This is a genomic window from Thermostichus sp. OS-CIW-20 (assembly GCF_054061455.1).
On sequence record NZ_JBSSEF010000004.1, the window covers coordinates 54,487 to 147,443 of the forward strand.

Annotated in this window: 84 protein-coding genes and 1 pseudogene (1 of these 85 running past the window's edge); 36 read left to right on the plus strand and 49 right to left on the minus strand. The window is 60.7% G+C overall.

Annotated features, from left to right (window positions below; translation table 11 throughout):
• A protein-coding gene (carB, locus tag ACVWXC_RS02840) for a carbamoyl-phosphate synthase large subunit (protein WP_457390982.1) crosses the window boundary here: on the plus strand, window positions 1-2,984 show its 3' portion. It extends 241 nt beyond the left edge of the window; 2,984 of the gene's 3,225 nt are visible here — the last part of the coding sequence; its start codon lies beyond the left edge, outside the window; its stop codon occupies window positions 2,982-2,984.
• Between the two features lie 334 nt (window positions 2,985-3,318).
• Complete coding sequence (locus ACVWXC_RS02845; protein ID WP_414388432.1) at window positions 3,319-4,377, plus strand: photosynthetic reaction center family protein; 1,059 nt, start codon at window positions 3,319-3,321, stop codon at window positions 4,375-4,377.
• On the opposite strand, the gene ACVWXC_RS02850 is transcribed toward ACVWXC_RS02845, so the two are convergent.
• The 4 genes from ACVWXC_RS02850 to ACVWXC_RS02865 form a co-directional block, all read right to left on the minus strand.
• Entirely contained in the window at window positions 4,374-6,197 is a 1,824-nt protein-coding gene (locus tag ACVWXC_RS02850) for an aspartate kinase (RefSeq protein ID WP_457390979.1), read from the minus strand. The two genes, ACVWXC_RS02845 and ACVWXC_RS02850, sit on opposite strands and share 4 nt — an antisense overlap.
• A gap of 44 nt (window positions 6,198-6,241) precedes the next feature.
• Window positions 6,242-7,777, minus strand: coding sequence for a site-2 protease family protein (locus ACVWXC_RS02855; RefSeq protein ID WP_457390977.1), 1,536 nt, complete (start codon window positions 7,775-7,777; stop codon window positions 6,242-6,244).
• A gap of 83 nt (window positions 7,778-7,860) precedes the next feature.
• Window positions 7,861-8,031 carry a PCP reductase family protein gene (locus tag ACVWXC_RS02860; RefSeq protein ID WP_011430576.1) on the minus strand — a complete coding sequence of 57 codons (171 nt, stop codon included), beginning with the start codon at window positions 8,029-8,031 and terminating at the stop codon, window positions 7,861-7,863.
• 11 nt (window positions 8,032-8,042) lie between these two features.
• A complete protein-coding gene (locus ACVWXC_RS02865; protein WP_041439081.1) occupies window positions 8,043-8,297 on the minus strand; it encodes a DUF751 family protein in 255 nt (84 codons plus the stop codon).
• Between the two features lie 179 nt (window positions 8,298-8,476).
• On the opposite strand from ACVWXC_RS02865, the gene ACVWXC_RS02870 reads away from it, so the two are divergent.
• Together ACVWXC_RS02870 and ACVWXC_RS02875 are read left to right on the plus strand one after the other, a co-directional pair.
• A complete protein-coding gene (locus tag ACVWXC_RS02870; protein ID WP_228375231.1) occupies window positions 8,477-9,016 on the plus strand; it encodes an ATP synthase F0 subunit B in 540 nt (179 codons plus the stop codon).
• Window positions 9,017-9,387: 371 nt separating this feature from the next.
• Window positions 9,388-9,771 carry a hypothetical protein gene (locus ACVWXC_RS02875; protein ID WP_011430573.1) on the plus strand — a complete coding sequence of 128 codons (384 nt, stop codon included), beginning with the start codon at window positions 9,388-9,390 and terminating at the stop codon, window positions 9,769-9,771.
• Window positions 9,772-10,013: 242 nt separating this feature from the next.
• Here ACVWXC_RS02875 and ACVWXC_RS02880 read toward each other — a convergent pair whose 3' ends face one another.
• Window positions 10,014-11,906: an ABC1 kinase family protein gene (locus tag ACVWXC_RS02880; protein ID WP_457390974.1), complete on the minus strand. Its 1,893-nt coding sequence runs from the start codon at window positions 11,904-11,906 to the stop codon at window positions 10,014-10,016.
• A 362-nt stretch (window positions 11,907-12,268) separates the two neighbouring features.
• On the opposite strand from ACVWXC_RS02880, the gene ACVWXC_RS02885 reads away from it, so the two are divergent.
• The 4 genes from ACVWXC_RS02885 to ACVWXC_RS02900 all read left to right on the plus strand — a co-directional run bounded on the left by ACVWXC_RS02885 (window position 12,269) and on the right by ACVWXC_RS02900 (window position 15,906).
• A complete protein-coding gene (locus ACVWXC_RS02885; RefSeq protein WP_011430571.1) occupies window positions 12,269-12,811 on the plus strand; it encodes an NYN domain-containing protein in 543 nt (180 codons plus the stop codon).
• Window positions 12,812-13,005: 194 nt separating this feature from the next.
• Window positions 13,006-14,142: a citrate synthase gene (locus ACVWXC_RS02890; protein ID WP_457390972.1), complete on the plus strand. Its 1,137-nt coding sequence runs from the start codon at window positions 13,006-13,008 to the stop codon at window positions 14,140-14,142.
• A 78-nt stretch (window positions 14,143-14,220) separates the two neighbouring features.
• Window positions 14,221-15,270 carry a permease gene (locus tag ACVWXC_RS02895; protein WP_099813382.1) on the plus strand — a complete coding sequence of 350 codons (1,050 nt, stop codon included), beginning with the start codon at window positions 14,221-14,223 and terminating at the stop codon, window positions 15,268-15,270.
• 168 nt (window positions 15,271-15,438) lie between these two features.
• Window positions 15,439-15,906, plus strand: a complete 468-nt coding sequence (locus ACVWXC_RS02900) for a DUF29 domain-containing protein (RefSeq protein WP_099813135.1) — start codon at window positions 15,439-15,441, stop codon at window positions 15,904-15,906.
• Between the two features lie 22 nt (window positions 15,907-15,928).
• Here the strand turns inward: ACVWXC_RS02900 and ACVWXC_RS02905 are convergent, their stop codons facing one another.
• From ACVWXC_RS02905 to purB, 7 genes are all read right to left on the minus strand, one after another.
• Entirely contained in the window at window positions 15,929-17,296 is a 1,368-nt protein-coding gene (locus ACVWXC_RS02905) for an FAD-binding oxidoreductase (protein ID WP_414348468.1), read from the minus strand.
• A 98-nt stretch (window positions 17,297-17,394) separates the two neighbouring features.
• Window positions 17,395-18,192, minus strand: coding sequence for a phosphate ABC transporter ATP-binding protein PstB (pstB, locus tag ACVWXC_RS02910; protein ID WP_457390969.1), 798 nt, complete (start codon window positions 18,190-18,192; stop codon window positions 17,395-17,397).
• A 70-nt stretch (window positions 18,193-18,262) separates the two neighbouring features.
• Window positions 18,263-19,156 (minus strand): phosphate ABC transporter permease PstA, encoded by an 894-nt coding sequence (gene pstA / locus ACVWXC_RS02915; RefSeq protein WP_457390967.1) that lies wholly within the window; start codon window positions 19,154-19,156, stop codon window positions 18,263-18,265.
• A 38-nt stretch (window positions 19,157-19,194) separates the two neighbouring features.
• Window positions 19,195-20,178, minus strand: a complete 984-nt coding sequence (pstC, locus tag ACVWXC_RS02920; protein WP_457390965.1) for a phosphate ABC transporter permease subunit PstC — start codon at window positions 20,176-20,178, stop codon at window positions 19,195-19,197.
• Between the two features lie 147 nt (window positions 20,179-20,325).
• Complete coding sequence (gene pstS, locus ACVWXC_RS02925) at window positions 20,326-21,387, minus strand: phosphate ABC transporter substrate-binding protein PstS (RefSeq protein WP_457390963.1); 1,062 nt, start codon at window positions 21,385-21,387, stop codon at window positions 20,326-20,328.
• A 529-nt stretch (window positions 21,388-21,916) separates the two neighbouring features.
• Window positions 21,917-22,897 carry an aspartate carbamoyltransferase catalytic subunit gene (locus tag ACVWXC_RS02930; RefSeq protein WP_414418722.1) on the minus strand — a complete coding sequence of 327 codons (981 nt, stop codon included), beginning with the start codon at window positions 22,895-22,897 and terminating at the stop codon, window positions 21,917-21,919.
• Window positions 22,898-22,906: 9 nt separating this feature from the next.
• Complete coding sequence (gene purB / locus ACVWXC_RS02935) at window positions 22,907-24,202, minus strand: adenylosuccinate lyase (protein WP_457390961.1); 1,296 nt, start codon at window positions 24,200-24,202, stop codon at window positions 22,907-22,909.
• A 133-nt stretch (window positions 24,203-24,335) separates the two neighbouring features.
• Here purB and ACVWXC_RS02940 point away from each other — a divergent pair, with 133 nt between their 5' ends.
• On the plus strand, window positions 24,336-24,917 hold the full coding sequence (locus ACVWXC_RS02940; protein ID WP_011430559.1) for a Uma2 family endonuclease: 582 nt from the start codon (window positions 24,336-24,338) through the stop codon (window positions 24,915-24,917).
• A gap of 96 nt (window positions 24,918-25,013) precedes the next feature.
• The gene (locus ACVWXC_RS02945) at window positions 25,014-25,346 is read left to right on the plus strand and encodes a tetratricopeptide repeat protein (RefSeq protein WP_457390959.1); all 333 of its coding nucleotides are present in this window, start codon (window positions 25,014-25,016) and stop codon (window positions 25,344-25,346) included.
• On the opposite strand, the gene lipB is transcribed toward ACVWXC_RS02945, so the two are convergent.
• Window positions 25,343-26,125, minus strand: coding sequence for a lipoyl(octanoyl) transferase LipB (gene lipB / locus ACVWXC_RS02950; RefSeq protein WP_457390957.1), 783 nt, complete (start codon window positions 26,123-26,125; stop codon window positions 25,343-25,345). The genes ACVWXC_RS02945 and lipB overlap by 4 nt on opposite strands.
• 13 nt (window positions 26,126-26,138) lie before the next feature.
• Window positions 26,139-26,471, minus strand: coding sequence for a thioredoxin (gene trxA, locus ACVWXC_RS02955; protein ID WP_011430556.1), 333 nt, complete (start codon window positions 26,469-26,471; stop codon window positions 26,139-26,141).
• A 209-nt stretch (window positions 26,472-26,680) separates the two neighbouring features.
• Here trxA and ACVWXC_RS02960 point away from each other — a divergent pair, with 209 nt between their 5' ends.
• The gene (locus tag ACVWXC_RS02960; RefSeq protein ID WP_240527862.1) at window positions 26,681-27,937 is read left to right on the plus strand and encodes a coenzyme F420-0:L-glutamate ligase; all 1,257 of its coding nucleotides are present in this window, start codon (window positions 26,681-26,683) and stop codon (window positions 27,935-27,937) included.
• On the opposite strand, the gene ACVWXC_RS02965 is transcribed toward ACVWXC_RS02960, so the two are convergent.
• The 4 genes from ACVWXC_RS02965 to ACVWXC_RS02980 all read right to left on the minus strand — a co-directional run bounded on the left by ACVWXC_RS02965 (window position 27,912) and on the right by ACVWXC_RS02980 (window position 31,557).
• The gene (locus ACVWXC_RS02965; protein ID WP_457390954.1) at window positions 27,912-29,708 is read right to left on the minus strand and encodes a SulP family inorganic anion transporter; all 1,797 of its coding nucleotides are present in this window, start codon (window positions 29,706-29,708) and stop codon (window positions 27,912-27,914) included. The genes ACVWXC_RS02960 and ACVWXC_RS02965 overlap by 26 nt on opposite strands.
• Window positions 29,705-30,286, minus strand: coding sequence for a rhodanese-like domain-containing protein (locus ACVWXC_RS02970; protein ID WP_414402763.1), 582 nt, complete (start codon window positions 30,284-30,286; stop codon window positions 29,705-29,707). Before ACVWXC_RS02970 ends, ACVWXC_RS02965 begins: the two co-directional genes overlap by 4 nt.
• A 19-nt stretch (window positions 30,287-30,305) precedes the next feature.
• Entirely contained in the window at window positions 30,306-30,773 is a 468-nt protein-coding gene (locus ACVWXC_RS02975; protein ID WP_414402762.1) for a DUF29 domain-containing protein, read from the minus strand.
• Window positions 30,774-30,837: 64 nt separating this feature from the next.
• Window positions 30,838-31,557: an MBL fold metallo-hydrolase gene (locus ACVWXC_RS02980; protein ID WP_099813148.1), complete on the minus strand. Its 720-nt coding sequence runs from the start codon at window positions 31,555-31,557 to the stop codon at window positions 30,838-30,840.
• Between the two features lie 112 nt (window positions 31,558-31,669).
• Here ACVWXC_RS02980 and ACVWXC_RS02985 point away from each other — a divergent pair, with 112 nt between their 5' ends.
• Window positions 31,670-32,077 carry an ArsR/SmtB family transcription factor gene (locus ACVWXC_RS02985; protein WP_457390952.1) on the plus strand — a complete coding sequence of 136 codons (408 nt, stop codon included), beginning with the start codon at window positions 31,670-31,672 and terminating at the stop codon, window positions 32,075-32,077.
• On the opposite strand, the gene ACVWXC_RS02990 is transcribed toward ACVWXC_RS02985, so the two are convergent.
• A complete protein-coding gene (locus ACVWXC_RS02990; protein WP_011430549.1) occupies window positions 32,044-32,460 on the minus strand; it encodes a YidH family protein in 417 nt (138 codons plus the stop codon). The two genes, ACVWXC_RS02985 and ACVWXC_RS02990, sit on opposite strands and share 34 nt — an antisense overlap.
• A 16-nt stretch (window positions 32,461-32,476) precedes the next feature.
• Window positions 32,477-33,625: an ACR3 family arsenite efflux transporter gene (gene arsB, locus ACVWXC_RS02995; protein WP_099813388.1), complete on the minus strand. Its 1,149-nt coding sequence runs from the start codon at window positions 33,623-33,625 to the stop codon at window positions 32,477-32,479.
• A 150-nt stretch (window positions 33,626-33,775) separates the two neighbouring features.
• On the opposite strand from arsB, the gene ACVWXC_RS03000 reads away from it, so the two are divergent.
• The 9 genes from ACVWXC_RS03000 to ACVWXC_RS03040 all read left to right on the plus strand — a co-directional run bounded on the left by ACVWXC_RS03000 (window position 33,776) and on the right by ACVWXC_RS03040 (window position 39,580).
• The gene (locus tag ACVWXC_RS03000; protein ID WP_011430547.1) at window positions 33,776-34,189 is read left to right on the plus strand and encodes a DUF3119 family protein; all 414 of its coding nucleotides are present in this window, start codon (window positions 33,776-33,778) and stop codon (window positions 34,187-34,189) included.
• Window positions 34,186-34,998: a peptidoglycan editing factor PgeF gene (gene pgeF, locus ACVWXC_RS03005; protein WP_457390949.1), complete on the plus strand. Its 813-nt coding sequence runs from the start codon at window positions 34,186-34,188 to the stop codon at window positions 34,996-34,998. The genes ACVWXC_RS03000 and pgeF overlap by 4 nt, the downstream gene beginning before the upstream one ends.
• Before the next feature lie 64 nt (window positions 34,999-35,062).
• Window positions 35,063-35,404, plus strand: coding sequence for a hypothetical protein (locus ACVWXC_RS03010; RefSeq protein ID WP_011430545.1), 342 nt, complete (start codon window positions 35,063-35,065; stop codon window positions 35,402-35,404).
• Between the two features lie 55 nt (window positions 35,405-35,459).
• Window positions 35,460-35,891 (plus strand): DUF6464 family protein, encoded by a 432-nt coding sequence (locus ACVWXC_RS03015; RefSeq protein WP_240527863.1) that lies wholly within the window; start codon window positions 35,460-35,462, stop codon window positions 35,889-35,891.
• 20 nt (window positions 35,892-35,911) lie between these two features.
• A complete protein-coding gene (gene pyrF, locus ACVWXC_RS03020; RefSeq protein WP_011430543.1) occupies window positions 35,912-36,610 on the plus strand; it encodes an orotidine-5'-phosphate decarboxylase in 699 nt (232 codons plus the stop codon).
• 101 nt (window positions 36,611-36,711) lie between these two features.
• On the plus strand, window positions 36,712-37,254 hold the full coding sequence (locus ACVWXC_RS03025; RefSeq protein ID WP_187147154.1) for a hypothetical protein: 543 nt from the start codon (window positions 36,712-36,714) through the stop codon (window positions 37,252-37,254).
• The gene (locus ACVWXC_RS03030) at window positions 37,251-38,348 is read left to right on the plus strand and encodes a hypothetical protein (protein ID WP_240527864.1); all 1,098 of its coding nucleotides are present in this window, start codon (window positions 37,251-37,253) and stop codon (window positions 38,346-38,348) included. Before ACVWXC_RS03025 ends, ACVWXC_RS03030 begins: the two co-directional genes overlap by 4 nt.
• A 26-nt stretch (window positions 38,349-38,374) precedes the next feature.
• Window positions 38,375-39,406 (plus strand): aminotransferase-like domain-containing protein, encoded by a 1,032-nt coding sequence (locus ACVWXC_RS03035; protein WP_206336846.1) that lies wholly within the window; start codon window positions 38,375-38,377, stop codon window positions 39,404-39,406.
• Window positions 39,407-39,433: 27 nt separating this feature from the next.
• Entirely contained in the window at window positions 39,434-39,580 is a 147-nt protein-coding gene (locus ACVWXC_RS03040; RefSeq protein WP_206336951.1) for a hypothetical protein, read from the plus strand.
• A 248-nt stretch (window positions 39,581-39,828) separates the two neighbouring features.
• On the opposite strand, the gene ACVWXC_RS03045 is transcribed toward ACVWXC_RS03040, so the two are convergent.
• The 4 genes and pseudogenes from ACVWXC_RS03045 to ACVWXC_RS03060 all read right to left on the minus strand — a co-directional run.
• Window positions 39,829-40,956, minus strand: a complete 1,128-nt coding sequence (locus ACVWXC_RS03045; protein WP_457390944.1) for a TMEM43 family protein — start codon at window positions 40,954-40,956, stop codon at window positions 39,829-39,831.
• Window positions 40,957-41,146: 190 nt separating this feature from the next.
• On the minus strand, window positions 41,147-41,572 hold the full coding sequence (locus ACVWXC_RS03050) for a tellurite resistance TerB family protein (protein ID WP_011430539.1): 426 nt from the start codon (window positions 41,570-41,572) through the stop codon (window positions 41,147-41,149).
• A gap of 88 nt (window positions 41,573-41,660) precedes the next feature.
• A complete protein-coding gene (locus ACVWXC_RS03055; protein WP_240527865.1) occupies window positions 41,661-43,508 on the minus strand; it encodes an aminopeptidase P family protein in 1,848 nt (615 codons plus the stop codon).
• A gap of 212 nt (window positions 43,509-43,720) precedes the next feature.
• A pseudogene (locus ACVWXC_RS03060) lies at window positions 43,721-44,083 on the minus strand (rhodanese-like domain-containing protein); the annotation flags it as partial.
• Window positions 44,084-44,285: 202 nt separating this feature from the next.
• Here ACVWXC_RS03060 and ACVWXC_RS03065 point away from each other — a divergent pair.
• Window positions 44,286-45,059: a Cif family virulence factor gene (locus tag ACVWXC_RS03065; protein WP_240527866.1), complete on the plus strand. Its 774-nt coding sequence runs from the start codon at window positions 44,286-44,288 to the stop codon at window positions 45,057-45,059.
• 564 nt (window positions 45,060-45,623) lie between these two features.
• On the plus strand, window positions 45,624-48,389 hold the full coding sequence (gene ileS / locus ACVWXC_RS03070; protein ID WP_414388576.1) for an isoleucine--tRNA ligase: 2,766 nt from the start codon (window positions 45,624-45,626) through the stop codon (window positions 48,387-48,389).
• A gap of 29 nt (window positions 48,390-48,418) precedes the next feature.
• Here ileS and cysK read toward each other — a convergent pair whose 3' ends face one another.
• On the minus strand, window positions 48,419-49,399 hold the full coding sequence (gene cysK / locus ACVWXC_RS03075; RefSeq protein ID WP_011430534.1) for a cysteine synthase A: 981 nt from the start codon (window positions 49,397-49,399) through the stop codon (window positions 48,419-48,421).
• 507 nt (window positions 49,400-49,906) lie between these two features.
• On the opposite strand from cysK, the gene dxs reads away from it, so the two are divergent.
• The gene (gene dxs, locus ACVWXC_RS03080) at window positions 49,907-51,856 is read left to right on the plus strand and encodes a 1-deoxy-D-xylulose-5-phosphate synthase (protein WP_011430533.1); all 1,950 of its coding nucleotides are present in this window, start codon (window positions 49,907-49,909) and stop codon (window positions 51,854-51,856) included.
• A gap of 2 nt (window positions 51,857-51,858) precedes the next feature.
• Here dxs and ACVWXC_RS03085 read toward each other — a convergent pair whose 3' ends face one another.
• The 3 genes from ACVWXC_RS03085 to fbp all read right to left on the minus strand — a co-directional run bounded on the left by ACVWXC_RS03085 (window position 51,859) and on the right by fbp (window position 55,540).
• Window positions 51,859-52,773 carry a tetratricopeptide repeat protein gene (locus ACVWXC_RS03085; RefSeq protein WP_240527867.1) on the minus strand — a complete coding sequence of 305 codons (915 nt, stop codon included), beginning with the start codon at window positions 52,771-52,773 and terminating at the stop codon, window positions 51,859-51,861.
• A gap of 176 nt (window positions 52,774-52,949) precedes the next feature.
• Window positions 52,950-54,500, minus strand: a complete 1,551-nt coding sequence (zwf, locus tag ACVWXC_RS03090; protein WP_457390941.1) for a glucose-6-phosphate dehydrogenase — start codon at window positions 54,498-54,500, stop codon at window positions 52,950-52,952.
• A 41-nt stretch (window positions 54,501-54,541) separates the two neighbouring features.
• A complete protein-coding gene (fbp, locus tag ACVWXC_RS03095) occupies window positions 54,542-55,540 on the minus strand; it encodes a class 1 fructose-bisphosphatase (protein WP_011430530.1) in 999 nt (332 codons plus the stop codon).
• 256 nt (window positions 55,541-55,796) lie between these two features.
• Between fbp and ilvD the strand changes: the two genes are divergently transcribed.
• Window positions 55,797-57,494: a dihydroxy-acid dehydratase gene (gene ilvD, locus ACVWXC_RS03100; protein WP_457391035.1), complete on the plus strand. Its 1,698-nt coding sequence runs from the start codon at window positions 55,797-55,799 to the stop codon at window positions 57,492-57,494.
• Window positions 57,495-57,669: 175 nt separating this feature from the next.
• Here the strand turns inward: ilvD and ACVWXC_RS03105 are convergent, their stop codons facing one another.
• Both ACVWXC_RS03105 and ACVWXC_RS03110 read right to left on the minus strand, forming a co-directional pair.
• Entirely contained in the window at window positions 57,670-59,715 is a 2,046-nt protein-coding gene (locus ACVWXC_RS03105) for a PhoX family protein (protein WP_457390939.1), read from the minus strand.
• 244 nt (window positions 59,716-59,959) lie between these two features.
• Window positions 59,960-61,330 carry a DUF2079 domain-containing protein gene (locus ACVWXC_RS03110; RefSeq protein ID WP_240530389.1) on the minus strand — a complete coding sequence of 457 codons (1,371 nt, stop codon included), beginning with the start codon at window positions 61,328-61,330 and terminating at the stop codon, window positions 59,960-59,962.
• A 369-nt stretch (window positions 61,331-61,699) separates the two neighbouring features.
• Between ACVWXC_RS03110 and ACVWXC_RS03115 the strand changes: the two genes are divergently transcribed.
• From ACVWXC_RS03115 to fmt, 4 genes are all read left to right on the plus strand, one after another.
• Entirely contained in the window at window positions 61,700-63,424 is a 1,725-nt protein-coding gene (locus ACVWXC_RS03115) for an electron transfer flavoprotein (RefSeq protein ID WP_457390937.1), read from the plus strand.
• A gap of 288 nt (window positions 63,425-63,712) precedes the next feature.
• Entirely contained in the window at window positions 63,713-65,113 is a 1,401-nt protein-coding gene (mgtE, locus tag ACVWXC_RS03120) for a magnesium transporter (RefSeq protein WP_099813160.1), read from the plus strand.
• Window positions 65,114-65,189: 76 nt separating this feature from the next.
• A complete protein-coding gene (locus ACVWXC_RS03125) occupies window positions 65,190-65,897 on the plus strand; it encodes a hypothetical protein (RefSeq protein ID WP_071813519.1) in 708 nt (235 codons plus the stop codon).
• A gap of 24 nt (window positions 65,898-65,921) precedes the next feature.
• Window positions 65,922-66,890: a methionyl-tRNA formyltransferase gene (gene fmt, locus ACVWXC_RS03130; RefSeq protein WP_099813161.1), complete on the plus strand. Its 969-nt coding sequence runs from the start codon at window positions 65,922-65,924 to the stop codon at window positions 66,888-66,890.
• Between the two features lie 84 nt (window positions 66,891-66,974).
• Here fmt and radC read toward each other — a convergent pair whose 3' ends face one another.
• Genes radC through ACVWXC_RS03145 form a run of 3 tightly spaced genes read right to left on the minus strand, consistent with a single transcriptional unit; the run spans window position 66,975 to window position 70,459 of the window.
• Window positions 66,975-67,706, minus strand: a complete 732-nt coding sequence (gene radC / locus ACVWXC_RS03135) for a RadC family protein (RefSeq protein WP_011430522.1) — start codon at window positions 67,704-67,706, stop codon at window positions 66,975-66,977.
• A gap of 7 nt (window positions 67,707-67,713) precedes the next feature.
• Entirely contained in the window at window positions 67,714-69,405 is a 1,692-nt protein-coding gene (locus ACVWXC_RS03140) for an ArnT family glycosyltransferase (protein WP_457390934.1), read from the minus strand.
• Window positions 69,398-70,459 (minus strand): CIA30 family protein, encoded by a 1,062-nt coding sequence (locus tag ACVWXC_RS03145; protein ID WP_011430520.1) that lies wholly within the window; start codon window positions 70,457-70,459, stop codon window positions 69,398-69,400. The genes ACVWXC_RS03140 and ACVWXC_RS03145 overlap by 8 nt, the downstream gene beginning before the upstream one ends.
• A 391-nt stretch (window positions 70,460-70,850) precedes the next feature.
• Between ACVWXC_RS03145 and psbV the strand changes: the two genes are divergently transcribed.
• From psbV to ACVWXC_RS03165, 4 genes are all read left to right on the plus strand, one after another.
• Window positions 70,851-71,387: a photosystem II cytochrome c-550 gene (psbV, locus tag ACVWXC_RS03150; protein ID WP_011430519.1), complete on the plus strand. Its 537-nt coding sequence runs from the start codon at window positions 70,851-70,853 to the stop codon at window positions 71,385-71,387.
• Window positions 71,387-71,911 carry a photosystem II cytochrome PsbV2 gene (psbV2, locus tag ACVWXC_RS03155; protein ID WP_011430518.1) on the plus strand — a complete coding sequence of 175 codons (525 nt, stop codon included), beginning with the start codon at window positions 71,387-71,389 and terminating at the stop codon, window positions 71,909-71,911. Before psbV ends, psbV2 begins: the two co-directional genes overlap by 1 nt.
• 70 nt (window positions 71,912-71,981) lie before the next feature.
• Window positions 71,982-72,482, plus strand: a complete 501-nt coding sequence (locus ACVWXC_RS03160; protein ID WP_011430517.1) for a hypothetical protein — start codon at window positions 71,982-71,984, stop codon at window positions 72,480-72,482.
• Window positions 72,470-73,366: a sulfatase-like hydrolase/transferase gene (locus ACVWXC_RS03165; RefSeq protein ID WP_083759164.1), complete on the plus strand. Its 897-nt coding sequence runs from the start codon at window positions 72,470-72,472 to the stop codon at window positions 73,364-73,366. The genes ACVWXC_RS03160 and ACVWXC_RS03165 overlap by 13 nt, the downstream gene beginning before the upstream one ends.
• An 80-nt stretch (window positions 73,367-73,446) precedes the next feature.
• Here the strand turns inward: ACVWXC_RS03165 and ACVWXC_RS03170 are convergent, their stop codons facing one another.
• The 4 genes from ACVWXC_RS03170 to ACVWXC_RS03185 form a co-directional block, all read right to left on the minus strand.
• Entirely contained in the window at window positions 73,447-74,583 is a 1,137-nt protein-coding gene (locus ACVWXC_RS03170) for an AI-2E family transporter (protein ID WP_457390931.1), read from the minus strand.
• Window positions 74,584-74,604: 21 nt separating this feature from the next.
• A complete protein-coding gene (gene fabI / locus ACVWXC_RS03175) occupies window positions 74,605-75,381 on the minus strand; it encodes an enoyl-ACP reductase FabI (RefSeq protein WP_011430514.1) in 777 nt (258 codons plus the stop codon).
• 59 nt (window positions 75,382-75,440) lie between these two features.
• Window positions 75,441-77,246 (minus strand): aspartate--tRNA ligase, encoded by a 1,806-nt coding sequence (gene aspS, locus ACVWXC_RS03180; protein ID WP_457390928.1) that lies wholly within the window; start codon window positions 77,244-77,246, stop codon window positions 75,441-75,443.
• A gap of 72 nt (window positions 77,247-77,318) precedes the next feature.
• The gene (locus ACVWXC_RS03185; RefSeq protein WP_457391032.1) at window positions 77,319-78,254 is read right to left on the minus strand and encodes a metal ABC transporter solute-binding protein, Zn/Mn family; all 936 of its coding nucleotides are present in this window, start codon (window positions 78,252-78,254) and stop codon (window positions 77,319-77,321) included.
• Window positions 78,255-78,316: 62 nt separating this feature from the next.
• Here ACVWXC_RS03185 and ACVWXC_RS03190 point away from each other — a divergent pair, with 62 nt between their 5' ends.
• Both ACVWXC_RS03190 and ACVWXC_RS03195 read left to right on the plus strand, forming a co-directional pair.
• Entirely contained in the window at window positions 78,317-79,072 is a 756-nt protein-coding gene (locus ACVWXC_RS03190; RefSeq protein ID WP_457390926.1) for a metal ABC transporter ATP-binding protein, read from the plus strand.
• 294 nt (window positions 79,073-79,366) lie between these two features.
• Window positions 79,367-80,200 carry a metal ABC transporter permease gene (locus ACVWXC_RS03195; protein ID WP_457390924.1) on the plus strand — a complete coding sequence of 278 codons (834 nt, stop codon included), beginning with the start codon at window positions 79,367-79,369 and terminating at the stop codon, window positions 80,198-80,200.
• Between the two features lie 39 nt (window positions 80,201-80,239).
• On the opposite strand, the gene ACVWXC_RS03200 is transcribed toward ACVWXC_RS03195, so the two are convergent.
• The 3 genes from ACVWXC_RS03200 to ACVWXC_RS03210 all read right to left on the minus strand — a co-directional run bounded on the left by ACVWXC_RS03200 (window position 80,240) and on the right by ACVWXC_RS03210 (window position 82,508).
• A complete protein-coding gene (locus tag ACVWXC_RS03200) occupies window positions 80,240-80,530 on the minus strand; it encodes an RNA recognition motif domain-containing protein (protein WP_011430509.1) in 291 nt (96 codons plus the stop codon).
• Between the two features lie 194 nt (window positions 80,531-80,724).
• Window positions 80,725-81,507 carry a 16S rRNA (guanine(527)-N(7))-methyltransferase RsmG gene (gene rsmG, locus ACVWXC_RS03205; RefSeq protein ID WP_011430507.1) on the minus strand — a complete coding sequence of 261 codons (783 nt, stop codon included), beginning with the start codon at window positions 81,505-81,507 and terminating at the stop codon, window positions 80,725-80,727.
• Window positions 81,504-82,508, minus strand: a complete 1,005-nt coding sequence (locus tag ACVWXC_RS03210; RefSeq protein ID WP_011430506.1) for a hypothetical protein — start codon at window positions 82,506-82,508, stop codon at window positions 81,504-81,506. The genes rsmG and ACVWXC_RS03210 overlap by 4 nt, the downstream gene beginning before the upstream one ends.
• A 374-nt stretch (window positions 82,509-82,882) precedes the next feature.
• Here ACVWXC_RS03210 and guaA point away from each other — a divergent pair, with 374 nt between their 5' ends.
• Window positions 82,883-84,433, plus strand: coding sequence for a glutamine-hydrolyzing GMP synthase (gene guaA / locus ACVWXC_RS03215; RefSeq protein WP_099813400.1), 1,551 nt, complete (start codon window positions 82,883-82,885; stop codon window positions 84,431-84,433).
• 52 nt (window positions 84,434-84,485) lie between these two features.
• Here guaA and ACVWXC_RS03220 read toward each other — a convergent pair whose 3' ends face one another.
• The 9 genes from ACVWXC_RS03220 to ACVWXC_RS03260 all read right to left on the minus strand — a co-directional run bounded on the left by ACVWXC_RS03220 (window position 84,486) and on the right by ACVWXC_RS03260 (window position 92,504).
• Entirely contained in the window at window positions 84,486-84,707 is a 222-nt protein-coding gene (locus tag ACVWXC_RS03220) for a hypothetical protein (protein WP_011430503.1), read from the minus strand.
• Between the two features lie 2 nt (window positions 84,708-84,709).
• Window positions 84,710-85,036: a hypothetical protein gene (locus ACVWXC_RS03225; protein ID WP_228375221.1), complete on the minus strand. Its 327-nt coding sequence runs from the start codon at window positions 85,034-85,036 to the stop codon at window positions 84,710-84,712.
• Between the two features lie 80 nt (window positions 85,037-85,116).
• Window positions 85,117-86,163, minus strand: a complete 1,047-nt coding sequence (locus tag ACVWXC_RS03230) for a CobW family GTP-binding protein (protein WP_457390921.1) — start codon at window positions 86,161-86,163, stop codon at window positions 85,117-85,119.
• Between the two features lie 102 nt (window positions 86,164-86,265).
• Window positions 86,266-87,045 carry a hypothetical protein gene (locus ACVWXC_RS03235; protein ID WP_071813555.1) on the minus strand — a complete coding sequence of 260 codons (780 nt, stop codon included), beginning with the start codon at window positions 87,043-87,045 and terminating at the stop codon, window positions 86,266-86,268.
• A gap of 71 nt (window positions 87,046-87,116) precedes the next feature.
• Complete coding sequence (gene purE, locus ACVWXC_RS03240) at window positions 87,117-87,647, minus strand: 5-(carboxyamino)imidazole ribonucleotide mutase (RefSeq protein WP_011430499.1); 531 nt, start codon at window positions 87,645-87,647, stop codon at window positions 87,117-87,119.
• Window positions 87,617-88,717, minus strand: a complete 1,101-nt coding sequence (locus ACVWXC_RS03245) for an L-threonylcarbamoyladenylate synthase (RefSeq protein WP_457390918.1) — start codon at window positions 88,715-88,717, stop codon at window positions 87,617-87,619. The genes purE and ACVWXC_RS03245 overlap by 31 nt, the downstream gene beginning before the upstream one ends.
• A complete protein-coding gene (locus ACVWXC_RS03250; protein ID WP_457390916.1) occupies window positions 88,686-89,705 on the minus strand; it encodes a YihY/virulence factor BrkB family protein in 1,020 nt (339 codons plus the stop codon). The genes ACVWXC_RS03245 and ACVWXC_RS03250 overlap by 32 nt, the downstream gene beginning before the upstream one ends.
• Window positions 89,706-89,793: 88 nt before the next feature.
• The gene (locus ACVWXC_RS03255) at window positions 89,794-91,128 is read right to left on the minus strand and encodes a dihydroorotase (protein WP_414346845.1); all 1,335 of its coding nucleotides are present in this window, start codon (window positions 91,126-91,128) and stop codon (window positions 89,794-89,796) included.
• An 11-nt stretch (window positions 91,129-91,139) separates the two neighbouring features.
• Complete coding sequence (locus tag ACVWXC_RS03260) at window positions 91,140-92,504, minus strand: histidine phosphatase family protein (protein WP_011430495.1); 1,365 nt, start codon at window positions 92,502-92,504, stop codon at window positions 91,140-91,142.
• Between the last annotated feature and the right edge of the window lie 453 nt (window positions 92,505-92,957).

Genomic DNA, 92,957 nt, shown 5'->3' on the forward strand with positions numbered 1-92,957 from the left:
AGCGCCCCGATGCCCTGCTGCCCACCATGGGGGGACAGACGGCCCTCAATGTAGCGGTGGAGCTGGCCCGGCGCGGGATCTTGGACCAGTACGGGGTGGAGCTGATCGGGGCCAAGCGGGAGGCCATCGAAAAAGCCGAGGATCGGGAGCTGTTTAAGCAGGCGATGCAGCGGCTTGGCCTGGCGGTGCCGCGCTCGGGGCTGGCCCGCAGCCTGGCCGAAGCCAAGCAGATCGCTCACGAGATCGGCTATCCCCTCATCATCCGCCCCGCCTATACGCTGGGGGGCACAGGGGGAGGGGTGGCCTACAACCAAGAAGAATTTGAAGAGATCTGCGCCGCCGGCCTGGAGGCCAGCCCGGTCTCTCAGATCCTGGTGGAGGAGTCGGTGATCGGCTGGAAGGAGTTTGAGTTGGAGGTGATGCGGGATCTGGCGGACAACGTGGTGATCATCTGCTCGATTGAAAACATCGACCCCATGGGGGTTCACACTGGCGACTCCATCACCGTGGCCCCGGCCCAGACCCTCACCGACAAGGAGTACCAGCGGCTGCGCGACTACGCCATCGCCATCATGCGCGAGATTGGGGTGGAAACCGGGGGATCCAACGTGCAGTTTGCCGTCAACCCCACCAACGGCGAGGTGCGGGTGATCGAGATGAACCCGCGGGTTTCCCGCTCTTCTGCTTTGGCCAGCAAGGCCACTGGGTTTCCCATTGCCAAGATCGCCGCCAAGCTGGCCGTAGGCTACACGCTGCCGGAGCTTCCCAACGACATCACCCGCAAAACCCCGGCCAGCTTCGAGCCCACCATCGACTATGTCGTCACCAAAATCCCCCGCTTTGCCTTTGAGAAGTTTCCCGGCTCGGAGCCGGTTTTGACCACGCAGATGAAGTCGGTGGGGGAGGCGATGGCCATTGGCCGCACCTTCCAGGAGTCCATCCAGAAGGCCTTGCGATCCCTGGAGATCGACCGCCCCGGCTTTGGCAGCGACCGGCCTGAAGTCTTCCCCACCCCAGAGGAGGTGCGGGCCAACCTGCGCACCCCCAACCCCTTCCGCCTCTTGACCATCCGCACGGCTCTGCTCATGGGCTTTTCCGTTCAGGAAATTGCTCAGCTTACCCACATCGATCCCTGGTTTATCGACAAGCTGCAGGAGCTGGTGGAGGTGGAGCAGGTCCTCAAGGGGCGGGAATTGGGATCCCTAACGGCCGAAGACCTGCGCCATCTCAAGCAGATGGGCTTTAGCGACCGACAAATTGCCCACCTGACCGGCTGCACGGAAGCCCAGGTGTGGGATCGCCGCAAGGCCCTGGGGGTGATCCCCACCTACAAAACCGTGGACACCTGCGCTGCCGAGTTCGAGGCGGCCACCCCTTACCAGTACTCCACCTACGAGAGCGAATCCGAGACCTTCCCCACCGCCAAGCCAAAGGTGATGATCCTGGGGGGCGGTCCCAACCGCATCGGCCAGGGGATTGAGTTCGACTACTGCTGCTGTCATGCCGTCTTTGCCCTCAGACGCCTTGGCTATGAGACCATTATGGTCAACTCCAACCCCGAGACCGTTTCCACCGACTACGACACCGCTGATCGCCTCTACTTTGAGCCCCTGACCTACGAAGAGGTGATGAACCTCGTCGAGGCCGAGCAGCCGCTAGGTCTAATCCCGCAGTTTGGCGGCCAGACCCCCCTGAAGCTGGCCCAGGGGCTAGCCGCAGCCCAAGCGCCTATCTGGGGTACTGCTCCTGACTCCATCGACATAGCCGAAGATCGCGGCCGGTTTGGGCGCCTGCTCGAGGAATTGGGGATCCGCCAGCCGGCCCACGGCATTGCCCGCAGCGTGGAAGAAAGCCTGGAGATTGCCCGCCGCATCGGCTACCCGGTGGTGGTGCGGCCCAGCTATGTGCTGGGGGGACGGGCCATGGAGATTGTCTACTCGGATCAAGACCTGCGGCGCTACATGCAGCTAGCCGTGGCGGTGGATCCCGACCGTCCCGTGCTGGTGGACCAGTTTCTGGAAGACGCGGTGGAGGTGGATGTGGATGCCATTGCCGACCACACCGGGGCTGTAACCATTGGCGGGATCCTGGAGCACATCGAGCAGGCCGGGATCCACTCCGGGGATTCTGCCTGTGTCTTGCCCAGCCGCACTCTCAGCCCTGCTGTGCTGCAGGTGATCCGCGACTGGACGGTGAAGTTGGCCCAAGCTCTCAAGGTGGTGGGGCTCATTAACGTCCAATACGCCGTCCAGAAGGAGCAGGTTTACGTTCTGGAAGCCAACCCGCGCGCTTCCCGCACCGTGCCGTTTGTCAGCAAAGCCATTGGCCACCCCCTGGCCGCCTACGCTGCCCAGGTGATGAGCGGCAAAACCCTGGCAGAGCTGGGCTTTACCCAGGAGGTGATCCCGCCCTACGTGGCTGTTAAGGAAGTGGTGCTGCCGTTTCACAAGTTCCCCGGCACCGACACGCTGCTGGGGCCGGAGATGCGCTCTACTGGTGAGGTGATGGGGATTGATACGGACTTTGGCCGCGCCTTTGCCAAAGCGCAACTGGCTGCCGGCCAGGACCTGCCCCTAGAGGGCACGGTGTTCATCAGCGTCAACGACCGCGACAAGCAGGCGGTGATCCCAGTGGCCCAGGAGTTGGTCAGGCTAGGCTTTCGCCTGCTGGCCACTGCCGGAACCCAGAAAGTTTTGGCCGAGCACGGGATCCCCGTCGAGAAGGTGCTCAAGCTGCACGAGGGCCGGCCCCACGTCATCGACGCCATCAAAAACCGCCAGATTCAGCTCATCGTCAACACCCCTTCCGGTGTCGAGGCGCAGCAAGATGGCCAAAAGATCCGCCGCACTGCCCTGGCCTACAAGATCCCCTTGGTCACCACCCTGGCCGGGGCCAGAGCCACCGCTGCCGCCATCCGCGCTCTGCAGTCGGGATCCCTGGGGGTGAAGTCGCTGCAGGAGTTTCACGCCGAAATGGGACGATAGATCTCAGCCTTCTTGGGTTGCCTTTCTGAAGAAATTCTTAAGACCTTAACCTTAAGAAACTCTGAAGTTCTCGGTTGGCGAAAGTGGCTTTGGCTGCCCAGGAAAAGCTGAGACCAATGCATCAAAATCGCAACACTGATTTGCCTATTTGTATCGATAAATCAATTTGTTTCACATTCTGGCTGCGCAAGTTAGGGATCCCTGCCGGCATCCCGAAAACTGTCTAGTTTGGAAGAAAGCTCCCTCAGGCCAGGCCTTGTCGGGCGCTCTCCTGACGTCGGCTTGGCAAGCCCAAGAGAGAGGGGCTTTGGTGAAATTTTCTAGGAGTTGGCCTATGAGTACGGTCATTCGTCGCTCCGCGGCCGCGCGGCGGCTCTGGAGTTGGGAAAGTTTTTGTCAATGGATCACCAGCACCGAAAATCGGCTGTATATCGGCTGGTTTGGCGTATTGATGATCCCGACGTTGTTGGCGGCGGTCTTCTGTTTTGTTATCGCTTTTATTGCCGCTCCGCCGGTGGATGTGGACGGGATCCGCGAGCCGGTGATCGGCTCTTTGTTGGGGGGCAATAACCTCATTTCTGCGGCGGTGGTGCCCACCTCAGCCGCCATTGCCCTGCACTTTTACCCCATCTGGGAAGCTGCCTCTTTGGAGGAGTGGCTCTACAACGGCGGCCCCTACCAGCTCATCGTGCTCCACTTTTTAATCGGCATCTGGTGCTATTTGGGCCGGCAGTGGGAGCTGAGCTACCGGCTGGGCATGCGCCCCTGGATTGCGGTGGCTTTCTCCGCCCCAGCGGCGGCTGCGACGGCGGTGCTCTTGGTCTATCCCATCGGCCAGGGCAGCTTTTCGGAGGGGCTGCCGCTGGGCATTGCCGGCACCTTCCACTTCATGCTGGCCTTCCAGGCGGAACACAACATCTTGATGCACCCCACCAGTTGGCTGGGGGTGGCGGGGGTGTTTGGCGGCGCCCTGCTGGCGTCTCTGCACGGCTCGCTGGTGATCTCCAGCCTGATCCGGGAGACCTCGGAGGAGGAGTCGGCCAATGCTGGCTACCGCTTTGGCCAAGAAGAAGTTACCTACAACTTCCTGGCCGGCCACTACGCCTTCTTGGGGCGGCTGGGGATCCCCGGCCTTGGCTGGCGCAACAGCCGTTCCGTCCACTTCTGGATGGCGGCTCTGCCCACCGTAGGGATTTGGGCGGCAGCCATCGGCATTGGGATGATGGCCTTTAACCTCAACGGCTTTAACTTTAACCAGTCCCTCCTGGACAGCCAGGGCCGGTTCATCCCCACCTACGCCGATTTGATCAACCGCGCCAATCTGGGGATCCAGGCCATGCACGCCCCCAACGCCCACCACTTTCCTCTCTTGCTAGCGGCCAAGGTGGACTAGGGTCGATCCAGCCCGAAGGCACGGTGGGCGGCCTGGAGGGCACGCACCCCCTGCTCCCGCCGCACCACGCAGCTCACCTTAATCTCTGAGGTGCCGATCATCTCAATGTTGATCCCGGCGTCGGCCAGAGCCTTGAACAAACGGGCAGCCACGCCGGGATATGTTTCCATCCCGGCACCGACGATGCTGACTTTGGCAATGTCGTGGTCGGTCTCGACCCCCGCCGCCTGCAGCTCCTCGGCCACCTGCCGGCACACGGCCTCAGCCGCCCTGGCCTGATCCTGAGGCACCGTAAAGGCGATGTCGGTGCTGGGGATCCCGTTGTGGTAGCCCCGCTGGCTTTGGATGATGGTGTCGACGATGATACCGGCAGCGGCCAGGCGTCCAAACAGATGGGCAGCCGTCCCCGGGCGATCCGGCACCTTGCGCAGGCCCAGCCGCGACTGCTTCAAATCCAGGGCAACGCCGCGCACCGGGTGGTCGCTTGGGCGGGGATCCCCGCAAGGGGCTGCCTTGACCCGATGCAAATGGGGGATCACCTGGAACGCTTCCCCCAGCGCCAGGGCGGCCTCCCCAGCCCGCTCGTCAGCCACCACACAGCTCACCTTGATCTCCGACATGGAGATCATTTGGAGATTGATCCCAGCTTCTGCCAGCACCTGGAACATCTGGGCGGCAATGCCCGGGCGGCCCATCATCCCCACCCCGGCAATGCTGACTTTGGCCACCGCCTCATCGACGATGACTTCCCTACACCCCAGCTCCTGGCCCACCTGCCGCGCCACGGCTGCCGCCTGGGCCGCCTGCGCCCGGCTGACGGTAAAAGCAATGTCGTTGATAGGGGATCCCTCGGCTGCACTGAGGTGGAGCGACTGCAGGATTAAATCGACATTGATCCCGGCTGCCGCAATTTCCTGGAACAGTTGCGCGGCAATGCCCGGGCGATCCGGCACTCCCACCAGCACCAACTTGGCCTGATCCCGATCCAGCTCCAGCGTATCCACTGCCTGGCCCAGCTCAATGCTGCTGTCGGCGGGGCGAGGACGGGGAGGGGGAGCAAGAATGAGGGTGCCCTCGGATCCCGCCTGCAACGGTTCCAGGCTGGAGCGCACCCGCAGCTTGACGCCGTAGTTGCGGGCAATCTCCACCGAGCGGGGGTGGAGCACCTGCGCCCCCAGGCTGGCCAGCTCCAGCATCTCGTCGGCGGTAATCTCCGGCAACAGCCTGGCCTCGGGTACCTTGCGCGGGTCGGTGGTAAAGATCCCCGGCACATCGGTGTAGATCTCACACAGCTCTGCCCCCAAAGCCACCGCCAAGGCCACCGCTGTGGTGTCCGATCCCCCCCGCCCCAGGGTGGTGATCTCCAGCTCCGCCGGGCTGGTGATGCCCTGAAACCCGGCCACCACCACCACCTCTCCCCGCTCTAGGTGTTGCCAGAGGCGGTCGGTGTGGATGTGCAAAATGCGGGCCCGCCCGTGATCCCGGGTGGTGACGATGCCCACCTGGGCCGCCGTCAAGGAGAGGGCAGGGTAGCCCAAGCGCTGCAGCGCCAACGCCAGCAGGGCAATGCTGACCTGCTCACCCGTAGACAGGAGCATGTCCCACTCCCGCCACTGGGCCGGCGTGGTCGGGGATCCCTGCAAGATCTGTTCCCCCAGTTCCACCAGGCGATCCGTTTCTTCTCCCATTGCCGAGACCACCACCACCACCCGCTTCCCCTGCTCCACCGTGTGGGCCACCCGCTGGGCCACGGCTTGGATGCGCTCGATGGAGCCGACGGAGGTGCCGCCGTACTTCTGGACAATTAAACCCGCTTGCATAGCCAGGGCTGAGCTGGTTGACGTGGTTTGGATCCTATCCCGAACTAGGCCAGGCCAAGCCAGCTTTGCAAAAAGGGTGGCACCGGCAGCAGGATCAGCACAAGCAGCGTCAGCATCCCCAGCCCCAGCAGATCCCGCCCCTCGTCCAGCTCCGTGACGTCGTTGAGGGCCGGCTCGTCGGCGCTGGAGATGACAAACAGCAGCAGCGCCCACAAGAGTAGCCAGGGCTGCACCGTCAAAGCCAGCAGCAGCACCAGCCAGCGAGTCACTCGCCCCACATTGGCCCCCATCTGCTGGCCATAGATGGCGTGGACAATGTGGCCCCCATCCAGTTGGCCCACCGGCACCAGGTTAAAGGCAACCACCACTAGACCCAGCCAGCCGGCAAAGGCCAGGGGGTGCAGATCGATCACCTGGCCCGGCTGCAACTGATCCCCCAGCACCATACGCGCCAAGATCGCCAGCAGCACCGAGAGGCGTGGGTCGATGCGATGGAAGCTAATTGGGGTGGGCTGCCCCTCCGGCACCGCCGGCGGATCCCCAGGCGCCGAAAAGGACAGCCCCAGCAGCAACATCGCCAAAGCAACCAGGCTGCCCGCCAGCGGCCCGGCAATGGCAATATCAAACAACACCTTGCGGTTGGGCACCGGCTCTTTCAGCTCGATGAAAGCCCCGAAAGTTCCCAACACAAAGGGCACCGGGATGAAATAGGGCAGCGAGGTTTTGATGCCGTGGCAGCGGGCCACCCAGTAGCGGATCCCCTCATGGAATCCCAGAATGGCCAGGATCCCAACTGCGTAGGGCAACCCCTTCAGCAGAGACGGGAGATGCAGCAGCCGGTCAGGGCCGACCCCAGCCGCCTGGGCCCCGGCAGTGAGAGTCGTCCAAAAGGTAAACAGCAGCAGCCCCAGCGCCAGCAGAGGCCACTCCTGCTGACGGGTTAGGGAGCGCCGTGCCGCCGGGTTGGGCACCAAGGCAAAAAAAGGCTTGCCGGCAAACCCCTCCTGCAGCACCACCAAGAAGCGTTTGCCAAAAGTGTTTTCTACATTGCGCTGCACCCGCTCATAGGCTTCCGTGGGATCCGCCCGCAAATTGCCGCGGCAGATGATGGCCTGGGGACGGTACTCCACGCTTTGCAAATAAAAAACATTCCAGGGGAAGCAGTGGTTGAGCTTTTCTCGCGGCACCTCCGAGATGGGGGTGTGGACAAGAGCCGCCGAGGCCAGATCTGCAGCACTGTCCTCCTTTTCTTCCTCTGCTTCAAGCAAAGACTCGCGATCCGATCCCGCAACCGGCGAGGTGTTTTCCGCCCCCGGTTGAGAGCCTGCCGTTGGAGGTCGGAGGCGCCCCCGGCGTACCAAAGTCATGCTGGTAAAATAGGAAGCCAGAAACAGCCCCAACATGAGCAGGGGGGGCATTTCGTACTGAAACACCTGACGCCCCAGCACCCAGATCAAAGGGGGCATCATCATCACCAGCCACAGGATCCGCCAGGGCACCTTGGAGAGGCGGGCCACACTTTTTTGCAGCAGCAGGTAGGTTGCAGAACCCACCAGTGCCAACAGGATCCAATCTGCCATGAGTTGCAAAAAACAGAGGAGAACACCTCTACCAAGCTAGCGGCAAACCCAATCTCCCTGCTATGGCCAGCAGGGGGGATCCCTCAAGAGCCAAACTTTTGCTTGGCCTGCTCGTAAACTGCCACTGTGATCTTCTGGATCCCGGCTTCGCGGGCAAACTGTTCAATCTTCTTACGGGCAGCCGGACGCACAAAGAAGGGGATTTCTTTAAGGCGCGCCTCTGCTTCTGGCGTCCACTCTATCGCTTCGTCCATCCCCCCTGCCCTCAACGCAACATCCACGCCGGCAGGAGAGTGTGCCCTGTCATGCCTCGCAGGGTGAAATAGACAAACAGCAGCAACAGCAGGGATCCCAGCACAACCAGGGCTGCCGAGGTCGGACTTTTGCGGTACAGGTTAACAAAAGGCTGTAAGCCAGCCCAGATCCCCCCCAGCAAGACGGTAATGAAGTAGGTAGGGTAGCGGGAGACATTCTCCACAAATTGATCTTCCAGTCGACGAGGAGGCTGCGGCTGTGGCATGGGCAGATCGCAATCCAACAACTTCCCCTCAGTTTGCCACAGAGACCGGTTTCTGTCCCCCCGGCTGAAGAGGGATAGGAACCAGGGGGAAGCCGCCCAGGCTCAGAACCGCGAGAACCTGATATGGTAGGCGTTATCCTGCCTGCTTAGCTCAGCCCAGCCACCCACTCTCTGGCCTGATGCGAGAATTGCCCCCCGATGCCCTCAATCGCGCCGGTGACCTGCTTGGGGAACAGACCCTGGCGCTGATGCGCGTCCAGGAGGCTTTGGATCAACTGGAGGCAGCCATTCTCAGCAGTCCTCGTCTGTTCTGGTCTCGCACCCTTATCGACGAAGAGAAGATCCTGGAGCAGTTGGACTTCATCCGCCTCAACCTGCCCACAGCCTTGGAGGAAGCCGAGGAGGTGCTGCGCCAGCGGGATCAGATTTTGGCCGAGGCCCATCGTTACGCCCAGGAGATCGTGGCCGTGGCCCAGCGCCGCGCCGAGCAGCTCGTCAGCGAATCGACCATCCTACGCCAGGCTCAAGCGCAGGCAGAACAGTTGCTGCGACAAACCTACCAACAGAGCGAGGAGGTGCGGCGACAGACGCTGCAGGAGTCGGAGCGCCTACAACGGGAGGCCCATCATTACGTGGATCAGGTTTTGCAAGACCTAGAGCTGCGGCTGTTGGAGTCTCTGCGGGTGATCCGCAACGGGCGACAAAACCTTCAGACCTAAATTTGTGCTCGACCAGAGAGTGTTCATCGGTTCAGTTTTAGGCCAATATAAAAGGTAGCATCCGGGCTTCTTTACCCTGCGGATCTGTGGTAACCAAACTAACCTCCGCCAGGAAAGACGAAGGCAAGTCTCGGATGGGCGGCCAGGAACTCGACGCGCTGTAGATTGCTGCTGCAGGCAAGGAACCTCGAGCTTTTGTGGCAAGCTGGCGCAGTTCTCCCTTCGCTTAACTGAGAGCGTGTGTTCCTCTTCTCAGCGATTGCCCCAACATTGGACTCATCGAGCTACCTTCCGCGGCGGGCTCTGTCCTCAGCCTGCGAGTTCCGGCTTTTACCCCTTTTGGGGAACCACTCAGTCGTCTAGGAGATTCTATGACCATTGAACCGAAAGCCCGTAAGAACCGCGAAAATGCCAACTCCCGTTCCCGCAGCCGTCGCCGTGAATCGGCCAAAGGGATCAAAGGGGCCAATCCAGCCGCCAGCCTCTCCCTGCCGAAGTTGATCCAAGAGAATGCTGTGCTCCAATCTCGCAGCCAGTTGTTGCTGATGTACAGCGACTTCCAAACCGAAATGCCCAACGACGGCAAAACCGGCGTTGGCACCTGGCTGCAGAACCGCCTCAAGGAGTACGGCATGCCCAGCCTGCTGCGTTTTGGCCCGCGCTCCTGCCCCCAGGTTTTCCGCCGCGATGAATTTTCTGAGTGGATGACGCTAGCCCTCAATGCCGTCAGCCCCAAAGACGAGAGCGCCAGCTAGGAGAGGTAGACTCTCGTCGGGGCAGACCTGAACTACGCTGAAGAGACTGCGCCATTGGGTTCAGCCGGGAAAGTTCCTTCTGCCTGCTTCTCTCAACATAAAGATGTCGTTGGGATTTTCCCGGCTTGCTCTTCTTAGTTAGTGGCCGACACTCGCGGGGCAACCCAAAGCTTTTTCCCGGAGGCTGGTCTTGTTGCCCCGCAGAGCAGAAAGGTTCTGGTCTGTTCAGCGCAAGGGGAAGGTCAGGCAGCAGCAGGTTTTGCAGCTTTCATCGGCCCAGGGCTCCCGTTGTGCCCGTTTACGGGCTTTTTCTCATCCTCCGACAACAATAGGTCGCGGATAAGCCGGGCTGCCGAGCGTTGCAACCAGCGGGAGGCCAATTGCCGGCCCAGTTGCTGGGCTTCCGGCTTGGTGGCTATCTTGGCGACGATGGGCAGAAGCTGCAGCGGCTGAAAGGTCGGGTTGCGGCTGAGGAGTTCCCACAGACGTTGCAAATGAGCCAAGCCGTCTGAGGTGCCGTTCCCCGAGCTGGAGAACAGCACATCCACCAGCCGCTCCCGCAAGAAAGCCCCCCGCTCGGAAAAGATAAAATCGACGGCCTTTTCCAGGGATCCCTGCAGGTCAAAGTCTTCGCTGTTGGCGGCGTTGCGCAGCAGGTTCTCCAGGCGGTTCCAGCGGAATTGCCCCTGGTTAAACAGCAGCTCCCGCAGGGCGGCGCGTAGCTCTGGAGCCGGGTCGGTGAGCAGCCGCTGGGCCACATAGGGATAGGCCACGCTCAACACCTTGAAATTGGGATCCAAACTGATGGCGATCCCCTCCAGGGTGAGCAAAGAGCGGATGATCAGGGCGTAGTAGGCAGGCACGCGGAAGGGAAAATCGTACATCACCCCCGAGAGCTTATCCGTGATGCTTTTGAAGTTCAGCTCGGCCACGGAGCTGCCCAGGGCCTCGGCAAAGACAGCTTCCAAAGCGGGAATGATGGGGGTGAGATCCGTATCGGGATCCAGGAACTCCAGATCCACGTAGTCCTGCGCCAAGGCAACAAAATCCCGGTTCACCAAGTGGACGATGGCCTTGATCAGGCCGTAGCGCTGGTGGGGCTGGATGGTGCTCATCATGCCAAAGTCGATGTAGGCCAGCCGCCCGTCGTGCATGGCCAAGAGGTTGCCCGGATGGGGGTCAGCATGGAAAAAGCCATGCTCCAAAAGCTGCTTAAGGGAGCAGTTAACCCCAATCTCGATCAGGTGCCGTCCATCTAGCCCTGCAGCGGCAATTTTGTCGAGTTGGGTCAGCTTGATGCCGTCGATCCACTCCATCGTCAGCACCTTGGTGCGGGTGTACTGCCAATAGATTTTCGGGGCGTAGATGGAGGGGTGGCGGTACAGCTCCAGGAAGCGCTCAGCGTTGTGGCCCTCTTGGGTGTAGTCCATCTCCTCGTAAAGCCGCCCGGCAAACTCATCCACAATGCCCACCAAGTCGCTGCGGATGCGGCGGAAGGTGCGCTTGGCCCAGGCGGCCAGGCTGCGGATGATGTACATGTCCAGGGAGATGCGCCCGATCAAATCGGGCCGCTGCACCTTGACGGCGACTTTCTCCCCTGTGTGCAGATAGGCCTGGTAAACCTGCCCCAGGCTGGCAGCGGCAACCGGTTCCGGGCCGATCTCGCGAAAGATCTGCTCTACCGATTGGCCGATCTCCGACTGGATAAGGGCAAAGGCGGTGGCATTGTCGAAGGGGGGCAGCTCATCCTGAAGCTTGGCCAGTTCTTCTAAAAAAAGAGGCGAGACCAGGTCAGGACGGGTGGAGAGAGCCTGGCCAATTTTGATAGCTGTCGGCCCCAATTCCGTGAGGATCTCCCGCAGCCGCGCCGCGTGCTTGGGCCGATTTTTCAGCTCCACCCCTCGCCAGCGATCCCAAAACACCCAGGCCAACAGACCCAAAAAGGGGGTGATCAACTGGAATAGACGCCCCAGCACCAGATCCCAGCGCCCCCGGTATTGCTCGGCCAATTGCTCCGGATCGTAGCGCAGGGCTGGCTGCGACAGGGTAACCTCAGCCCCCGCCGCTGCCGAAGCCGGTCGAGGCTGGGTTGCCACTGGTTTGGTTACTGCTGCTGTTGACGGTATTGCGCCCATAGAAGTCCCGACGGATCTCGTAACACATCTTAACTTGCTAGCTCGGGTGCGGTAAAAATGGTCTTCTCGACAAACCTGCGGGCGAACTCAGGCGAAAAGTAACACCCAACCGCTCAAGGGAAGTCGCGTAGAAAAAAGCTTTGGGCCTGAGGCAGACCCCTTACGACTGCTTTCCTTGAGGACTTGCAACCCCTGGGGGGCGTCTTTGAGGCAGTCTTCCTCTCCTGGTTCACTTGCAAGCCCAAGACTGTGAGTGGGCCAGCCTCAAAAGGGTCTTTACGGCGCTCTTTGATAAGGATTAGGATAAGGGTGCAAACTGATACAAATTGGTGCGATCCTGGGCAAGGGATCCACCACTATGCATGACAGCTTCCTCCCCCACAGTTTTATTGGTTGACGGCTACAACATCATCGGAGCTTGGCCCACCCTAAAGAAGTTGGCACGTCGCTCCCTGCTGGACTTGGCGCGTCTGCGCTTGGTGGAATCTTTGGCCAGCTACGTGGCTTTCCGCGGCTACCGGGCGACTGTGGTGTACGACGCCTATACCCAGCCCACTCCTGCCCGACAGGAGCGTTCTCCCTCCGGCATCGAGATTTTCTACACTGCTTACGGGGAAACTGCCGACGCCTGCATCGAACGGCTCTGTGCTCAGTTGCAGGCAAAGGCTTATCGGGTACGGGTGGCCACCTCAGATCGCGTCCAGCAGTGGGTGATCGGCGGCTACAACGCAGAATGGCTCTCGGCAGAACAACTGTGGGCAGAAGTGCAGCAGGCTCAAGAGCAGATCCGGCGCATCCAGCCCAAGCGGCTGCCGAGCAGGCGGGGCATTGATTTCTATTTGAACCCGGAGACCTTCTCTCGCCTCAACCGCTGGCGACTCTCCGGTCGGGATCCCGTACATTAACTGGCGAGGTGCTCCGAGGCAAACCTGATACCGGAGCAGGGTCTTTCTCACCCTGGCTGATATGGGTTGCCAAAGCCCTTCTCAGGGTAGGCAAAGGCGGGATCTGGCTTCAGAGATCCAGATCTGCTTTAATGTAGCGAATGTAGTGACGCCCCTGTTCTCTCCTTGGGGGGGCTCATTTCAGGGATCCGACTATGGCGGATGGCGAATACAGGCCGGGGCTAGAAGGCGTTCCGGCCACGCGCTCTAACATTAGTTTTGTCGATGGCCAGGCAGGGATCCTGGAGTATCGGGGCATTCCCATCGAGGAACTGACGGCCCAGAGCACCTTTCTGGAGACGGCCTATCTGCTGATCTTCGGCAAGCTGCCGACGCAAGCCGAGCTGGACAACTTCGATCAGGCCGTCCGCAGCCATCGGCGGGTGAAATACCGCATCCGCGACATGATCAAGTCGTTTCCCGAGTCGGGCCACCCCATGGATGCCCTGCAAACCTGTGTTGCCAGTCTGGGGATGTTCTATCCGGTGCGAGAGGCGGATCCCGACTACGTGTTCGGCACGGTTACCCGTCTGCTCGCCAAGCTGCCGACGATGGTGGCGATGTTTCACCAGATGCGCCAGGGCAACGATCCCATCCCCCCCGACGACAGCCTGGATCATGCCGCCAATTTCCTCTACATGCTCTCCGGCAAGAAGCCGGATCCCTGGTTGGCCCGCATTTTTGACATCTGCCTGATCTTGCACGCCGAACACACAGTCAATGCCTCTACTTTTGCCCTGCTGGTGAGCGCCTCTACCCTGGCCAGCCCCTATAGCAGCCTGGCCACGGCGGTGGGTACCCTTTCGGGGCTGTTGCACGGGGGGGCCAACCAACAGGTGATGAGGCTGTTGCGACAAATCGGCTCGGTGGAAAATGTGCGCTCGTTTATCGAAGAGAAGCTGGCCAAAAAAGAGCGCATCATGGGCATGGGCCATCGCGTTTACAAGGTGAAGGATCCGCGGGCCACCATCCTGCAGCGGCTGGCAGAGGAGCTGTTCGAGCGCTACGGCCACGACAAGTACTACGACATTGCCCTGGAGGTGGAGCGGGTGTGTGAGGAGTTGCTGGGGCCGAAGGGGATCTACCCGAATGTGGACTTCTACTCAGGGTTGGTCTACGCCAAGCTGGGGATCCCAGAAGATTTGTTTACACCGGTGTTTGCCATTGCCCGAGCGGCGGGTTGGCTGGCCCATTGGCGGGAGCAGTTGTCCGATAATCGGCTTTTCCGACCCACCCAGGTGTACACAGGTGAACGCCAGCAACGCTACATCCCTATAGAAGAGCGGGGTTGAGAGCCGTTTGACAGGGCGCTGGGCCGGGATCCCAACTCAATAGAGCCCAAATTGGTGTGAGGTGGTGCGTTGAGCCTTTTGGATTCTCCTCTCTGGCGCGATGGGTTCACCCTCTTTTTGAGCATCGTGGTGCAGGCCATGCCCTTTTTGCTCTTGGGGGTGTTCCTTTCGGGGCTGATGGCGGTGTTTGTAGAGGGATCCCAGTTGGCCCGCTTCCTGCCCAAAGGCAAAATCGGCAGCGCGGTGGCTGGCGGTGCTTTGGGGTTCTTTTTTCCGGTGTGCGAGTGCGGCAACCTGCCGGTGGCCCGGCAACTGGTGATCAAGGGGATCCCACCCCATGTGGCGGTGGCTTTTTTGTTGGCAGCGCCGGTGTTTAACCCGGTGGTGATCTTTTCCACGTGGATTGCCTTTCGCAACATGCCGGAGCTGGTGGCCTACCGGGTTCTTTTTTCTTTTGGCATTGCGGTGGCCATCGGCTTGCTCTTCAGCGTGCAAAAAGATCTGGAGCCTTTGTTGCAACCGGCGGTTTGGCGAGAGCTGCAGCGCAACCGCTGCCAAGAGGCAGCTCTGAAAAGCACCTCCCGCTCGCCGTTGTTGCAGGGGGGCACCTTCTGGATTGGCTCGCGAGGCCCTGCTCCCTCTGGCGGATCCCTGGCCACTCTGCAGAGGGCTGAAGAGGTGTATCGGGCGGCGCTGGCCGCTGCCCCTGCTCTCTCTTGGCGGCAAAAGGGATTGCTGCTGCTGCAAACCTGGGCTAGAGAGATTCGCGAGCTGGGATCCGTGCTCATCCTGGGCTCGGCAGTAGCGGCCTTCGTGCAGACGGTGATCCCGCGTTCGTTTGTGCTGGATTATGGCCAAGATGCGCTGGTCTCGATCCTGATCATGATGGCGCTGGCCGGGATCATCTCCATTTGCTCGACGGTGGATGCCTTTTTTGCCCTCTCCTTTGCCGCCACCTTCACGCCGGGATCCCTGTTGGCCTTTATGGTGTTTGGGCCGATGGTGGACCTGAAGGCCATTGGCTTGATGCTGACTTTGTTCAGGCCCCGCGCCATTTTCTACTTGGTGCTCCTGACTTTTCAGTTCACTTTAGTAGGGGCTTTGGCCATCAATTACTACTGTAGTTAAAATCTTGGATAGATAGTCCCCGCAGCGAACGATAGCTTAACTGCAGGGTCAGCGGCGATTAGGCTGAGATATTCAGAGTGCCAGGATCTCTGAGATTGAGAAGTTGGGCAGGAGGGCATTGTCCCGGCTGGAGCTGAAACGACTACATACAGGCGGCAGGATAGAACCGTGAGCAACCTATACTTTGCAGATTTTAACTTGTGGATTGCCCAAACAACCCAGCTCTTGCGGGAGGGACGTTGGCAAGAAATTGATCTAATCCATTTAATTGAAGAGGTTGAGGATTTGGGTAAGAGCGAACGGCGAGGGATGACCAGCCAATTAACTCGCCTTCTCCTGCATTTGCTCAAGTGGCAATATCAACCTCAGCGCCGCTCAGATAGCTGGTTGGATTCCATCACAGATGCGCGAACCCAAATTGAATTGGCCCTCGAAGATAGCCCCAGCTTAAGAGGATATCTGGCCGAGCAACTGGAAAAGAGCTATCAACGGGCACGCCGCCATGCAGCTCAGCAAACCGGTATGGATATCTCGGCCTTTCCGGAGACTTGTCCCTATGCTTTGGAGCTGGCCTTGGCAGAAGATTGGCTGCCAAGCCCCTCTCCTTTTGGAAGAGGAAACTCAGAGATCGCCTAAGGATAGAGACCTCTCGGCACTGTCAAGCAGAAGCCCGCCCTTGCCAACTGCGCATCTTGCCGGGGTTAAGCAACCCGTAGGGATCCACTTCTTCCTTGAATCGGATCTGGCGCGGATCCATCACCTTGCGACCCCCCTCTTCGATGATGTAGGTGTGAGGGTTGGCGATGAAGACTCCCTGCGCCTCGTGATAGCGCATGATCTCGTTGAGGCGTTCTTCAGTGGTAAAGCGCACAATTTGCAGGCCGACCGGGGCAACCTGGCCGCGTATGCGAATCCATTCCAGGTGCATCAGCACTTCGTCGCCAAAGTGCTCGTACAGGTGCTGCACCAACTTCAGCTCCCGGTCGGGCGGGAAAATCGATTGTAGATAGGTCAAATTGGGATCCACGCTGCGGCAGTGCAGGGTGGTGTGGTTCCAGGAAAATTCCCCCAGCGAGATCCCCTTGGCCGCCTCCTGCGCCGTTTTGTTGTAGACCACCTGGCCGCCATGTTCCCGAATTAGCTCCAGCAACGGCTCCAGGCTGGGCTCGGCCACCATCACCAGGGCCACGGCGGATCCCTGGGGCAAGTAGTCCTGCAGGGGGACGAAGTAACGAGGGATCGGCCAAGCGTGCAGGCTGATGAGTTTCTTGAGGATCCCATCTGCCTCGGCCAGGGCCTGCCCAAAGTGGGCGCAGGGCATAAACCCCACCTCAGGGGGAAAGGCCACCACCAGCTCTGCCCATGGGTAGGCCGGCGCCAGCGGGATCTCTACTTCTGTGATGATCCCGTTGAGGCCCCAGGCATGGCTGACTTTAAACACGTCGTCTCCCCGCAGCTCCAGGGCCCGCGGCTCCTCTTCGACTGTGATCACCCGCAGCCCCAAGATGTTGCCCCGATCCAGCAATTGGCCGTAGGTCACAGAGCCAATGCCGCCGCTGCCCCCGGCAATGAACCCCCCAATAGTGGCCGTACGGTAGGTGGAAGGGGCCATACGGATCTCCCAGCCCAGCTCGCGGGTCTGTTTGTCGATGGCCATCAGCTTGGCCCCCGCCTGCACCCGCGCCAGACCCGGCTTGGCCCAGATCACCTGGTTGAGCTTGCTCATGTCCAGGATCACGCCCCCGGCCAGCGGGATACATTGGCCGTAATTACCGGTACCGGCACCGCGCACCGTCAGGGGAACTCTCCACTTGGCACAGGCTGCTGCCACCCGCACAACCTCTTGTTCGTCCGCCGGGCGCACCACCAAGTCCCCTCGCTTGTCGCTCAACTGCCGGCTGAGCACAGGGCTGTAGTGGTAAAAGTCCAGCGATAACTTGGCAACTTGCGCCGGATCGGTAACAGTTTCCAGGTCGGCCAGCTGAGAAAGCAAGGCCTGCAGCTTTTCAGAGGCGGCAACGGTCATCGGGATCCCCATCGAATGCCAGCTTATTCAAGAAATGGCCGGCGAAAAGGCTTGTCGAGAACAGTATCCAACAAAATTCCTCCCCAGGGATCCCTGCTTTAGCCGAAGCGGCCTTCCACGTAGTCTCGGGTCGCCTCTTTGGCGGGGCTGTTGAAGATCACTTCCGTCCGGTCGAACTCCACCAGTTCGCCCACGCGGTTGGATCCCACCAGCTCCACGCTAAAAAAAGCCGTCATATCCGAGACACGGCTGGCCTGCTGCATGTTGTGGGTGACGATGATGATGGTGTAGTCCTGCTCCAACTCCTTCATCAGCTCCTCGATGCGACGGGTGGAGATGGGATCCAACGCCGAGCAGGGCTCGTCCATTAAAATCACATCCGGCTGCACCGCCAGGGCGCGGGCAATACACAAGCGCTGCTGCTGCCCCCCGGACAAAGACTGGCCGTTTTCTTTCAACTTGTCTTTCACCTCGTCCCAGAGGGCGGCCCGCTTCAGCGAAGTTTCCACCACCTCGTCCAAGTCCACCTTCATCCCCAGCACCCGCGGGCCGTAGGCCACGTTGTCGTAAATGCTTTTGGGGAAGGGATTGGGCTTTTGGAAGACCATGCCGATACGCCGCCGCACCGCCACCGGATCGACCTCTTTGGCGTAGAGATCCTTGCCGTGGTAGGTGAGCTTGCCCTCTACACGAGCACCGGGGATCAAATCGTTGGTGCGGTTAAAACAGCGCAGAATCGTGCTTTTGCCACAGCCGGAAGGGCCGATAAACGCAGTAATCTGTCGGGCTGGGATGTCCAGAGTAACATTTCTTACCGCCAGATTGGAGCCATAGTAGACATTCAGGTTCTCGGTCCTGAAAACGTAAGAGGTCTGGTTAAGAGATTGAGTTTGCATGGCAGCACTCACAAAAAGAGCTAGAGTTCGACGAAGAGTTCGATTCAAGACTTTGTTGAGAATCCTCAGGCTATTTCCTGGTCTTGTACACCAAAAAGCGAGCGATCAAGCTGGCCGCCAAAACAATGGCTAACAAAACCAAAGCGCCCGCCCAAGCCAGCTCCTGCTGCACCCTGTAGGGAATGATGGAGAAAAAGTAGACCATCACCGGCAAGGTAGCCACCGGGCCAAATAGATTAGTAGACCAGAAATTGTTGTTGAAGGCGGTAAAGAGCAGAGGTGCAGCCTCGCCTGCCGCTCGGGCCAAAGCCAGGATTAGCCCGGTTACGATGGCCGGTGCCGCTGCCGGCAAAACAACGCGCATTGTGGTCTGAAAGCGATTTGAGCCCAGGCCAAGGGAAGCCAAGCGCATGTCGGGCGAAACCAGCAGCAACGCCTCCTCGGTGGAGCGGAGGACAATCGGCAGCATCAGCACGCCAAAAGCCACCCCTCCCGAGAAAGCCGAAAAGCCGGATCCCCTCACCACCACAGCATAGGCAAACAGGCCGCAGAGAATGGCCGGTACCCCCGTGAGCACATTGCAGGAAAACTTAACCAGATAAGCCAAGCGGGTGCCGCGACCGAATTCAGACAAGTACACTGCCGCCAAGATGCCGAAGGGAAAGCTCAAAGCCGCCCCCGTAGCCAGCACCATTAAATTGCCGACAATTGCGTGACCAAAGCCCCCTTCCGCCAGGCCAGGGGCAGGGTAGCGGGTCTGGGTGAGGACATCCCAATTTATCCGCTGGATGCCTTCCTTGCCCACATCCCACAGCACCCAAGATAGGGAAGCTATGATCACCGCCACAGAGAGGCCACTCAGCAGGGTTAGGACAATGCCTGTGTAATTGCGGACAGGGGCAATGGCGGCACGAGTAATGTCGATGTCAACCTTCTCAGGGGCAAGCTGTGCTGAGTCGGACATGATAACAGTGCTCCTTTATCTTCTTTCTGCTTCCCAAGTTACTGCTCCAAGTTTTGAAACTTGCGGATGATGATCTCGGCAACAATGTTGACCAATAACGTCAGCACCATCAGCACCACGCCGGCATACATGAGAGCCGAAACCTGCAAGCGTCCTGCCTCGCCAAACTGAGAGGCAATCAAGCCAGTAATGGTGGATCCCGGCTGCATTAGGGAGATATTGATGCGGTTGGCGTTGCCGGAAAGCATGGCCGCTACCATGGTCTCTCCCAGGGCCCGTCCCAGCGCCAGCATGATCGAGCTGACAATGCCCGACAGGCCGGCAGGGATCATCACCGTTAAGAGGGTCTCCCAGCGGGTTGCCCCCAGAGCCAAAGCGCCCTCTTTTAGGCTGCGTGGTAGAGATTCAAAGGTACTGCGGGTAATGGAGATGATGATGGGAGAGATCATGATCCCCAGCACCACAGCCACTATCAACAAGCTGGGCCCCCGCGGAGCCGGGCCACCCAAGAAAGGGATCCAACTCAGCGTCTGGTTAATGGCTCGAAAGATGGGCCGCACTGCTGGAATCAGCACAAAGATCCCCCACAGCCCCAGCACCACACTGGGAATGGCCACGATCAGCTCAACGGCAAAGCCAATCGGCGCCGTTACCCACTTGGGGGCAAAACCTTCCGCCAGGAAGATGGCAGTGCCAATGCCCAGAGGGATGGCAAAAATCAAAGCCACCAGAGAGGTTACCAAACTGCCATAAATCTGTGGTAGCACCCCGTAGATGTTTTCCACCGGGTTCCAGCGGGTAGTAACCAGGAAGCCCAAGCCAAACTGCTGAATCGCCGGCAGAGCCGCTTCGGTGGTTTGAAGAATCACCCAGATGAGGATAATGCCGGCAAACCCTGCCAAGGCCAGCGTCAGGCGGACAAAGCCCACATCAACAGCCCGAGACAGGCTCGCCTTTTTCTCAATGTCAACATCGATATCCGGGTTTGGTGGTGAACCATAACCCGTAGCCGCTGAAGTCATAGCCTCTCTCCCATGATCATCTTCGGTTCAAAACTTTCCTAAAAATCCCACCGTGCAAGGTAAGCCCAGCAGCCGACCGAGAAAGCCTCATCTGCCTCCTCAGCCGGCCACCAGCTCCACTCTAGTGGAGTTCAGGCTGCAACCCAGTCATCGCACCGCATTGGGGTTAACGGTGATGGAATCCAGCTCTGCAAAGATCCGCTGGATAGCCGCCTCAGGCATAGGGATGTAGTCCAGCTCCTTGGTGATGGCTTGACCCTCTGGCCCCTGGGTCCACTTCAGAGCCTCCACCAGCTTGGTCAGCTTCTGCTGATCGGGATACTCGCGGTACAGCATCACCCAGAACAAGCCCACGATTGGGTAGTCATTTGGCCCTTCAGGGTCGGGCACCAACAGCGCAAAGTCATCAGGAATGGGAGCATCAAGCGCCGAGGTAGCTGCCGCAGTCGAGAACTCAACAATGTTGCCCGCTTTGTTTTCCAAGCGAGCAGTGGCCATCTTTTCCAGCTTGGCATAGGACTGGTTCACGTAGCCAATTGCCCCTGGCTCCTGCTTGATGGTGGCGGCTACGCCCTCATTCCCTTGGGCTCCAATGCCAACAGGCCACTCGACAGAAGTACCAGCACCGGCTGTCCAATTAGGGCAGACAGTTCTGATGTGGTTGGTGAACACAAAGGTAGTCCCAGAACCATCAGAGCGGTGTACCCAGGTGATGTCCAGGGGTGGCAGCTTGTTTGCTATACCTGGGTTCTCGGCCTTGATGCGAATGTCGTCCCAGCGGGTGATCTCGCCGGTCACGATGCCGCAGTAGGTTTTCCGCTTCAGGATGAGCTCTCCGTCTTCAATGCCGGGCAGGTTATAGGCAAACTCGATGGCCCCTCCCGCCAGAGGCAACTGTAGGGGATCATAGCCGTATTTAGCTCGGAAGCTTTCCAGACGAGCACCGGAGAAAGGCGCCTCGGAAGCGCCGAAGTCCACAGTGCCATTGATCACCTGCTCTAGGCCAGCACCACTACCGACAGACTGATAGCTGACTTGCACAGTGGGGTCTACGGTGCGGTTGTAGGCGTCAAACCAACGTTGCAGCAAAGGAGCCGCAAAGGTCGCGCCCGCCCCGGAGATTTGCACGGTTTGGGCTTGAGCCGAGGTCGCTGTTAGAAATCCTACTGTTAGAGCGGTGAGGGAGAAAGCAGAAAGCAGGGTTCGCATAGGTAATATCTGTGGCAAATCAACATCTTCAACTCTATAACCTCAAAGTTAACGGAAGGATATCTAAAGGTTAACTTTGGGTTAAGTCAAGAGAAAAATCGATATTTTTGAGTGTGCTGGCTCGTTTCCAAACCTCGATTTTCCATCTGGTGGTTTTGGCCAGTTTGGATTTCAGCAAAATCAGGATCCTGGAGCCCAGGATCCGCAAAAAGGCTTATGCTGCTGAACTTCTATCTCGTTTGACTGAACTTCTATCTCATTTGACAACCAATCAAACGGACACAACTTGAATAAGAGCTAAGCTTAGACGGCTGCAAAAAAACTGGATCCAGATCCAAGATGTGTAAAATTTGATACAAAGATGTTGCTCCCCTCTCGGCAAGCTTGGACATGATTTCAGCAGGGCGGGAAAAGCTCTGGCCAGAGCTTCTTCCGACTTTTGACAGAGAGAATTAGCTAGGAGATGGACTTCAACACTCCAGACGTGGGGCAGCTCTACATGTTCCCCGAGCAGAGAAAGATCTGGGCTCTAAGCTGGGATCCGCCCGCCCCCCATGAGGTACAGCAGGGCCATGCGCACCGCCACGCCGTGGGTGACCTGCTGCTCAATCAGGTTCAAGCCGGGATCCTCCATCACCTCGGAGCTGAGTTCCACACCGCGATTGACCGGGCCGGGGTGTAAAACCCTCACCTCTGGGTGGCACAGGCGCAGCCGCTGCCGCGTGAGGCCGAAGAAGTGATGGTACTCCTGCAAGCTGGGGAGAAGGAACTCGCCCATGCGCTCCTGCTGCAGGCGTAGGGTGATAACAAAACGCGCCCCTTCGAGGGCAGGCTCTAGCTGCCAATGGACAGGGAGCGTATGGCCGGGCACAAACTGGGCAAAATCTTTGGGCAATAGGGTGGGAGGGCCGGCTAAGTGAACCTCAGCTCCGGCGGCCACCAGGGCGTAGATATCGGAGCGGGCCACCCGCGAGTGGAGAATATCGCCGACAATGGCAATTTTGATCCCTTGCAGCAACTCCAGACGGGGACGCCGGGGATCCAGATGGCTGCAGAGGGTAAACAAATCCAGCAAACCTTGGGTGGGATGTTCGTGCAGTCCATCCCCGGCATTGAGAACGCCCACAGGGGATCCGCGGCGGTCGATCTCGGCAGCTAATTGTTGGGGCACTCCTGCCTGGGCATGGCGAACGATTAAGAGATCGGATCCCATGGCCAGAAAGGTGCGGGCCGTATCCAAGAGCGTCTCCCCTTTGCTCAAGGAAGAGGTGCCTGGGGAAAAGTTGAGCACATCTGCCGAAAGGCGCTTGGCCGCCAGCTCAAAACTGGTACGGGTGCGGGTGGAAGGCTCGAAGAACAGCGTCACCACCACCTTCCCCTGCAAGGTGGGCACCTTGGGCAACCGCCGCGTCAACACCTCCTGGAAACTGGCGCTGGTCTGCAAAACCATCTGGTATTCTTCGGGAGTAAAATCCGCCAAGCCCAAGACGTGCTGCCGCTGCCAAACCATAGGGGATCCTCAAATGCCCAGGCGGGCAAAGATCTCGTCCAAATGGGTTAGGTGGCGCCGCGGATCAAAACAAGCCTGCAGTTCCGCCTCGCTGAGGTGAGCCATCACCCGGGGATCCGCCAGCAGATTGGCGCGGAAATCCCCGCCGGGCTGGTTCCAGGCGCGATGAGCATTTTCCTGCACCAGGCGGTAAGCTTCCTCGCGGCTAAGGCCCTTCTCCACCAAAGCCAGCAGCACCTGCTGGCTGAAGATGACGCCGCCATAGATGTTGAGGTTGCGCTCCATGTTGCCGGTGTAAACCTGCAGGTGGCGCACCAGGTCGGCCATGTTCACCAGCAGGTAGTGGCAGAGGATGGAGGCATCGGGCAGGATAACCCGCTCCACCGAGCTGTGGGAGATGTCCCGCTCATGCCAAAGGGGGATGTTTTCTAGGGCCGAGACGGCATACCCGCGCAGGAGACGGGCCAGCCCCGTCAGTTGTTCCGCCTTGATGGGGTTGCGCTTGTGGGGCATGGCAGAGGATCCCTTTTGGCCGGGGGCAAAGTACTCCTCAGCCTCCAGTACCTCTGTTCGCTGCAGGTGGCGGATTTCAGTAGCAAAGCGCTCTAGGGAAGAGCCAATCAAAGCCAAGGTTTGCACGTATTCAGCGTGGCGATCCCGCGAGATTACCTGTGTCGAGGCTGTATCGGGCTTCAGGCCCAGGCGAGCGCAGGCCAACTGCTCCACCTGGGGAGGCACGTTGGCGTAGGTGCCCACGGCGCCAGAGATCTTGCCCACCGCCACCACTTCCCGCAGGCGAGCTAGGCGCTCTTGGTGGCGCAGGCACTCGGCCAGCCACCCTGCCAGCTTAAAGCCAAAGGTAATCGGCTCGGCGTGAACACCGTGGGTGCGGCCGATCATGAGGGTGTAGCGGTACTGCCGAGCTTGGTCGCGCAAAGCAGCGATGAGATCGGCCAGGCGAGCTTGCAGGATCTCAACCGAGGCCACAAGCTGCAGGGCCAGGGCTGTATCCAACACATCCGAGCTGGTCAAGCCCAGGTGGATGTAGCGCCCCGCCTCGCCCACATGCTCGTTGAGGTTGGTTAGGAAGGCAATAACATCGTGCTTGACTTCCGCCTCGATTGCCAAAACCCGCGCCGGGTCAAAGGCGGCTTTGGCTTTGATCTCCTGCAGGGCCTCTTGAGGGATCCGCCCCAGCTCCGCTTGCGCTTCACAGACAGCCAGCTCCACCTGCAGCCAGGTCTGGAGCTTGTGGGCAGTGGACCAAATCTGGCCCATTTCGGGCAGAGTGTAGCGCTCGATCAAGGTGCCTTTTCCGTCGGTACAGTAGGATGAGCTAGGCTATTTTAGCCTTTGGCGTCCCCCCTCGAGGAAAAGCCGCTGGGGGATCCCTGCGGGCTTGGCTTGCGGTGTCGAAGGAGCAGCAAGGAGTTTGCAGATGACCGTCGGAGCTGTGCCAACTCAGGGAAAAAGAGCTTGGACAGCCGAAGAATTCATGGCGTTGTCCAGGGAGGGACATCGCTACGAGATTGTTGATGGGAAGCCAATTGATATGGGAAGCGCGGGGGCACTCCATGGTTATGTCTGCAGCCTCCTATTGGCAGCTTTGACCCCCTACGTTTTGTCCAACAAGCTGGGGATCGTTTTAGATTCCAGCACTGCTTTTAAGATGAAGAGTGGAAATTGGCGCTCCCCTGACATCTCTTTTTTTGCTAAAGAACGCTTGCAGGGCATGGCTGAACTGCCCACAGGATTTTTGGAAGGCGCTCCAGATCTGGCTGTTGAAGTGCTTTCCCCCCGCAATACGGTTGAAGAAATTCATGACAAGCTGGTGGAGTACTTTGAAAATGGCAGCCGCCTGGTTTGGCTGGTTCACCCCAGCGAGCACTACGTCCTGGTGTATCGCAGCTCTCAAGAGCCTGACCGCCTCCTGAAATCGGTTGATCTTCTAGAAGGTGAAGAGGTTATTCCAGGATTTGCCCTGCCGGTGGCTCATCTATTCCAGAAGCTTTCCTTGTAACATCCCCCCGCCCTCACTCTAGCCAATAGACCTCCTCCTGAGAAGACCTCGGCCCCAAACACCGCTTCCGAGTTCAACTGGCAGGGATCCCTCAAGTTGCTGCGCGGGGATGCGGTGGCCGCTTTGGCCGATCTGGATCGGGCGGTGCAGTTGGATCCCACCTATGCGCCAGCCTACGTTAACCGCAGCTACGTTTACAACCAGTTGCGCCAGCCCCAAAAGGCCCTGGCCGATGCGGAGCGGGCCATCCAGTTGGATCCAGGGATCCCGGAAGCCTACTTCAGTCGCGGCGTAGCCCACTTGCAACTGGGGGATCGAGAGGCTGCCATGGCCGACTTTCGCCAGGCTTTGGCTCTCTTTTCCAAGAGCGGCAACTTTGCCGACCAGGCCATCCTGCAGCAACTGCTGCGCCAGTTGGGGGTGGATTAGCCTTGAGTCTTTAGAGACTTGCGTTCTCCCAACCACTCTGATAAGGAAACTTCCTGAGCTTGCAGCCCAAAGACCTGACAAAAGGACTTCACCACCACCGGGGCCACTGCCGCCATCGTTACTCGGGGACAAAACTGAACCAGGGATCCCACGGGCCGGTCAGGGATCCCACAGGGCACGATGGCTTGGAAGGCAGCTAGATCCGGGCAGACGTTGAGGGCAAAGCCGTGGTAGGTCACCCAGCGGGAGACCTTGATGCCGATGGCCGCCACCTTGTGGCCTTGCACCCAAACCCCTGTTAGGCCAGGGATCCGCTCCCCCTGCAGGCCGAAGTGGGCCACAGTCTGGATGAGCACCTCTTCTAGGTGGCGCAGGTAGCGATGCAGATCCGGCTGGCCGTGGGAGCCGTAGAGAGTCCTATGGCGCTTTAGGTTGAGCAGGGCATAACCCACCCACTGGCCCGGCCCGTGGTAGGTCACTTCGCCGCCCCGCTCCACCCGCAGGATCTCCGGCCCCTCAGTAACAGGGGACTCTGGCTGAGTGTCTGGAGATCCTATCTGTCCAGCCAGGCTTTTGAGAAACTTGGGATCGGCCCCCGCCCCCAGGGTGTAGACCGGCGGGTGGGTGAGCAACAAAAGCCCATCTGGCACCTGGGGATCGCGGATCATCTGGGCCAACCTGACTTGCTGCCAAGCCCACGCCCTGCGGTAGGGCACCTCTCCCGCCTGGTGAACTTGGAGAACCGGCCCCGCCTCAAGCTCCTGCCAAAACGCCCTCAAGGTCTATCTGCCCTTAGCTGACCGGCAGGCCGATCTGCGCCCGCAACCGCTCCACCAGGGCGCGAGGCTGCAACAGCCCCTCGATGCGGTCAACCGGCTTCCCGTCTTTGAACAGGATGAGAGTCGGCACAGCGTAGATCCCCCAGCGGGCAGCAATGTTGGGGTATTTATCTATATCCACCTTCACGAAGGAAATAGCATCCCCCACCTGCGGCTTCACCTGCTCCAACACCTGAGCCATCACCTGACAGGGACCACACCAGGTAGCGTAAAAGTCCACCAGAATGGGAGTTTTGGATCCCTGGATCATGTCGTCAAAGCTCTTGAACTGCTGTTTTTGGGCCATGGGCAACCTCCAAAGGATGCGGCAGAAAACTTAGGGTGCAATCTATTTTTAGTCTAACTGTTTGAGATGAAGGTGTAGATAGGGATCCTGCTACAGGGTGCTGGCGGTTTCCCGGTAGGATGGCTAGGGCTGGGGAGCGTACCTGTAGTCTAGGGTGCAGGCCTGAAGGAAGGGGCAGACTTGAGCAGGGTTTAAGGAGTGGGATCCCAATGGCAACCATTCGGATGGTGAGCCGAGGTGTGGTGGCTGGCGTATTGGCTGGCATGGTCTTGAGCCTCTGGGGGATCGGGCGCTGGCTTTGGGATCCCTCGGCCTGGATCCAGGTGGTGGCCGGGCTGCTCCTAAGTGTGGCGACGTTGCTGTACTGGCTGAAGACCCGCCCCGCCGACTGTCTGCTGGTGGAGCCCCAGAGCTGGCGCCTCAGCCGCCTCAGCCCTCATCGCTGGCTTATCCAGGCCGAGTTTGTGGCCCGCAACCTCAACCCCCTTTTTGAGGTCACCTTGGCCCAGGTGCAGCCGCGGCTGCATCTGCTCAGCGCCGGCTCCCTCGAAGGGATCCAAAGTAGGATCCGCCTGCGCTCCCGCCATCCGGATCTGCCCCCCCGCCCAGACAACTACTGGCAGGCCTACATCATCTCCCCCCAAAGCCAGACCGGCTTAGAAGTCGAGATCGAGCTAGAGGGGGAAGGGCTGGCAGATTTGCGCTCGGCCTGGCTGGAGTTGGACTACATCCAGTACGGGCGGCAACGGCGCACCCTGAAGACCAGCCACCTGATCCTGCCCTTGCAGGAAGTGGAGCCCTTGCCGGAGCTGGCCTGGCAGCAGCAGGGGCTGGTGAGTTGGGCTCCTGTTCCCACCCATCTGCTTACCCCCAGCGACGACCTAGCCGAGGTGCTGCGGCACTACGTAGGCCCCCATATCCAGCCCGGCGATATTGTGGCCATCTCGGAAAGCGCGGCGGCCATCGTCCAGGGCAACTTTCGCCATCCCCTGCAGGTGCAGCCCGGCTGGCTGGCCCGCACCCTCTGCTACTTCTTCCCTTCCAAAACCAGTCTCTCAAGCTGCTATGGGATGCAGACGTTGATCGACTGTTCGGGGGCCTGGCGGGTGTTGGGGGCTTTTGTCGTCGGATCCCTGGCCAAATTGCTGGGGATCCGCGGAGCCTTCTACGCCCTGGCGGGGGAGCAGGCGGCCTTGATCGACGATGTCACCGGCACCTTGCCCCCCTATGACCAGTTCATTGTCTTGGGACCACGGGATCCGGCCAAGCTGGTGGCCGAGCTCCATGCCCAGACCGGCTACGAGGTGGCCATTGTCGATGCCAACGATCTAGGCGAAGTAAGCGTTCTGGCAACCAGCCCTGGCGTGGAGGAGGAGCTGGTGGAGCAGGCGCTGCGCAAGAACCCAGCCGGCAATGCGGCAGAGCAAACGCCGATTGTGCTCATCCGGAAGCGGCTGCCGGCATAGAGTTCGTCTGAGACTTGAGAACCTGCATCGCCTGGTGGGTCGACAAGAAGAAGCGCTCGGCGCCCACTTTCTCCACAAACCCAGCCCTTTTGAGGCGATCCATCACCGGCCCCTTCACCTCGGCCAGGGCAAAGCCCACCCCCATTTGCTGCAGACGTTCTACCAACTGGGCCAGGGCCTCCAAAGCGCTGCCGTCGACGAAGTTAATGGCGCTGGCCACCAGCAGCACCTGTTCCACTGCTGGCCGCGCTGCTACCTCCTGCAGGATGGACTCCTGCAGGTAGGCCGCGTTGGCAAAAAACAGGCTTTCATCCACCCGCACCGCCAAGATGCGCGGATCGGTAAGCACCTCATGGCGCAGCACGTTGCGGTAGTGCTCGGTGCCCGGCACCTGGCCAACAATGGCGATGTGGGGACGGCTGGCCCGCCAAAGAAAGAGCAGGATGGAAACCAGCACCCCCAGCCCAATCCCCGGCTCCACCCCGATCCCCAACACGCTGGCAAAGGTGACCAGCCAAACCAAGGCATCGCCGCGGTCGTAGCGCCAGCTCTGCAGCAAGGGGTGAAAATCCACCAACCCCAACACGGCTACCAAAACAATAGCTGCCAAGGTCGTCTGGGGCAGGAAGGTAAACAGGGGCATCAGCCAGATCACGGCCAGGGCTATCAGGGATCCCGTCACCACCGAAGCCAGGCCGCTGTTGGCCCCGGCCTGAAAGTTAACTACTGAGCGGCTGATCCCACCGGTTACGGGGTAGCCACCACTTGTGGCTGCGGCCAGGTTGGCCACCCCCAGGGCCACTAGATCCTGGTTGGGATCCACTTTCTGGCGCCGCTGGCTGGCCAGCGACTGCCCCACCGCATAGCTTTCTGTAAAGCCCACCGAGCTAATGGCCAAGGCTGTGGGCAGCAAAGATCTCCACTCTGCCCAGCTCAGCCAAGGGAAGGCCAGGGAGGGCAGGCCAGCCGGAATGGATCCCACCACCGCCACCCCCGCTCTCTCTGAGAGGTTCAACCCCCACACCAGCAGCGTGGTCAGGAAGACGGCTCCCAGCGGCGCGCCCTTGGTGAGAAGTAGGCCCCAGAGGGGTGGGATCCCCCAGCGGCGCAGTTGAGCGGGGAGCTTCTGCTGGGCGTACACCAAGAGGGTGATGGCCAACAGCCCCAGCCCCAGGGTGGCCCAGTTGACTCCCTCCAAGCTCTGCCAGAGCCGTTGCAGCAGCAGCCAGAAGGACTCGGTGTTGGCGATCTTCACCCCCAGCAGATGGCGGAGCTGGCTGAAGGCGATGATCAAGGCTGCCGCGCTGCCGAAGGCCGTTACCACTGAGTGGCTCAAGAAATTGGCCAGAAACCCCAAGCGCAGCAGACCTACCCCTACTTGGATCAAGCCCGCTTCCAGGGCCAAGCCCAGCGCCAGCCGGCCATACTCCGGGCTGCCCGGCTCCGCCAGCGGCTCCAAGCCCGCGGCCACCAGCAGGGAGATGATGGCCACCGGCCCCACCGACAAAGCCCGGCTGGATCCCAGAAAGCCGTAGGCGATCACCGGCAGGATGCTGGCGTAGAGGCCCGCCTGGGGAGGCAGCCCGGCCAGCAGCGCGTAGGCCATGCTCTGGGGCACTAGAAGAGTGGCTGTAACCAGTCCGGCAATGAGATCCCCCGGCAGATCCTCTCGCCGATAGCGAAGCCACCACAAGGAATCCTTGGCAAAGGGCAGGTAGCGCGCCCAGATCCCCTGCTTTGTAGAAGAGGCGGACGGGATCTCGCTGCTCATAGCGTCTGACCTCGGTTCCAGGGCATGCGGGCCAACAGCAGCGCCAGGCCGCAGGTGTTGGTGATCCCGGCAAACACCAGCCCGGCTCCCACAAAGCCGCTCAACACCAGCCAGGCCGGATGGACAAAAGCTCCCAGCAGGGTGCCGGCCACCACCAGGGATCCCGCCGCAATTTGAACCTGCCGCATCAGCGAGATGGGGGCGTTGCGGGTGCGGGTGGTGGGCAGCTTGGCGGCCTTCCAGGCTTCGATCCCGCCCTTTAGGCTCATCGCTTCCGGCCAGCCGTACTCCAGCAACTGACAGCCGGCGCGGATGGAGCGGCTGCCCATGCGGCACTGCAACACCACCGGTTTTTCCGGCGTCGAGGCGGGCACCTTGGCCGGATCAAAGCTAGACAGAGGCATGTTGATCGCCCCTGGGATCCGCTCATCGGCATATTCTCCCGGCTCCCGCACGTCGATGAGCTGTACCCGCCCTTGATCCAGCCACTGCTTTAAGGTCAGGGCGTCGATCTCCTTGAGACGGGGATCCCGTTCCTGCTGAGCGGAAGGCGTAGGATTTTGTCGGGCTACAGTCATTGGTTTCCTCCTCGGGTAACTAACCTTCTTCCTCAAGCAACCTGCTGGGCTCGCCGGGGTAAAACTGGCTATCCAGGATTTGCTCGGGAGCGTAAGGACACGTCTTGGGAAAAGTCTTTCTGGGCAGCTTGGTCTCTTCCAGGGCTAGCTGCAGCGCCCTCAAGTAAGACTTGGAGATGGCCTCCGGCAAATAGGGCCTCAAGCTGGGGTTTTCTTCCAATAGATCCAGAACTTCCTGTCGCTGCACCTGTAGGGTAAGAAGCCAGCTTACAGATCTAGCCTGCGGCTGATACTCCCATTTCAGAAGGTGCCCCACCAAAACCCCTAGCCGGTTGCGCAGCTCTTGCCGCTGTTGCCTGCCCAACGATTCCATCTCCTCAATCAAATGGGGCAGGTCTAGCTTCTCCCAGGCCCGCTCCCGCAGCAGTTGGGCTTGTTGCTGCGTCCAAGCATAGAAATCCCTCTCATAGAGATTTTGGGGTTCCACTCTCAACCCTCCTGACGGGCTGCCTGAGAGAAGTCTACCCAGCGCCAAGCCTTGCGGCCTCCCCCTAAACCGCGGCTGCTGCCACTTGGCCGCACTGCTCGTTGGCCGGCACCGCCTCCTGAATCTTCTTGGGCTGAGGTAGGTTGAGGCTGTTCATCAGGGCGATGAAGCTCTCCCGCGAACGCAAATTTCCGGTCTCCGGATCCACAAAGCGGGGGTTCCAGCGCTTCTCTTCGCCAATAGTGGAGACGGTGTGCCCCCGGTAGTCATGGCCGGGATAGACCAACGTCTCGTCCGGCAGGGTAAACAGGTGCTGGGTAACATGGTCATACATCAGGCCGGGATCCCCGCTCTGGAAATCCGTGCGCCCACAGCCGCGAATGAGCAGGGCATCGCCGGTAAGAACGCGATCCCCATTGACGCGATAGGTCATGTGGCTGTCGGTGTGGCCCAGGGTGGCGATGGCCTCGATGACAATGGATCCCACCTGCAGCGTTTCCCCATGGCCGATAAAGCGATCCGCACATTGCGCCTTGGCCTGAACCGGCACCACCCCTTGGCAGCCGGTCAGCTCGCGCAGCTTGCCAGTGCCGGTGATGTGATCGGCGTGGACGTGGGTTTCCAAGCAGTACTTCAAGGTCAGACCCAGCTCTCGAATTAACTTCAAGTCCCGCTCCACCTGCTCCAAAACGGGATCCACCAGAGCTGCCTCGCGGGTGTCTGGGTCTGCGATTAAATAGGTGTAGGTGCTCGTCTCGGTGTCGAACAGTTGGCGAAATAGCATGCTGCCCTCCTGTCTGTTGGCAAAACCCGAACGCGATCCAATTCGGGCCTCTAGATCTACTGTATAACTATTTAGTGTTAAAATCAAGCCAGCGCATCCCTCAAGACAGGCTATGGATTGGGACGAGCTCGTGAAAGGTGGCAAAGACGAGTGCCAGTTGACTCTGACGCCGGAAGTGCTGACCAGCGTAGCGGATTACTTCAAGGTTTTGGCGGAGCCCAGCCGGCTGCAGATCCTGTGTCAGTTGCGCTCGGGACCCAAGAACGTCACCCAGATCTTAGAGGCCACCGGCATGGGCCAGGCCAACGTTTCCAAACATCTCAAGATCTTGGCGCAGGCAGGGATCGTCAGCCGCGAGCCCAGGGGCGTGAGCGTCTACTACCAAATTGCCGATCCCATCTGCTTTGAGCTGTGCGAGGTGGTGTGCAAGCAGTTGATTAAGCGGCTCAAGCAGCAAGCCCGGCAATTGCAGCCGCTGGCAGCCCTTCACTCCGGCAGGCTGAGCCGGGAAGGCTCCTGAGGGCGGGGGCGGCGCAGCATCAGGGGAAGACTCAGCAGCCCAAACAGGGCCACCACCGCAGCCATGATCCAGACGAGAAAACGGCTGGGGCGAAAGTTGCCCGCCTCGATTTGCCGCATCACCTGGTTGTAGCGCCAGGTTGAAAGGCCAATTGTCAGGATCCCAAAGATCACCAACAGGAGGCCCAGGTTCTGGGTACTCAAGAGGCCGTGGCTCGGGGAGGGCTGCTCGGGGGAGCTGGAAGCTTCGATCTGCTGCAGAAAGAGGCTGAAGCGGGTGAGGGCAAAACCAAAGGCAATGAGAGCCACAGAGGTGCGCAGCCAAGCCAGAAAGGTGCGCTCGTTGGCCTGGTGTTCCCGTTGGCGATCCGGGGGCAGGTTCATGGGCTGAAGGGATCCCTCAGGGGCTAATTTTAAGGCAGCGGGGATCGGGCAAGCTGGCCTTTTCCGGCTGGCGGGGGAAATAAAAGGCGGTACGCCGGCAGATCTCCACCAACATCAACATCACCGGCACCTCGATCAACACCCCTACGACGGTGGCCAGGGCGGCCCCTGAGTTCAAGCCAAACAGCACCACCGCCGTTGCAATGGCCACCTCAAAGTGGTTGCTGGCGCCGATTAAAGCTGCCGGAGCCGCATCCTCATAGCACAAGCCCAGTTTCTGGGCTGCCACATAGGTGATGCCGAAAATGAGGTTGGTTTGAACGAAAAGAGGCACTGCGATCAACAAAATGTGGAAGGGATTTTCCACAATGAGATCCCCTTTAAAAGCAAAAAGAAGCACCAACGTCACCAGCAAGGCGGCGATGGCAATGGGGTTGAGGTAGCGCAAAAAAGCTTTTTCAAACCATTCCCGGCCCTTGGTTTTGAGAATCCAATAGCGGGAGGCTGCTCCTGCAACTAACGGTAGGCCCACATAGACGGCCACCGACAGCAAAATGGTTTGCCAGGGCACCGTTAAATCGCTCATGGCCAGCAGCCAGCGGCCCAGCGGTGCGTAGAGGAAGAGCATGGTTAAAGAGTTCACCGCCACCATCACCAGGGTGTGGCCCTGGTTGCCATAGCTGAGATAGCCCCACATCAGCACCATGGCTGTACAAGGAGCAATGCCCAACAAAATGGCCCCGGCAATGTAGGAGCTGCTGAGGCTAATCTCTGTGCCGCGGATGATTTCCGTGCCGGTTATCCAAGGGGCAAACAGCCACCCCAAAAAAAACTGGGCGATCACCACCATGGTAAAGGGCTTCACCAGCCAGTTCACGGCCAGGGTCAACAGCACTGGCTTGGGAGATTTCAAAGCATAGGCTGCCTGGCCGAAGTCAATTTTCACCATGATGGGATACATCATGAAAAACAGGCAGACGGCAATGGGAAGGGAGACCTGATAGAGGCTCAAGGCATCCAAAGCCTCGGCCACGCCCGGAAACCATCGCCCCAGGAGGATCCCGGCAACAATACACAGGGCCACCCAAAGGGTGAGATAGCGCTCAAAAAAGCTCAGGGAGCCGCCGCTGGGGAGAGCTTTGGGGTCAGATGCGGTTAGGGCCATGATCAAAAGCCGCGTTCCTGTGTGCTCTGTCAGGATACATCAAAACAACTTGTTTGGTATGCCCCCAACTTACCCAGAGGCGGGATCCCTCCGGAGAAAGGTAGTGGCAGCGGCGTAAAATGGAGCTGGCAAGCGGAGGAGAAGCAAAAAGTGATCAAACCCCACTCTGCCCATCTGTTGACCCCCGACTTCCGCCTCAGCTTGGCAGTGCTGGCTTTGGCGGTGCCGCTGTTGTGGCTCTCGTTTTGGCTAGGGTTGGGAGTGGGGTTGTTTGGCCTGTTTTTGCTGGTACAGACCTGTCTGATCGGGCTGGCCTTTACCCGCACGGCGCTGCAGGTCTACAGCGGCTCCCGGCGCATCCGCGAGTTCCCCTACAGCGAGTGGCAGGACTGGCAGATCTTCTGGCGGCCGGTGCCGATTTTGTTTTTCTTCCGAGAAAGCCGGAGCATTCACTTTTTGCCGATGCTCTTCAACCCGGTCGAGCTGCGCATCTGCCTGGAGGAGCGGCTAGGCCACCTGCACGCCCGACGGCAGGGATCCCCTTTCCACCCATCAGGCCGATGAGCGGTTCCGGGGGCTGGGTTTGGCAAGAGGTAGGGAGATGGCGTTGGCTGCAGTGTCAACTGCTGGCGGGGTGGCCCCATGCTTTTGGCTGTCGTCAAGCTTCCCCCTATCAACCAGCCGATATGGCCGACCAGTTGCAACTCCTCCCAGAACGAGCTGCGTGGGGCCACCAGGTGCATGGCTGTCGCTGGACGTGGGCGGATGCAGTTGTCTTCTCCCAGGGGAGGGCTTCAGGTTCTCACGTCGGGGAAGGGAGTTTCGCCCGTCCCGAAGCAGATGCCGTGATCGCCCGTCGCCCAGGGGACTCGGCCTGGGTTTGCACTGCCGACTGTGTGCCCATTTTGGTGGCCAGCCCCCACTGGGTGGCCGCAGTTCACGCCGGCTGGAGGGGGACGGCTGCCGGTATCCTGACTAAGGTGCTGCAGGCCTTTCTCCAGGGGGGGATCCCTGCCAGCCAAATCCGCATTGCCCTGGGGCCGGCCATCTCCGGGCCAGCCTACCAGGTTTCTCAGGAAGTGGCCGAGCAGGTGCTGCAGTCGCTGCCTTCAGGGGTAGACCCACAACCTGCCCTCTGGCCAGATCCTCTGCCGGGTAAGGTGCGCCTGGATCTGCGCTGGATCAACCGCGCCCAGGCCGAAGCTCAGGGGATCCCGCCGGAGCACATCGCCATCAGTCCTCATTGCACCTTTGGCCAGCCTCAGGATTTCTTTTCCTATCGCCGCGAGGGGGCCTTAGAGGATGACCAGGGCCGTCGTTGCGTGCAGTGGTCGGCGATTGGCCTGCCAAAGGCGGCTTTTGACAAATCCTAGCTGCCAAAAATAGCAGCTATAATTGCCCTCAAAACTCAACCCTATCTCGCGGGGGAGGGATCCCATGCTTTGCCGGCTTGCCCTTCGGGGGTTGGTTTGGGTGGCTTTGTCTTTCCCTTTTGCCTTTGTCGGAGAAGCCCCTGCCCAGACCTCTCTGACGGGCATCAACCGCGACAACGTACTGCAACTGAACATCGGGCCCGGACGCCGCCTGGCTCCAGGGCCCGCAAAGGGTTCCGGCTCCGAGCAAGGCCAGGATCCCACCGTTCCCTCGGCGCTGATGTGGGCAGAGTGGCATATCCGCGCCAATGTTTGTACCGGCAACCTATCTGCCGAAGAATTGGCGGAGCTGTTTCCCTTGGTCAACCAAGAGTTAGTAGATGCCGTTTGTCAAGGGGGAAGTTAGCCGGCTTGCCCAGGCAAGCGGTAAGGTGAAAAGAAAGCTCTCAGGTTGCTGCTGCATGGATTTTGAGAAGCTCTTGGAGGAATGGGTGGCAGCCTTCACCCAGGCGGCGGAAGAAAGCCTCACCGCTTTGGAAGCCGCCCTGACGGAGTTGGCGGAACACCTGGCCGCGCCTCTCCAAGAAACCCTTCGGCAGTGGGAAGCCTTCTGGAGCCTGGAGGAGGAGCCGCAGCCCGGTTCAGAGCTCGATGAGGAAACGTTCAACCCTGCTGGGGGGGAGTCCTTCAGCACCAGCCGTTTCTTCGTCAGCCCACTGGGGTTCGGGGGTGTAGTTGTTTATACTTATGTCGCTTCGCCGCCTGGCTGGATTGGGGATCCCACCTGTCGCTACAATGCCCTTTCCCCGGAGTTGCGCTGTGCCGTCAACCCCTATGGCCCCTGTGAAGGCTGCCCCCACTATGAGCCGCGAGAGCGGAGCCCTTCGCGTTAGCCGGCCTGAGGGCTTTCGCCATGCAGGGTAGCCGCCTCATTGTTGCTCTAGATACCGCTTCTTGGGAGCAGGCCCTGAAGTGGGTGGATCGCCTGCCCCAGGTGCTGTGGTGGAAGGTGGGCCTGGAGCTGTTTACGGCTGTTGGCCCTCAGATTTTGCAGGCCCTTAAGGAACGGGGCAAGCGCATTTTTCTCGATTTAAAGCTGCACGACATTCCCCACACAGTGGGGCGGGCCGCTCAGGTGGCCGTTGGTTATGGGGTGGATCTGCTCACCGTTCATGCCGCTGGCGGCAGTGCCATGTTGCGGGCAGCAGTGGCCGCCACCCAGGGCAGTTCTTGCCGGCTGTTGGCAGTTACTCTTCTCACCAGCCTTGGCCCCGACCAGGTGCGGCAGGAGTTGGGCGTTGAACGAGATCCCGGCGACTATGTGTTGCAGTTGGCGCGGCTAGCTCTGGATCAAGGCGTGAGCGGGCTGGTCTGCTCCCCCCAGGAAGTGGGACGGCTACGGCAGGCTTTGGGGCCGGAGGTGCTGCTGGTAACCCCAGGGATCCGCCTTGGGGATCCAGAAGCGGAGGACGACCAGCGGCGGGTCTGCACCCCCGCGGCAGCGCTGCGGGCGGGGGCCGATTATTTGGTGGTGGGCCGCCCCATCACGGCGGCTGCGGATCCCGTTTCGGCCTGGCAACGCTTTCAAGCTGTAGAGGAAGCGATCGGCTGAGGATTGGGGCAATGCCGTTCCTAGGCTGGTGTAGCCGGCGAAGAAGACAAGCGGGCGGGTATCTTTTCCCCCACCCCGCCCGAGGGGGGTGGCGGATAGGTTTGTCGGCGGCTTTGGGGTTGTGCTGCCTTACTGCCACAGCAGCCAGAGGAGAAGTTTGTGCTGCCGATCCGCAAACCTGGGCTGAAGCCCTGACAGAGCAGTTGCCCTTGTTTCTCAATTTGGCCTTGAGCCGCGCCCGCTCAGACTTTCAGGTGGTGTTGGTGGGCCGGCCAGAGGCCGAACTCCTCTCTGCCGAGGAGCTGGCCCAGCTTCTGCCGGATAGCCCAGCCGCCTCGGCTTCCCAAGGCTTTCGCTTGTATTTCACCACGCTGGAGCGCCGCTTGGTTCTGCCCCAGCAGCCCGAGCGGGAGGATAACCCCCTAGCCGGTCGGCGCAGCGAAACCCTGCAACTGGCTTATGAAGCTTATGTGCTGCGGGCTACACCTGGGGATCCCTGGCAACTGGTGCGCCTGCAGGTTACCGGCGCCGGTGTTCCTGTCCGCGACGTCACCGAAGGACTGACCGCCCAAGCCATTCGTCGCTGGCAGGAGGCTGGGTGTCCCTTGACGGGCGATCTAGAGTTGACTAGGCCTACCCTATGAAGTTTCCCCCCGCCATGCCTCCTCAGGGCAAACGGCTGTCTCGTCCCTCTTTTCCTCAACTGAGCCTGTCCAGGGCGGACAAACGTCGGCACCACCGCCCAGACGGGCTCAGTTGGGTGAGCCACTGGCTGCTGTGGGGAGGGATCGGGTTGCTGCTGGGTCAGCGGCTCCGCTTTGTGGGGCAACCGGCTCAGATGCTGTGGTGGCGCGCTGTGCCCATCAGTGGCCCTGAGGGATCCCTGCCCCCTGTCCAAGCGGAACTGCCTCTCTACCATTCAATTGCAAACGGGCTACTGCCCTGGCTGGCTGAGGGAACCGGGATCCCCCCCGAAGGGATCCTGCGAGCTGTCTCGGCCCTGGCCTGCCTGGTAATCCTGCTGTTGTGCTGGAGCTGGGGCAATTTCTGGAGCGCTGGCCTGTGGGGACTCAGCCCCTGGGTGCTGACCCAGGGTTTGGAGCCGGGCAACGAGATCTTGGCCAGCCTGGTCTTGTTGGTCAGCAGCGGTGTTGGACCGGGATCCCGCCTGCGCTGGGGGGGTTTGGCGCTGGCCTGTGCCTTGAGCTACAAAGTTTGGCTCTTGGCCCTGCTCTGGGGGGCGCTATGGACTAGCCAACACTGGCCGCGGCAGCGGTTGCAAGGGCTACTCTGGCTGCTGCTGGTGATTGGCCTCTCCTGGTTGCTGCGGGTCGAGCTGCCCGCCGATCCCTTCACCGGGACAGAGCGCTTTCCTACGGCGACGGTGTCCTATTCGCTCACCAGCCAAAGCGGCCTGGCTGTTCTGGCCACCTTGATGTTGCCCTTGGGGCTGGCCTTGGTGCGGCTGGGTTGGCCCTGGGCGGAACGCCAACAAACCCTGCTCAGCTTGGCTGGTTTGGGCCATGTCCTGTGGATGGGGGTGCTAGCAGCTTGGCTTTGGGATCCCCAGATGAACCTGTTGCAGCAAAGCGCCCGTTGGGGCCTGGTGGCCCTGCCCTTTTTGTGCCTGAGTGCCGGTGGCGTCTTGGCGGAGATCCCCTGCCGGGGCTGGCGACAGTTTTTGGGATCCCTGCTCTTAGCCAGCTCGTTCTTGTTATCGTGGCAAGCGTTGGCCTGAGTTCTTCTCCTGCCTTGAAGATTCGGATGCGGCCCCTCTTAGAGACCCTGTTCGCCCGGCGGGCCCAGGCGGTGATCCCGCCTCCTGTTGGCGCGGAGATCGCTGGGGCGGTGCCGGTAGTAACCAGTTTTACCTTTGGCCTGGCGGATCCGCGGTTGTTTCCCAAGGCCGACCTGGCGCGGGCGACAGCGGAGGTGTTGGCGGAAGATGGGGATGCTGCCCTCAATTACGGCGGCACCTTTGCCGGGTTGATCGAGGTGGTGCAGCAGTTGATGCGGGCCAGAGGGGTGGAGGCGCAGCCGGAAAACCTCTTGATCGGCTATGGCTCTGGGCAGATCCTTGGCCTCTTGCCCCAGGTCTTTGTGGAGCCGGGGGATGTGGTGATCGTGGAGGGGCCCACCTTCATGGGGGCGGTCAGCCGTTTTGCGGCGGCAGGGGCGCGTCTGATCTCGATCCCGGTGGATGGGGAGGGCATGGTGGTGGATCGCCTGGAAGAGGTGTTGCGCGAGCTAGCCCGCCAAGGGATCCCACCCCGCTTTATCTACACCATTCCCACCTTTCACAACCCTAGGGGCTGCACCCTCTCTTGGCCGCGGCGGCAGAAGCTGCTGCAGTTGGCGGCTGAATACGGCGTGGTGGTGGTGGAGGACGAGGCCTACTACGACCTGCGCTTTGTCGGGGATCCCTTGCCCAGTTTGGCCGCGCTGGATAAAGAGGGCTGGGTTCTGCACGTGGGCACCTTTTCCAAGATTGTGGCGCCGGGGGTGCGGGTGGGCTGGGCCTGTGGCCATCCCGAGATCATCCGCCGCTTGGAGATGTTTCGCAGCGAGGGATCCCTGGGGCCTTTTTTGGGCCGGGTGGTGGCCCGATACTGCGGGGAAGGCCGCCTAGAGAGCCACATTCAGCTTTTGATCCGCCGTTACCGAGAAAAGTGCCACCTGATGTTGGAGGCCATCGCTCAATGTTTTCCCCCTGAAGTCAAGGTGGAGGCCCCTGGGGGTGGATTCTTTATCTGGTGCGAGCTGCCCCCTCCCCTGAGTGCCAACACCTTGCTGTAGGCCACCCGAGCGCTGGGGGTAACTTTCTTGCCGGGTACCCACTGCTTTGCTGATGGCCAAGGGGATCACGCCCTGCGCCTCGCCTTCAGCTACCAACCGGAAGAGCGCATCCTCAGCGGCATCCAGATCCTCGGAGAGCAACTGTACAAACTCATGGGCCAACGATCAATATAGGAAAAAGAATCTGCTAGGGCAGCCACAAAGCGGCTCTTAACCTTCGGGGATTAGTAGGTTGGTCGCTCCAAATTGCGTTGAAACCGTTTGCCTTGATCCCCAGCTCCTTTTGTCCTTCGGGAGAGAAGTTGGGGGTGAGGGGAAAGTAAGAGGAATCGAGACAAGCTATTTCGCTGCTCTTCGGAGCAGCCATATTTGAATGGATGCAGCAGCGCTGCAAGCTCTTTGCTGTGCCGGCAGAGGAACTCTTAAAAACCTGCCACTTGCCGTCTGGGACGTCGCCCCAGCACGTTGAGGATGAAAACTCCCGCCACACCCAAACAGAGGAGCAGCGCCACCGGATTATGCACTATCGATGAGACTAAAATAGTCGTCCCTGTTAAAACCAAGGCTATGAAAAAGGTGACCACTCTCGTCATAGATCGCCCCAGGCCGCTTAGAAAAGGAAAGATGCTGAGCATCGTATGAAGGGGGACGAAGAAAGAGTCGGCCCCGATCCACATCATCAAGAATCCCACAAAGCGCAGGATCCAAGTCAGGGCATTGTGTTCGGCAGCAAGACGCTCAATGGCTGCAAATCGATCGCTGGCAAATAGCCGATAAAATCGAATGCTGCGCGGCCCCAGGTAGCTCTCTAGGCTGTTAAGGGTGGCCAAACGACCAAAGACAGTTACTTGAGTTCCGCTGTACAAGGCAGTGTACGAAGTTCGCATATCGCCAATTTGTGGATTGGCCAGGGTTCCCCGCCCCTTGAAAACATAAGAGCCTTCCACCCTAGCTGGGATCCCCGGGATCAACGTTTGGGGCTCCAGAGGAACAGCGTAGGGAGTTTCGATCTGCAAATCTTGCATTCCAATTCGGTAATTCCCAATTTGAGCCTGGCTGACTCGAAAGAGTTGGCTGGAAAAAGCCATCGGTGGGTTGACGTGCTCACTGCTGCGATAAAACCGGCTTGAATCTTCGGGGTTTTCCGTCCAGACTTTGGTGTAAGTATAGATTGTCTCTCTGACTTCCGATCCGCCAAACTCCTCTTGAGTGCGAGTTTCTTTTTCCTCTTCCCAAGCATACATTTCCGCCTTGCGCCTGACGGCAATATACGGCCCTGGCCGCAGGAAGAGATTATCGCCCAAAAGCTCATTGCTGGTAATTGGGCCTGTGAGCGATACTAAGCTTCCAAGAGGCGCAGAGGGCGAGCCCAATGGACTGATTTCAATGGCCCCAGTTGCCACTTGGGCAAGGTTGACCCGCCCCTCATTCCAAAACAAAAGCCAGAACGATCCCAAAAATAAAATCAATCCAACAAACACTGATACAAAAGAACTGGCCAGCCGCGAGCCAAACCCAACCCGCTCTACCTGTCTATAACGCTCAGCCATAGCCCTGTCCCCAGCGATGACTTCAGTCTAGCACAGCCCCTTCTATTTATCCATGAAATCTAGCCGTTTTATAGAAATAGAATTATAGAATTCAGAGCAAGTTTTTAACTTTTCCAAACTTATGTCTATTCCAGAAGTAGATTGCACCTCGTACAGGTTATGAGAACCCTATTTTTCAGCTAAGAATTGATTAAGCAATGTCCCCCCTTACAGCCTTGACCAGGCGCCGGAAAAACTGCCCCACGCCCTTCACCAGATGGGGTGCCGATTCTGGGCGAGGCGGGATCCCTGCCATTAGGGTGTAGTAGTCATCCAAAAGGTCGTGCTCTTCCGGAGAAACGGCGTTGTCGGCCATCATCAGGTTGCCGATTGCCCCCAGAAGTTGTAGGCGCTCGGTTTCGGTGGCCTGGGCGAGATAATCGGCCATCCAGCGCTCCGTTTGCGCCATCGGAATGGGCTCTTGGATCAGCTCTCGCAGCTCGGCATCGTGCTCCAAACCATAGCGGCGCAGCAGGGATCTCAGATAGGCCAACTCCTGCGGCTCTAGGTGCCCATCGGCCCAGGCGGAGCCGGCCACAATTTTGAGGATGAGCCGATGTTGGGTTGTCGGGTTCATGGCGGGATCCCTTGTCGCTAGAGGTGCCGCTGGCGGTCGGGGTTCTGGGGCCCTGAGCGAGCTGGGAAGGGGCTGGCCAGGGGCAGTCTCACTCGGCGAGGCCGCAGGCGCGTTTTAACCAGGCGGCATCTTGTTCTGACAAGGTGGCGTGGTGAATGGCGTAGACCTGGCGGTGATACTCCTCAAGCCAAGCCCGCTGTGCCTCGTCCAAGAGATCCCAATCGATCAGCCGCCTATCGAAAGGGATCCAAGTCAGGGAGCGAAAGCCCATCCAGCCCTCTGGCTCCGGAATTGCAATCACTTCGTAGAGGTTCTCTAGGCGAATTCCACCCCAGCCCGGCTGGTAGTAGCCCGGCTCGATACTGGTGATCATGCCTACCTTGAGGGGGGTGCTGGCGCGGCGGTGGATCCCGTTGGGCCCCTCGTGGACGTTCAAAAAGGCGCCGACACCGTGGCCGGTACCGTGGCCGTAGTCCAGCCCCGCTTGCCAAAGGCTGGAACGGGCAATGCCATCCAAGGAGACGCCGTAGGTATCGGGGGGGAAGATCTGACGGGCGCAGTGAATGTGGGCTTTGAGCACCTCGGTGTAGCGCCGCCGGCACAGGGGATCCGCCGGTTGCGGGCCAATCCAGAGGGTGCGGGTAGCGTCGGTCGTGCCCCCCAGGTAGTGGGATCCGGAATCCAACAGAAACAACTCGCCTGTCTGCAAGAACTTCTGGGGATCGGGGGTGCCGTAGTGGACGATGGAGCTGTTGGCGCCGGCCCCGGCAATGGTGTTGAAGCTCAGGCCCACCCAATCCCCTTCCTCGCGGTAGTGGGCCTCCATAACAGCGGCCACATCGGCTTCGCTGATGGGGATCCCTGCTTGGATTTGCCGGTCAATCCAGGCCAGGGTGCGGATCTTGGCCCGGCTGGCTTTGCGGTTGGCCAGGCGCATCTGCTCCAGCTCGGTGGGGTTTTTGACCGCCTTGAGGAGATCCACGGGGTGATCCAACTCGCGACAGGTTGCCCCCCGCAGCAGCTCTTGCGTGCCCTGGGTAGTCTGCTTGGGATCTACTCCCACTGGCCCGTAGCGCTCGGCCCACTGGGGCAGTTGTTCCCGGTAGGCCTCGTAGGGCCAGAGCTCTACCCCTGCCTCAGCCAGCACTTGCTTTGCGGAGGGAGTGAGGCGCTCCAGATCAGTAAACAGGGCAACCCTCTCCAGGGCAACTAGCGCATAGGCGCGGAAGACCGGGTTGTAGGGAATGTCGGAGCCGCGCAGGTTAAACAGCCAAGCTACCTGATCCAGTTTGGTTAGGGGCAACAGTCCCACCCGCTTGCGGCGCATCTCCTGGCGCACCTGGGCCAGCTTGTCGCTGGGGGGGGCTCCGCAGAGCTGGGCAGGGACAGGGTAGATGGGTTGCTCCAAGAGGGCTTGGCTAGATTCCTTGGCCAGCTTGTCCAGTGGGTTTTCGCTAACCGGCACCAGCAGCACTCCTCCGGCTTGGGCGTGGGCTTGCAACTGGCGGTAGGTGGCCACCGACACCGTAAAAGGATCCACCCCCAGGCGAAAGCCGGATCCCAGCTCTTCCACGATCTCCATCAGGCTGGGCTGATCCGGCAGGCCGCCTTTGATCACCGTAAACAGGTTGGGATCCACCTCCCGCTCCGCCTGCTCGTGGTAGCGGGGATCCACCCACAGCCAGGCGCGGTCTTGGCTGATTAGGGCATCGCCCACCGAGCCGGTAAAGCCCGTGATCCACTGCCGCCGCTTGCGATATTCCAGCAAATACTCATTGAGGTGCTCATCAGCCGAGGGCACCCAAAAGCCATCGAGATTTTGTTCCTGCAAAAGCTGGCGCAACTGCTGCAAACGAGTGGCAATATCCAGGCGGGGCAGGGTTTGGAGCATGGTGGGGATGAGAGGGAGATCTGGGCCGATGACCTTAGAGACCAATATAGTTCTCTTTACCTTGGGAAAGCAGATGGGAAGAGAGGAACCGGCTACCTAGGCCGCTGGTCAACTGCGAAGCAGTAGCCAAGGGCTTCTGCGTTATTGCTAGGCGACGCGGTTGCGAACGCACCGCTCTAACTCCCCTCTCCCTCTGGGAGAGGGGCTGGGGGTGAGGGCGCTTCTGGGAGAGGGGTTGGGGGTGAGGGCTGAGATTCGGGAAAGCCGGCCTCTCGCCAAGCGCGGATCCCGCCGTCCATGGAGATCACGCGGCGGTAGCCCATCTTTTGCAGGTTATCGGCTGCCAGCGCCGAACGAAAGCCGCCGCCACAATAGAGGACAATCTCGGCTTCTTTGTCTGGGATCACCTTCTCGATGTCCCGCTCGATAATGCCTTTGCTGAGGTGAATGGCGCCGACGATGTGGCCGGCCTGCCACTCCGACTCTTCCCGCACGTCGACCAAATAAAAGGGATCCCCTTGCAGTTGTTTCTGCCTGACTTGCTCGACTGTCAGCTCTTGGATGCGGCTTTTGGCCTCGTTGACCAAAGCTAAGAAAGCAGGGGAGTGGTGGGACGCCATGCACACCTCGCCGAGAACCCAGCTCCCAGGATAAACCCAGGCCCACTCCAGTGAGGCAACGCCAAACCTCAAAACCTCGATCCTCAGCAAGCTAAACTAAAGAAAGGCAGATTTGCCGCCGGAGGCCCCCAGTTTGAGCTTCCAATCCACCCTTTCCCAACTGCTTGGGTTCCTTGCTCTGACTTTGAGCTGGGGGATCCCTTTGCCCAGCAAGGCAGCGGCCCAGGCTGCCCCCTTGCCTCTGGAAAGCGGGATCCAAAAACAGGTCTCCGCCCCGGCACCGGCTCCCTTGGTGAAGTGGCTGCAAGAGCAAATAGAGGCCGCCAACCGGCGGGATCTGGAGGAGGTGATGGCCGGCTATAGCCCCGACTTCCGCCACCGCGACGGCCTGGATCGGCAGGGGGTGGAAAGGGCCATTCGCAAGCTGTGGGAGGCCCATCCCCAGCTGACCTACGCAGCGGAAATTCTCTCTTGGCGGCGGCTAGGCCCTGAGATCGTGGCCGAGATCGCCAGCCAAGTGCAGGGATCCCAATCTTCAGCGCGGGGGGAGTTTCAGGTGCAGGCCTCTGCCCTGGTGCGCAACCGCTACCGCCCGAATGCGGCCAAGCCGGAGCAACTGCTGTTGGTGGAGCAGGAAGTGCTGCGGGAGGCCAGCACCCTCACCTCCGGCTCGGCGCCCCCCACCGTCACCTTCAGGTTGCCGGAGGTGGTCAAGCCGGGATCCCCCTACTCGCTGCAGGCCATTGTGGCCGAGCCCCTCGCCCAATCTTTGCTGTTGGGCGCCGTCGAGGAGCAGCCCGTGGCTGCGGCCGGCTACTTAGATCTAACTTCGTTTGCCCTTGAACCTCTGCAGGCGGGCGGGCTCTTCCTGCAGGCAGATGCGCCGCCAGAAGCTGGCGCCCGCTGGCTCTCGGTGATGCTAGTCAACCAGAGTGGCCTTGTTGTCGAAAGCCGGCGCCTCGTCATTCAACCCTGAGGGATCGACAGCCCTTAAGGACTCTTGACCTGGGTAGTTGTTGAGATCTTTTGGGCGAAGCTGAGATTTGAGAGGTCTGGAAGCCCTCGGAAGATTTCTGCTCGACTCCAAGCCCCGGCGGTCGTCGAAAACTTGCAGAAAAACTATCCGCTCTCCCCCACCACCCAGGCAAAACAGGCGGTCCAGGAGAGAGCGGTCTAGCGGGCCTTCAACTGGAACCTGACTGCCGGGAGGAACTCCAAGCGAGCCAGAACGCGAAGACTCCTCAGCAAGCTAAGGATCTGAGTTCAGGCCGTTAGAGAACAGCCCCGGCGCACAGCCGGCTGAACCCAACTTGACGACCCTTACAACAACTACTATCTGGCATCCGCTGGAACCTCCCTTACTCAACGACATCCTGAGGCTAGCACAAATCTTTACCAAGGTGGCGGGCCGGATCCCTTCCCCTCAGGCCAAGGAGACTGAGAACGAGGCAACGGCGTAGGATAGAAGGACGCCCTTTAGCCTGCTCAAGTTGCCGTGGACTACAAAAGTACCCTCAACCTGCCGCAAACCCAGTTTCCCATGCGGGCGGAGGCTGCCAAGAGGGAGCCCGCCATCCAAGCCTTTTGGCAGGAAGAGCAAATCTATCAGCGTCTGTCGGAGAACAATCCTGGGGATCCCTTTGTGCTGCACGATGGGCCGCCCTATGCCAATGGCGACATCCACATGGGCACCACCCTCAACAAGATCCTCAAGGACATCATCAACAAGTACCACCTCCTGCAGGGGCGCAAGGTGCGCTATGTGCCCGGCTGGGATTGCCACGGTCTGCCCATCGAGCTGAAGGTGTTGCAAAGCCTCTCCCCCCAGGAGCGGCAGAGCCTCACCCCCCTGCAACTGCGGCAAAAGGCCAGAGAGTACGCCCTGCACTACGTCGACGTGCAGCGGGCCAGTTTTCAGCGGCTGGGGGTATGGGGAGATTGGGATCGGCCCTACCTGACCCTATCGCCGGAGTACGAGGCGGCCCAGATCGAGGTGTTTGGCCAGATGGCCCTTAAAGGCTACATCTACCGCGGCCTCAAGCCCGTCCACTGGAGCCCCAGCTCCCAGACAGCCCTGGCGGAAGCGGAGCTGGAATATCCCGACAACCACATCTCCCCCAGCATCTACGTAGCTTTTCCTCTGCAGAGCCTCAGCCCGGCGGCGCAGCCGATTTTGGAGCCCTTCTTGCCAGGCCTACGGGCGGCCATCTGGACGACTACCCCCTGGACGATCCCGGCCAACTTGGCTCTTTGTTTCAATCCCAAGCTTACCTATGCGGTGGTGGAGTCTCCCCGCTTCGGCCTACTACTGATTGCCGCCGATTTGCGGCAGCGGCTGGAGAAAGTCCTGGAGACCCCCTTAGAGGTCAAGGCCACCCTGCCGGGATCCGCCCTGGAGTACTGCCAGGGACGCCACCCCCTCTTCGACCGCAGCAGCCTCTGTGTGCTGGGGGACTATGTTACCACCGAGTCCGGCACCGGCATTGTCCACACGGCGCCGGGGCATGGGGAAGAGGACTTCAAGACCGGCCAAAAATACGGCCTGCCCATCCTCAGCCCTGTGGATGAGCAGGGGAGATTCACCGCCGAGGCCGGATCCCAGTTTGTCGGGCTAGATGTGCTCTCCAAAGAACCAGAAACCAGTGGCAACCTAGCTGTCATTAAGGCTTTGCGGGCTGTCGGCGCCCTGCTCAAGGAAGAACCCTACAACCACAAATACCCCTACGACTGGCGCACCAAAGAACCAACCATCTTCCGGGCCACCGAGCAGTGGTTTGCCTCTGTAGCCGGCTTCCGGGAGCTGGCTCTGCAGGCCATCAAAACCGTGAAGTGGATCCCGCCGGAAGGGGAAAACCGCATCACCGCCATGGTCAAGGAGCGCTCCGACTGGTGTATCTCCCGCCAGCGGGCCTGGGGCGTGCCCATCCCCGTCTTTTACGACGAGGAGACCGGCGAGGTGCTGCTCACAGCCGAAACTATCGACCACATCAAGGCCATCTTCGCCCAAGAGGGATCCGACGCCTGGTGGAAGCGCCCGGTGGAAGAGCTGCTGCCGGAGCAGTACCGCCGCCATGGCCGCACCTACCGCAAGGGCACAGACACCATGGATGTCTGGTTTGACTCCGGCTCCTCCTGGGCGGCGGTGGCCCGGGCACGCGGGTTGGGCTACCCCGTGGATCTCTACCTGGAGGGTTCCGACCAGCACCGGGGTTGGTTCCAGTCCAGCTTGCTGACTTCCGTGGCCGTCAACGGCCAGGCCCCTTACAAGGCGGTGCTCACCCACGGCTTTGTGCTGGACGAAAAGGGCCAGAAGATGAGCAAGTCCCTGGGCAACGTCATCGATCCCCTGCTGCTCATCAACGGCGGCAGCAATCCGCAGACGGATCCCGCCTACGGGGCCGATGTGCTGCGGCTGTGGGTCTCCAGCGTCGACTACTCCGGCGATGTGCCGATAGGCAAGACCATTCTGGGGCAGATGGCGGATGTCTACCGCAAGATCCGCAACACGGCCCGCTTTTTGCTGAGCAACCTCTACGACTTCAACCCGGCGCAGGATGCTGTTCCTTTTGAAGCGTTGACGGAGTTGGATCGCTACATCTTGCACCGCCTGCAGGAGGTGGGAGCGGAGATCACCGAATCGTTTGAAAACTACCAGTTCTACCGCTTTTTCCAAGCGGTTCAAAACTTCTGTGTGGTGGATCTCTCCAATTTCTACTTGGATATCGGCAAGGATCGCCTCTACATCAGCCACGCCCGCAGCCTGCGGCGGCGGCAGTGCCAGACGGTGCTGTCGCTGGTGCTGGAGAACTTGGCCAAGGCCATTGCCCCCGTGCTCTCCCACCTAGCCGAAGAGATCTGGAGCTACCTGCCCTACCCCAAGCCCACCCGCTCGGTGTTCGAAGGGGGCTGGATGCGGCTGCCGGAGCAGTGGCGGGATCCCCAGTTGGCCGCCACCTGGGAAAAGCTGCGGGCGGTGCGGCAGGAAGTGAACAAGGCCCTGGAGCAGGCCCGCACCGACAAGGTCATCGGCGCTTCCACCGAGGCCAAACTCATCCTCAAGGTGGCGGATCCCCACCTACATGCCCTGCTGGAGGAGCGGGCAGCCGAGCTGCGCTACCTGTTTATCACTTCCCAAGTCGAGTTGGTCAAGGCCGGCCCTGGAGAGGAGGATCTACAGGTTGCCGTTCAGCCAGCGGAGGGGAAAAAATGCGTGCGCTGCTGGAACTATTCCACCCGGGTGGGCGAGTTTGCCGAACACCCAGAGCTGTGCGAGCGCTGTGTGGCAGCCCTGGCCGGCGAATTTTGAACGTCGGATGGATTGTCGGAATTGTTGGCCTAGGTTGGGTTGGCCTGCAGGATCCCGGCGTCGGCCTCCTCCCGCTCCAGGTTGCGGAAGAGGGGCGTGCTCAGGTAGCGCTCGCCAAAGCTGGGCTGGATCATCACGATCAGCTTGCCGGCGTTTTCCGGTCGCCGCCCCACCTGGATAGCGGCAGCCAGGGCTGCCCCGGTGGAGATGCCGGAGAGGATCCCTTCTTCTTTGGCCAGGCGGCGGCTGTAGACCATGCTCTCCTCGTCATCTACCGCAATTACCTCGTCCAGCAGGTCGCGCCGCAACACCTCCGGCACAAACCCCGCCCCGATGCCCTCGATGCGGTGAAAACCGGGCCGCCCTCCACTTAAAACAGCACTGGCCTTGGGCTCGACGGCCACCAGTCGAATGGAGGGTTTTTGGCTTTTGAGGAAGCCGCCTGCCCCTGTGATGGTGCCGCCGGTACCCACCCCCGCCACCAAGATGTCCACCTGGCCATCGGTATCCTCCCAGATCTCCGGGCCAGTGGTGCGGGCGTGGATTTGAGGGTTGGCCGGATTGGTGAATTGGCCCAGCATATAGGCATTGGGGGTGCGGCGCACGATCTCTTCGGCCTTCCAGATGGCCTCCCCCATGCCGCCGGCGCTGCTGGCCAGGTGCACCTCTGCTCCGTAAGCCTTCAGCAGCCGCCGCCGCTCCAGGCTCATGCTCTCAGGCATAACGATGATCAGCCGGTAACCCTTGGCAGCAGCAGCCATGGCCAGGCCAATGCCGGTATTGCCAGAGGTGGGCTCCACCAAGATGGTCTTGCCGGGGGTGATCAAGCCAGCTCGTTCGGCAGCCTCGATCATGCTCACGGCAATGCGATCTTTCACCGAGGCGGCAGGGTTAAAGCTCTCCAATTTCACGACGATCTCAGCCAGACACCCTTCGGATTGAGGGATCCGGTTTAGCCGCACAAGAGGGGTACGACCGATGAGCTGAGTGATGTTGGCGGCAATTTTCATGGTTCACAAAAAGGCAGAAACCGATCGCGACAGCAGGCCGTCGGCCTCAAGTCCAGAGCAGCCGAGGGCCTTGTGCGATGCTAACCCCTGCATGAGCTCCTTGGTGCTCCCTCTCAGGATCTCACTGCCCTTGGACCAGGGGATCCCGATGTTTTCCGAAGTTCCGCAGGGGATGGCAACAAAACCCGCCCAGAAAATGATTTAGCTGAAGGGGGTTCGGGGGTAGATCAGCCCCGCACTGTACTGTCGAGAGGCAGTCAGTGCCAGATACCCCCGTCGCAGACTCGCAACAATAAAATGGATCTAGTTGTAGAAAACGGCGTTGCCGGAACCTGGTGCAACTACGCGGTAGGGCATTCCATGTCTGCATCCCTAACGGCACGGCAAAGCCGAACGCAGAGGGTTCTTGCAGAAGCTCCCCGACGAAGCGAGAAGCCCGCACTCTATACGTCAGCATGAGTGCGGGAGTATGTCACAGTGAGATTACACCGGAAGGACAAGTCCCCTATGCACCTGAGTGAGATCACTCACCCCAACCAGCTCCGCAACCTCAGCCTCAGCCAGTTGCGCAGCCTAGCCCGCCAGATTCGCGAAAAGCACTTGCAAACGGCTGCCAACTCTCCAGTCGGCTGTCACCTGGGGCCGGGGCTGGGCGTGGTGGAGCTGACCTTGGCGCTCTACAAAACCCTCGACCTGGATCGCGACAAGGTGATTTGGGATGTGGGCCACCAAGCCTATGCCCACAAAATGCTTACTGGCCGCTACCACAACTTCCATACCATTCGCCAGAAAGGAGGGATTTCCGGCTACCTCAAGCGGAGTGAGAGCCGCTTCGACCACTTTGGGGCCGGGCACGCCTCCACCAGCATCTCGGCAGCCCTGGGCATGGCCATCGCTCGGGATCGGCGGGGAGAAAACTTCAAGGTGGTGGCCATCATCGGGGATGGCGCCCTGACTGGGGGCATGGCCTATGAAGCCATCAACCACGCCGGGCACCTGCCCAAGACCAACTTGATGGTGATTCTCAACGACAACGGCATGTCGATTTCCCCCAATGTGGGGGCCATCCCGCGCTATTTAAACCGCCTGCGCCTCAGCCCACCGGTGCAGTTTTTGGCCGACAGCCTGGAGGAGCAGCTAAAGAACCTACCTCTAGTTGGCTCCAGCCTCAGCCCGGAAATCGACCGTCTCAAGGAGACGGTGAAGCTGGTTACTGCCGTGCAGAACAACAAGGCCGGCATCATCTTTGAGGAGCTGGGCTTTACCTACGTAGGGCCGGTGGACGGGCACAACCTGGCGGAATTGTTGGATGCTTTTGAGCTGGCCCACGGCATCTCTGGGCCGGTGCTGGTGCACGTGGCTACGGTCAAGGGCAAGGGCTACCCACCGGCAGAGGCTGAGCAGGTAAGCTATCACGCCCAATCCCGCTTCGACCTAGCCACCGGCAAACCCTATCCTCCTACCAAACCCACTCCCCCTAGCTATAGCAAGGTCTTCGGCCACACTCTTTGTAAACTGGCGGAGCGGGATCCCCGCATCATTGGCATCACGGCGGCTATGGACACCGGCACCGGCCTAGACAAGCTCAAAGAAAAACTGCCGGATCAGTTCGTGGATGTGGGGATTGCCGAGCAGCACGCTGTTACTTTGGCTGCTGGCATGGCCTGCGAGGGGATGCGACCGGTGGTGGCCATCTATTCCACCTTCCTGCAGCGGGCCTACGACCAGATCATCCACGATGTCTGCATTCAAAAGCTGCCGGTCTTTTTCTGCTTGGATCGGGCAGGGGTGGTGGGAGCGGACGGCCCCACCCACCAGGGCATGTACGACATTGCCTATCTGCGCTGCATTCCCGAGATGGTGCTGATGGCCCCCAAAGACGAGGCGGAGCTGCAGCGCATGGTGGTGACCGGGATCCAGTACACAAAGGGCCCCATCGCCATGCGTTACCCGCGCGGAGCTGGCGTGGGGGTGCCTCTGGCCGAAGAGGGGTGGGAGCCCATTCCCATCGGCAAAGCAGAGGTGCTGCGCAGCGGCGGCGAGGTCCTGATCCTAGCCTATGGGTCGATGGTGCATCCCAGTTTGCAGGCAGCGGAGATCCTCAAGGAACACGGCATCTCCACGACGGTAGTCAATGCCCGCTTTGCCAAGCCTCTGGATACCGAGCTGATCCTGCCCCTGGCCCAACAGAGCCGCCTGGTGGTGACGGTGGAAGAAGGCTGCCTCATGGGCGGGTTTGGCTCGGCAGTGGGGGAAGCTCTCCTGGATGCCGATATCCGAGTGCCGCTGTTGCGCCTGGGGGTGCCGGATGTGTGGGTGGAGCACGCCACTCCTGAAGAATCGCTGGCGGAACTGGGCCTGAACAGCGTCGGCATTGCCGAGCGCATCCGGGCCAAGGTCGAGGCCCTTCAGGGACAGAGGGCCTCGCAGGCTCAAGCTATTCTGGGCAGCTCCTGAGCCTACTCTTTCCCAAGGCCCATCTGCTGGTTGAACTGCTCGATGGCGGCTTGCTGCAGAGCCTCTGCAACAGGACGGGTGCGCAGGAGGATTTGCACATCCCGCAGCAGGTTCTCCCGCCACAGGTTCTCCCGCAGCACCTCTAGCCGGGCATAGCTGGGATCCAGGCGCATGGCCTTGGCCCCCAGTTCTTCCGCCCGTTCGGTTTCGCCACGAACGTAGAGGGCCGTAGCCAGGGCTAGGTAGGGCTCTGCCACCGCGTCGTTCATCTCGATGGTGCGTTCCCAGCGCTCGATGGCCGCCTCCAGATCCCCTTGTTCATAGTCCACCAGGCCGATGTTGTTCATGGCCGGCCAATAGGCGGGATCCAACTCCAAGGTTTTCTCATACTCCTGCCGGGCGCGATCCCATTGGTCGAGCATGAGGTAGGCATTGCCCAGTTGAAAGCGGGCGTTGGGGCTATCTGGCTGCAAGGCAACAGCCCGTTCCAGGGTTTCAGCGGCGGCAAAATAGCTGCCCTGCCGCAAGTAAGCAGATCCCAGCGAGTAGAGAATGTCGGCGTCGTCGGGAGCCAGGGCGCGGGCCTTTTGCAGCGCTTGGATGGCTTGGCCATAGTCTCCTAGCTCCAGGTGGACGTTGCCCAAAACGTAGAGCAGCTCGGAAGAGGTGGGCACCATGGCCACCGCCAGTTGCAGGCGGCGCAGCGCCTCTTCCGTCTGGCCAAACTGGGCCAGCCGCAGCGCGTCCGTGGCCAGTTGTAGCCCCTGCGCCCGCATCAACTCCCCATTGGGCAGGGGAACACGCAGCAACACCTGGGCTCGAGCAGGATCCCATTTCCCTCTCCCCAACACCATGGCGAGGCCCAGCGGCAAGGTTAGCAAAAACCGGACAGACAACCGGAATAACAGTGGCGGCATGACACCCACGCAAAAACAGGCCATGCCCATGTTAGCTGCAGCAAGCGGGGATCCTTCCTGCCAGGACTGGTTTCAACCATATTGCTATCCAACGCTGTCGCGAACGTGTCGGCGGCCTCCAACTCCCCCCTCCCTGAGGAAGAGGGGCTGGGGGTAAAGGCAGCGATTGAAACAAACTAGAGGCGTCGCCACCGCCGCCCCGAATGGGCCAGCAGGTCTTCGGCGGCCTTCGGCCCCCAGGTGCCGGCTTCGTAGGTGTACAGCGGCGGCGCAACGCTGCTGCCATTGCCGCCGGGCTGGGCTTCCCAGGCCGATAAAACCGGCGTCACCACCCGCCAGGCGGCTTCCACCTCGTCAGCGCGGGTGAACAGGGTGGGATCCCCCAGCAGGCAGTCCAACAGTAGGCGCTCGTAGGCATCTGGCGTGGTTGACCCAAAGGCTGTCCCGTAGCGAAAATCCATTTCCACCGAGCGGGTGCGGATCTCCGGCCCCGGCATCTTGGCCTCAAAGCGCAAGGAGATGCCCTCGTTGGGCTGTATGCGCAGCACCAGGATGTTGGGGCTCACCTCCCGCGCTGCCGAAGGAAAAAGAGATAGCGGCACCTGCTTAAAGTAGATGGCCACCTCGGAGACCTTCTTGGCTAGGCGCTTGCCGGTGCGCAGGTAAAAGGGCACCCCCTGCCACCGCCAGGTGTCGCATTCCAGTTTCAGGGCAACGTAGGTGGGGGTTTGCGAGTTGGGGTTAACATTGGGCTCTTGGCGATAGCCTGGCACCGGCTTGCCGCCAATCCAACCAGGGCCGTACTGGGCCCGCACTGCTGCCGCAGCTACATTGCGAGTGTCCGCCAGGCGGGTGGCCTGCAGCACCTTAGTCTTTTCGTTGCGCACGCCGTCGCTGCGCAAGGAGACGGGCGGCTCCATGGCAGTCAGGCAATAGATCTGCATCAGGTGGTTTTGCACCATGTCCCGCAGAGCGCCGGCAGCGTCGTAGTAGCCGGCCCGATCCTCCACCCCTACCGTTTCCGCCACCGTAATCTGCACGTGGTCGATGTAGTTGCGGTTCCAGAGAGGCTCAAAGATGGCGTTGGCAAAGCGGAAGACTAGCAGGTTTTGCACCGTCTCTTTGCCCAGGTAGTGGTCGATGCGGTAAACCTGCTCTTCCTGACAGATGCGCTGCACAAGGCGGTTCAGCTCCTGGGCCGAGGTGAGGTCGTGGCCGAAGGGCTTTTCAATCACCACCCGCGTCCTGGTTGGATCCGCCAACATCCCCGCTGCCCCCAACTGCTGGATGGCCTGGGCGTAGAAGTCCGGCGCCACCGCCAGATAAAACACCCGGTTGCCGCGGGTGCCCCGCTCCTCATCCAGTTGGCCGAGGAGTTGCTTGAGACGCAGGTAGCCCTCGGCCTCTCCGATATCGAGGCGACAATAGAACAGGCGGCTGGCGAAGTCCTGCCAGAGGGCTTCTGGCCCCAGATCTTGGGGGGCAAATTCTTCCAGGGCCGCCCGCATCTTGTCCCGATAGACCTCGTGGCTCCAGTCGCGCCGGGCCACCCCCACCAGGGTAAACTCCGGCGGCAGCCGTCGCTGCACGAATAGCCGGTAGTAGGCCGGGATCAGCTTGCGGGCGGCCAGATCTCCGGAAGCACCAAACTGCACCAAAATACAAGGATCCGGAATGCGCTCTTGGTTGAGGCCAACGCGCAAGGGGTTTTCAGTCAGGGTTGCCATAGGGTCGGCTCAGCTTGGGTGGGCGGGGTTGGGAAGGGTGGCTAGGGGGTCAACGACCCTTCCAGGCAGCGCAACACTTCTTCCACATTCTTGCGGCTGCCGATAATCAAAGGCACTCGTTGGTGCAGGGATTGGGGCACGATGTCCAGGATGGCCTCGGTGCCGGTGGTGGCTACGCCTCCCGCCTGCTCAGCCAAAAACGCCAGCGGGTTGGCCTCGTACATCAGCCGCAGCTTGCCCTCTGGTTTTTGCCGGGTGCCAGGGTAGAGATACACTCCTCCCTGCAACAGGATGCGGTGAAAATCCGCCACCAGAGCGCCGCTGTAGCGGGCGGTGTAGCCATCGCGGCGGTGGACATAGCGGACATAGTTCTGGATCCCTTCGCTCCACTGACAGAAGTAGCCCTCGTTAAGGCTGTAGACGGAGCCGCGTTCGGGAATGCGAAGGTCGCTCTTGGAGAGGATGAACTCGCCCAAGCTGGGATCCAGGGTAAAACTGTGTACTCCCTTGCCGACGGAATAGACCAGTTGCGTGCTGGGGCCGTAGAGGATGTAGCCGGCGGCCAGTTGGCGACGGCCTGGCTGGAGGAGATCTTGGTTGTCTGCTTCCGGACGATCCTCAAGGGGGTGAAGAACGGAGAAGATAGAGCCGACGCTGAGGTTGGCGTCAATGTTGGAGGATCCATCCAAGGGATCGATCAGCAGGGCCAAGCGGCTGAGGGAGCAGTTTTCCGGCAGGCGGGCCGGCGTTTTCAGCTCTTCTGATACCAGCCGGCACACCAGGCCGGTCTGCTCCAAAGCGCGGATGAAGGCCCGGTTGGCGTAGTCGTCCATCCGCTGCTGCTCTTCCCCCTGCACATTGACGCTGCCGGTTACCCCCAGCGTCCCCTCGATCAGCCCTGCCTGGCTGAGGCGGCGGGCGATCATCTTGCCGGCCAGAGCAATGCGGTTCATCAGGGCGCTGAAGTCTTGGGCCTCAGGGGTAAAGCCGCTAAACTGCTGCAGCACATGCCGGGAGAGGGTAAGCACATCCCGCGCCATCTCGCGCTCGGCGCTGCTGGGCACTACGGGCGGAGAAGAACTGACCACCATAATCGCAGGCTTCCTCAGGATTCTTACTAGCTAGGCTGGCCAATCCCGACAGCGAGAGCCGAGAACTTACAGGGTTGCTTTAGATTTGGCCTGCCGGCAGGGTTCTCGTTCGGCTTGCCTGGCGAAAAACCGAGTAGGATAGGTTCTACTTGTTTTTTTTGAATTGGATCCCAGCGCGGGCTTATTGTCCCGCTCTTTACCTATGATGGCCAACCCTCCTTTTCCGCTGCGCAGCCAAGTGGTCACCCAGGGGGTGCAGCGCTCTCCCAACCGCGCCATGCTCAGGGCCGTGGGCTTCCGTGATGAGGACTTCGGCAAGCCCATCGTCGGCATTGCCAACGCCCACAGCACCATCACTCCCTGCAACATCGGCATCCAAACCCTGGCCGAGCGCGCCGAAGCTGCCCTCAGGGCCGCCGGCTGCATGCCTCAGGTCTTCGGCACCATCACCATCAGCGACGGCATTTCCATGGGTACGGAGGGGATGAAATACTCCTTGGTGTCGCGGGAGGTGATCGCCGATTCTATCGAGACGGTGGTCAACGGCCAGAGCATGGATGGTCTCTTGGCCATCGGCGGCTGCGACAAAAACATGCCGGGGGCGATGATCGCCATGGCCCGTCTCAACGTGCCCGCCATCTTCGTCTACGGCGGCACCATCAAGCCGGGGCATTACAACGGCCGCGACCTCACCATCGTCAGCGCCTTTGAAGCCGTAGGGGAGTACAGCGCTGGCCGCATCTCCGAGGACGAGCTGCTGGCAGTCGAGCGCCATGCTTGTCCCGGTGCTGGATCCTGCGGCGGCATGTACACGGCCAACACCATGTCCAGCGCCTTTGAGGCCATGGGCATGAGCCTGCCCTACTCTTCCACGATGGCGGCAGAGGACGAAGAGAAAGCCGAAAGCGCTGCCCAATCGGCCAAGGTCTTGGCTGAGGCCATCCAAGCCAATATCCGACCCCGGGACATCATCACCCGCCAGAGCATTGAGAACGCCATCTCGGTCATCATGGCGGTAGGGGGATCCACCAACGCCGTGCTCCACTTCCTGGCCATTGCCCACGCAGCAGAAGTGCCCCTGACGCTGGATGACTTCGAGACCATCCGCGCCCGCGTGCCCGTCCTCTGCGACCTCAAGCCTTCAGGCCGGTTTGTTGCCACCGATCTGCACCGGGCCGGCGGGATCCCCCAAGTAATGAAGATCTTGCTCAACCACGGCCTGCTGCACGGCGACTGCCTCACCATCTCCGGCCAGACGATTGCCGAGGTTTTGCGGGACGTGCCCGACGAGCCCAGCCCCGACCAAGAGGTCATCCGCCCCTGGCACAGCCCCCTTTACCCCCAAGGGCACATCGCTATCCTCAAAGGCAACCTCGCGCCCGAAGGGGCGGTGGCCAAGATCAGCGGCGTCAAGACTCCCAAGATCGCGGGGCCGGCGCGAGTCTTCAACTCAGAAGAATCCTGCCTGCAGGCCATCCTCGCCGGCCAAATTCGACCGGGGGACGTAGTGGTGATCCGCTACGAGGGCCCCAAGGGCGGCCCCGGCATGCGGGAGATGCTCTCCCCCACTTCGGCCATCATCGGCGCCGGCCTGGGGGACAGCGTGGGCCTGATTACCGATGGCCGCTTCTCCGGCGGCACCTACGGCATGGTGGTGGGCCATGTGGCCCCTGAGGCCTACGTAGGCGGCCCCATTGCCCTGGTGGAGGAAGGGGATCTCATTACCATCGATGCCCCCGCTCGCCTGTTGCACCTGCATGTTAGTGAGGAAGAGCTGGCCCGCCGCCGCGCCCGCTGGTCTCCTCCTGAGCCTCGCTACAAACGGGGTGTTCTGGCCAAGTACGCCAAGCTGGTCTCCAGCAGCAGCCTGGGGGCGGTGACGGATTTAAACCTGTGGGATTAATTTCCCTCACCCCCAGCTCGTCTCCCAGAGGGAGAATTGGTACTTGAGAGATAGCTCCAGATTCCTGACCCTGCAGGGATCAGCCTTGCTGGGTTAAGTGCAAGAAAGCGGCAGAGATGAAGGATCCCTGCCGCCTGATTGCGTGATGCGGTTGATAATGAGGATTCAGCGCCGATTAAGTGCCGATGATCCCGCCGTCATTTTTGGTGATCACCACCACCGCCGAGCGGGGGTAGAGATTGGGGTCGTAGTCTGGCCAGCGGGAATCGACCTTGCCGGCGGCAAAGTCCTCGTCACTGGTGGTGGAGCCGGGGTGCTGCACGTTGATGAACATGGTGCGCTGATCAGGAGTGGTAACCACACCGGTAATCTCCTGTCCAATCGGCCCGGTCAAGAAGCGGCGAATTTCCCCTGTATCCGGATCGGCAGCCAACATTTGGTTATTGCCAAAAGGAGCAAAATCCCCTTGGTTGAGATTGCTTTCGCTGGTGTCGGTCTGGATCCAGAGGCGACGGCTGGCATCGAACCACAGCCCATCGGGAGAATTGAAGATGTTGTCTGCGTTGAGAGGCTGCCCTGACAGGGTACGGCTGTCGGCGGAGGGGCCGGCCAAGACAAAGATGTCCCACTCGAAGCGGGTGGACTGGGGACTGCCCATCTCTTTCCAGCGGATGATGTGGCCCCACTGGTTCTTGGGACGGGGGTTGGCGGCGTTCACCTGGTCTGGTTCCCGGCGGCTGTTGTTGGTCAGGGTGAAGTAGACCATGCGGGTCTTGGGATCCACCGCTCCCCATTCGGGCCGATCCATCTTGGTGGCGCCGACGAAATCCGCCGCCGTGCGGGTGTTCACCAACACGTCCGCCTGGCTGGTGAAGCCATTCTCAGGCGTGAGGCCGTTTTGCCCAAACACCAGCGGGATCCACTCCCCTGTGCCGTCTTCGTTGAACTTGGCCACGTAGAGGGTGCCTTTATCCAACAGGTGGCCACCTGCCGTCTCCTTGCGGTAGGGCTCGGCAGAGACGTACTTGTAGATGTACTCGAAGCGGGCATCGTCCCCCATGTAGAGCACAATCGGCTGCCCTTCCACCGGCGGCTGGAACACCACGCCCTCGTGGGCAAAGCGGCCCAGAGCCGTGCGCTTCTTGGGCGTGCTGCTGGGATCAAAGGGATCGATCTCCACCACCCAGCCGAAGGTGTTGGGCTCGTTGCGGTAGTCCTGGGTGGGATCGGCGCCCGTGGGGGTGGCGTTGAAGCGGATGAACTCGTCGGCTTTGTTGCTGGCCAGCTCCCAGCCGTAGCGGGAGGTCTCGGTGCTCACGCCGTAGCGCTTGTGCTCGCGGGGCAGGTTGGGCTTTTGATCCGGCCCTTTGCTGGTGTTGGTGAAGTAGCCGGCCCAGTTTTCTTCGCAGGTGAGGTAGGTGTTCCAGGGGGTAACGCCGTGGGCGCAGTTGTTCAAGGTGCCCCGCGTCATCGTGCCATCGGGGCTGAACTTGGTCTTGACGAAGTCAGATCCCCGCACAGGCCCGTGGATCTCCATGAGGGTGAGGCCGGTAATGCGGCGGTTGAGGCGATCCCGCACCACAGTCCAGTTGCCGTCCCCCTGCTGCTTGATGTGGACAATGCTCACCCCGTGGGCGTTCAGCTCTTTGAGTACTTGATCGGGATCGCGGCTGCCGTCGGGATTGACCGGATAGTCCTCGTCGTCAAACTTTTGCCCCTTGGCGGCAGCGTGCATGAAGCGCGGCTCCACATACTCGTGGTTGAACACCAACAAGCCCTCATCAGAGCGGCCCTGCCAGGGATCCTTCCCATCAATGGGGAAGAAGTGCATGCCGTCGTGGTGGCTGCCCACCTGCATCCCTTGCTCGGCGCCGGTGTTTTCCAGCTTGAACTGTGGGTAGGTGCCGGTGATGGGGGTACCCCAGGCCAGCAGCGGTCGAGCCGTGTAGCCTTCGGGCACCACCACTTTGTCTTCTGCACTCACGGGGATCGCCTTGAAGCCCAGCAAGGAGCTGCCGCTGGCCGCTTTGGCAGATTTGGAAGCGCCGTTTAGCGCCGGCAGGCCGAAAAAGGTGGCCACTGCCGCCGCAATGCCGCCCTGCAGCACTTGGCGCCGCTGCAGGCGGGTTTCCAGAATGCTGCTGAAGGTAGGGTTGGGCGAATGATTGCACAGAGGCTCGTCCCCATGACGGAGCCGGGGGCCATGCGGATTGCTATTCACTTTGGTTCTCCTCTTCTCTTGTCTTGTCGGTCTTCTAGAAGCTAGATGTTTTACAAAAAACATCTATTCCCCGCGTGACTGTTTTCACGCATAAGGATAGGCACTACAAAACTAGTGGCTCGAAGTTAAGGAGAGACCAAGCCCAGGTTAAGCCTTGCCGATTTGGAGAATTTCTTTAGATCGACGTAACAATTTTTTTTTAACGATTTGTTGCGATGAGGCAGGGCATTGCTGCGGCTGCCTGTCAGGATCTTTCTCGTAGCCTGGAGAACAGATACACCCCATCGCGATGGTAGAGAAGTCGAAATGAGGTTTCGTTTTGTAAAGCGGCAATCAGGGTCTGGGAGAACTCTGGGCTGCTGCGCCACCCCGGATGGCGGCTGTTGAGCAAGACATAATCAAAGGGATCCCATTGGTCGGGAGGGGATCCCTTAAAGCGGCTCTCGTCGGTAAAGTAAATAACCCGCCGATGGGTGAGGTGGGGGCTGATCTCATGGGTGGTGAGAACGCCCCCTGAGGTGGCGATCTGGGCAAGGGCCTCACGAGTGGCCTGCCAAGTGTCGAGAGACTGGAGATAGAGGGAGCCGAAAAAGGTATACTTGGCCAAAGCCAAAAAAGCCAGCAAAGACCAGATCAGGGCTGTTTTGTTTACTTTCGCAGAAGAGGCGGGAGGGTTGGTCGTCTTCCCGTTTTCGATAACAGCTAGAAATAGAAAAGGAACAACAGGCAGCGCGTACTGGTGCACCAGGTCCCGATAAGCAGGATTGCTAGAAAGGATATTCAGCCCCAAAGTTGGCAGGGCAGGGATCCAGGGATCCCAGTGGCGCCAAGAGAGGCCCCAAGCCACAGGGATGACTAACAAAAATCCATAGAATAGGGTGTCGAGAGAGAAGACCTTGCCCAGGACTAATGTTGGCTTGAGAACCAAGTTTTGGATAATTTCAGGAACAGAACTGCCCAAATAGCTATAGTGAGAAACGGCTGCCGGCTCGCTGCCACTGAAGTGAGGAATAATCCAAAAAGTAGCCACGCCAAACCAAGCCGACCCTGCCGCTATGGCAAGCCAGCCGGCCACTTGGCAGCGCCGTTGCCAGCGCTTGTCAATCCGCCGGCTTTCCCAGATCAAAAGCCAAACTCCCAGGGCAGCGACATTGAGAGACAATGCCGCCTTACAGCCGAGGATGCCGCCTAGGCACAGCAAAAACCCCCACAGCTTGCCAGAGCGAACACAGAGTATAGCGGCCAAAAAAAGGGGAACGGCCAACACTTCTGGATGAAAATCAAAAAGGTTGGCGTTGAAGATGGCTGGGTAGAGAAGATAGGCGGCGGCAATTGTTCTCGCCCTGCCAGAATCAATCTCGGCCTGGAGCGCCAGATGGTAAACGGCCAGCGCTCCCAGCGTTAGTGCCAGAGCTTGGATGCCAAACAGCCAATATACAGAGGGAACAATGCGATACAAGAGACTGAGAGGATACAAGATAAAAGCTGCGTGATCCCCAAGAATGTGGATCCCGCGAATAGTAGAAAAAGGAACCTCGCCACGGCTGATTAAATAAACAGCTTGGTCGAAAATACCGAGATCATACCCTCCCGACTGAAACAAGTGGTGCCGCACAACGCTGCAGCCTAAAAGAACAAAGAAGGCTCCAACCAGCGTTGCCAAGAAAGACTTGGACAGAGGATGTTCCTTCATTGCCGCCTACAACTTGTTTAGCGTAGAATCCAAGCTCTGCCAGCTAGCAGTAAGACCGCAAGCCAGCTCAAAGACAGCCCCTTTTTCTCTGGCAAGAGAGGCTCGAATCCGGCTAGCTGGAAAAATTGCAGGAAGGAGGGATCCCTACCCAAGCAAGGCAAGAGGCTGGGGGTGGGCCCCCGCGGGGAGAACGCCCAAAGCCTTGAGAAGGTCTAAAGTTTTGGGATCTTTCCACTTTTCCTTTCTAGGATACGGGCAGACTCTCCAGAGCCACTGGGTGGGGAATTTTGCATGAGTGACGCCATCCGCTACGACCTGCTTTTGGTGGGGGGGAGCTCCTCCAACCTGATCCTGGCCCATCGCCTTTTGGATCTGGCCAAGCTCTCGGGGCTCAAGCTCTCCATCGCCCTTTTGGAAAAAGCCCGGCAATTCGGCGGGCACATCATCAGTGGTGCCATCTGCAATCCCCAGGTAATCGCCAGGCTTTTCCCGGATTTTGAGAGCCAAGGATTTCCCCACGAGGGGCGGGTGGAGGTGAGCCACCTGAGCATATTGGGATCCCAGGAACGGTGGGACTTGCCAGAGGCAGTGATCCCAAAGGGGTTGCGCAAACAGGGGCAGCTCATCCTCACCCTCAGCCATGTCATTCGCTGGCTAGCCGAAACCCTACAAGAAAAGGCTAAAGGGATCCCCAACGTCACCCTGGACGTATTCCCTGGCTTTGCCGCCCATGAGATCCTCTATGAGGGGGAGCGAGTCATTGGGGTGCGGGTGAGCGACTCCGGCCAGGTTTATGAAGACTGTGTCTTTGCCGAGCTCACTTGTTTTGGCGACAAGGGGTTTATCTCTAAGGACCTGATCGAAAGATTTCACCTGCGCCCCCGCCCGCAACTGTGGTCAGTGGGGGTCAAGGAGCTGTGGCAGATTCCTGGCTCACTGCAGGGGCAGGTGTGGCATACCCTGGGCTACCCGGTTTTGGATGGCAGCTTCAGCGGCGGCTTTGTCTATGGTCTCAAAGATAACCGCCTGGCTCTGGGCCTCATCATTGGCCTCGACAGCAAAAATCCCAACCTCAACCCGCAGCAGCGCCTGCAGGAGTTCAAAGCCCACCCCTGGATCCAGTCCCTGATTGCTGGCGGCAAGTTGCTCAAGTACGGGGCGGCTGTCATTCCCGAAGGGGGCTACTACAGCTTGCCCAGCCGCTTTGGCGTCGAAGGGGCTTTGCTTTTGGGCGATGCCCTGGGGGTGCTGGATGTGGGCAGCCTGGCCGGGATCAACAACGCCATGGAGACCGGTTACCTAGCAGCGGGCCTCATTCACGACGGCTTCTTGAAAGGAGATCTGCGGATCCAAGAGGCCTACCAAAAGGCGGTGATGGAGAGCTCCGTTGGCCAAGATCTCTACCGTAGCCGCTACTTCCGGGAAGCCTTTTTGGAAAACCCCCATCTGCTGGAAGCGTACCTGCCCCAGATCTGCCGCAGCGTTGATGCCGGCCACCCTTGGCTGGGATCCCTGCGCTGGGGCCTGCAGGATCCCGTGCGTCGCGGCAGGGAACTCCTGCGTGCCTATACCCTGCTGACGGGACGGGTCAGCGCCGGCGAGCCGCCCCCCCAAGGCTATGTCGCCCCCCATGCCGCCATCCAAGCGGACTTTGTGGCTCCCCCAGGTCTGGATCCCGAAACATTGACCACGCGAGCGGGCTATTTCTCGCGATCCGATGCCGTCTTTTTTGCGGATCCCCGCTACCCCGAAGGCAACCGGCACATCCTCGAGTTCAGCGCCGAGATCTGCCGCCAGTGCATTGCCACCTACGACAAGCTCAACCGCCCCACCCCCTGCGTGGCCGATTGCACCGCGGAAGTCCACCACATCCGCGAGCAAAACGGCATCCGCTCCCACGCCATGTCGCTGGAAAACTGCATCCAGTGCCGCACCTGCGAGATCGTCTGCCCCCACTTAAACCTGCGGGTTAACCCCAGCTACGAGGGATCCGGCCCCGACTTTTATGGGCTCTAGCCGAGCTGTGGCCAGCGAAATAGGGGCTCAGCCTTGCTGGCATTATTGACGTTCTCTCCAGGGCCCCCCGTAGACGGGGGGTTGGGGAGGACGCCATAACCCCAACTACTGGGCCAAGCCGAGATACTTGCGTCGGATATTGCTCGAACCAATACCGTGGATCGAAATCCGCAGGCGCTCGTGACATCATCATAAAGTCGAGATAAGGCGGCTTATCCCCAGGGCTAAAGTCCGGGGCTTGCGCCGCCCGACCTTTGGTTACAGCTAGAGTTGCAGGGAGCAAGGCCGTTGAATTCCGCCCCGCTGATCCCACCCGCCCCCAGTCCTGAGTTGAGCCGCGAGCAATCTTGTGAGCTCTTGCGCGGCCAGCTCAGCTTGGCCTTAAAGGAAAACAACTTGGAACAGGCCAAATCTCTCCTGCTGCCGGTGCAGCCGGTGGACATTGCCGAGGTCATTGGGGAGTTGCCGGAGGCGCAGCAGGCTCTGGCCTTTCGCTTGCTGCCCAAGGATCTGGCTATCCGCGTTTACGAACACCTGGACATAGAGCTGCAACAGACGCTGCTGCGCGAGTTCAGAAGCCAAGAGATCCAGGACATCCTGGACAAGATGTCGCCGGACGACCGGGCCCGCCTCTTCGACGAACTGCCGGCCAAGGTGGTTGCCGAACTGCTGCCGCAGCTCAGCCCCGAAGAGCGGGAAGCCACAGCCTTGCTGCTGGGCTATGCCCCCAACACCGCGGGGCGGATCATGACTCCGGAATACATTTCCCTGCGAGAGAACCTGACCGCAGCCGAGGCGCTGGAGCGGGTGCGCCTCTTGGCCCGCGAAACCGAGACCATCTACTACCTCTACGTCACCGACCAAGAGCGACACCTGACGGGAACCCTGTCCTTGCGGGAGTTGGTGATGGCCGACCCGGCCCAGCGGCTGGAGGAGGTGATGAACCGGGAGGTGGTGTTTGTCAGCACCCACACCGACCAAGAAGAAGTGGCGCGGGTCATCCAGCGGTACGACCTGTTGGCGGTGCCGGTGGTGGATGCCGAGCGGCGACTGGTGGGGATCGTTACGGTAGATGATGTACTGGACATCCTGGAGCAAGAGGCCACCGAAGACATCTACTCCTTGGGGGGGTTGCAGTCTGGAGAAGAGGACTATTTCGACCTCAGCTTTTGGCAGGCGGCCCGCAAGCGGGTGGTGTGGCTGCTGATTTTGCTGTTTACCAACACCTTTACCAGCACGATTATTGCCGGTCAGGAAGAAGTCTTAAGCCAGGTGATTGCCCTGGCGGCTTTTATCCCCCTGTTGGTGGATAGCGGCGGCAACGTCGGCTCCCAGTCTTCGACGGTGGTGATTCGCGGCCTGAGCACGGCGACGGTGCGCCTCAAGGACGGGTTTGGGGTGCTGGCCCGGGAAGCGGCGGTGGGAGCCATGCTGGGGATCATGCTCAGCTTGATCACCATCGGCTGGGCCTATGCCCTGCAGCGGGATCTCTTGGTGGCGATCAGCGTCGGGCTGAGCCTATTTGGGATTTCTGTTCTCTCTTCGGTGTCGGGGGCGGGGCTGCCCTTTTTGTTCCGCTCCTTCGGCTTCGATCCCGCTTTGATGGCTACCCCCTTCATCACCACGATTGTGGATGTGCTAGGGGTGTTGATCTACTTCTCCGTTGCCCGCTTAATCCTGGGAATCTAGCCCCGGCTGGCAACCCCTCCAAGCCCTTGCCGAACTTGGGCTAGGTTGGATCTGGTCTTGTTGCGGATCCCTGCCGATGTCTGACCATTCTGTGGAGGTCCAGGCGGCTCTCCCGGAGATCGTGGCTCGCTTGCAAGCAGCCCTGGGATCCCAGGGGCTGGGACATCTGCAGGTGCAGGCGCGTCTTTCCGGACACCGCCTGTTGCTGCGCCTGGAAGGGGATCCCCTCCCGGATGCGGATCGGCTGCTGCAGGGCCTCTTGCCAACCCTAGAGGAAATAGCGTTGAGCTACCGGCAGCGCCAGGTGGAGCTGTTTGGCTTTCCCCCCAACGAAGGGATCCCGGAGTGGCACCGCGAGTGGCGCTACCAGCCGCCGCCCAACCCCAACAGCCCCTTGTATCGCGCCCAACGCGGGGATGGAGAAGCCATCCAGTATGTGCTCGACTACCTGCTGCGCCCGCAGGGGATCCAGGCCCGCGTCCATCTGCACCCCAAGCTGGGCCTCTTACAGGTGAACTTGCAGGCAGCGGAAGTTCCGGATCCGGCTTGGGCCAAGGACTTTGTGCGGCGGGCCTTGACCCGTCTGGAATGGACCTTTGTGCAGCGGCTGCGGCTTTCCGGGCAAAAGCTGGGCTCCTTCTTGCCGGCCTGGAGCCAAGAGTTCGATCTCAAACAGCCCGCCTTTTGGCAGGCTTCCCCGACCAGGCTTTCTCCCTTTCCTTCTCCAGCAGCCGACGCCGCCGAGGGCGAGCCCTCTCCACCTTCCCCGGCCGCTCTAGACTAAAGGGCAGGGCTCAGGGGGTCGGCCATGCGGGTTGTTTTCTTTGGCACGCCGGAGTTTGCTCTGCCCTCGCTGCAGATCTTGTTGCAGCCGCAGTCTCCCTTTGAAGTGGTGGGATTGGTCTGCCAGCCGGATCGGCCGCAGGGGCGAGGACAGAAGGTGCTTCCTCCGCCCACCAAGATCCTCGCCCAAGCCCACGGGATCCCGGTGTGGCAGCCTGGCCGGCTGCGGCGGGATCCAGAGGTGCTGGCGGCGCTAGAGGCGCTGGCTGCCGATGTGTTTGTGGTGGTGGCCTACGGCCAGATCTTGCCGCCGGCGGTGCTGCAGATGCCCAAGCTGGGCTGCATCAATGTCCACGCTTCCCTCCTGCCGGCCTATCGCGGCGCCGCCCCCATCCAGTGGGCCATTGCCAACGGCGAGACCGAGACCGGCGTCACCACCATGCTCATGGACGAAGGCATGGATACGGGGGCCATCTTGCTGCAGGCCAAGCTGCCCATCGAGCCGGAGCAGACCGGCTTGGAGCTGGCCTCCCAACTGGCCCAACGGGGGGCAGAGCTGCTGGTGGAAACCCTGGTGAAACTGGAAAAAGGAGAGCTGACCCCCATTCCCCAGGATGACTCGCGGGCAACCTATGCCCCCCTGCTTAAAAAACAGGACTTCCAGCTCGACTGGCAGCGCCCGGCCCAGGCCTTGCACAACCAAATCCGCGCCTTTTCCCCGGACTGTTTTACCGGCTTGCAGGGGCAGCGGATTAAGATTGTCCGCTCCGCCGCTCCCCAGTTGCACCCGCCACCTGCCGAGCTTCCCCCGGGCAGCCCCGGAGAAGTGGTGGGACTGGCCAGGGGAGAAGGGGTGTATGTGGCCACAGGGGAGGGATCCCTCCTCATCCGGCGGGCCCAACTGCCCGGCAGGAAGGAACAGTCGGCCTGGGATCTGGTCAACGGCGGCCAACTCAGGGTGGGCATGCGCTTTGAGGTGCTGCCGGATCCCTAGCCCCGGCCCCCCTCTTGTCCCCCCGCCTGCGGGGGGATGTAGGGGGGCGGGGGTGGTCGCGTTAGCGGCGCGGAGCGCTTGGAACTACTCGGGCTGGGGAAATTCCTCCCACAGGCGGGTGTGTTGGCGCAGGCTGAGGAACTGCCCGCCGCCGAGGATGAGGTGATCCAAAACCGGGATCTGCAGCAGTTGCCCCGCCTGCAAGAGTTGCCGGGTGAGAGCAAGATCTTCCGGGCTGGGATCCAAGCTGCCGGAGGGGTGGTTGTGGGCCACCAGGATGCGGCTGGCCCCTTGCCTAATGGCGCTGCGGAAGGTTTCCCGCGGGTGGGTGAGGGTTTCCGTGGCGGTTCCCCGGGTTACGATCTGCTGGCCGATGAGGCGGTGTTTGATGTCCAGGTGCAGGACGGCAAAATGCTCCTGGGGCTCCCACATCAGGTCGCCGCTTAGGGCCATGGCCGCCTGTTCCGGCGATTCAATCACCGTCCGCTCGGGGGGTCGGGCCAAAAAGATCCGCCGCCCCAGCTCGATGGCGGCCAACACTGTTGCTGCTTTGGCTGGGCCAATGCCCTCAATTTGCAGCAGCTCTCCGGCTTCCACCTGGCGCAGTTGGGCCAGGGGATCCCCTTGGGCTTCCAATGTTTTCAAGAGCAACTGGGCCAGGCCCACAGCCGAGAGCTTGCCCGGCCCCTGGCCGGTATTGAGCAAAATGGCCAGCAGCTCGGCGTGGGAGAGGCTTTTGGCCCCTTGGCTGAGCAGCCGCTCGCGCGGGCGATCCTGAAGGGGAAGGTCGCTGATCCGCAACACGTACTGGCCCATATCTTCCCTAGGTTTTCTTCAACAGCCAAAAGGGGCTGCGGCGCTCCACGGCCTGCCAAGCTGCCGCTGGGATCCCTGGCTCCGTTAGCTCAGCTACAAAGGGATCCCAGGTCACCAGATAGTCGGGCACCTGGCCTTGGGCTTGCCAGGCAGCCAGCTCCTCCAGCTTGGCGGCATAGGGCACCCGCAGCGGACCATAAAAATAGGGTACAAACGAGCGGAGCCCGTAGAGGCCAACCCTTCCCAAAAGAGCCGGTTCTGGGCCGGCAAACTGGCGGAAAAAGTAGACGGATCCCCCCTGGGTATGCTGCAACACCCTTGGGAAGATGCAGCTCCAGGCCAACTGGGCGCTGAGTCCAGTGGCCAAGAGCAAGATGGCCCATCCCCGAACGCTCTGCCGCGCCCTGATCCAGGCCAGTCCCCCCAGCACCAGGAGCAAAGCAGGGCCATAGGTGAAGAAGGGCCATTCCACCTCGGCCTGTAGGTATCCCAGGGCCAAACGGCCGGTTAGGCTGTCGGGGATCCCCAAGGCGGCCCCCACTTGGGCCCGCAAAGCCGGATCCTGGGATCCCAGCCACGGCAATAGCAGCCACAGGGCCAGCCAACCCAGGCCGCTGAGCAGGATCCAGGCAGTTTCCCCAAAGCTGGGCCCCCTTTTCTCGGCAACCAGGCCTTGCAGGCGCAGGGCGGCAAAGTAGGCGCCGATGGGGTAAAGCAGCGAGGTGTAGTGGATCAACTTGGTTTGCACCAGGAGCGAAAACAGGGCCAGCACCACCCCAAAGGCCACCAAGAGCAGGCGTTCTGCCCGCTGAGTTAAATCCGCAGCCGCCGAGTCAATACTCCTGGGGATCCTCTCCAGGATCCCGGCCAGGGCCAAAGCCCCCCAGGGAAAGCACCCCCAGGCAAAGGCCAAAAGATGCAGGTAGACCGGGCCCGGATGGCCGCTGGGGGTACTCACCAGACCCCACTGGTAGTGCCAAAACGCCGCCAGCCACTGCAGCCCCCGCGCTGTCACTTCCAGCACCAGCCAGGCCAGGGGAACAGCCGCCGCCAGGCCCAAAAAGATCACCATCTCCCCCCACCCCATTGGCGGATCCCGCTGCCAGAGCTTGTAGAGGATCCAGATGGCTAGCGGCAACACCAGCCCCACCGGCCCCTTGGCCAACACCGCCAGGCCCAAAGCCAGCGCGCCCAGAGCTCTCCACCCCTGACCGGAGCGCCCGGCCCGACGCGCCTCCTCAGCAGCCCAAAGGGATCCCAGCCCCACGCCCATACCCAAATTCAGCAGCGGGTCGATGAGGCCGGTTTTGTAGAAAAACAGGGGCAGGTAGCCCGTCAGGAGCAGGATCCCCCAGAGGCAGCCAAACCCCGCCCCGCGCAGCCGCCCTCCCCACGCCACCAAAAGGGCTACGGTGATCCCGCCAACCCAGGCATTGGGCAGCCGCGCCGCCCCTTCGTTGACCCCCAGGGCCGCCATCGCCAGGGCCTGCAGCCAAAAAAAGAGGGGGGGCTTTTCGAAAAAAGGCTCGCCGTTAATTTGCAAAGCCAGGGGATCGCCGCTGGCCAGCATCTGCCGCGCCAAGCTGGCGTAAATGAGCTCGTCCCAGTCAAACAGGTAAGGGATCCCCTGGCCCGCCCACAGCCATAGGCCGGCCAAAAGCCCCAGGGATCCCTTGAGGCGGCCCAGAAGCTTAGCCATGGACAGCTTCTAGAGGCACCACCCGGCCCACACTCTCGGGCGAGTGCAATAGCCGCAGCAACTGGGCTGCCAGAGCAGATCCCTCGATCTCTGCAGGAATCTCCACCCCACACCAGCGGCTGGAGCTCTCCCGCAAGGCCGCCACCCAATCGGGAGTTAGGGATCCCCGCGCCACCCCCATCAGTTGCGGCAGCGGATCGCGGCGGTAGAGCCCGATCCAGCGCAGGCCCAGTTGGAAGGGCCCAGGCCGAAAGCGGGGGTTGGGGCTGCCGTCCGCCTCAAACTTGCTCAGCATCAGTTGCAGGGAATAGATCTGGCGGGTATTCAAAGGGGGAGCAGCAACCCGGCGGGCGCGAAAGGTAGGCACCATCTCGGCAAAAGGCACCTGGACGGTCTGCTCTTCCCCTGGGGTGGTGTCGAAGGCATAGCCGTAGGCCGGGCTGTCCCAACCCCCTTGATCCCGCAGCAGAACCTTGTAGCGCTGCCCATCCCCCCGCAGCCGCAGCTCCAGGCCGGCAAACCCCGACACATCCAAGGGAGGCTGCCAGTTGCGGGTGCGCGTGGAAACAAAGCCGCCGAAGTTGGCCGTGGAAACCTGCCCCGTAAACAGCAGCTCGCCCTCGCCCCAGAGCAGTTGGCTTTGGCTCACCCCGCCCATCACCACATCGTCTAGGATGCCCCAGAACTGGTTCACCTGGGGGTCAGGCCGGCGAAAGTCAAAGAGCATCTGTTCCGTCTGGCCGCTGCGGCGCAGCCGCTCCAGGTGGGCCTTAGCTTCCTCCCGGTTCTCCAGACCCAGGATGACCCTGGCTGTCACCTCATCCCCTCTCTCCTGGACTTCCGCCCCCTGCTGTTGCAGCGCCTCCGCCAGCCCCACTGGTAGGCCATCGCCCAAGAAGATCACGGGAAGAGGAGCTGAAGTCGCCAGGGAAGGAGGCATGAAGTCAACCGCTGCTGCTTGGAACCCATTCTGAACCCAGCGCCATAGGTCGGCAAAGGGCAGCGCTTCGTAGTAGGTCAGCGTGTTCCAAAACCGCCCCAGGTCCCAAGGCATTGCCTACCCACTTAGAGAACGCACGCAGGAGAGATGCTTACAGGATAGCCCCAGCCAGGGGATCCCTGGCAATTGAACCGCCTTTGAGGACTCCTCAACCCTATCTGTCCCAACCTCTGCTGTCCTCTCCAGGAGGAAAGAGATCCCTTCTCCGAGTTTGCTTTTGTGTATCGCATTGCCGATCTCGGCAGGGTGGGGGCAATAACCCGACCGTTGAAGGGGCCCTGAATTCGCAATCAAACTTAACACCAAGGTCGAAGAGAACGCCTTGCAAAACGGATCCCGGATCCCATCTGCAAATGATCTCGCAATGGTCTATTCTTGATCCTGTTGTCGGGTTTGTCGCTGGAGCAGAGCTGACCCCTTTTCTAAGATCGAACTACGGAGAACCATGTTTAGCAAATTTTTTTCTCTTCAGAAAGCGTTCGCGGCGGCGCGTCGTCGGTTACTGATCCTGATCTTGGTTTTGGGGATGGCCGGGTATGCCTGGGGGCCGGCCTTGGCGGCCAGGCAGATTCCTCCTGTAGCCTTGTCGCCAACCGAGTCCATCACTTTCACGGAAGCGCAACTGGCCAGAGGAAAGCAGTTATTCAACAGGGCCTGTGCCCAGTGTCATGTGGGTGGACAGACCTATCCCAATCCGGATGTTACCTTGAAGCTCTCGGATCTGGAGGGGGCAACACCTCCCCGCGATAATGTGTTGGCGATCGTGGACTACATCAAGAACCCGGTCACCTATGACGGGGTAGAGTCCCTGGTGGAATATCATCCCAACACCCAGCTTCTAAGTGAGTATCCTCGCCTGCGCAACCTCACCGATGAGGATCTGAAGTTAATTGCCGGCTACATCCTAGTGCAGGCTAAGACCGTGCCCGGCTGGGGCGGCACCAAGAGCGAATCCCACAGTGACCTTTCGGCCTATCTCTGATGCCTGGGCAAACTCAAGGGGCAAAGCGGTGGCGGGTCCCGGGCCGTGGCTGGAGGTGGGCCGGGATCCTGCTTCTGGTATGGCTAGGGCTAGCTAGCCCAGCAGCAGGCCGCATTGATCCTTACGTGAGCCACTATCTGCGAACCACTGAGCCGATAGAGCTGCCCTGGGATGCGGAAGGGCACATGCTCACCTTTACTCCAGAGCAACTTACCGACGGGAAAAATCGCTTTCAGTCCGCCTGTCTGAACTGCCACGTGGGTGGCTCTACCCTACCGGCCCCCAACATTTCCCTTTCGCTCAAGGACTTGCGCGGCGCCACCCCACCCCGCGACACCATTCAAGCCTTGGTGGAGTACCAACGGGATCCCCGCAGCTACGATGGCACCGAGGTTAGCTATGGCTGCCGCCCCGTGCCCCCCTCCTGGATGGATGATGAAGCGCTGCGCAACCTGGCTGCCTTTATCCTCAGGGCGGCTCAAGTGGCTCCGGGCTGGGGATCCAACGCAATCGGAGGTGGCTGAGGACTCGGGGTTTCCTCCGCCGCTCCTTGCAGGGGTGGTGGTAGCCTGGTGAAGAGGGAAGGTGGCGGCCATGCTCCAGAATATCCGCTCCATACTCCTGGGCCTGTGGATACTGACCCTGCTCGTTTTCCTTGTCCAAAACTGGGGATCTGCGGCAGCCGTAGTCGTAGCCGGGCAAGCTGGCGCTGCGATTCCTTTGTCGCTGACGCTCTTGACGGCCTATGGGGTAGGAGTGGGCTTGGGGTTTCTGTATGTGGGCGCTTGGCGGCTGCACGACCGGGTATTCCAGCGACAGGCAATCCGCAAGTTAAACCAGCTCATCGAGCGAGTGCGCTTTTTGGAAGCGCAGATGATTCCCCCCGACCACTATTTGCCTCAGGATCTGCCGGATCCCCAGGCAGGCCGCTATTCCTACTCCAATATCCCGCCGGAACGCATTCGCGACCCGGCTCCTAAATCTGCCAATCCTGAGGAAGAACTTGAGGAGGAAGACGACGCGGCCACAGCCCCCAACTGGCGGATCGTCCGACGGCCCTATTCTGCCCAGGAGGAAGAGGAATGGGACTCTTGAACTGGTGGCGATCTTCTGCGGCTCCCTCGTCTGAGTCCGACCCTCGACCGGAACCCCAGGGACAGAATAACTATCTGCTGATCGTTCTCGACAGTTGCCGTTTCGACAGCCTGCTGGCCGCCAACCCCAAGCATCTGCTCAAGCTGGGATCCCTGGAAAAGCGCTGGAGCTACGCTTCCTGGACGGCTCCCGCCCACTACAACCTGCTCATGGGCCTGCTGCCCCACACCAGCCCCACCCAGGTTTTCGCGTCTGAACACTACAAGCAGGAATATTTGCGCTACAACGAGCGCCTCGGTACCCGGCAGCCGATCGAGTTCAAGCATCTGCTGCCCCACCTCTATTTGCCGACGCTACTGAAGCACCAACTGGGCTACACCACCCACGCCATGGTCTCCCTGCCGGTGCTCAACCCCAGCACCCTGCTCAACCGCGACTTCGATTCCTACCGCCTCATGCCGCGCCACAACGACATGGCAGCCATGGTGGAGCAGTTGCGCTTTGATCCGGATCGCCCCAGCTTTTACCTGTTGAATGTGGGCGAAACTCACTATCCCTACGCCCTGCCCGATGAGGATCCCAGCCTGTGGCCCCGCATCTCTGGGGTGAATGGCGTGTTAAAGCGCCTGGATGAAGGGGAAGAGGCCGGGATCCCCTTTTTCAGCGCCGCCCAGTTGGAGGAGCTGCGCCAGCGGCAGATCGAGGCGGTGCGCTACCTAGATGGGGTTTTTGAACAATTGTTCGATCTGGTTCCCAAAAACACCTACATCACCGTTACCGCCGACCACGGCGAATTGTTCGGGGAAGGGGGCTATTTTGGCCATGGCCCCATCCACCACGAAAAGGTGCTGGAGGTGCCTTTTATCGAGGGAAAAATTCGCTGAGGCCCTCACCCCCGGCCCCTCTCCCAAAGGGAGAGGGGAGATACGGATTCGGGTTCGGCTCCGCTTGGAACGTCAGCACGCTAAATCTGTTGGGTCTCCGGTTTGGGCAAGGTGGGATCCCGGCGAGTTTCTCTGCGACTTTCGCCCAGAGAGGTCACTCTCGTGGTCGAGTCCAAGCCCTCTTCGGCGGCCAAGTCGGCGGAACGCGCGATCTCGTAGAGGCTTTTCACCACACTGGTTAGGGGAATCGCGACGATGACGCCCAGGATGCCCCCCAGTTGCGCCCCCACCAACAGGGCGATCAAGATCCACACCGGGTTGAGGCCGATCAGTTCCCCCATCAGGCGGGGGGCGATGACCCGATCCTTAACCTGCTGCACAATTAGGGAGACCAGCACCACCTTGAGGCTGAGCCAGATATCCTGAAAGGCCAGCAGCACCGCTGCCGCGCCGATGCCAATAAAGCCCCCCACCAGTGGGATCACCTCCAGCAGGCCGATCAACAGGCCAAACAAAAGCCCGAAGGGCACGCGCAAAAACCCAAAAATTGGCACCAGCATCAGGGCCATGATGAACCCCAACACCAACTGGCTGATGAGAAAGTTCTGGAAACTCAGAGCCAGGGCTTCGCCGATGCGCGGTCCCCAGGGCTTGGGGAAGAGGCTGAGCAACCCCTGCCAGAACTGCCCCCCGTAGAGCAGCATGTAGAGGGCCAGCACCAACACCAACACCAGATCGATCACCTGATTGAAGGTGCCCAGGAGGATGTCCAGGGATTGGCCGGCAATTTTTTCGGCGCTGGCCTGCAGGCGGTTGAGGAGGGTGTTCACCAGCTCTGTCTGGCCGAGGTTGATGTTGCGCTCTGCCGCCCACAGGCTGATTTGATCCAGCCAGCTTTGTAAGGTATCCACCCACTCCGGGATCCGCGCCCCCAACTGCACCACCTGCTTGGCCAGGATGGGCACCACAGCGATCCCCACCAAGGCCAGCAGCACCACCGACAGGGCAAAAACCAGGGTGACTGCCAAACCGCGGCTTACCCGATAGCGCCGCAGCACCTGCACCGGATAGTTGAGCAAAAAAGCCAGCACCGCCGCCGTCAGGATGGTGGTGAGCAGATGGCCAAACAGCCGGCCCACCTGTAGGGCCAGCCAGCCGCTGATGACGATCAAAATCCAGGTGAGCAGCAGCCGCTGCAAAGGCGAGAAGCGATTCATGCCAGGGGGATCCCCAAGAGCCTAAAAACCCAGGATGCTATATCCACTATCCACATAGATCACCTGGCCGGTAATGCCGCTGGCCAGGTCGCTGGCCAGAAAAGCTGCCACATTGCCCACCTCGAGCTGGGTGATATTGCGCCGCAGCGGAGCTTTCTCCTCGACCGCGTGCAGCATGGCATGGAAATCAGCAATGGCCGAAGAAGCCAAGGTGCGAATGGGTCCAGCGGAGATGGCATTCACCCGGATCCCGGCGGGGCCCAGCTCGGCCGCCAGGTAGCGAACGCAGGTTTCCAGGCCCGCTTTGGTGACAGCGGCCATGTTGTAGTTGGGCACCACCCGCACCCCCCCCAAATAGGTGAGGGTGAGGATGCTGCTGCCGGATCTCAAGAGAGGCTTGGCGGCCCGGCAGAGGGCAATCAGGGAGTAGGTGCTCACATCCATGGCCAGGGCAAACCCTTCCCGCGAGATATCGCTAAAGTTGCCGCTCAGCTCTTCTTTTTTGACGAAAGCCAGGCAGTGAACCAAGATATCGACCTGACCCCATTTCTGGGCTATTGCCTGAAACAGCTCGTCAATCTGCTGGTCGCTTTGCACGTCGCAAGGGAGGAGAAAATCCGGCTGCAGGGGCTCGGTGAGCTGCTGGACTTTGGTCTTGAAGCGATCCCGCTCGTCCGGCAGATAGGTAACCCCCAACGTCGCCCCCGCTTTGTGCAGTTGCTGGGCAATGCCCCAGGCGATGGAGCGCTCGTTGGCAATGCCGGTTACCAAGGCTTTTTTTCCGGTCAGGTCTAGCATACGGAAAGGTGGGGTAGGTTCTTCTCTATCCTTCCACAGTCCGGAACAGGGGATCCTGTTCAGCCGGGCTGATAGGTGGAGGCCACGTGCAGTTCTTTGAGCTGCTTGGCCTCGACGCCGGAAGGGGCACCGGTGAGCAAACACCTGGCCTGCTGGGTTTTGGGAAAGGCGATGACATCGCGGATGGAATCTTCCCCCGCCAAGAGCATCACCAGCCGGTCTAGGCCATAGGCGATGCCGCCGTGGGGCGGGGTGCCGTACTCGAAGGCTTCCAGCAAAAAGCCAAACTTGTCCCGCGCCTGCTCAGGGGTAAGGCCAATGGTCTGGAAAACCTGCTCCTGGATCTCGCGCTGGTAGATGCGCAGGGATCCCCCGCCCACTTCCACGCCGTTCCAGACCAGGTCGTAGGCCTGGGCCCGCGCCGTTTTCAGGTCGGCCAAGTCGTCGGGGTGGGGGGCGGTAAAGGGGTGGTGCAGGGCTTCCAGGCGGTTTTCCTCGGCATTGAATTCAAACAGGGGAAAATCGGTGATCCAGAGGAGATTCAAGGCGTTCTCCGGGATCAAGCCCAGCTCCTGGCCCAGGTGCAGCCGCAGGCGGCCCAGCGACTCGTTGACCACGGCAGCCGGCCCTGCTCCAAACAGCAGCAGATCCCCCGGCTTGGCGTTGGTAAGCTGCAGCAACTGCTGTTCCTGCTCGGGGCTGAGGCTTTCTTTGAGGGCGCCGATGGTGTCGAGGCTGCCGGGCCGCACCCGGATGAAGGCCAGGCCACCCGCCCCGTACTGGGTGACCAGCTTGAACAGATCCCCGCCCGGCTTGATGCGGGTGTTGGAGATCTTTTCGTCGCCGCCCGGCACCGGCAGAACTTTGATCACACCGCCCTCTTGCAAGGCCTTGGCGAAGACCTTAAAGCCGGATCCCTGAAACAGCGGCGAAACATCCACCAATTCCAGCCCAAAGCGGGTGTCGGGCTTGTCGGAGCCGTAGCGGGCCATGGCCTCGGCATAGCTCAGCCGCGGGAAAGGGCGGGGCAGGTCGATGCCTTTGACGGTTTTGAAGATATGGCAGAGGAGCCGCTCGTTGAGTTCCAGGATCGCCTCCTGATCCATAAAGCTCATCTCCATGTCCAGCTGGGTAAACTCCGGCTGGCGATCCGCCCGCAGATCCTCATCCCGAAAGCAGCGGGCAATTTGGTAGTAGCGATCCACGCCGGCCACCATCAGCAACTGCTTAAAAAGCTGGGGCGACTGCGGCAGGGCAAACCACTCCCCGGGGTTGACGCGGCTCGGCACCAGGTAATCTCTGGCACCTTCGGGGGTAGAGCGGGTGAGGATGGGGGTCTCCACCTCGATAAAGCCTTCTTCGTCCTCCAGGAAGCGGCGGATGGCCTTGATGACCTGGTGACGCAGCTGCAGGTTGCGGGACAGGCGCTCTCGCCTCAAGTCCAAGTAGCGGTAGCGCAGGCGGATCTCCTCCCGCACCTCTTCCCCTTCCTCCCCCGAGACGCTGAAGGGAAGCTGCTTGCCCACCCGGCTGAGAATTTCCAACTCTTCCGCGTAGACCTCCACCTCGCCGGTGGCCAGGCGGGGATTAAAGGAGTCACTAGGTCTTTGGTGAACCGTTCCCGTTACCCGCACCACATATTCGCTGCGCACCTGCCCCGCCAGCTCGTAGGAGAGGGGGGTTTTCTGGGGATCGGCCACCAGTTGCACGATGCCGGAGCGATCCCGCAGATCCAAGAAGATCACACCGCCGTGGTCGCGGCGGCGGTCGATCCAGCCGTAGAGGGTGACGGTCTGGCCGATGTGGGCCGGGCGCACTTGGCCACAGTAGAGGGAACGAGGCGGGCGACGGATGGCAGCAGGCATGGACGCGGTGAGATAACGAGGGTCTGAGCCCCTATCATACAAAACTCAGCCCCACCGTCTCGATGCTGCCCCTCAAGGACAGTCAGGGGATCCGCCCAAGGCCGCCACGATGGTGCAGGTGTTGAGGCGCATCATGGCGACGTAGGTTTCGGCGCCGCTGCCTGCTTCCCCCAAAGAGTCCGAGTACAGTTCCTGTTCGGCTACCTGCACCCCGGCTTCGGCGGCCACCGTCTGGATGAGAGCGGGGTTAAGGGTGGTCTCGGCAAAGACCGCCGGCACCCCCAGGGCGCGGATCTCCTCCACCAACTGGGCCACCGTCTGGGCGCTGGGCTGTTCCTCGGTGCTGATCCCCAGGAGGGATCCCCCCATCTTCAGGCCGTAGGCTTGGGTGTAGTAGGCAAAGGCATCGTGGGTGGTCACCAGAACCCGGTTGGCGGGGGGAATGGTCTGAATCTGTTCCCCGATCCAGGTGTGGAGCTCCTCCAGCTCCGCCCGATAGGCGGCGGCATTGGCCTGGAAAAAAGCGGCTTCGTTGGGGACTTGCTCCGTCAGCTCCTGGGCAATGTGCTCCACCATGAGGATGACGTTTTCCACATTGCCCCACACGTGGGGATCCGGCGTCGGGATCCCGTCTTCATCGGCGACGATGGGCTCAAGGATCTCGGCCAGGGCAACCCGCCGCGCTCCTTGGGCCGTGGCCTCGATAAGACGAATTAACCCCGGCTCCAGGTTGTAGCCGTTGTAAAACACCAGATCCGCTTGCTCCAGGGCCGCGGCATCGGCCGGCGTCGGCTCATAGACGTGGGGATCCACGCCCGGCTGCAGCAGGCTGCTGAGCTGGATGCGATCCTGCCCCACCTGCCCTACCCAATCGGCAATCAAGGTGGTGGTGACCACGACGCGGGGACGCGCCACAGCCAAGCCAGCCAGGGACAGCCAACCCCCGATCACCAGGCCAAATCCCACCGCCAAGCGGCGCCCAGCAAAAAACAAAGCTTTCATTTTCATAATCGTTTCATGATTCATGTACCCCCCTAGGTTACACTGGTCTTGATGAAAATGAAAGGAAAATGAAAAAACCAGCGGTTTCTCTCCCGCTTCGTCCGGCCTCCCTGGTGGTGCGGGATCTGACGGTGCGCTACGGCAAGTTGCTGGCGTTGGAGAGGATCGGCGCCGAGATCCGGCCGGGGCGCATCACGGGCATCCTGGGGCCCAACGGGGCCGGCAAGAGTACATTGCTCAAGGCGCTGTTGGGGTTGGTGCCCAAAGAGGGGGGCGAGGTGCGCTACGGCGGCCAGGTGCTGCGGGGGGAGCAAGTGGCCTATGTGCCGCAGCGGTCGGCCATCGACTGGAGCTTTCCGGCCACGGTGTGGGATGTGGTGCTGATGGGACAGGTAAGAGCTGCCGGCTGGTTGCGCCGCATCGGGCCAGAAGGTCGGGAGCGGGCCGCGCAAGCCCTGGAGCGGGTGGGGATGGGAGCCTATCGGGAGCGGCCCATTGGTCGGCTATCAGGGGGACAGCAGCAGCGGGTGTTTTTGGCGCGGGCTCTAGCGCAGGAAGCGGAGATCTACGCCCTGGACGAGCCGCTGGCCGGGATCGACCAGCCCAGCGAGGCCATTGTGTTTCAGGTGTTGCGGGAGCTGGCCGACGCCGGCCATATCGTGATGGTGGTGCACCACGACCTGGGGCAGGCGCTGGCCTACTTTGACGAGGTGCTGCTCCTCAACCGCGTGCTGATTGCCCAGGGATCCCCGCAGCAGGTGTTGCAGCCGCAGGTGTTGCAGCGGGCCTATGGCCGTATCCTGCCCTTGGACTCGGCTGCCTAGGGGGTGAGAGCATGACTCTAGTCAATAATAAGCTCAACTATACTGAAAATAATGTATAATATGTTCAGTACGGATTACTACCAGTTGATCTTTCTGTTTACTTTCGAGTCTGCCAACATGGTAGCCAAAGCAAAGCAGAAAATTGGTAGTAAGACGACACGGAAACTGCGCTTTGGGTATTCTACTCAAAGCTTTGCGGGATACCGCCATTCTGTTTGGAAACAAACAGAATGCTATCGCTGCATAGTTGAACAGTGATGTTCAGCAGTGTTCAGCGTAAATGTATCAGGTGGTATGGAAGGGCTCTGGCACACCCTGGCGGATCCCTTGCGCTTTGCCTTCATGCAGCGGGCCCTGTTGGTGGCCGTGGCCATCGGCATGCTCTGCGCCGTGGTGGGCAGCTATCTGCTGGTGCAAAGCTTGGCCCTGCTGGGAGATGCCCTCAGCCATTCGCTGCTGCCGGGCCTGGCCATTGCCTACATGCTGGGCCTAAACCTTTTTGTCGGCGCCTTCGTGGCGGGGTTGCTGAGCGCTCTGCTCATCCAGTGGATCCGCTCCGCCACTCCCCTCAAGCCCGATGCGGCCATGGGGATCGTCTTTTCTGCTTTCTTTGCTTTGGGGATCCTGTTGATCACCCTGATCCAACGGCGGGCCCGCATCGATCTCAACCACTTCCTCTTCGGCAACCTGCTGGGGGTAAGTGCTGCCGACGTGTTGACGGTGGTGGGCATCACCGCTCTGGTGCTGGGATTGGTGGCCCTCTTTTTTAAAGAGCTGACTTTTTACAGTTTCGATCCCCTGGGAGCCAAGGCAGCCGGCCTGCCCACCGAGGGACTGGGCTGGGGGCTGATGGCGCTCACCTCCCTAACTTTGGTGGCCAGCATGAAGGCGGTGGGGGTGCTGCTGGTGCTGGCCATGCTCATCACGCCGGCAGCAACAGCCTACCTGTTGGTGCCTCGCCTGCAGCAGGTGATGCTGCTGGGATCCCTGTTTGGCGTCAGCGCTAGCTTGCTGGGGATGTACGCCAGCTACTACCTCAACGTCGCTTCTGGCCCGGCTATTGTCCTGGTGGCCTCCACCTGGTTTGCCTTGGCCTTTCTGGCCAAAGTCATCTTCGGCCAAAGCTAAAGGCCGGGGAGAGGGATCCCCGGCCCAGAGCCTATCGGATTAGAAGCGGGAAGAACGGCTATCCCGCCTGCCGCCGCCTGCGCCGGCCTGACGCGGCATGGCCTTGTTAACCCTCAGATCCCGGCCCATCCAGGTGGCGCCATCTAACTCATCGATGGCTTTTTGCTCGTCGGCCTCGTTTTCCAGTTCCACAAAAGCAAAGCCGCGCTTGCGGCCCGTCTCCCGATCCACCGGCAGCTTGATTTGCTTGACGGTGCCGTACTCGGAAAACACAAGCCGTAGGTCTTCTTCACTGGCCTTGAAGGACAGATTGCCCACAAAAATGGTCATAACGTAGCGAACTCCGAACCTTAACCTTTAGCGCTCAGTTCGGAAGCTCACCTGGTTAGACCATTGGCTCAATCCGAACCTGATGCCATCCACATCTTAGTCTCCCCGACGGCATTTGCAAACTACCTGTCCAAGATCTTTCTCCAGGAATGTGCAGAAGCTTTTTTGAACTAGGAAATTAAGGATCCCAACTTTTAGCGGCGCTTGTCCTGTCCCAGGGGTTGGCGTTTGGGAATGCCGGGAGGACGGGGATAGCAAGCTGGTGTAGGGGCGACTTTCTCCAACAGCAGGCAATGCCGCATCCCGTGGCTGTGGGGGGTAGTGAAGGCTTCGACATGGATCAGCTTCCCCCCCAAAAGAGAAAGGGCCCGCTTCAGGGTTTGGGCTTCTGCCTCGGTCCAATGGCCGCGGTAGAGAATGGCGCGTCCCCCCACCTTGAGCAGGGGCAGGCAATACTCGGCGCAGATCTCCGCCGCTGCCACGGCTCTGGCCAAGGCCAGATCGTAGCTGCCGCGTTCCTGCGGGTCTTGCCCCCAGATCTCTGCCCGTTGGGCCACCGCCCGCGCCTGGGCGAGGGAAAGCTGCTGCAAAACTTCTTGCACAAAGGCGATCTTGCGTTGGCTGCTGTCTAGGAGGGTGAAGTGGGCCTGGGGCAGGGCGATCTGGGCCGGGATCCCTGGAAACCCTGCCCCGGTGCCGATGTCGATCCCGCGCCAGGGCTGAGCTTGGATTTCATCCCAGGATCCCAGCAGGCGCAGGCCCCGCAGCGAGTCCCACAGGTGTTTCTCCCAAAAATCGATGGGATCGGTGATGCGGGTGAGGTTTTGGGTGCGGTTTCCGGCCATCACCAGGGAATAGAGCTGTTGCAGTTGCTGCTGCTGCGGCTCAGAAGGCTGCCAGCCCAGATCCACCAGCCAGCTTGACCACAGGGCCTCCAGTTCTGGGGGCTCAGAAGCAGGCGGGTCAGCCTTCTTCATCCCAGGGATCGCAGCCATGGCAATCCCAGTTTTAAGCCGGCGGGGATGGCTTTGTCGGCCCAGCCCTTGAGCTCTTCGGCCAAGCCCTGCAAAGAGCGATCGGCCCCCAGCAGCTCCTGGTTCAGGCAAACCAACTCCTGCAAATCCAGCTCCTGACAGTGGATCCCCTCTTCCACCAGCAGGTTAATCGGCTGTGGCTGGGCCTGGAAGGATTGACGGGAGGCCAACTCCAGCTCCACATCCAGAAGCACCTGCTCCAGTCGCTCCACCTGCTCTTGCATCTGCGCCAGCAGGGCTGCCAACTGTTGGCAGTAGTGGTGAACCCGCTGGGCATAGACCTTGAGCGGCAAGGTCAGCGGCAACAGCGATTCAGAGAGCACCTGGATCAGGTGCTGGGCTTCCAGCTCTTCCAGTTGTAGGTCTTGCCAAATGGCCTGATAGAGGCGCAGTGAATGGCGGCAGCTTTCCAGGCGTCGGTAGCAGGGCTGTAACACCGAGGCTCGCAGCTCCTGCAGATAATCCCTCCACAGCTGCCCCACCTCCACGATCCAGTGGGAGCGAAGAAAACTCCACCCCTGAGCCAACAGCCAACTCATCACCAGGCCCGCCAATAACTGGTTTTTTTGTCGTAACAGGAAAGGCGAAAGCTGCTCTCCCCAGATGGCCAGACCCAGCCAGAGCAGGGCGGCCAAAGCCAAGTGGGGCAAGCTGATCATCTCGGCCAAAAGCTGGGCAGAGCAGCGCTGGCGCAGCATCCAGACCATCCCAGCGCCCAAGCTGTAGAGTCCTCCCCCCAACAGCGGGATCACCACCAGCCATAGGGGTTGCCCTCTCCCCAAGTGCAGCAACGACCCACCCTCGCTCAGCGCATCCCAACTGAGCAAGTACAAGGCCAACAAAGCCAAAACCACACCCCACCCTTGCTGCCGCTTGAGACGGCGAGCCAGCAGACGACGGCGACGACGAAGATACGTTTGAAAGGACTCAGCAACAACGGACATAAAACGATGGCACTGCGGATCTTTGCCAGTATCTCCACCGGTCTGGATGGCTTCTTTTTTCGATCATAAGTCTTGCCTTTACCTGGTCATCTGGGTTCCCGGTTGCGATGGTTGCTGGGAATCATTGCCTAGCCAGTGAGCGGTTTTTTAGCGAAAACTCTCTTCCCACCCGATAGGGACTCTCCAGGACAGGCAACTGCAAGCAAGCGCCTCCATCCCTGTTACGATGGAAGAGCCCTTAATGTTTCTTATCCACAGCCGAGTTAGTCACTAGGCCCGGCTTTCTCATTCTGCACTTGCGAGGTTTTGTGAACTCTTCTACCTCTCCCCTCCCTCCCGGCCTTTTTCTTTCCTCCCTCAAGGTGCAGCGCCAGATGATTGTTATTCTCGATTTTGGATCCCAGTACTCTGAGCTCATTGCCCGGCGTATTCGCGAAACCCACGTCTATTCGGAAATCCTTTCCTACCGCACCACTGCCGAGCAACTGCGGCAACTGCGGCCCCAGGGCATCATCCTCTCCGGCGGCCCCAACTCGGTCTATGAGCCGGGCGCTCCCGCTTGTGACCTGGAGATCTGGAACTTGGGGATCCCCATCCTGGGCGTGTGCTACGGTATGCAGCTTATGGTGCAGCAGTTGGGGGGCAAGGTGGAGCCGGCCCAGAAGGGGGAATACGGCCGTGCCGCCCTGCACATTTTGGATCCCACCGATCTGCTCACCAACCTGCCAGAAAGCAGCATCATGTGGATGAGCCACGGAGACTCGGTGACCGAGTTGCCCCCGGGCTTTCATTCGCTGGCTTACACTGACAACACCCCCTTTGCCGCCATTGCCGATCCGGCGCGCCGTCTCTACGGGGTGCAATTTCACCCAGAGGTGGCCCACTCGGAGGCCGGTGCCTTTCTCATTCGCAATTTTGTCTATCACATCTGCGGCTGCGAGCCCACCTGGACAACGGAAGCTTTTCTGGAGGAGGCCATTCGGGAAGTCCGTGCCCGCGTGGGCGACAAGAGGGTGCTGTTGGCCCTTTCGGGGGGGGTGGACAGCTCTACTTTGGCTTTTCTGCTACACAAGGCCATTGGGGATCAGCTCACCTGCGTGTTCATCGACCAGGGGTTCATGCGCAAAGATGAGCCGCAGCGGCTGCTGCGCCTTTTCCAAGAGCAATTTCACATCCCTGTCCACTACGTGGACGGACAAGAGCGCTTTCTCCGCCAGTTGCAGGGGGTCACCGATCCCGAGGAGAAGCGCAAACGCATCGGGGCAGAGTTTATTCGCGTGTTTGAGGAGGAGTCGCAGCGGCTGGGCCCCTTCGAGTACCTGGCCCAGGGCACCCTTTACCCCGATGTGATCGAGTCGGCCAACACCAATGTGGATCCGGTTACCGGAGAGCGCATTGCCGTCAAGATCAAAAGCCACCACAACGTCGGCGGCTTGCCGGAGAATCTGCGCTTTAAGCTGGTAGAACCTCTGCGCAAGCTCTTCAAAGATGAGGTACGGCAACTGGCCCGTTCGTTGGGCTTGCCGGAAGAAATTGTTGGCCGCCATCCTTTCCCGGGGCCGGGCCTGGCCATCCGCATTGTGGGCGAGGTCACCAAAGAGCGGCTGGAGATCCTGCGCGAGGCCGACATGATTGTCCGCCAGGAGATCAACCGCTCCGGCTACTATCCCAAGCTGTGGCAAGCCTTTGCCGTGTTGCTGCCGGAAGTGCGCTCGGTGGGGGTGATGGGGGATAAGCGCACCTATGCCTGCCCGGTGGTGGTGCGACTGGTCACCAGCGAAGACGGCATGACGGCGGACTGGGCTAGGGTGCCCTACGACCTCTTGGCCACCATCTCCAACCGCATCGTCAACGAGGTGCCGGGCGTCAACCGCGTAGTCTACGACATCACCTCCAAGCCCCCCGGCACCATCGAGTGGGAGTGATGCTGGTCGGGCGGGATCCCTTGCCTCTGGCCTCAAGGCCGGACTGGAGCGATTACCTATGGCCTGCTTCCGGCAGGGAATAGGAAGGGCTTGAGCTGAAAGGCTGAGCGGCTTGCACTTCCATACGGGCCAGGGTTGTGGCCGCGTCGGCCAGTTGTAGGGCTAGGTTGGCACGGCTAATCGGATCCCGGGCATTCCAGAGATCTTGTCCCAGACAAAACACTCGATAGCGAAAAGCTTTGATGGAGTGCGATGGGATCACTTTGACGGTCATGGTTACAACCTTTTTTCCACAGCAATCTGAGCGTTCAGCAGAACCCGCTCCGGCTCGAGGTAAACAAATGTTACCAAAACAACTTCGTTGGCACCCCTAATCGCAACCGGGCAGGTGGCTTTTTGCGGTTCCACCCGTTCATGCCGTACCCCCACAGTGTATTCTCCAATCGGCAGGTCATCAAAGCCGGCGTCGGCGTAGATTAACTCGATGGTTTCTTCGGCAATCAGTTGCCCCTCCCGCTCCAGAAAGGCGACAAAAGGGATCCCGTCGATGGAAGTGAGGGCGTTGTTGGCCTGGTTGCGGATCATCACAAAGATGTCGGACATAGCTGGGATGCCCTCTCTCAAGGCTCCCCTCGCGAGGCTGCCGGAACAGGGCCCGACGATTCTAAGCCGCCACCCAGTTCTTAGCCCTGGACGGGGGCCGGGACAAGACAGGCTTCCAACTTTTGCCGCAGCTTGGCCGTATCGAGGTGCTGGCCGATGAGCACCAACTGGTTTTTGGGCTGGCGAGGCCAGGCGTCGCTGCTGAGGGTGTAGCGCCGACCGCTGAGGTGGAAGATATGTCGCTCTGGGCTTTCCTCAAACCACAGGATCCCTTTGGCCCGAAAGACTGCATCGGGCAACTCGTTGAGAAAGTTCTGGAAAGCGTCTAGAGAGAAGGGGCGATCGCTCTCAAAGGCCAGGGAGTTAAAACCATCGACCTCGATGTGGCTGCGGTGCGAGTGGCCGTGATCATGGCCGTGTTCGTGGTCATGCTCATGGTCATGCTCATGGTCATGCTCATGGTCATGCTCAGCGTCGGGAGCCTCCTCCTGGGGCAGAGAGCTGGACTGAAACAGGTCTGTATCCAGGATCAGCTCTAGGGGCACTGCGCTGTTGACCGTGCGCAAAATGCGGGCATCTTCCTTGATCTCGCGAATGCGTTTTTCCAGGCGCTCGATCTCCGCCGGCTCAACCAGGTCGGTTTTGTTGAGGAGAATGACATCCCCATAGGCAATTTGGCTGTAGGCCACGTCACTGTTGAACAGATCAGGAGCGAAGTTGCTGGCATCCACCAGGGTGATGATCGAATCCAGCCGTGTCAGATCCCGCAGTTCTGGCCCCAAAAAGGTGAGGGCAACCGGCAAGGGATCCGCCAGTCCTGTGGTCTCCACCACCAGGTAGTCGATTTTGTCGGAGCGCTCCATCAGGCGCAGCACACTCTCGACAATGTCGTCGCGGATGGTGCAGCAGATGCAGCCGTTGTTGAGCTCTACGAGGTCTTCTTCGCTGGAGACAATCAGCTCGCCGTCGATGCCAATCTCCCCAAATTCGTTGACCAGCACCGCTGTGCGCATCCCTTTCTGGTTGCGGAGGATGTGGTTGAGCAGAGTGGTTTTCCCGCTCCCCAGAAAGCCAGTGATGATGGTGACAGGCAAGCCTCGCTTGGGCACTTCAATGGTGGTGGTCATGGAGGAACCGCAATCTGCTAAAGAGGACCCTTCCACTTTATCCTCATTGTAATGACGCTCTTTGAAGACTCGCTGCCCCAGCGGAGATGTTGAGGCAGCCATCTAGACGCTGTGGTTCCGACCTGAAGAGGGATCCCCGCTGCTTTCGGGGCGTTTGAGGTCGGCCAAATCGTTGAGGCGACGCAGGATCCCCCACCCCTGCAGAGCTTCCAGCAGGGCTTCCCGGACGACAGCCACGGTTTCTTGGTCAAGGGCGAGGCGGAGGTAGTCCACCGCTAGCCGCGTCTGCTCGGCATCCAGGTATGGCATCAAGCTCTGCAGCCGACGCACGCCCAGCAGCCGTCGGTACGAGTCGGGGGAAGCGATGTCGCTGAGATCTCGCTCCAGTTGGGAACGCTGCCGCTCTTGGCGGCGGCTAAGCCACTCCCAAAACAGCAGCGCCAACAAGGCAAAGGTGGCTAGCCCCTGCAAAATGGCGCCCGTGGCCAGCCAGCGCTGGCTGGATTCTGCCCAGATGGAAACCACGATGTAGGTGCCCAGAGCGGCGCCTGCCCCCCCGACAACAGCAAGCAGCAGGGAGCGATCGGCTTGGCGAAACCAGGCTTGCAACTCCTGCCAGCGGCGGCTGAACTCAGGGCTGCGCGCAGCATACAGCCCCAGCATTGCCCCACTGCCCACAGCTAGAGAAAGAGCTAGCCGCCAGTGCCAAAAAGCCAGCCCCGCCAAGGCCAAGCCCGACAGGGCCAAAACCCGCCATTGCGGCCCCGAGAGTAGCCACAGGGCCACCTGGGATCCCCTCTCCACTGCCCCTTTCTGAACTCGCTGCAGATATTCCCGCCAGGATCCCTGTCCGGAAGAGGGGCGACCCGATCCATCCTTCACCGCTGGCAACTCCCCCAACTTCGTCCCATCTGATCCCTGTCAAGACAGGCCAACGCTCTCTCACCCAATAATTATGCTCTGCCGGCGGAGCTGAGATAGGCTTTCCACCCCTGAGTTTGCAACTGGGCGTTTTTCTCTTGCACCGCTTGCTTGAGGCTTTCCCGGTAGGCCAGCACCCGTTGTTGCAGGGCGGGATCGCCGCTGGCCAAGATCTGCACGGCCAAGAGTCCAGCGTTGTAGCCATTGCCGATGGCTACAGTAGCCACCGGGATCCCCTTGGGCATTTGCACGATCGAATATAGGGAGTCCAGCCCCTGCAGAGATTGGCTGAACACCGGCACCCCGATGACCGGCAGAGGGGTAAGGGAGGCTACCATCCCCGGCAGATGGGCCGCCCCGCCGGCGCCGGCGATAATGACGCGGATCCCTTGGATATGGGCGCGGCGGGCAAAGTCCACCATCGCCTCCGGGGTGCGGTGGGCGCTGAGGATCTGCAGTTGGTAGGGGATCCCAAACTCCTCACACACCTGGGCAGCGGGTGCCAGGGTGGGCAGATCGGAATCGCTGCCCATTAGGATGGCGACGAGAGGGGAGACTTCCATGAGCGGCTGGCCCGTCGTAGCCGATCCATGATCGCATAACCTAGGCCAGTGACAACTGGTGGCGGTTCAGCCAACAGCAAGGTGGCCGCTCCCTCATCCAGGCGGCGCAGGCTGGCAAAGAAGGCGTGGGCCGCCGAGTTGGGATCCGGGCCCAGACATTCTAGGGTAAAGGTGACCTCAGGACAGTGGCGGGAGAGGCTTTCTGCCAGCGCTTCTGGTTTGGCGGCGAAACTGAGAATGCCTAGGTGCGAGTGGCCAGTGGCCAAGCGCCGCAACTGTTGCCAATCCTCAGGCTGAAGCTGGGCAAAGGCAGTGGGCAAAAGCCAGATGGGCTTACCGGGAGCGTAGTGGCTGCTCAGTTGGCCGGGAGCCTCTGGACTCTCCTTGCCGTCTGGGGCAGCGGGAGAGCTTAGGGGCAAATTGAGGTGGGATTCCAAAACTTCCCGCGGGATCCCGCCAGGGCGCAACAGGGTGGGCGTGCCGTCGGGGCTGAGCTTGAGCACTGTCGATTCCAGGCCCACGCTGCACTCTCCCCCGTCCAAAATGTAAGGGATCCGCCCCGCCAACTCGGCATAGACGGCCTGGGCCGAGGTAGGGCTGAGGCGGCCAAAGCGGTTGGCGCTGGGGGCAGCCAAAGGCACCTGAACTGCCCGCAGCAAAGCCTGGGCCACGGGGTGGGCGGGCATCCGCAGCGCCACCGTGGGCAAGCCACTGGTGACGAGATCCGGCACCCGGGATCCCTTGGGCAGCACCAGCGTCAGCGGCCCCGGCCAAAAGGTGTCGACAAGGGATCCCAGGCGAGCGCGAGCGGCGGGAGTAAAAGCCTCCAGATCCACCAGCCAGCCCTGCAGTGTCTCTAGATCCAGCCCAGCCGGCAGATGCAGGATCAGGGGATTGAAACGGGGGCGCTCCTTGGCGGCAAAGATCTCTGCCACCGCCTGTTCGTTGAGGCCGTGGCCCGCCAGGCCGTACACCGTCTCTGTAGGTATGGCCACCAACTGGCCCCGCCGCAGCGCTTCAGCCGCCAAGGCAATGTGCTCAGGGGTGGGGGGGAGGATCTGCGTTTGCATGAGGGGTGGGGGAGCAGTCCCGAATCCATTGTCGGGCCTGGTAGAGGGCAATGTTAATCTGATCCCCAAACAGCAGCGCCAAGGAAGTGAGCCAAACCCACAGCAATAAGACAATAACTGCCCCCACGGCTCCGTAGACTTGGTTGAGCTGGCCGAAGTGCTCCACATAAACCCGCAGCCCCCACGACACCCCAACCCAAAGCAGGCTGGCCACAATCGCTCCTGGCCAAATCGGCATTTGGGGCCGGCGCAAGCTGGGGCCGAATCGGTACAGCACCCAACAGGAGACGACGATCATCCCCAACGAGATAGGCCAGGTGAGCGCTTCCCACAACTTCAGCGCCAGCTCCCGCCAGGGATCCAACTGATCCGGCCCGGCAACCCCCTCCGCTAGGGATTTCGCTTGGGCGGACAAGAAGCGGAAAAAGCTGGCACTGAACAAGAAGATCAAGCTGGCCAAACCGGTTAACCCCAGGGTAGCTAGCATCCAAACCATCGAGATCAGCTTGCGTCTCCAAAAGGGGCGGCGCATCTCCTGGGGGATCTCGTGGCTGAGATCCAAAGCCGTCATCACTGCTCCCAAGGCCCCAGAGGCAGCCCACAGGGTTCCTAAGAAGCTGAGGGAGAGCAAGCCTCGGTTTTCCCCAAAGCGGATCTCTCGCGCATACCGTTCCAGAAGCACCAGGGCTTCTTGGGGGGCAATCTGCCCCAATTGCTCCATCAGGCGCTGAAAAGCTTGCTCAGAGGAGCCGACAAACAGCCCAATCCCGGTCAAGAGGGTGAGGATAAAGGGAAATAGGGCCAACATCGAGCTGTAGGCCATCTCGGAGGCTAGGCCAAACAGCCGGTAGCGCATCGCGTTTTCCCAGGCCAGCCGTAGTGTACGCCAGGCCAGCTCCCCTTGGCGACTCCACTCTCCCCATGCCCAGCGGATCCCTTGCAACTGCCGGAAGCTCGGCAGCGTCCCCAGCCGCTTCCCTAGCTTCATGGGCCCCTACCCCCTTGAGCCTAGCTCCCAGGATAATTCAAGGCCCTGCGCCTCTTGGCACAGAGAAGGGGTTTTGCCGGTCTCAGGTTCAGGGCTGGCTTCCTTCTTCAACATGGGTGTGCAACACCTTGCCGCGCAGGGTCCTGCCCAGCCAGGGAGTGGCCAGGGATCGCGAGCAAAGGGTGGCTGCCGAGACCGTCCAGGTATGGCCCGGATCGAACAGCACCCAGTCACTTCCGGGAGCTAGGCTGGGCGGCTCCAACCCCAGGCAGCGGGCCGGGTAGAGGCTGAGGGCTGACCAGAGCTGGAGCGCCGTCAGGGATCCCGTCTCTACCAGGTTCTGCCACAGCAGGGGCAGCGCCAGCTCCAGGCCTATGGCCCCAGGAGGGGCTTCGGCAAAGGGCAGGGTTTTCTCCTCGTAGGTGTAGGGGGCGTGGTCGGTGGCAATACCCAGGCTGCCGCTGCGGATGCCGGCGATGAGGGCCTCGCGGTCGCTGCTGCGGGGGAGAGGAGGCAAGAGGCGCAGGTGGGGATCGTAGCCGTGCTCCAAGACGGCTTCCTCCGCCAAGAGCAGGTGCATCCAGGTGGTGCTGGCGCTAACCGGCAGCCCCTCTGCTTGGGCCTGCTGGACAAGCTCCAGGCTGCGGGCTTGGCTGAGGCGCATCACATGCACCGGCGCCGGCGAAGGAACGCTGCGCACTACTTCCAGGAGACGGGCCAAGGCCGCGGTTTCGGCACTGGTTGGGATCCCCTTCAGCCCCAAGCGCAGCGCCCACACCCCCTCGTAGAGGCTGCCCGAGCCAGCCAGGCTGGGATCCCAGGCCCACACCAGCAGCGGCTTATTCCAAGGCCGCAAATACTCCAGCGCCCGCCGCAGTAGGGCCAACGACCGCAGCGGCTCTGATCCTTCAGTCCGGGCCACAAAGCCAATGGCGCCGGCGCGGGCCAGCTCTCCCCAGAGGCTGGGAGCTTCTTCCCGGTCACCCAAGCTCAAAGCAGCCCAGGGCAGCCAGCGGGAATCCCCCGCTCGGCGGCGGTAGCGGCCCACCTGCTCCGGCTCGTCCAGCACCGGGAAAGTTGCCGTTCCGGGCAGGGGGGCAGGGAGAAGACCCACTTGGGTAAACCCCCCTGCCAGAGCTGCTGCCCCCAGAGAGGCGAGGGTTTCGCGGCAGGGGGAGAGCTCTTGATCAGCGATCTCGCCACTGTGGGCGTACAGATCGATCAAGCCCGGCCCCAGCACCCAGCCAGCAGCCTCCAGGCGGGGGATGTCGGCAGGGATCCCCGCCGGCTCGGTGGCCCGGAGGCGGCCCTGCTGCAGCCACACGTCGGTCACCTCATCCCGCTGTTGCCAGGGATCCAACAGGCGCACCCCACGGAGGCAGAGATTGAGCAGGCTCAGGTCGGCAGGGAGGGTGGATCCCATCTTCCACCTCCCTAAAGCGCACCCGCTGTGGTGCAGTCGAAAATCTGGCCGGACAGGTGAGTGGTGAGGTTCAACACCTTGAGAACAGGGGTGCCGTCCTTTCCTTCCGGGTAGTCGATAACGGTAATGCCGCCATTGCCCTGCTTGAAGATCCAAAAGGCGTGGGGGGAAAGGCCGAACAACTGGCAGATGATCGCCTTGTTGATGGCGTCGTGGGCCACCACCACGGCCGTGCCTTCGGGAAATTGGGCGGCGGTGATGGCCAAAATCTCTTCCCAGGCCGAGCGCGTGCGATCCCACACTTGGTACAGATTTTCCCCGTTGGGCATTTGCACCGCGGCCGGATCCCGCTGCCAGCGCTCCAGCTCGCCGGGGTATTCGGCTTCCACCTCGCTCTGGAGCTTGCCCTCCCAGTCGCCGTGGCAGATCTCCTGCAGCTCCGGCATCGGGCGTAGGATCAGGTTGGGGTGGTTGCTGCAGATGGCGTCCGCCGTAGCCCAGGGGCGCTTCAGCGGGCTGGAAAAAGCCAGGTTCAGCGGCTGGTCGGCCAGAAACTCCGCCACCCTAGCTGCCTGCTCCTCGCCAGTGGCGTTGAGAGGAATATCGCGCTGCCCCTGAAAGCGCTGCTCCCGGTTCCATTGCGTCTCGCCGTGCCGCACCAGCAGGATACGCATCCCCTGCTTGCGTTTGGGCAGAGGCTGGCCCAGATGGGCAGTGATATTCAAAGATTCCAGTTGCGGCAGCGCCCCCAGGCCCTGGGGAAAGTTGAGAACGCTGATGGCGCAGTTATCTTGCCCAAGACGGTGGTAGTGAACCGGCCCCAAGCCAATGGCGGTGCTGACCAGGGCGCGGTTAATGCCGCTGTGTCCGACAACGAGAACGGTGAGGGGATGCCTTGGATCGGTTCTCCGATCAGAGGAGGCGGGGGGCACTGACTTCACTTGCTCGGCCAGCAGTTGCCAAAACTCCTGCGCCTGCTGCCAGAGATCCCGCACCGGAAAGCGCCCCTCCAGCTCCAGCTCGTCGGGACGGTGCCGCCATAGGTGGTAATCTTCTGGGTATTTCTCCTTCACCTCGGCAAAGGTCAAGCCCTCCCAAGCTGTCAGGTCGATCTCCCGCAGGTACTCGCTGATAAACAAAGGGATCCCCGCTCGCTCCTTGAGAATGATACGGGCGGTGTCGAGGGCACGGGAGAGAGGGCTGCAGTAGGCATAATCCAAGGGGATCCCGGCCAGAACCTCAGCTACCCGCTGTGCCTGCGCTTCTCCACCGGGGGTGAGGCGAGAGAGATCGGAGCGGCCTTGGATGCGATTTTCGACGTTGAAGGTGCTCTCACCGTGGCGCACGAGCAGGATGCGCAGGGCAGGCTGAGCCATTGTTTGCACGGACTTACTCAAGAACACCTTCTAGAGTATCGCTGTTGGGCTGGGCTTGCCCTGCCAGTGGGGTTCTTTCTAGGGGTTGGGTCCCGGATTCTGGCCTCAACAGATCGGGCAGTCAAGTTTTCAATTGGGATGAGCCGCCCAAGCCACTGAGAAAACTCTGCCAGCTCTTCAGGAGCGGGAAGACGCGAACAAAGAGCAAGCCAGCTAGCCCCCCTATATCCCCCCTTGCGGCTGGGGCAGGAACCCTCTGGCTTGGCATAGGCTAGTTCAGGCGGCCACTGCGGCTTTTCCAGTCCAGCTTCTGATCCAGAAGAAACTCCAGATAAGGGAGATAGGCTTCATAGCTGTGCTGATACATTTACGCTGAACACTGCTGAGCATTACTGCTCAGCGGTGAAGCGATAGCATTCTGTCCGTTTCCGTTGTCGCTACGCGACGCTGACG

What these genes read in the sequence shown, in the direction of transcription:
- ACVWXC_RS02845 (WP_414388432.1), top strand. Translation starts at nt 3,319, where the DNA reads ATGAGTACGGTCATTCGTCGCTCCGCGGCCGCGCGGCGGCTCTGGAGT.
- ACVWXC_RS02850 (WP_457390979.1), bottom strand. Translation starts at nt 6,197, where the DNA reads ATGCAAGCGGGTTTAATTGTCCAGAAGTACGGCGGCACCTCCGTCGGC.
- ACVWXC_RS02855 (WP_457390977.1), bottom strand. Translation starts at nt 7,777, where the DNA reads ATGGCAGATTGGATCCTGTTGGCACTGGTGGGTTCTGCAACCTACCTG.
- ACVWXC_RS02860 (WP_011430576.1), bottom strand. Translation starts at nt 8,031, where the DNA reads ATGGACGAAGCGATAGAGTGGACGCCAGAAGCAGAGGCGCGCCTTAAA.
- ACVWXC_RS02865 (WP_041439081.1), bottom strand. Translation starts at nt 8,297, where the DNA reads ATGCCACAGCCGCAGCCTCCTCGTCGACTGGAAGATCAATTTGTGGAG.
- ACVWXC_RS02870 (WP_228375231.1), top strand. Translation starts at nt 8,477, where the DNA reads ATGCGAGAATTGCCCCCCGATGCCCTCAATCGCGCCGGTGACCTGCTT.
- ACVWXC_RS02875 (WP_011430573.1), top strand. Translation starts at nt 9,388, where the DNA reads ATGACCATTGAACCGAAAGCCCGTAAGAACCGCGAAAATGCCAACTCC.
- ACVWXC_RS02880 (WP_457390974.1), bottom strand. Translation starts at nt 11,906, where the DNA reads ATGGGCGCAATACCGTCAACAGCAGCAGTAACCAAACCAGTGGCAACC.
- ACVWXC_RS02885 (WP_011430571.1), top strand. Translation starts at nt 12,269, where the DNA reads ATGACAGCTTCCTCCCCCACAGTTTTATTGGTTGACGGCTACAACATC.
- ACVWXC_RS02890 (WP_457390972.1), top strand. Translation starts at nt 13,006, where the DNA reads ATGGCGGATGGCGAATACAGGCCGGGGCTAGAAGGCGTTCCGGCCACG.
- ACVWXC_RS02905 (WP_414348468.1), bottom strand. Translation starts at nt 17,296, where the DNA reads ATGACCGTTGCCGCCTCTGAAAAGCTGCAGGCCTTGCTTTCTCAGCTG.
- pstB (WP_457390969.1), bottom strand. Translation starts at nt 18,192, where the DNA reads ATGCAAACTCAATCTCTTAACCAGACCTCTTACGTTTTCAGGACCGAG.
- pstA (WP_457390967.1), bottom strand. Translation starts at nt 19,156, where the DNA reads ATGTCCGACTCAGCACAGCTTGCCCCTGAGAAGGTTGACATCGACATT.
- pstC (WP_457390965.1), bottom strand. Translation starts at nt 20,178, where the DNA reads ATGACTTCAGCGGCTACGGGTTATGGTTCACCACCAAACCCGGATATC.
- pstS (WP_457390963.1), bottom strand. Translation starts at nt 21,387, where the DNA reads ATGCGAACCCTGCTTTCTGCTTTCTCCCTCACCGCTCTAACAGTAGGA.
- ACVWXC_RS02930 (WP_414418722.1), bottom strand. Translation starts at nt 22,897, where the DNA reads ATGGTTTGGCAGCGGCAGCACGTCTTGGGCTTGGCGGATTTTACTCCC.
- ACVWXC_RS02940 (WP_011430559.1), top strand. Translation starts at nt 24,336, where the DNA reads ATGACCGTCGGAGCTGTGCCAACTCAGGGAAAAAGAGCTTGGACAGCC.
- trxA (WP_011430556.1), bottom strand. Translation starts at nt 26,471, where the DNA reads ATGGCCCAAAAACAGCAGTTCAAGAGCTTTGACGACATGATCCAGGGA.
- ACVWXC_RS02960 (WP_240527862.1), top strand. Translation starts at nt 26,681, where the DNA reads ATGGCAACCATTCGGATGGTGAGCCGAGGTGTGGTGGCTGGCGTATTG.
- ACVWXC_RS02965 (WP_457390954.1), bottom strand. Translation starts at nt 29,708, where the DNA reads ATGAGCAGCGAGATCCCGTCCGCCTCTTCTACAAAGCAGGGGATCTGG.
- ACVWXC_RS02970 (WP_414402763.1), bottom strand. Translation starts at nt 30,286, where the DNA reads ATGACTGTAGCCCGACAAAATCCTACGCCTTCCGCTCAGCAGGAACGG.
- ACVWXC_RS02980 (WP_099813148.1), bottom strand. Translation starts at nt 31,557, where the DNA reads ATGCTATTTCGCCAACTGTTCGACACCGAGACGAGCACCTACACCTAT.
- ACVWXC_RS02985 (WP_457390952.1), top strand. Translation starts at nt 31,670, where the DNA reads ATGGATTGGGACGAGCTCGTGAAAGGTGGCAAAGACGAGTGCCAGTTG.
- ACVWXC_RS02990 (WP_011430549.1), bottom strand. Translation starts at nt 32,460, where the DNA reads ATGAACCTGCCCCCGGATCGCCAACGGGAACACCAGGCCAACGAGCGC.
- arsB (WP_099813388.1), bottom strand. Translation starts at nt 33,625, where the DNA reads ATGGCCCTAACCGCATCTGACCCCAAAGCTCTCCCCAGCGGCGGCTCC.
- pgeF (WP_457390949.1), top strand. Translation starts at nt 34,186, where the DNA reads ATGAGCGGTTCCGGGGGCTGGGTTTGGCAAGAGGTAGGGAGATGGCGT.
- ACVWXC_RS03010 (WP_011430545.1), top strand. Translation starts at nt 35,063, where the DNA reads ATGCTTTGCCGGCTTGCCCTTCGGGGGTTGGTTTGGGTGGCTTTGTCT.
- ACVWXC_RS03015 (WP_240527863.1), top strand. Translation starts at nt 35,460, where the DNA reads ATGGATTTTGAGAAGCTCTTGGAGGAATGGGTGGCAGCCTTCACCCAG.
- pyrF (WP_011430543.1), top strand. Translation starts at nt 35,912, where the DNA reads ATGCAGGGTAGCCGCCTCATTGTTGCTCTAGATACCGCTTCTTGGGAG.
- ACVWXC_RS03030 (WP_240527864.1), top strand. Translation starts at nt 37,251, where the DNA reads ATGAAGTTTCCCCCCGCCATGCCTCCTCAGGGCAAACGGCTGTCTCGT.
- ACVWXC_RS03035 (WP_206336846.1), top strand. Translation starts at nt 38,375, where the DNA reads ATGCGGCCCCTCTTAGAGACCCTGTTCGCCCGGCGGGCCCAGGCGGTG.
- ACVWXC_RS03045 (WP_457390944.1), bottom strand. Translation starts at nt 40,956, where the DNA reads ATGGCTGAGCGTTATAGACAGGTAGAGCGGGTTGGGTTTGGCTCGCGG.
- ACVWXC_RS03050 (WP_011430539.1), bottom strand. Translation starts at nt 41,572, where the DNA reads ATGAACCCGACAACCCAACATCGGCTCATCCTCAAAATTGTGGCCGGC.
- ileS (WP_414388576.1), top strand. Translation starts at nt 45,624, where the DNA reads ATGCGGGCGGAGGCTGCCAAGAGGGAGCCCGCCATCCAAGCCTTTTGG.
- cysK (WP_011430534.1), bottom strand. Translation starts at nt 49,399, where the DNA reads ATGAAAATTGCCGCCAACATCACTCAGCTCATCGGTCGTACCCCTCTT.
- dxs (WP_011430533.1), top strand. Translation starts at nt 49,907, where the DNA reads ATGCACCTGAGTGAGATCACTCACCCCAACCAGCTCCGCAACCTCAGC.
- ACVWXC_RS03085 (WP_240527867.1), bottom strand. Translation starts at nt 52,773, where the DNA reads ATGCCGCCACTGTTATTCCGGTTGTCTGTCCGGTTTTTGCTAACCTTG.
- zwf (WP_457390941.1), bottom strand. Translation starts at nt 54,500, where the DNA reads ATGGCAACCCTGACTGAAAACCCCTTGCGCGTTGGCCTCAACCAAGAG.
- fbp (WP_011430530.1), bottom strand. Translation starts at nt 55,540, where the DNA reads ATGGCGCGGGATGTGCTTACCCTCTCCCGGCATGTGCTGCAGCAGTTT.
- ilvD (WP_457391035.1), top strand. Translation starts at nt 55,797, where the DNA reads ATGGCCAACCCTCCTTTTCCGCTGCGCAGCCAAGTGGTCACCCAGGGG.
- ACVWXC_RS03115 (WP_457390937.1), top strand. Translation starts at nt 61,700, where the DNA reads ATGAGTGACGCCATCCGCTACGACCTGCTTTTGGTGGGGGGGAGCTCC.
- ACVWXC_RS03125 (WP_071813519.1), top strand. Translation starts at nt 65,190, where the DNA reads ATGTCTGACCATTCTGTGGAGGTCCAGGCGGCTCTCCCGGAGATCGTG.
- fmt (WP_099813161.1), top strand. Translation starts at nt 65,922, where the DNA reads ATGCGGGTTGTTTTCTTTGGCACGCCGGAGTTTGCTCTGCCCTCGCTG.
- radC (WP_011430522.1), bottom strand. Translation starts at nt 67,706, where the DNA reads ATGGGCCAGTACGTGTTGCGGATCAGCGACCTTCCCCTTCAGGATCGC.
- ACVWXC_RS03140 (WP_457390934.1), bottom strand. Translation starts at nt 69,405, where the DNA reads ATGGCTAAGCTTCTGGGCCGCCTCAAGGGATCCCTGGGGCTTTTGGCC.
- ACVWXC_RS03145 (WP_011430520.1), bottom strand. Translation starts at nt 70,459, where the DNA reads ATGCCTTGGGACCTGGGGCGGTTTTGGAACACGCTGACCTACTACGAA.
- psbV (WP_011430519.1), top strand. Translation starts at nt 70,851, where the DNA reads ATGTTTAGCAAATTTTTTTCTCTTCAGAAAGCGTTCGCGGCGGCGCGT.
- psbV2 (WP_011430518.1), top strand. Translation starts at nt 71,387, where the DNA reads ATGCCTGGGCAAACTCAAGGGGCAAAGCGGTGGCGGGTCCCGGGCCGT.
- ACVWXC_RS03160 (WP_011430517.1), top strand. Translation starts at nt 71,982, where the DNA reads ATGCTCCAGAATATCCGCTCCATACTCCTGGGCCTGTGGATACTGACC.
- ACVWXC_RS03165 (WP_083759164.1), top strand. Translation starts at nt 72,470, where the DNA reads ATGGGACTCTTGAACTGGTGGCGATCTTCTGCGGCTCCCTCGTCTGAG.
- ACVWXC_RS03170 (WP_457390931.1), bottom strand. Translation starts at nt 74,583, where the DNA reads ATGAATCGCTTCTCGCCTTTGCAGCGGCTGCTGCTCACCTGGATTTTG.
- fabI (WP_011430514.1), bottom strand. Translation starts at nt 75,381, where the DNA reads ATGCTAGACCTGACCGGAAAAAAAGCCTTGGTAACCGGCATTGCCAAC.
- aspS (WP_457390928.1), bottom strand. Translation starts at nt 77,246, where the DNA reads ATGCCTGCTGCCATCCGTCGCCCGCCTCGTTCCCTCTACTGTGGCCAA.
- ACVWXC_RS03185 (WP_457391032.1), bottom strand. Translation starts at nt 78,254, where the DNA reads ATGAAAATGAAAGCTTTGTTTTTTGCTGGGCGCCGCTTGGCGGTGGGA.
- ACVWXC_RS03190 (WP_457390926.1), top strand. Translation starts at nt 78,317, where the DNA reads ATGAAAAAACCAGCGGTTTCTCTCCCGCTTCGTCCGGCCTCCCTGGTG.
- ACVWXC_RS03195 (WP_457390924.1), top strand. Translation starts at nt 79,367, where the DNA reads ATGGAAGGGCTCTGGCACACCCTGGCGGATCCCTTGCGCTTTGCCTTC.
- ACVWXC_RS03200 (WP_011430509.1), bottom strand. Translation starts at nt 80,530, where the DNA reads ATGACCATTTTTGTGGGCAATCTGTCCTTCAAGGCCAGTGAAGAAGAC.
- rsmG (WP_011430507.1), bottom strand. Translation starts at nt 81,507, where the DNA reads ATGAAGAAGGCTGACCCGCCTGCTTCTGAGCCCCCAGAACTGGAGGCC.
- ACVWXC_RS03210 (WP_011430506.1), bottom strand. Translation starts at nt 82,508, where the DNA reads ATGTCCGTTGTTGCTGAGTCCTTTCAAACGTATCTTCGTCGTCGCCGT.
- guaA (WP_099813400.1), top strand. Translation starts at nt 82,883, where the DNA reads ATGATTGTTATTCTCGATTTTGGATCCCAGTACTCTGAGCTCATTGCC.
- ACVWXC_RS03220 (WP_011430503.1), bottom strand. Translation starts at nt 84,707, where the DNA reads ATGACCGTCAAAGTGATCCCATCGCACTCCATCAAAGCTTTTCGCTAT.
- ACVWXC_RS03225 (WP_228375221.1), bottom strand. Translation starts at nt 85,036, where the DNA reads ATGTCCGACATCTTTGTGATGATCCGCAACCAGGCCAACAACGCCCTC.
- ACVWXC_RS03230 (WP_457390921.1), bottom strand. Translation starts at nt 86,163, where the DNA reads ATGACCACCACCATTGAAGTGCCCAAGCGAGGCTTGCCTGTCACCATC.
- purE (WP_011430499.1), bottom strand. Translation starts at nt 87,647, where the DNA reads ATGGAAGTCTCCCCTCTCGTCGCCATCCTAATGGGCAGCGATTCCGAT.
- ACVWXC_RS03245 (WP_457390918.1), bottom strand. Translation starts at nt 88,717, where the DNA reads ATGCAAACGCAGATCCTCCCCCCCACCCCTGAGCACATTGCCTTGGCG.
- ACVWXC_RS03250 (WP_457390916.1), bottom strand. Translation starts at nt 89,705, where the DNA reads ATGAAGCTAGGGAAGCGGCTGGGGACGCTGCCGAGCTTCCGGCAGTTG.
- ACVWXC_RS03255 (WP_414346845.1), bottom strand. Translation starts at nt 91,128, where the DNA reads ATGGGATCCACCCTCCCTGCCGACCTGAGCCTGCTCAATCTCTGCCTC.
- ACVWXC_RS03260 (WP_011430495.1), bottom strand. Translation starts at nt 92,504, where the DNA reads ATGGCTCAGCCTGCCCTGCGCATCCTGCTCGTGCGCCACGGTGAGAGC.